The organism is Pseudomonas sp. QLc11A (genome assembly GCF_052112305.1).
GTDB classification, from domain to species: domain Bacteria; phylum Pseudomonadota; class Gammaproteobacteria; order Pseudomonadales; family Pseudomonadaceae; genus Aquipseudomonas; species Aquipseudomonas laurylsulfatiphila.
The window spans coordinates 1-113403 of the sequence record NZ_JAVAJJ010000001.1 but is presented as its reverse complement, the minus strand read 5'-3'; the positions used below and the strand labels follow the sequence as shown (position 1 = coordinate 113403).

Genomic DNA, 113403 nt, shown 5'->3' with positions numbered 1-113403 from the left:
TTTGGGGCCGCTGCGCAGCCCAACGGGGCGGTGCGGCGGTCCGACAAGCCCCCTCGCCACAGTGAATGCGTACTCCCTCCTATCGATCTTTGCTCTTGCTGTAACAGTCCTTTCATGAATCCGCTCTTTTTCCCCTCGCTCAAGATCCTTATCTTTGCCCGCACCAAACAGCACTTGCCAAGCAAGAAGGTTTTAAAGATGTCCAACAGTATGGGTATTGCCAGCGCTTTCGTTTTGTCCTCTTTGTTCCTGTCGCCACTGGCGATGGCGGAAGAATCGCAGACTTTCGTCGCACATAACGCCGCACGCGCTGCAGCGCTCGAAGAGCATCAGATCGAGATGACGGCCAAGGCTGCGCAAGACGCCCAAGCCCCGCAAGCCTTGACCACTCAGGCCCGGCCACAGGTCGAGAAGGACAGCTGATCCGCACCGTTCACTCCCGCTTCCCACGACACTGTTCATCGGCTCTTCCCTTTGAAAAGTTGTCTGTAAAGCCGCTGCTTTCAGCGGCTTTTTTTATCGCGGCGATTCAACTTTCATTGCAGTTTTCGCAACGACAAGCGCTGATGCCCACGCCATTGACCAGTCGTTAGAGCAACAGGCACGATTCACCCGGCTGCTACGTTAATGCAACTACGCTTACAACGTCCCTTTAGCAGACGTCAGCCCTATGACCGCAAGCCGCACCCCACATTTTCTAGGCCCATCCGGGCGACCCGAGATCATGGTGATCTTCGGAAGCACCCTGACGGTCATCTCGATCCTGTGCATCGTCACTTTTCTGCTGATCCGCGAACACGCCTACGCCCAGCAGATCGCCACACGCAGCGCGACCACCATTGCGCAACTGATCGATGCCGATGTCCTGCGTACGGTCGAGCTCTATGATCTGACCTTGCAGGGCCTGATCGCCGCTGCCCAACGGGACGACCTGAAACAGGTTTCGCCGCAGATTCGTCATCTGGCGCTGTTCGACCGCTCCACCACCGCGCGCTACAAGGGCGACATCCTGCTGCTGGACAAGCACGGCGACGTACTGGCCGACTCATCGTTGATCGAACCGAAACCGGGTAACTTCGCTGACCGCGACTATTTCCTGGCCCATGTCTTCAATCGTGATACCGGCATGTTTATCAGCCGACCGTTCAAGCCGCGCTGCGACTGCGATGACAGCGACCAATGGCGCATCAGTTTCAGCCGGCGCATTTCCTCGCCCACGGGTGAGTTTCTGGGGGTCGCGGTAGCCTCGATGCGCATGAGCTACTTCGATCAGTTGTTCAACAGCCTCGACATCGGCACCGGCAGCACGCTGGGCATCATCAACAATGACGGGATCCTCCTGGCGCAGAAGCCGTACCGGGAACCGCACTCCATCGGCAAAAGCTTCTCCAGCCGCCCCAACGTCGTACGCATGCTGCAGGAGCGCAATGGCACCTTTGAAAGTGTGTCGAGTGTCGACCATCAACGGCGCTTGTACACCTTTACCCGGGTCGGCAACCTGCCACTGACTGTCATCGTGGCCCTTTCTGTGGATGAGGTGTTCGCCACCTGGAACCGTACGGCCTATGTGATCAGCGGTGCTACCGGGGTTTTGTGCATCGGTTTGCTGTGGCTGACCTGGCTGCTCTGCCGCGAGTTGCGCCTGCGCCAGAGTGCCGAGCAGGAATTGTCGCAACTGGCGGCCACCGATGCCTTGACCGGCGTGGCCAACCGCCGATCCCTTGATCAGACTCTGCGCCATGAATGGTTTCGCGCGCAGCGCAGTGGCAAGCCGTTGTCGTTGCTGATGATCGATGCCGATCACTTCAAGGCCTTCAATGACCGGCACGGGCATCAGGCCGGCGACGAAGCGTTACGGGCATTGGCCGAGGTCATCAGTGCCAATGTCCACCGCCCCACAGACCTGGTGGCGCGCTACGGGGGCGAAGAGTTTTCGGTGGTCCTGGCCGAAACAGGCGGTGACGGTGCACGGCAGATTGCCGAACATATTCGTGAGGCTGTACAAAAACTGCCACTGGTCGACGCCGGTGAGCAACCGATGAGCGTGAGCATCGGTATTGCCACCTGGACGGCGGCCAGCGAAATCACCCTCGAACAGTTGCTGTTCAGCGCGGACAAGGCGCTGTATCAGGCCAAGGAGAGGGGGCGTAACCGGGTGGTTTGTGCCAAATAGGATTTTCATTGGATGGGAGGACGCCATCGCGAGCAAGCTCGCTCCCACAGGGGAATGCAATCATCTGTGGGAGCGAGCTTGCTCGCGATGAGGCCAGCCCAGGCACTACGAACTTCGGGCATAAAAAAAGGCCACCCGAAGGTAGCCTTTAAAAAACTAGAGAGGTTTTTTGCTTACACGGCCGCAACCGGGCGCATGTAAGAGATCGGTGCAGTGCTGGCGTCTTCGAACGTCACGACTTCCCAGGCATCTGTCTGCTCAATCAACTTGCGCAGCAGCTGGTTGTTCAGTGCGTGGCCGGACTTGAAGCCCTTGAACTCACCAATCAGGCTATTGCCCAGCAGGTAGAGGTCACCAATTGCATCGAGGATCTTGTGCTTCACGAATTCGTCTTCATAACGAAGACCGTCTTCGTTCAGTACGCCATCGGCGTCGACCACAATAGCGTTTTCAACACTGCCGCCGAGTGCGAGGTTGTGCTTGCGCAGGTACTCGATGTCACTCATGAAACCAAAGGTACGGGCGCGGCTGACTTCTTTTACGAACGAAGTGCTGGAAAAATCCACGCTTGCACTTTGGGTACGGTCACGGAAAACCGGGTGATCGAAATCGATCTCGAAGCTCACTTTGAACCCTTCGAAAGGGACGAAAGTAGCGCGCTTGTCGCCATCTTCCACTGTCACTTCACGCAGGATGCGGATGAACTTCTTGGCGGCGTCCTGTTCTTCCAGGCCAGCCGATTGAATCAGGAATACGAAAGGTCCGGCGCTACCATCCATGATCGGGACTTCGGACGCGGAGAGCTCGACGTAGGCGTTATCGATGCCCAGGCCTGCCATGGCCGAGAGCAAGTGCTCTACCGTGTCCACTTTGACGTCACCGTTAACGAGCGTGGTCGACATAGTGGTTTCACCAACGTTTTCCGCGCGGGCAGGAATCTGCACCACGGGATCGAGGTCGGCGCGACAAAACACAATGCCAGTGTCGACAGGCGCTGGCTTGAGGGTCAGATAGACCTTCTCCCCGGAGTGCAGGCCGACACCTGTGGCACGGATAATATTCTTCAGGGTGCGTTGTTTAATCATGGCATGGGCCGCTTCAGCGCAAATTGCGAACTGGTATCAACAAAGGCTGGCGATGATAGCAGACCACGCCTTTGCTGAACACCAATCACCTTCATAGCCCTGATACATTTCATCAATCGGCCTGACGACGCAGGAAAGCCGGGATGTCCAGGTAGTCCAGGTCATCTTGCGGATTCATCTTCGCGGCAGTCGCAGCACCGGCCTGGGCCTGGTTGCGCATGACGGTCGGACGGTCCAGGTCACGGTAGTTCACCGCTGGAGCTTCCTGACGAACAGGGGCCTGTTGTTGTGGCTGTGCAGCCATCGAAGTGTGAACGGTATTGTCGATGACCTTCACAGGCTTCTCGATTTTAGCGCCCAGACCGGTTGCAACGACAGTCACGTGCAGCTCGTCGCGCATGTCCGGATCGATAACGGTACCGACCTTGACCATCGCGTGTTCCGAAGCGAATGCCTCGATGATGCTACCCACGTCGGAGTATTCGCCCAGGGACAGATCCGGACCGGCGGTAATGTTTACCAGGATGCCGCGAGCGCCTTGCAGGTTCACGTCTTCCAGCAGCGGGTTGCGAATGGCCGCTTCGGTGGCCTCGCGTGCACGGTTCGGACCGCTGGCGCAGCCAGTGCCCATCATCGCCATGCCCATTTCGCTCATCACGGTACGCACGTCGGCGAAGTCGACGTTGATCATGCCCGGACGCTTGATGATGTCGGAGATACCGCGAACGGCTCCGGCCAGTACATCGTCAGCCTTGGCGAAAGCCGACAGCAGGCTGGCGTCTTTACCGAGGATGGTCAGCAGCTTCTCGTTGGGAATGGTGATCAACGAGTCGACGCTTTCGGAGAGCATGCGGATGCCTTCGTCGGCGATCTGCATACGCTTGCGGCCTTCGAACGGGAACGGACGGGTCACCACCGCAACGGTGAGGATGCCCATTTCCTTGGCCACTTCGGCGATGATCGGCGCAGCACCGGTACCGGTACCGCCGCCCATGCCAGTGGTGATGAACACCATGTTGGTGCCCTGCAGGACTTCGGCAATGCGCTCACGGTCTTCCAGAGCGGCTTGACGGCCGACTTCAGGGTTGGCGCCAGCGCCCAGGCCCTTGGTCACACCGGTGCCCAGTTGCAGGATGGTACGCGCGCCGATGTTTTTCAGCGCTTGAGCATCGGTGTTGGCGCAGATGAACTCGACGCCTTCGATGTTGCTCTTGACCATGTGGTTGACAGCGTTGCCGCCGCCACCGCCGACACCGATAACTTTGATTACCGGGCTTGCGGGGATGTTGTCTACGAGTTCGAACATTTTCCCTCTCCTTTACATTCTCTAGTTTTTTCGCCTACTGCGTGCTTCGGTGTAACGGTGTTGCGGTAAATCTTCAGAAATTGCCCTGGACCCACTTCTTCAGGCGGTCCAGCAGCGGAGCCTGTGGCTCTTCGTTGCTGTAGCTGTCGCGGCTGCCGATGCCCGAGAACGAGATGCCGTCGGACTGCTTCTGCAGGCCGTACATCAACAGGCCGACGCCGGTGGAATAGATCGGGTTGCGTACTACGTCATCCAGACCTTTCACGCCATGCGGTACGCCCAGGCGCACCGGCATGTGGAAGATTTCCTCGGCCAGCTCGGTAGCGCCTTCCATCTTCGCGGTACCGCCGGTCAGCACGATGCCGGCCGGGATCAGATCTTCGTAGCCGCTGCGGCGCAGTTCGGCCTGGATCAGCGTGAACAGTTCGTCGTAGCGCGGCTCGACCACTTCGGCCAGGGCCTGGCGGGACAGTTCGCGTGGCGGACGGTCGCCAACACTTGGCACCTTGATGGTTTCACCGGCACCGGCCAGTTTGGCCAGGGCGCAGGCGTAGCGAATCTTGATTTCTTCGGCGTACTGGGTCGGAGTGCGCAACGCCATGGCGATGTCGTTGGTCACCTGGTCACCGGCAATCGGGATGACCGCGGTGTGACGGATCGCACCTTCGGTGAAGATCGCGATGTCGGTGGTACCGCCACCGATGTCCACCAGGCACACGCCCAGCTCTTTCTCGTCGTCGGTCAGCACCGAGTAGGCGGAAGCCAGCTGCTCGAGAATGATGTCGTCGATTTCCAGGCCGCAGCGACGCACGCATTTTTCGATGTTCTGCGCGGCATTGACGGCGCAGGTGACCACGTGGACCTTGGCTTCCAGACGCACGCCGGACATGCCCAGCGGCTCGCGGACGCCTTCCTGGTTATCGATCACGTAGTCTTGCGGCAAGGTGTGCAGCACGCGCTGGTCAGCCGGGATCGCCACGGCCTGGGCAGCGTCGAGCACGCGTTCGAGGTCGGCAGAACTGACTTCGCGATCACGAATCGCCACGATGCCGTGGGAGTTCAGGCTGCGGATGTGATTGCCGGCCACGCCGACGAATGCCGAGTGAATGCGGCAACCGGCCATCAACTGCGCTTCTTCGATGGCGCGCTGGATCGATTGCACGGTGGATTCGATATTCACCACCACGCCTTTTTTCAGGCCACGGGACGGATGGGTACCGATCCCGACGATTTCCAGCGTGCCGTCGTCCGCGACCTCGCCTACCAGCGCCACCACCTTGGAGGTGCCGATATCGAGACCGACGATCATTTTGCCGCTTTGCACGTTTGCCATGGGTCCTGCCTCTTCTTAATTCTTCGCGACAGCGGGTTGGGCTGCCGTGGGCGCTACAGGTTCCCGCCAGCCAACGGCGAGGCCGTTGGCGTAGCGCAGATCGATGCGCGCAATGTTCGTAATCTGTTCTTTGAGCGTCTTGTCATAGATGGCGATGAAGCGGCGCATCTTTTCCACCTGGTTGCCGCGTCCGAGCAGCAGTTCGATCCCCGGGCCGGCACTGCCGGGTCCGGTGGTCAGGAACCAGCTGCCGCGTTCACGCAACTCCAGGCGTGCAATCGAGAAGCCCAGAGGCCGGAGCATCTGACTCAACACCTGGTATTGCTGCATCACCTGCTGCTGGGCCCGCTGCGGGCCGAACAGCTGAGGCAAGTGTTCGTAGTTCGCCAGCTCGCGCGGGGTGAAGGCCTGGCCCTGGTTGTTCAACAGCGATTCGTCACCCCAACGGGCCACCGGCAGTTGTTCTTCCAGGCGGATCACCACTTGATCCGGCCACACCCGACGCACTTCGGCGTGGGCAATCCATGGCATCGTTTCAAGCTCGGTACGCATGCTCGCCAGGTCGATGGTGAAGAAGCTCGACGCCACGTACGGGGCGATCCGCTGCTGCACCGCTTGCTGGCTGATGTAACTCAGGTCGCCCTGCACGTTGATCCTGGAGATCGGCCGGTCGGCATACGGCAACAAGCGTGTCGCGCCTTCGTAAGTACCGAACCCCAAGGCCACCAGCAGCACCGGCCAGAACAACGCTTTGAGAAAACCGAAGTTGGCTTTCGGCAGGCGCGCGGACATCGGCTCTTTGGCCACCATTCGGCTGGCACCCCGTGGCACCGGCTTGCGGCCGGGTGCGGGAGGCTGATGTCTGAGCTGGGCGCCTTGCATGGCCTTAACCTCTCGTCGACTCTTGGTGACCGGCAGCATTGCCGGCAACACTCTCGGCCAGAATCGCCAGCACCAGTTGCTGGAAATCCAGACCGGCGGCACGGGCCGCCATCGGCACCAGGCTGTGATCGGTCATGCCCGGTGCGGTGTTGACTTCCAGGAACCAGAACTGCCCTTCGGCGTCCTGCATCACGTCTGCCCTGCCCCAACCGGCGATACCCAGCGCTTCACAGGCTTTCGCCGTGAGTTCCATGAGTTCCTGTTCCTTGGCGCTGTCCAGACCGCATGGAATGCGGTACTGGGTATCGTTGGCGATGTACTTGGCGTCGTAGTCGTAGAAGCTGTGCGTCGTGCCCAGGGCAATCGGAGGCAACACCTGGTCACGCAGAGTGGCGATGGTGAACTCCGGACCGTGAATCCATTGCTCGACCAACACTTGCGAATCGTAGGTACTGGCCGCTTTCCATGCGTCGATCAATTCGGACGCGGAACTCACTTTGGCCATACCGATACTTGAACCTTCATGGGCCGGTTTGACGATCAAAGGGAAGCCCAGTTCCGTCGCTGCCGAAATACAATCGGCCTCGCTGCAAAGGACTGCGTGACGTGGCGTCGGAATGCCCAGGCTGTGCCAGACCTGCTTGGTGCGCAGTTTGTCCATCGCCAGGGCCGACGCCAGGATGCCGCTGCCGGTGTACGGAATGCCCAGGCATTCGAGCAGGCCCTGCATGCTGCCGTCTTCACCGCCACGACCGTGGAGAATGATGAAGGCGCGGTCGATCTTTTCGCTCTGCAGACGCTGCAGCAGGTCATCGCCCACGTCGAGGCCGAACGCGTCGACACCGGCGCTTAGCAGCGCGTCGAGAACCGCGTTGCCCGACTTCAGGGACACCTCGCGCTCGGCACTCTTGCCGCCGAACAGCACGGCGACGCGGCCGAAGTCTTTCGGCGCGATCGTGGAGAACAGGTTGGCGTAGGCAGCAGTCATTTCAACGTCCCCTTCTCCGGTGCGGCAACGGCACCGGCGAACAACTCGCTTTTCAACAGTTTTGGTGCGAGACCGCCGATATCACCGGCGCCCTGGCACAGCAGGATGTCGCCGGCACGCAGCAGCGGCTTGACCACTGGCGCGAGGTCGACACCACGCTCGATGTAGATCGGATCGAGCTGGCCACGCTGACGGATGCTGTTGCACAGTTTGCGGCTGTCGGCACCCGGAATCGGCTCTTCGCCGGCCGGATAGACCTCCATCAGCAGCAGCACGTTGGCGTCGGCCAGCACATTGACGAAATCGTCGTACAGGTCACGGGTGCGGCTGTAACGGTGTGGCTGGTAGACCATCACCAGGCGGCGCTCCGGCCAGCCACCGCGTACGGCCTTGATCACGGCCGCGACTTCGGTCGGGTGGTGACCGTAGTCGTCGACCAGCATCACGTTGCCGCCGTCCACCGGCAGTTCGCCATAGACCTGGAAGCGTCGGCCAACACCCTGGAAGCCGGACAGGCCCTGGACGATGGCTTCATCGCTGACGCCTTCGTCGGTGGCGATGCAGATGGTTGCCAGTGCGTTCAATACGTTGTGGTTGCCCGGCATGTTCACCGACACATCCAGCGGCTCGCGGTCAGGGCGCAGCACAGTGAAGAAAGTCTGCATGCCCTGCTGGCGCACGTTGATGGCACGCACGTCGCAGTCTTCGCCGAAGCCATAGGTCACAGTCGGACGCTTGACCTGCGGGAGGATTTCACGCACCACCGGATCGTCCAGACACACCACCGCCAGACCGTAAAACGGCAGATTGTGCAGGAATTCGACGAAGGTTTTCTTCAGCTTGTTGAAGTCACCGTCGTAGGTCGCCATGTGATCGGCGTCGATGTTGGTGACCACGGCCACCAGCGGCTGCAAGTGCAGGAAGCTGGCGTCGCTTTCGTCGGCTTCGGCGATCAGGTAGCGGCTGGTGCCAAGCTGGGCATTGGTGCCCGCGGCATTCAGGCGGCCACCGATGACGAACGTCGGGTCCAGGCCACCGGCGGCGAACACCGAGGCGATCAGGCTGGTGGTGGTGGTTTTGCCGTGGGTACCGGCAACGGCGATACCGTGACGATAACGCATCAGCTCAGCCAGCATTTCTGCACGCGGCACCACCGGAATACGGCGCTCCAGCGCGGTTGCGACTTCCGGGTTGGACGTGTTCACCGCGCTCGACACCACCAGCACGTCGGCGGCAGCGGCGTTCTCGGCGCGGTGGCCGATGAAGATCTGCGCCCCGAAGGATTCCAGGCGCTCGGTGACCGGGGACGCCTTCAGGTCGGAGCCGGACACGGCATAACCCAGGTTCAGCAGCACTTCGGCAATCCCGCACATGCCCACACCGCCGATACCGACGAAGTGGATGCGACGGATGCGGCGCATTTCCGGTTGTGGCATGGCTTTCTGACTCTCAACCATGGGCCACCTCCAGGCAGCTATCGACGACGTTACGGGTGGCATCGGGTTTGGCGAGGCGGCGTGCCGCGGTAGCCATTTCGTTGAGTCGTTGTGGTTGCATCAGGACCTCTGTCAGGCGAGCGGCAAGATCCGCTGCACCAGTCGTTCTTTGTGGCATCAGGAAAGCTGCGCCTTCACGGGCCAAATATTCGGCGTTGCGGGTCTGGTGATCGTCGATGGCATGGGGCAAAGGCACCAGCATCGAGGGCAGACCGGCGGCGGCCAGTTCACTGATGGTCAGCGCGCCTGCGCGACAAACCACCAGGTCGGCCCAGCTGTAGGCTTGGGCCATGTCTTTGATGAAGGGCTGCACCTGCGCCTCGACGCCAGCCGCGCGATAGCGCTCTGCAGTCACTTCATCGTGGTTTTTGCCGGCCTGATGGAACACTTCCGGACGCAAATCGGCAGCGACTTGCGACAGGGCTTCAGGCAGCAACTTGTTCAACGGTTCTGCGCCAAGGCTTCCGCCAAGGATCAGCAAACGCGCCTTGCGACCGACCAGGGCAGGTCGCGATGTCTCGAGGAACAGCTCGGTGCGCACCGGGTTACCGGTGGTCCGGCGGCTGTCCGACAGGGTAAAGGTGTCGGGGAACGCTTCACAGACTCGGGCGGCCAACGGCACCAGCAACCGATTGGCGGTACCGGCCACGGCGTTCTGTTCATGAACGATCACCGGCACGCCGGCCAGTTTGGCTGCGACACCGCCAGGGCCGGTCACAAAGCCACCAAAGCCCACGACGCAGACCGGTTGCAGACGGCGAATGATCGTCCGTGCCTGCCAGACCGACTTGAACAACATGAACGGTGCCTTGAGCAGGGACAATTTGCCCTTGCCCCGCAGACCGCTGGCGTTGATCCGGTGCAGTTCGATGCCGGCTGCCGGCACCAGATCGTTCTCGATGCCACGCGGGGTACCGAGCCAGTGCACGGTATAGCCGCGCGCCTGGAATTCGCGGGCACAGGCCAGCGCCGGGAACACGTGGCCCCCAGTGCCGCCGGCCATGATCATCACGTTAGCGCCCATGGTGCGGCTCCTCGGCGAAGTCGCTCTCATGGAACTCCATCTCCTCGCTGCCCAGGTGGGTTCGACTTTCCCACTCGATGCGCAGCAACAAGCCGAGACAGGCACAGCAGATCACCAACGAACTGCCGCCGTAACTGAGGAACGGCAGGGTCAGACCCTTGGTCGGCAACAGGCCGACGTTCACGCCGATGTTGATCAGGAACTGGCCGATCCACAGGAACGACAGGCCGTAGGCAACATAGGCGGCGAAGAACTGCTTGGCCTTCTCGGCCCACAGTCCGATGTACATGCCACGAATACACACGAAGACAAACAGTGCCACGGTGCACAACGAACCCACCGCGCCCAGCTCTTCGGCCAGGACCGAGAACACGAAGTCAGTGTGGGCCTCAGGCAGGTAGAACTGTTTCTGCACGCTGTTGCCCAGGCCAACGCCCAGCCATTCGCCGCGGCCGAAAGCGATCAATGCCTGGGACAACTGATAACCGGCACCGAACTGGTCGGCCCACGGATCGGCGAAGTTGGTCAGGCGCGCCATCCGATACGGCTGCATTTGAATCAACAGCACCACCGCGCCGACGGCCAGGACCACCATCAGGGAAAAACGGAACAGCCCGACGCCGCCAAGGAACAGCATCGCCGCCGCGGCCCCCATCATCACGACCGTGGCACCGAAGTCCGGCTCCATCAGCAGAAGGCCCGCCATCGGCAACAGCACGATGAACGGCTTGAAGAAGCCCATCCAGCTTTCACGCACTTCCTTCTGGCGGCGCACCAGATAACCGGCGAGGTAGATCACCACGAACACCTTGGCGATCTCGGAAGGCTGGACGTTGAAGAAACTGAAGCCGATCCAGCGCATGGAGCCGTTAACCTCACGGCCAATACCCGGAATGATCACCATGATCAGCAAGCCGAACGCACCCAGCAACATCAGCCAGCCCAGGCGCTGCCAGGTGGCGATCGGGATCATCATGGTGACGATGCAGGCACCCAGGCCCAGCACCACGTAAATAAGGTGGCGGATCATGTAATACAGCGCGCTGCCCGACTGCACGGCCGCCACTTCGGTGGATGCCGAGGCAATCATGATCAGGCCCAGGCCGAGCAGCGTCAGGCAACCGGCGAGCATCGGGAAGTCGAGGTCGATACCGCGCCCGGTGATGAGCGGCGATGGATACGGCTTGATGATGCCTTTGAGGCTCATGCCAGATCCTCCACGGCTTGGACGAACTGGTGGCCACGGTCTTCATAGTTCTTGAACATGTCGAAGCTGGCGCAGGCTGGCGACAGCAGCACTACGTCGCCCGGCTGGGCGGCGGCGCGGCATTGTTCGACGGCTTCGACCAGGGAAGCGACGCGGATCAGCGGAACGGCGTCGCCAATGGCGTCGCCGATCTTGTCCGAGTCGCGGCCCATCAACACCACGGCGCGGCAGTTGGCCGCTACCGGATCGCGCAGGTCCTTGAACTCGGCACCCTTGCCGTCACCACCGGCGATCAGCACGACCTTGCCGTCGATGTCCGTGCCCAGGCCTTCGATGGCGGCCAGCGCGGCGCCGACGTTGGTGGCCTTGGAGTCGTTGTAGTAACCCACGCCATCAAGGTCGCGGACCCATTGGCAGCGATGCTCGAGACCGGCGAAGGTGCGCAGGCTCGACAGCATGGCATCGAACGGCAGGCCGACCGCATGGCCCAAGGCCAGGGCCGCCAAGGCGTTGGACTGGTTGTGGGCGCCACGAATCTTCAACTCACGCACCGGCATCAGGTTCTGGAATTCGAAGGCCAGGTATTTCTCGCCGTCTTCTTCACGGATGCCGAAGGCTTTGAAGTCCGGTTTGCTCAGACCGAAGGTCCAGCACGGTTGGCCCTCACCCATCAACGGACGGCTCAGGGCATCCTGGCGATTGACAACAAACTGTCTGGCACCACGGAAGATCCGGTGCTTGGCCAGGTGATAGGCCGGCAGACCGCTGTAACGGTCCATGTGGTCTTCGCTGACGTTGAGCACGGTCGCCACTTCGGCGTTGAGTTGATCGGTGGTCTCCAGCTGGAAACTCGACAACTCCATCACGTACAGCTCAACGTCATCGCGCAGCAGATCCAGAGCCGGTGTACCGAGGTTGCCACCGACGGCAACGCGCTTGCCCGCCGCCGCTGCCATTTCGCCGACCAGGGTGGTGACGGTGCTTTTCGCGTTGGAACCGCTGATGGCCACGATCGGCGCCTTCGCGTTACGCGCGAACAGCTCGATGTCACCGGACAATTTCACGCCACGTACGGCGGCAGCCTGCAGGGCCGGGGTCGCCAGCGCCAGGCCGGGGCTCACGTAGAGCTCGTCGGCGCGGCACAGGAATTCGACGTCCAGCTCGCCACAACGCACTTCCACGTGCGGATAGTCACGCTTGAGCGTGGCCAGTTCCGGTGGATTTTCCCGCGTATCGGCCACGGCAAACGCCACGCCCCGGTTCGCCAGGAAGCGAACCAGGGACATGCCGCTCTTGCCGAGGCCGACAACGATGCGGAAGTGGTCAGAAGCGATCAGAGACACGAGTTTCTACCTCAGCTTCAGGGTGGCAAGGCCGATCAGCACGAGAATCACGGTGATGATCCAGAAACGGACGATCACTCGTGGTTCAGGCCAACCCTTGAGTTCAAAGTGGTGGTGAATGGGCGCCATGCGGAATACGCGGCGACCGGTCAGTTTAAAAGAGGCGACCTGAATGACGACTGACAGGGTTTCCATCACGAACACGCCGCCCATGATGAACAGGACGATTTCCTGACGGACGATCACCGCGATGGTGCCCAGGGCCGCGCCCAGCGCCAGTGCGCCGACGTCACCCATGAAGACTTGTGCCGGATAGGTGTTGAACCACAGGAAGCCCAGACCGGCGCCAATCAGTGCGCCGCAGAACACGATCAGTTCGCCCGCGCCCGGTACATAGGGAATCAGCAGGTATTCGGCGAACTTCACGTTACCCGACAGGTAGCAGAAAATGCCCAGGCCGCCGCCCACCATCACCGTCGGCATGATCGCCAGGCCGTCGAGGCCGTCGGTCAGGTTGACCGCGTTGCTCGAACCGACAATCACGAAATAGGTGAGGACGATGAAGCCTGCGCCCAGTGGAATGCTGTAGTCCTTGAGCATCGGCAGGATCAGCGTGGTTTCCACCGGCGTGGCGGCAGTCATGTAAAGGAAGATCGCCGCGCCCAGGCCGAACACCGATTGCCAGAAATACTTCCAGCGGCTTGGCAAGCCACGGGAGTTTTTCTCGATCACCTTGCGGTAGTCGTCGACCCAGCCGATGGCGCCGAACAGCAAGGTCACCAGCAGTACGACCCAGACGTAACGGTTGCTCAAGTCAGCCCAAAGCAGGGTGCTGACGCCGATGGACGACAGGATCAGCGCACCGCCCATGGTCGGTGTGCCCGACTTGGACAGGTGCGACTGCGGGCCGTCATTGCGAACGGATTGACCGATCTGACGGTTCTGCAAAGTGCGGATCATCCACGGGCCGTAGCACAGCGACAAGACCAGCGCGGTCAGTACACCGAGAATCCCGCGCAGGGTCAGGTACTGGAAGACCGCGAAGCCTTTGTAGAACTGTTGCAGATACTCCGCTAGCAGCAGCAGCATTAATGTTTCTCCAGGCTGGACCCGCACAAGGCGGCGACGACGTTTTCCATCGCAGCGCTGCGCGACCCCTTGATCAAAATGGTGGTGTTTGTGTCTTGCTCGGCGCCCAGGGCATTGATCAGTTCAGCCTGCGTGCTGAAGTGAAAAGCCTCTGGACCGAATGCCTTCACGGCGTGAGCCATCATTGGCCCGACGGCGTACAGCGCGCAAACCTTGCCACGGGCGTACTCGCCCACGTCGCGGTGCCCCTGCTCCGCCCATTCGCCCAACTCGCCGATATCCCCGAGCACCAGGACGGTGCGACCGGAAAAGCCGGCCAGTATATCAACGGCAGCGCACATGGAGGTGGGGTTGGCGTTGTAAGTGTCATCGATCACGCGCATGCCATTGCTGGCCAATTGCGCGACGGTGCGGCCCTTGACCGGTTGCACCGCACCAAGACCGGTGGCGATACCGAACAGCGACACACCCAGGGCATGGGCGGCAGCGGCGGCGGCCATGGCATTGGCGACGTTATGGGTGCCGAGCAGGTTCAGTTGAACGCGCTCTACACCTTCAGGGCTGTGCAGATTGAATGCCGGGCAGCCACGGGCATCGGTGGCCAGGTCACTGGCGTAGAAATCGGCACTGGTGTTGCTCAATGCAAACGTCAGCACCTTGCGAGCACCGGCACGCGTCTTCCAGATTCCGAATGCCTTGTCGTCGAGATTGAGCACTGCGACGCCATCGGCCTCCAGCCCTTCGATGATCTCGCCCTTGGCCTCGACGATTTTTTCCGGACCACCAAACTCGCCAACGTGGGCGGTCCCGGCATTGTTGAGAATGGCCACGTGCGGCTTGGTCAGGCCAACGGTGTAGGCAATTTCGCCAAGGCGCGAAGCACCGAGTTCGATCACTGCCGCTGCATGCTCCGGTGCCAGTTCGAGCAGGGTCAGCGGCACACCGAGATCGTTGTTCAGGTTGCCACGGGTCGCCAGTACCGGGCCACGGGTGCGCAGGATGCTCGCAAGCATTTCCTTGACCGTGGTCTTGCCGCTCGAACCGGTGACGGCCGCGACCGGATGGGTGTAGGCGGCGCGATTGAGCGCACCCAACTGCCCGAGTGCCTGACGAGTATCGCTGACCAGTAACTGCGGCAGTGTGCTGCCGGCGACTTCGCGCTCGACCAGCGCGGCCACGGCGCCCTTGGCAGCGACTTCATTCAGATAATCATGACCATCGAAGCGCGGACCGGTCAGGGCAATAAACAGCTGACCCGGCTTGATGGCGCGGCTGTCGATGCTGACGCCGTCGAAACTGGCATCGGTCGACACCAGGCGAGCATTCAGCGCGCCGGTCAGCTCGCTCAGTTGCAAGGCCTTAAGCATGGGCCACCTCCCATGCGGTCAAGGCATGATCGGCCTCGACCAGATCGGAAAAGGCATGACGCTCGCCGTTGATTTCCTGATAGTCCTCGTGACCTTTGCCGGCCAGGACAATCACGTCATCCACCGAGGCACTGGCGATCAGGCGGGCAATCGCCTGACCACGACCGGCAACGAACTCCACTTTATCCACAGCCGTGAAACCGGCGCGGATGTCATCGAAAATCACCGATGGATCTTCAGTGCGCGGGTTGTCATCGGTCACCAGCACGCCATCGGCCAGGCGCTCGACAACTTCGGCCATCAACGGACGCTTGCCGCGATCGCGGTCACCGCCACAGCCGAACAGGCACAGCAACCGACCCTTGGCGTGTGGACGCAGGGCCGTCAGGACTTTTTCCAGGGCATCCGGGGTGTGGGCGTAATCGACTACCACCAGTGGTTGAGTGCCGCCGCCGAGGCGCTGCATGCGACCGGCCGGGCCTTCGAGCTTCGGCAGCACCTTGAGAATTTCGTCCAGTGCGTAATCCAGGCCAAGCAAGGCGCCAACCGCTGCAAGCACGTTGCTCAGGTTGAAACGGCCGAGCAAGGTACTGCGTAGATGGTGTTCACCCTGCGGCGTGACCAGCGTGGCGCGCACGCCTTCGTCGTCGAACTGCGCTTCACGACAATAGAGGTAGGCACTGCTGTCGAGCAGGCTGTAGGTGATCAATCGCGATTCACGTTTTTCAGCAGCCAGTTGCCGCCCGAAGTCGTCGTCGAGGTTAACCACCCGGCATTTCAGTTCGTTCCAGGCGAACAGCCTGGCCTTGGCTTCACCGTAGGCCTGCATGGTGCCGTGGTAATCCAGATGATCGCGAGACAGGTTGGTCATCACCGCCACGTCGAAGGCCAGTGCCGTCACGCGGCCCTGGTCCAGACCATGGGAAGAAACTTCCATCGCCACGGCTTTGGCACCAGCCTTTTTCAGGTCGCCCAGCGTCGCCTGCATGGCAATCGGGTTCGGCGTGGTGTGCAGGCCGCTTTCCAATGCACCATAGAAACCGCAACCGAGGGTGCCGACGATGCCGCAATGCTGACCAAGCAGATCCAGCGCCTGGGCAACCAGTTGAGTGACACTGGTTTTGCCGTTGGTGCCGGTCACGCCGATCAGGTTCAGATGATGGCTTGGCTCGCCATAAAAACGTCCGGCGATGTCCGACAACTGAGCGGCCAGCCCTTTGACCGGAATCAAGGGAACCTCGGTGATTGGCAGCACAGTGGCACCCTCCACCTCATAGGCCACCGCAGCCGCGCCGCGTTGCAAAGCGTCGGCAATGTGCGCACGCCCATCGAATTTCCCGCCCGGCACGGCGAGGAACAGATCGCCCGCTCGCACGTTGCGGCTGTCCAGGGCGAGCTCGCGAATCAGTAGATCGTGGCCGGCGTGAGGGAAAATTTTGTTCAGGCTCAGAGACATCAGCCACGCCCTCCATTGGCTTTCAGCGGAACGACCGGTGTTGCGTTCGCTTGTTGAGTAGGTGGCAGGTTGTCCGGGGTGATGTTCATCAGGCGCAGGGTGCCCGACATCACGCGGCTGAACACCGGCGCGGAGACCAGGCCACCGAAGTAGCCGGCTTTGGTCGGTTCATCGATTACGACCACGATGGCGTAGCGTGGATCGCTCATCGGGCCGAAACCGGCGAACAGCGAACGGTAGGAGTTCTCGGCGTAACCCTTGGTGCCAACCGAGGTTTTACGCGCAGTACCCGACTTGCCACCCACGTGATACGCCGGCACCTGCGCACGGAACACACCGCGCGGGGCTTCGATCACTTGTTGCAGCATGGTTTGCATGGTTTTCGCGACAGCTTCTGGCAATACCTCTGTGGTTTGCGGTGCCTTGTCGGTCTTGATCAGGGTCAGCGGCGCGAGGCGGCCGTTGTTGGCCAGGGCCGAGAAGGCGTGGACCAACTGGATCGCGGTCACGGAAATACCGTAGCCATAGGACAGCGTGGCGGTTTCCGCCTTACGCCATTCGCGATAATTCGGCAGGTTGCCAACGCGTTCACCCGGGAAGCCCAGGCCGGTGTCCTGGCCGAGACCGAGTTTCTGCGCCAGACGGAAAATGGTTTCGCCGCCGATATCGAACGCGACCTTGCTCATCCCGACGTTACTGGAGTTGATCAGGATGCCGGTCAGGTCGAGCACCGGGCCTTCGGTCTTGGAAACGTCCTTGATGGTGTACTTGCCAATCTGCAAGGAGCCCGGATACACCTCGACGGTGTCGCTCGGTTTCCAGCGACCGGTTTCGATGGCGGCGCTCATCGAGATCGCTTTCATCGTCGAACCCGGCTCGAACACGTCGATCATCGCGCGGTTACGCATCATCGCCGGTTGCAGGCTGCGACGGTTGTTCGGGTTATAGGTCGGCTGGTTGACCATCGCGAGAATCTCGCCGGTCTTCACGTCCATGATCACCAGGCTGCCGGCCTTGGCGCCGTTCTCGATGATCGCGTTGCGCAATTCGCGGTTGGCCAGGTATTGCAGGCGCAGGTCAATGGACAACGCCAAGGGCTTGCCGGCCTTGGCGTTTTTGGTGACCTGGACATCCTTGATCAGCCGGCCGCGCCGGTCCTTGATCACCTGACGCTTGCCGGGAACCCCGGCCAGCCATTCGTCGTAGGCCAGTTCGACGCCTTCACGACCGTGATCGTCAATGTCGGTAAACCCGACCATATGGGCGGTGACTTCGCCGGCAGGATAAAAGCGCCGGAACTCTTCGATGCCATAAACACCCGGCACTTTCAGATCGAGCACAGCCTGGCCCTGCTCCGGGGTCAGCCCGCGCACCAGATAGATGAATTCTTTGTTGGCCTGGGCTTCGAGTCGTTCGGCCAGGGCTTTCGGGTCCTGCCCCAAGGCAGCCGCCAGTGCCGGCCACTTCTCTTTGGCCGTTTGCATTTCCTTGGCATTGGCCCAAAGGGTGGTGACCGGAGTACTCACGGCCAAAGGCTCGCCGTTACGGTCGGTGATCAGGCCACGGTGAGCCGGAATCGGAATATGACGAACACTACGGGCATCGCCCTGACCTTTAAGGAAGGCACGGTCGACCACTTGCAAATCGATGATGCGCCAGGCAATCGCGGCCACCATGATGCCGAGCAAGCCCAGCACCAGGCGGAACCGCCAAGGAAAGAGTGCACCTTCGAGTTTCATCATGGCGCCACCATCTTCACGTCAGCGGCACCGGGGATGTGCATTTTCAATTGTTCGGTGGCCAGCACCTCGATACGGCTGTGGGCGGTCCAGGTGCTCTGCTCCAGAATCAACCGCCCCCACTCTGCCTGCGCCTTGTCGCGCACGCTCAATTCGTTGTACAGCGAATTCAATAGCTGACGGTTCCAGTGCGCGCTGTAGGACACGCCGATGGCCGAAACGAGCACGCCGACAAACAGCAGCAGCATGAAGAAGCTTCCGCCGGGCAATGGCTTGGCGAAAAGCTTGCTCACCGCAGCTTCTCCGCCACACGCATGACTGCGCTTCGCGAACGTGGGTTGGCTTTGAGTTCGGCGTCAGAGGCCGTCTGCGCTTTGCCATGGACTTTGATTTTCGGTTCGAAGGCGACATGCCGAACCGGCAGGTTGCGCGGCAGGTTGTCGGCTTCGCCTTTCACCAGCTTGCGCATGAACAGTTTGACGATACGGTCTTCCAGCGAGTGGAAGCTGATCACCACCAGGCGACCGCCCACTTCCAGGCACTCCAACGCGGCTTCGAGGCCGGTTTCCAGATCACCCAGTTCGTTGTTGACGTGAATGCGCAGGCCCTGAAATGCGCGGGTTGCGGGGTTCTTGCCCTTTTCCCATGCCGGGTTGGCGACCTTCAGGACTTCTGCCAGGTCACCGGTGCGCTCGAATGGCTTGATGTCGCGGCGCTCGGCCACGGCACGGGCCATGCGGCCGGAGAAACGCTCTTCGCCGTATTCCTTGAACACCCGGGCGATTTCTTCCACAGGAGCGGTGTTGACGAATTCGGCGGCGCTGATGCCACGGGACGGATCCATGCGCATGTCCAGCGGGCCGTCGTTGAGGAAGCTGAAACCGCGCTCAGGGTCGTCGAGCTGTGGCGAAGACACGCCCAGATCCAGCAGAACGCCGCTGACCTTGCCGGCCAGACCGCGCTCGGTGACTTCCGAACCGAGCTCGGCAAAGCTGCGCTGCACAACGACAAAGCGGCCGTCTTCGGCCGCTAGCGTCTGCCCGGTGGCAATCGCTTGTGGATCCTTGTCGAATCCGAGCAAGCGACCATCGGGACCGAGCTGGCTGAGGATCAACCGGCTGTGCCCGCCGCGCCCGAACGTGCCGTCCAGATAGCAACCATCAGGACGTACGGCGAGAGCCTCGACGGCTTCGTCAAGCAGTACGGTGATGTGGTTAAAGCCGCTATCAATAGTCACAGGATCAAATCACGCAGTTCATCAGGCATCGCGCCCGGTTGTTGAATAGCAGCCAGGTCAGCGGCAGAAACCGCGTTCCAGGCATCCTCGTCCCACAATTGGAACTTGTTCAGCTGGCCTACCAACATCGCGCGCTTATCCAACTTGGCATATTCACGAAGACGCGGCGGAACCAGAAAACGACCACTGCCATCGAGCTCGAGATCGACGGCATTACCAATCAGTAAACGTTGCAGGCGGCGGTTCTCTTCGCGAAGCGAAGGCAGTGCGCGCAGTTTAGTTTCAATAATTTCCCACTCATCGAGGGGGTAAACACACAAACAAGGATCAACGGCATCAATTGTCACGATCAATTGACCGGAACTACGCGAATCAAGCTCGTCACGGTACCGGCTCGGCATTGCGAGACGGCCCTTTGCATCGAGACTGATAGCGTTGGCTCCGCGAAACACGTCAGCGTTTCTCCAAATTCTAGCGTTTTGAGTTCAAAAAACCCACTTCATGCCACTTTCCGCCACTTACGCACACTATAGGAATGCGCCCACCACACCGTCAAGGCGCGGATTAAAGGAAAACCCTTACAGAACTGAGATTTAGGATCATTAGCGGAGGGGTAACGAGAATCCGGCACATGAAACTGCCCGATAACTTGAATCAGCGCAGGAGGCTGCGTTCGAAAGTTAAAGTAATTTATTAAGAGTAAGATTTTTTTGGTATTACAAAAGAGGTTCTGCGGATGAATGTGTAAGGAGGGAAACCGGTGCTGCGTGGAGTTTATGCGATTCCTACAAGCGCGGGCTAATCGATATCACAAAACCGCTTCTCCCGACGCTTGTGCAAGGAGGGAAATTGCTATCACCATTCCCCTTGCCCATTGATTTAAGCAGAGGGGAAAAAAAGGTGGAGAGTCGATCTGTAAGCCGGGTTCTGTCTTGAACAGTCATTCGTCTACGATGGCCATCACTGGACATCTTTAGCAACCTACCCGGTCCCAGCGCGGGCCACGCCTTGGGACCCTATTTGGTCTTGCTCCAAGTGGGGTTTACCTAGCCACGAACTGTTGCCAGACGTGCGGTGCGCTCTTACCGCACCTTTTCACCCTTACCGGCGCCGAAGCGCTTAGGCGGTTATTTTCTGTGGCACTTTCCGTAGGCTCACGCCTCCCAGGCATTACCTGGCACTTCGCCCTATGGAGCCCGGACTTTCCTCCCCCCCCTAATTTTCATAGAGGGCAGCGACTGTCCGATCGACTCTCCGCCGCAAAGGTTACCGGCAGAGCGCCCGAAGAACAAGCGTTAAGCGCCGGTGCGCACGCCTGCGCGTCGGGTTTTACTCGCCCTTCTGCTTATCCAGCGCGATCTGGTACAGCACATTCTTTCGTTCACCGGTGATTTGCGCCGCCAAAGCCGCCGCACGCTTGAGCGGCATTTCTTCGAGCAACAAATTGAGGATACGCATCGCCTCGCTGCTGACAGCGCCCTCCTCCTCGGGGGCAGACCAGCCCGCCACCAACACTACGCACTCGCCGCGCTGCTGATTGCCGTCCGACTCGACAAACTCGCGCAGCTCGGCCAAAGGCAGCCCCTTGAGGGTTTCAAACGTCTTGGTCAGCTCACGGGCAAGCAGTGCCGGACGCTCGGGGCCGAACACCAGCTCCATGTCTTGCAGGCATTCGAGTATGCGATGCGGGGCCTCATAGAAGATCAATGTGCGAGGCTCTTCCTTTACCTGTTCGAGGCGCGCTCGCCGCCCCACCGCCTTGGCCGGCAGAAACCCTTCGAAAATGAAACGATCGGATGGCAGCCCCGCCGCCGACAACGCCGCAATCAAGGCGCAGGCACCCGGAACCGGCACCACGCTGATGCCTGCCGCGCGAGCCTGTCGCACCAGGTGATAACCCGGATCGGAAATCAGCGGCGTTCCGGCGTCAGAGATCAATGCAACGTTATCACCGGCAAGCAGACGCGTGATAAAGCGACTACCTTCATCCCGCTCGTTGTGTTCATGGCAGGCGGCCAAAGGCGTCGAAATGCCGAAGTGTTGCATCAAGCGCTGCGAATGACGGGTGTCTTCCGCGGCGATCAAGGCCACTTCACGCAGAATCTTCAGCGCCCGCGCACTGATGTCATCCAGGTTGCCGATGGGCGTCGCCACCACATAAAGCGAGCCAGCAGCAGAATTCAAAGCACCTGGAGCAGTCAAAGCGCACACCTCATGATCGGTAAAAGTCGCCATTGTAGCGCGTAGCGAGGCTCATGCTACGCGCATGCAATCGCGCCATCGGCGAGCGTTTGTGCGCTGGCGCAACATTTACACCAGCTAAATTGATCGATTCATGCCAGTAACATCGCGCCCCGGCCAGTGCTTGGGTACAATTCCACGCTAATTTGATCGAGTATCAGGAACGCTTACATGATCGCTTGCCTGCGGCTGTTATCTGCCCTCTGCCTCGCTGCCTTGCTGGCGGCTTGCGCCAGCTCGCCCTCGTCCAGCCTTGGCGAACTACCACGGACACCGGACGCCAGTATCGAGCAACTGCTTGAGAAGGCCGCCCAAAGCAAATCTGCGGAAGATGCCGCCCTTCTGCGCTTGAGCGCTGCCGACCTGGCCTATCGCCAGGGCAATGCCGGCCAGTCCGCGCAAATCCTGCAACAGGTCCCGGTCGAGCAGCTCAAGCCGGGGCCGCAGATTTTCGCCAACACCCTGACGGCTGAACTGGCCATGACCCGCAATCAGCCCAAGGCCGCACTGACCGCCTTGAACCACCCAAGCATGCAATACTTGAGCGAACTGCCCGACGAACAACAGGTCCGCACCGGCACCGTTCACGCCCGCGCCCTGGAGGCCGATGGCCAGACCCTCGCCGCCGCTCGCGAGCGCATTTCCATTGCCCCGATGCTCGAAGGTGAAGCCGCGAGCAAAAACCATGAAGCGATCTGGACCCTGATCGCCTCGCTGCCGACCGAGCAGTTGCAGCCGAACGCCAGCGACGATCTCGGTGGCTGGATGGCCCTGGCCCTGGCCGTGAAATCCGCCGGCACCCTGGAGCAGCAACAGGCCGCCATCGACAACTGGCGCGCGCAGAATCCGAAACACCCGGCCGCCCTTCAATTGCCGCAGCCACTGACCCAACTCAAGGAACTGGCCAGCCAGCCCCTGAGCAAGATTGCCCTGCTGCTGCCTCAGGAAGGCCAGTTGGCCTCGGTTGGCAAAGCATTGCGCGACGGTTTCATGGCTGCCCACTACCAGGCACAACAGGCCGGGCAGAAACCACCTGCCATCGAGTTTTATGACAGCTCGCGCCTGACATCCATGGACGAGTTCTACCGCAAGGCCCAGGCCGATGGCGTGCAACTGGTCGTCGGCCCGCTGGAGAAGCCGCTGGTCAAACAGCTGAGCACTCGCCCGCAACTCCCGATCACCACCCTGGCACTGAACTACAGCGAAGGCGATCAGGGCCCGGCGCAGTTGTTCCAGTTCGGTCTTGCCGCTGAAGACGAAGCCCGTGAAGTGTCGCGCCGCGCTCGCGCCGACGGCCTGCATCGCGCAGCCATCATGGTGCCGAAAGGCGAATGGGGCGACCGCGTGCTCAAGGCGTTCAGCCAGGATTGGCAAGCCAATGGCGGTACCATCGTTGCCACCGAACGCGTCGACCAACCGGTCCAGTTGGCCCAGCAGATTGCCGACATGTTCCAGCTGCGCCAGAGCGAAGGTCGCGCCAAGAGCCTGCAAAGCACTGTTGGCTCGCAAGTGGCAGCCCAGCCGTCGCGCCGCCAGGACATCGAATTCATCTTCCTCGCCGCCACGCCGCAACAGGCCCAACAGATCAAGCCGACCCTGAACTTCCAGTACGCGGGCGATGTACCGGTCTACGCCACCTCTCACGTGTTCAGCGCCAGCGGCGACGTCAACCAGTACAACGACATGAACGGCATTCGTTTCTGCGAAACACCCTGGCTGCTGGACGCCAACGACCCACTGCGCCGCCAGGTCACCGCCCAGTGGCCACAAGCCGCCGGTAGCCTGGGACGTCTGTACGCCATGGGCGTGGACGCCTATCGGCTGGCGCCGCGCCTGGGCCAGCTCAAGTCTCTGCCGGACAGCCGCATCGACGGTGAGTCGGGCAGCCTCGGCATGACTCAGAGCCAGCGGGTCGTGCGCCAGTTGCCATGGGCCCAGTTCGCCAATGGTCAGATCCAGCGCCTGCCGGACACCGCCCGCTGATGCCTGACAGGTCACGCCAGCAAAGCGGTATGGATGCCGAGCGCCACGCGCTCGAGCATCTTCAACAACAGGGTCTGCGCCTGCTGGCGCAGAACTGGTTGTGCAAACGCGGCGAGCTTGATCTGGTCATGCTAGATGGCGATACAGTAGTATTCGTTGAAGTCCGCTACCGAAAAGACACTCAATGGGGTGGCGCGCTCGATAGCATCGATGAGCGCAAACGGCAAAAGCTGATTTTCGCCGCGCAATATTTTCTTCAGCGCGAGTCGCGCTGGGCCAATTCCCCTTGCCGCTTCGACGTGATTGCCATCGACAGCCACCTCGATCAGCTGAACTGGCTACAGAATGCCTTCGATGGCTGATCACCGGCATCACGAACCGGACACTATCACCCAACACTTTTGCTCTTTGCTTTGCGGGCTGCACATTCACGTGCCGAACAGCCGCGCTAATTAAGGTCACACAGATGGACATGCAATCCCGAATTCGCCAGCTTTTTCAGGCCAGTATCGACACCAAGCAACAGGCGATGGAAGTTCTTGCACCGCACATCGAGCAAGCCAGCCAGGTCATGGTCAACGCCCTGCTCAACGAAGGCAAAATGCTTTCCTGTGGCAACGGTGGCTCAGCCGGCGACGCCCAGCACTTTTCGTCCGAGCTGCTCAATCGCTTTGAGCGCGAGCGCCCGAGCCTGCCGGCCATCGCCTTGACGACCGACAGCTCGACGATCACCTCGATCGCCAACGACTACAGCTATAACGAAATCTTCTCCAAACAGATCCGCGCACTCGGCCAACCGGGCGATGTGTTGCTGGCTATCTCCACCAGCGGCAACTCGGCCAACATAATTCAAGCGATCCAGGCCGCACATGATCGCGAAATGATTGTCGTAGCATTGACGGGACGTGATGGCGGCGGCATGGCGTCGCTGCTGTTGCCCGAGGACGTGGAGATTCGCGTACCGGCCAACGTCACCGCTCGTATTCAAGAAGTCCACCTGCTGGCGATCCATTGCCTTTGCGACTTGATCGACAGCCAATTGTTCGGGAGTGAAGAATGACCCCTAATCGCCTTGGCCTACTGGCCTTGACTCTGTGCCTCGGCATCAGCGGTTGCACCTCGGTGGTGACTGCCAGCCGTGAAGCACCCATTGAAGATGACCGCGGCACCCGCACACTGGGCAGCAAGATCGACGACTCCCTGATCGACACCAAAGTTGGCGTGAACATCGCCAAGGCCGACCCGGCCCTGGACAAGGACTCGCACATCGTCATCACCAGCTACAACGGTGTCGTGCTGCTCGCCGGGCAAACGCCACGCGCAGACCTCAAGGCCAAGGCTGAACAGGCTGCCGCCGCAGTCCAGCGCGTGAAGCAGGTGCACAACGAGCTGCAAATCATGCCCCCCTCCTCGCTGCTGGCGCGCCAGAATGACACCTGGCTGACCACCAAGATCAAGACCCAGATGCTCGCTGACGCGAACATCCCTGGCTCGCGCATCAAGGTCGTCACTGAAAACGGCATCGTCTACTTGCTGGGTCTGCTGACCAAACAGGAAGCTGCGCAGGCGACCAACCTGGTGCAAGGCGTCTCCGGCGTGCAGAAGATTGTGAAGCTGTTCGAGTACATCGACTGACCCACATCTTGCAGGAGCGAGCTTGCTCGCGAAAAACGTCCGGTGAATGCGCTCATTCAGGCAGCCCGCGTCATCGTTAACGCCCATCGCGAGCAGGCTCGCTCCTACATCGTTTGAAGGTGGTGAAGTAATAAAAAAGGCGATCCATCCGGATCGCCTTTTTTATTACTTCACCACCTTCAAACTGGGGCGACCGCTTGGACGCGGTGGCTCGCTGTCCGGTGGCGGAAGGTCGTCATCCGGCTCGATGTCGTCGTCCTCGCCCATCGGCGATTCCAGATCGAACACCATGCCCTGGCCGTTCTCCCGGGCGTAGATACCCAGGATCGATGCGATAGGCACGTACAAGGTGTGCGGCACACCACCAAAGCGCCCCTCGAAACTGACCGCCTCGTTATCCATGTGCAAGTGGCGCACGGCTTGTGGCGATACGTTCAGGACGATCTGGCCGTCACTGGCAAAGCCTTGAGGCACCTGCACCGACGGATACTCGGAATTGACCAGCATATGCGGGGTGCAATCGTTGTCCACAATCCACTCATAGAGCGCGCGGACCAGATAAGGTCGACTGGAGTTCATAGCGGCTCCTTAAGCCTTAGCGCATGTCGCGTTCGACACCAGACAGACTCGCCTGGAAAGCCTCACGCGCAAACTGGCGCTCCATATAATCAAGCAGCGGCTTGGCCGGCCGCGGCAGTTCTATACCCAGAATCGGCAATCGCCAGAGTATTGGCAATAGGCAGCAATCCACCAGGCTTTGTTCCTCACTGAGGAAAAACGGCTTGTCGGCAAACAGTGGCGACACACCCGTCAGGCTTTCGCGCAACTCTTTGCGAGCCACGGCACGGGCTGCTTCCTTGGTCCGCGCATCCAGAATCAGATCCACCAGACCACACCAGTCTCGCTGAATGCGGTGTATCAGCAGGCGACTGTTGGCACGCGCCACGGGATAAACCGGCAGTAGCGGCGGGTGCGGGTAACGCTCATCCAGATATTCCATCACCACGGTCGACTCCCACAACGCCAGGTCGCGGTCGACCAGGGTGGGCAAGCTGCCGTAAGGGTTCACCTCAATCAGTTTAGGTGGCTGGCGTCCAGCTTCCACGTAAATGATCTCGGCGCTGACACCCTTCTCTGCCAGTACGATGCGCACTCGGTGGGAATAGTGGTCGGCGGGGTCGGAGTAACAGGCCAACCGATTGGTCACGCCCATGGCGATCCTCCTCGCTTGTAGAAATTATCGAAAGCGGAAAAACGAGCGCGCCCAGAGGGCGCCTCCCGTAACGACTGGATCACCAGTTTCGCTACCTATTCAGAGGCGCCCTTGGGCGCGCGCGATTAACAGCAATAGCTTGAAGCTTTATCAGTGCACGTCTTTCCAGTATTCGCGCTTGAGCAGGTAAGCGAATACGAAGAAGAACGCCAGGTACAACAATACGTACGTACCGATGCGCTGATGTTGCAGCTTAACCGGGTTAGCCGAGTAAGCCAGGAAGGTTACCAGATTCTTGACCTTCTCATCGAACTGCTCTTCAGTCAGAGCGCCGCTTTTCGGCACAATCGTCAGCTGATCGCATGCTTCATGAGTCAACGGCGTGCCGGTCAGCGGATCAAATTGCTTCTTGCCGTCTTCGACGATCTGAACCTGTTTGCATCCCACCACCTGGCGACCTTGCAGGCCGGCCAGGACGTTAGGCATGCCCACGTTCGGGAAGACCTTGTTGTTCACGCCCCATGGGCGCGAAGGATCTTCGTAGAACGACTTCAGGTAACCGTAGAGCCAGTCGGTGCCGCGAACACGGGCAACCAGGGTCAGGTCCGGCGGTGCAGCACCAAACCAGGCCTTGGCGTCCGCTGGCTGCATGCCGATGTTCATGTGGTCGCCGATCTTGGCACCAGTGAACACCAGCTTCTCCAGCATCAACTCATGGGGAATACCCAGGTCGTCGGCAACACGCTCATAGCGCTGGAACTTGGCGCTGTGGCACCCCATGCAGTAGTTGGCGAACGTGCGTGCGCCGTCCTGCATGGCGGCCTTATCGGAAACGTCAATGTCGACTTTTTCCAGCTCCGGACCACCGTGTGGTGCTGCGAAAGCGAACACTGGCAGCGCAGCAAGCATCAATACAGCAAATAGTTTTTTCATCAGCCAGTCACCCTTTCCGGAACCGGTTTGGTCTTCTCGAGCCTGGTGTAGAACGGCATCAGAATGAAGTAGGCGAAGTACAGGAAGGTACATACCTGCGACAGCAACGTACGACCTGGCGTCGGAGCCAGCACGCCCAGAACACCGAGGATCACGAACGAGATGCAGAACACGACAAGCCAGATCTTGCTCAGCCAGCCCTTGTAGCGCATGGACTTGACCGGACTACGGTCGAGCCACGGCAGCACGAACAGCACAGCGATGGCCGCACCCATGGCGATAACACCCAGGAGCTTGTCCGGAACCGCACGCAAGATCGCGTAGTAAGGAGTGAAGTACCAGACCGGCGCAATATGCTCAGGCGTCTTGAACGGGTTGGCCTGTTCGAAGTTCGGCTTCTCGAGGAAGTAGCCGCCCATTTCCGGGAAGAAGAACACGATCGAGCAGAAGATGAACAGGAACACCACCACACCGACGATATCTTTCACGGTGTAGTACGGGTGGAAAGCGATGCCGTCCAGCGGTATGCCGTTTTCGTCCTTGTGCTTCTTGATGTCCACGCCGTCCGGGTTGTTCGAACCGACTTCGTGCAACGCCAGGATGTGCAGCACCACCAGACCGAGGATGACGATCGGCAAGGCAACCACGTGCAAGGCGAAGAAGCGGTTCAGGGTAATGCCGGAAATCAGGTAGTCACCACGAATCCACTGGGTCAGATCGTTGCCGATAACCGGGATCGCACCGAACAGCGAGATGATCACCTGGGCACCCCAGTAGGACATCTGGCCCCACGGCAGCAGGTAACCCATGAAGGCTTCGGCCATCAGCGCCAGGTAGATCAGCATGCCGAAGACCCACACCAGCTCGCGCGGCTTCTGGTACGAACCGTAGAGCAGGCCACGGAACATGTGCAGATAGACCACGATGAAGAACGCCGAAGCGCCGGTGGAGTGCAGCAGACGCAGGATCGAGCCGTACTCGACGTCGCGCATGATGTATTCGACGGAGGCAAACGCCTCTTCCGCCGACGGGGTGTAGCTCATGGTCAGCCAGACACCGGTAACGATCTGGTTGACCAGAACGAGCAATGCCAGGGAACCAAAGAAGTAGAAAAAGTTGAAGTTTTTCGGAGCGTAATACTTGCTGAGATGGTCTTCCCACATCTTGGTCGCGGGAAAGCGCGCATCAACCCAATCCATGAACTTGCTCATCACGCTTTCTCCGTATCGACGCCGATGACAATGATCTCATCGGTCTCATAGGAATGCGGGGGAACTGGCAGGTTCAAAGGCGCAGGTTGCGACTTGTAGACGCGGCCAGCCAGATCGTAGTGGGAACCGTGGCAGGGACAGAAATAACCACCTACCCAGTCTTTACCCAGATCCGCAGGTGCCACTTCAGGACGGAAGGTCGGCGAGCAACCCAGGTGCGTGCAGATACCGATCAGCAGCAGAACCTCAGGCTTGATCGAACGGGTTTCCGGATCAACGTAAGTCGGTTGTGTCGAGCTCTTGGAGGTCGGGTCAGCGAGCTGGCCCTCGATTTTCTTCAGGTTCCCCAGGATTTCCGGTGTACGGCGGACGATGAACACCGGCTGACCGCGCCACTCAGCAATCATCTGCTGGCCTGGCTCGATTTTGCTGACATTCACTTTCACCGGTGCACCAGCGGCTTTCGCCTTGGCACTGGGAAACCATGACCCCACGAACGGGACCGCAGCCCCCACCGCTCCTGCAGCACCCACCACGGATGTGGCTGCTACCAAGAAGCGACGCCGGCCTGTATTCACGCCGTCATTGCTCATTCAGTCCTCTCCCATCAGCTTTGTGGCCTGTTAAATCAGGCATCTACTAAGTAAAACTATGTACTTATAAAAATTTTGCCGAATGGTAATGAAAAGCCCCAATTCTGACAAGGTAATTACCGGAGCCCACCACCCTCAAGCCTTGGAGTATAGGGCGTCTACGGATGTGGCAAGTTGTCACAGCGCAATTCTTTGATAAATCTCAGGCATAAAAAAACGCCCAGCTCCGTGAGGAAACTGGGCGTTCTTTTTTTGAACGTGAAAGCGAATTAACGCTTCGAGTACTGCGGACGCTTACGCGCTTTACGCAGACCGACTTTCTTACGTTCAACTTCACGAGCATCGCGGGTTACGAAGCCGGCTTTACGCAGGGCGCTGCGCAGAGTCTCGTCGTAGTCCATCAGAGCGCGGGTGATGCCGTGGCGGATTGCGCCAGCTTGACCACTCACACCACCGCCGATCACGGTGACGTAGATGTCGAACTTCTCGACAGTCTCAGTCAGCTCCAGCGGCTGACGAACTACCATGCGGGCAGTTTCGCGGCCGAAGAAGTTATCCAGCGAACGGTTGTTGATGGAGATGTTACCAGTACCCGGACGCAGGAAAACGCGTGCGGTTGCGGTCTTGCGACGGCCAGTGCCGTAATTTTGAGTCGCCGACATAATGTACTATTCCGTTAAAACTTCAGTTCTTGGGGCTGCTGAGCAGTATGTGGGTGTGCAGCGCCCGCATAGACTTTCAGCTTACGGTACATGTCGCGACCCAGTGGGTTTTTAGGCAGCATGCCTTTAACCGCGGTCTCGATCACGCGCTCAGGGGCCTTGGCGATCAGCTTTTCAAAGTTGATCGACTTGATGCCGCCCGGGAAACCGGAGTGGGAGTAGTACATTTTGTCAGTGGTTTTAGCACCGGTAACACGGATCTGCTCAGCGTTGATTACGACGATGTAGTCGCCGGTGTCAACGTGAGGAGTGTACTCAGGCTTGTGCTTGCCACGCAGACGGCTCGCGATTTCGGTGGCCAGACGACCCAGGGTCTGACCAGCAGCGTCGACGACAAACCAGTCGCGCTTTACTGTTTCCGGTTTAGCAGTAAAAGTTTTCATTCTTTATAGCCTCAGGGGCCGCCCTGTAAATTAGACGGCGGATCTTACTGAATAGTGCGTACTTTGACAAGTCAAAGGCAGCCGGATACAGACGCTTTCGGGGGCTCGGGTCGGCGCGTCCGTTCAACGGCAAGATTCTTCGGCGGCGGCGCATCACTTCCACTGCAGAAAGAGGTGCGCAATTATGCAGATTGCGAAAAATAATTCAACCTGCTTTTATGATTGTTTTGCCCAAGGAGCAGCACGATGGACTATCGCCAGCTAGGCCGAACCAATCTGAACGTGAGTGCCCTCTGCCTCGGAACCATGACCTGGGGTGAGCAAAACAGCGAGGCAGACGCCTTCGCCCAGATTGAACAAGCCAAGAGCGCCGGGATCAACTTCATCGACACCGCCGAAATGTACCCGGTGCCGCCCAAGGCCGAAACCTACGCCACCACCGAACGCTACATCGGCAATTACTTCAAAAGCCGTGGCGACCGCGGCGACTGGATCCTGGCCAGCAAGATCGCCGGCCCCGGCAATACCATCGACTACATCCGCGACAAGAACCTTCGGCACAATCGGCAGCACATCACCGAAGCCGTGGACGCCAGCCTCAAGCGCCTGCAAACCGATTACATCGACCTGTACCAGTTGCACTGGCCGGAACGCAGCACCAACTTCTTTGGGCAACTGGGTTACAAGCACAAGATCGAAGCCAACCTGACCCCGCTGGAAGACACCCTCGAAGCGCTCGACGAACAGGTGAAGGCCGGCAAGATCCGCCACATCGGCCTGTCCAACGAAACGCCGTGGGGCACCATGCGCTTCCTGGCCCTGGCCGAAGCCCGTGGCTGGCCGCGCGCCGTATCGATCCAGAACCCGTACAACCTGCTCAATCGCAGCTTCGAAGTCGGCCTGGCGGAAATCGCCATCCGCGAGCAATGCGGCCTGCTCGCCTATTCACCGCTGGCGTTCGGTTTCCTGTCAGGCAAGTACGAAGGTGGCGCCCGCCCGCCAAAAGGTCGCCTGAGCCTCTACAGCCGCTTCAGCCGCTATTTCAACCCACAGTCGGAAGCAGCCTGCAGCCGGTACGTGGCCCTGGCTCGCGAACACGGTCTGGACCCGGCGCAAATGGCCCTGGCGTTCGTGACGCGGCAGCCGTTCGTGACCAGCAACATCATTGGCGCGACCACCATGGAGCAACTGGAGAGCAACATCGCCAGTTTCGACTTGAAGCTGTCGGAGGAAGTGCTGGAAGGGATCGAGGCGATTCACAAGGATCATCCGAATCCGGCGCCATAACCCCTACTTGTAGGAGCGAGCTTGCTCGCGAAAAACCTGAGCACACCGTTGGGTGTCAGGTTTTCAACGTTATCGTTGACGACCATCGCGAGCAGGCTCGCTCCTACAATGATCTGGCAATGATCTCCTTCATGATCTCGTTTGTCCCGGCATAGATCCGCTGCACGCGCGCATCCGCCCATGCCCGCGCGATCGGGTACTCCCACATGAACCCGTAGCCACCGTGCAACTGCACACACTCGTCGAGCACCTTGCACTGCAGGTCGGTCCCCCAGTACTTGGCCATCGCCGCCGTCGGCACGTCGAGCTTGCCTTGCAGGTGCAGTTCCAGGCAGCGGTCGACGAAGACACGGCCGATCTGGATTTCCGTGGCCATCTCCGCCAGTTTGAACCGGGTGTTCTGGAAATCCGCGATCGACTTGCCGAACGCCTTGCGCTCGCGGGTGTAGTCCAGCGTCCATTGCAGCGCCGCTTCGGCCGATGCAAGCCCGCCAACGGCCACTGTGAGGCGCTCCTGAGGCAATTCCTGCATCAGGTAGGCAAAGCCCATCCCGGCCTGGCCCAGCAGGTTTTCCTTGGGCACACGCACGTCCTGGAAGAACAGCTCCGAGGTGTCCTGGGCTTTCATCCCGACCTTCTCCAGGCGCTTGCCCTTGTCGAAGCCCGGCGTATTGGCTTCCACCAGAAACAGACTGGTGCCCTTCGCGCCGGCCTTCGGATCGGTCTTGGCGACGACGATCACCAGATCGGCCAGGTAGCCGTTGGTGATGAAGGTCTTGGAGCCGTTGATCACGTATTCGTCGCCATCGAGCACGGCCGTGGTTTTCACTCCCTGCAGATCGGAACCGGCGCCCGGTTCGGTCATGGCGATTGCGGTAACCATCTCGCCGGACACCAGTTTCGGCAGGTACTTCTGCTTCAGCGCCTCACTACCGTAATGCAAGATGTACGGTGCCACGATGTCCGAGTGCAGGGAAAAACCGATGCCGGTCAGGCCAAGTCGCCCCACTTCTTCGATCACCACCGCGCTGTAGAGAAAGTCCGCCCCCAGTCCGCCGTACTCTTCCGGCAAGTGTGAGCAGAGCATCCCCGCCTCCCCTGCCTTGTTCCACAGCTTGCGGTCGATATAGCCTTGTTTTTCCCATTGCCCATGGAAGGGCACTGCCTCCTTTTCGAGAAACGTCCGCACGCTGTCGCGGAAAAGCTCGTGCTCGGAACTGAACAAGGTTCTGGGGATCATGCGGCACCTTTTCTTTGTTTTTAGAAGGAGTTGACCTTCAGAGACTATGCCTCGCTTCCGATACAGGACACTGGACACATCCGACAAAAAATAAGACGATCCAGCCGTCTGGTGACCACTTCCCCCTATAAAAATAAAGTTGAATTATGTCTAACCAAGCCTCCACGCCCCTGCGGCGCGTCAGCATCCTGGCCATCGACCGGGTTTTCGCCTCCACCCTCATGCAAGCCAAGGACTTCTTCCACCTCGCCAGCCTGCGCTACGGCAAACAGCTGGGCCAGGGCCTGACACCTGCGTTCGAAACCCGCCTGGTCAGCCCCGACGGCAAACCGGTCAACACCTTCAGCGATGTGATGATTCCGGTGGACGGCGGGCTGGAAAACGCCGACATCATCATTCTTCCCGCGTTCTGGGACGATTTTGAAAGTCTCTGCAAACGTTACCCGCAAGTCCTGCCCTGGTTGCGCCAACAGCATGCGCGCGGCGCCGTGCTGTGCGGCGAGGCCACCGGTGTGTTCTGGCTGGCCGAAGCCGGGCTGCTCAACGGCAAGGAAGCGACCACCTACTGGCGCTTCTTCAATGCCTTCGCCGAACGCTTCCCACAGGTCCAGCTCAATCAGGACAAACACCTGACCGACGCCGACAACCTGTACTGCGCCGGCGGCACCACCTCGGCGTGCGACCTGTACATTTACCTGATCGAACGCTTCTGTGGCGCCAATGTGTCCCAGGCCGTAGCGCGGGACATCCTGTACGAGGTACAGCGCAGCTACTCGCCGGGACGCATCGGTTTTGGCGGCCAGAAGCTGCACCAGGACGTGATCATCCTGCAGATCCAGCACTGGCTCGAAGAACACTTCGCCGACAAGTTCCGCTTCGAAGACGTCGCCCGCGAACACGGCATGAGCATCCGCAACTTCATGCGCCGCTTCCAGACCGCCACCGGCGACAAGCCACTGCATTACCTGCAACGCCTGCGCATCGAAACCGCCAAGGGCTTGTTGTCCGGCAGCCGCAAGAGCATCAAGACCATCAGCTATGAGGTGGGCTATGACGATGCGAGCTTCTTTGCGCGACTGTTCCGCCAGCACACGGAGCTGTCGCCGAACCAGTATCGGCAGCAGTTTCAGCAGGCTGCCTGAGCCTCAAGGCATTCGCAAAACACTGTAGGAGCTGCCGCAGGCTGCGATCTTTTGATCTTGAAAAATTAAAATCAAAAGATCGCAGCCTGCGGCAGCTCCTACAGGGGGATCTTCAGCGCATAAAAAAGGGCCTGCAAATGCAGGCCCTTTTTTATGCGAATCCTCCTACGGCTTGTGCGCCCGGGACAGGAATTCGTGGGATTGCATTTCCAGCAGACGACTCAGGGTGCGCTGGAACTCGAAGTTCAAGCGCCCGCCGGTGTACAGATCCTTGAGTTCGACTTCGGCAGAAATGATCAGCTTCACGTTGCGGTCGTAGAACTCGTCGACCATGTTGATGAAGCGGCGGGCGATGTCGTCGGTGGTGACGCTCATCTGCTCGACATCGCTGAGCAGCACGGCGTGGAAGATCTTGCCCAGTTCGATGTAGTCGTTCTGGCTGCGCGGGCCGTCGCACAGTTCACGGAAGTTGAACCAAGCCACATCATCGCAGGTGCGCAGGGCACGAATTTCACGATTTTCGATCATCAGCACGTCATTTTCGACCGCCGCCGTGCATTCCGGTGTTAGCGCTCGGAAGCTCTTGCGCAGGCTTTCGTTGGCGGCTTCGTCGAGCGGATAGTGGAACAGCTCGGCTTGTTCGAGGTGACGCAGACGATAGTCGACGCCGCTGTCGACGTTGACGATCTCGGTATTCTGCTTGATCAGCGCAATGGCCGGCAGGAAGCGCGCGCGTTGCAGGCCGTCCTTGTACAGGCCGTCCGGCACGATGTTCGACGTCGCGACCAGGGTTACGCCGTTCTTGAACAGTTCTTCCATCAGGGTGCCAAGGATCATGGCGTCGGTGATGTCGGAAACGAAGAATTCATCGAAGCAGATGACCCGGGCTTCGGTGGCGAAGCGCTTGGCGATGATGGTCAGCGGGTTTTTCTCGCCGCCCAGGGTCTTCATCTCTTCGTGCACGCGCTTCATGAAGCGGTGGAAGTGCGTACGGGACTTTTCCTTGAAGGGCAGCGCTTCGAAGAAGGTGTCCACCAGGTAAGTCTTGCCGCGACCTACGCCGCCCCAGAAATACAGGCCCTTGACCGGGGTCTGATCCTTCTTGCCAAACAACTTGCCCAGCAGGCCCGGCTTGTTTTGCTCGGCCGCGACCAGATCGTCGTACAGGCGCTGCAAATGGCGCACGGCAGTTTCCTGCGCGGCATCATGGAAGAATTCCGGGCGTTTCAGATCAGCTTGATATCGTTCTAGGGGCGTCATAATTCGTTAGCAAGGCAACAAAAACGGGCCGACACTGTAGCGACGGCCCGGAGGAATGGCAATCGGCCCTTGGTCGGGCCGGACCGTTGTTTATTCCTGAACAGGTGTCAGGGCGATGCGCAAAGCCTCGACAGCAGCATCACGCGCAGCACTGTCGGCAAAGGCCGGGCTGTCGGCAACGCACTCGCCTTCCAGCCAGACACTGAAGTTCAGTTGGTCATTTCGCACGTCCAGTGGCTGACCCGATTGCAGTTGCTTGGTCACCTGACCGGCGGTCTTGCCATCGGCGAAGTTGCGCGACAGCAGCAGTTGTTCACCATCGGCGGCCAGCAGACGGAAGCGGAAACTGCCGTCGTCTTCACGGAAGCTGACAAAACGCGCAGCTTTCGCGGCTTTTTTCTTGATGGTCGTCGCCACCTGAGTCTGGGCAACGAAGGAGCGCAGGCCCACCGCTTCACGCAATTCATTGAGGAAGGGTGTCGCTACCACACGAGCCTTTTTCGCCCCGTGCTGCAGGATGTCTTCCAGATCCGCCGGGCGCTCGATCAGTTGGTTGTAGCGCTCACGGGATTCGCCCAGTTCATTGTCCAGCAGTTGGAACAGACGATTCTTCGCCTCGCCCCAACCCAGGCCCTGCAACAGTTCGCTGCGGAACTCGTCGGCCTGCGCCGGGGTGGCGAACGCCTGGAACAAGGTGAACAGGTGCGAATTGTCCGGGTCCTTGGCTTCGCCGGGTGCGCGGGAGTCGGTGACGATCCGCGAAATCGCGTCCTTCATCTCTTTGGCGCTGCTGAACAGCGGAATGGTGTTGTCGTAGCTCTTCGACATCTTGCGGCCATCCAGGCCCGGCAACGTGGCAACACTCTCTTCGATCAACGCCTCGGGCATGGTGAAGAACTCTTTGCCCTGGCCAAACAGGTGGTTGAAGCGCTGGCCGATGTCCCGCGCCATTTCCACGTGCTGGATCTGGTCGCGACCGACCGGCACCTTGTGCGCGTTGAACATCAGGATGTCCGCAGCCATCAGCACCGGGTAGCTGTACAGGCCCATGGTGATGCCGGCGTCCGGGTCCTCACCGGTCTCGACGTTCTTGTCCACGGAAGCCTTGTAGGCGTGGGCGCGATTGAGCAGGCCCTTGGCGGCGACGCAGGTCAGCAGCCAGGTCAGCTCGGGGATTTCCGGGATGTCGGACTGGCGGTAGAAGGTCACGCGCTCGACATCCAAGCCACCGGCCAGCCAGGTTGCGGCGATTTCCAGACGCGAGCGCTGGATGCGCAGCGGGTCATCGCACTTGATCAGGGCGTGGTAGTCAGCCAGGAAGTAGAACGATTCGGCATTGCTGTCACGGCTGGCGACGATCGCCGGGCGGATGGCGCCAGCGTAGTTGCCCAGGTGCGGCGTGCCGGTGGTGGTGATGCCGGTGAGGATACGGGTACGAGTCGTCATGGGTAATCGCTTGTCAGACTGCAATCAATTCGAGAGACGCGGCAGGATCAGATCCTTGAGATCGGTCAGCTTGCCATGAAAAAAGTGTCCGCATTCTGCCACTTTCAGCAGCTCATGGGGACGTTCGAGCTTCTCGGACCATTGGTAAACGACTTGTGGATCGATCACTTCGTCGGTTTCCGGCTGGATCAAGGTCAGCTCGCCCTGCTGCGGCAGTTGATCCTGGTCCCCCAGGCGCATGACCGCCGGCGCGACCATGAACAGGTGCTTGAGCTGCTCGCCCTTGGCCTCTAGGCGTCCGCCGAGACTTGCTGCAACAAAACCGCCGAAAGAAAAACCGAACAGGGTCAGCGGCAACTCCGGGTGTTTGTTGCGAAACCATTCGGCGACAGCCTGGGCATCATCAACTTCACCGGTACCCATGTCGTGGGAGCCCTCGCTGGCACCAACGCCACGATAGTTGAAGCGCAGGGTGACCAGTCCGGCGTCGCGCGCAGTGCGCTGCAGGGTCGAAACCACTTTGTTGAGCATGGTGCCACCCTGGACCGGGTTTGGATGGCAGATCAGCGCCAGGCCGCGAGGCTGCTCGTTGTCCAGGTAAAGGGCTTCCAGTTGACCCACCGGGCCATCAATCACTACAGGGGTTTCGCGCATAAGCAAGGAAGGAACTCCGTGACCTCGAATCGGGTCGACTCGTCTAGCAAATTGTCTGTGGCTGTCTATTGCGAGTGAATCGCGGTATACAGCGCAGGTTCGAGCCGTTAACGTAAAGCAAAGCCGTTTATAGAGGAAGGACTCGTGGAACACTCGCTCTTAGTTTGGTTGCTACCGACTCTTGCCCTGGTTGTGGGTGTCGCCATTGGGTTCCTGATCGCTCGCCTTGCGCCGAATGCCGCGCCTAGCAGCACGCAACGTCAGCTGGACGATATTCAGGAACGTTTCGACAGTTATCAGAACGAAGTGGTGACCCACTTCAACAGCACTGCTTCATTGGTCAAGAAACTGACTGCGAGCTATCAGGAAGTGCAGGACCATCTCGCCGAGGGTGCCAACCGCCTGGCCCTGGACGAACAGACTCGCCAACGCCTGCTGGCCTCCCTGCACGCCGATGCGGCGCAGGCACCCCGTGAACGCCTGACGCCACCGCGCAATCAGGAGCCGCCTCGCGACTACGCACCAAAAGCCCCGAACGCACCGGGCATGCTCGATGAGCATTACGGCCTGAAGAAGTAAGCAGGTTTCAGGTGTGACAAAGCCCCCGGACGAGTGATTGTCCGGGGGCTTTTTATTTCTGTCTGTTCCAGATTTCTGTTGCCTGGTCTGGCCTCTTCGCGAGCAAGCTCGCTCCCACAGTGGTCGATGTCGTACACAAAATTTGCATTCAACACATAACCTGTGGGAGCGGGCTTGCTCGCGAAGGGGCCGGATCTGGCAACACAAAAAAGCCCGCCCGATCTGTTGAGGATCGGGCGGGCTTTTTTTTTACGCCTGGGGTTCAATCAGACGATCAAGGGTACTGCTGACCCTGCTGCTGACCACCATATTGCTGGCCCGGAATCGCCTTGAGGTTAACCTCTACACGGCGGTTCTGCGCCCGGCCATTGGCATCACCGTTGCTGGCAACCGGGCTATCCGGACCCGCGCCACGAGCGCTCAGGTTGGCACCGCTGACCCCTTGCGAGGTCAGGTAGGTGGCCACGCTTTGTGCACGACGCTGGGACAGGTCCATGTTGTGCTGGCGGCTGCCGGTGCTGTCGGTGTAGCCCACGATTTCGATCTGGTTCTGGTTGAACTCTTTCAGCGAACCCGCCAGGTTGTTCAGCGGCTGATAGAAACTTGGGGCAATGTTTGCCGAATCGGTAGCAAAGGTGATGTTGCCCGGCATGATCAGCTTGATCTGGTCGCCCTGGCGCTGCACTTCAACACCGGTGTTGGCCATGCTGGCGCGCAGCTTTTTCTCTTGCTGGTCGGCGTAGTAGCCGTAACCGGCGGCGGAAGCACCGACTACTGCCGCACCGATCAGCGCGCCCTTGCCGCGGTTATCGTGGTTGATCGCAGCACCGGCCAGCGCACCGGCCAGAGCGCCGAGACCACCATACTTAGCGGTCTTGCTCATGCCTTCGGAGCCGCTGTCCGTCTGCCCCTGAGCCTGGCCTTGACCGCCGTAAGGGTTGGGCGAGGCACAACCGGACAAAACGGCCACAGCCGTTGCGACAATAATCAAACGACGCGTGGTGAACATGTATAGCTCCTACTTTTTTGCATTCTGTGGTGCAACGGACCAAGGCACAGCCTTTGCGGGTATTGGATCACTTCCGGGAACAAAAATTCCGCTCGTTACAAATCAGGCCCGTACAAAGGGGTTTTCGCGCATTTCATCGCCCAGACGGGTGTCCGGACCATGCCCGGCCACCACTATCGCCTCCTCGTCGAGGGTGTACAAACGCTGCTTGATCGAACGCACGATGGTGGCCTGGTCGCCACCCCACAAATCCGTGCGCCCTACCCCACGCTTGAACAACGTGTCACCGGCAATCAGCAGCTTGGCATCGGCAAACCAGAAACTCATCGACCCCGGCGTGTGCCCAGGCGTGTGCAGCGCCACGCCACAACCGCAGGCCAGTTCTTCATCATCGGCCAGCCAGCGATCCGGGGACGGTACCGGGGTGTAAGGGACACCGAACATCTGGCACTGCATTTCCAGGTTGTCCCAGAGAAACTGGTCTTCCTTGTGCAGATGCAGGGTCGCGCCGGTTTTCTCCTTGAGTTGACCGGACGCCAGGAAATGATCGAGGTGGGCGTGGGTGTGAATGATGCTGACCACTTTCAGCCCCAGTGCATCGAGACGCGCCAGGATCAGCTCATGATTGCCACCCGGATCGACGACGATGGCCTTTTTCGTCACCGGATCGCCGATGATCGTGCAGTTGCACTGCAACGGGCCGACGGGGAAGGTTTCGCGGATGAGGGTGGGATGCTGGGACATCGGGGGCCTGCTCGATAAACGGGGACGGGCGATTTTCGCACAATTGAGTATCCAGCCAAGGGCCGCGATGTGTAACGTGAAAAATCCTTAACCCAGCACCCCCAACTCCTTCGCCCGCGCCACGGCCTGCGTACGCCGCTCGACCCCGAGTTTGCTGTTGATGTGGCTGGCGTGGGTCTTGACCGTGTGCAGGGAAATAAACAGCTGATCGCTGATTTCCTGGTTCGAACAGCCTTGGGCGATCAATCGCAGAACCGCCAATTCCCGCGTGCTGAGTTGCTCCGCAGCCGCGCCGGATTCCGCTCCAGGGCGGGCAGTCAATGCCGGCAGCTTTTCACTGAGGCTCATGGAAACAGGGGTTGGTGAACACTGTTGAAGCTGCCCACGCAGCCAGTCCGGATGCTCGGCCAGCAGGCCCTCAAAGGGTTGCAGCACGCCTCCGCCAGCGGCGTCCAGCGCCTGGACCAGTGCCTTGCGTGCTTCCGGCTCCCGTCCGCTGCCCAGCAACAACGCCACTTTCTGGGTCAGCGCCATGGCACTGAGCATCTGCCGACCGCTTTGCTGGCCATGTTCGAGCAGCGCATTCAATCGCCCTTCAGCCAGCATCGGCTGGCCCTGGATGACTTCCAGCAAGGCTTGTTGCAATTCGATATGCAAGGGCAATTGCGGATGGAACTCCGGTGGTGCCGCCCCGTTCTCGCCGTTATAGGTCTGCCCCAGGCGCGCCAGCCAGGCTTCGGCCAGATCGGTACGCCCCTGGGCCAGCCAGAGCTCGCATTTGACCAGGGTGATCATGGCCAGGTAGTAGATCGGTGGCACGTCCCAGATGTGCATGAGCCGCTCGGCTTCGGCCAACTCGGCAAAGGCTTTGGCGAACTCGCCGCTGCTGCCTTCCAGCCTGGCAATCACGCAGTGGCCGATTAGCACGCTGATGTCACGGCAGGCGCGCGCCTCGCTCAGACCGGCCTGTAATCGGACCCGCGCCAATTGCGGCTGCATGCGCAGGGCCAGCAAAAAGCCTTCGTACAAGGTCAGTCGGGCGCGAACCGCATACAGCCGTTGTGCAGACAAGCTCTGCAGGCGTTGCATGCCCTGACGGACCTCTTCCAGTGCCCGACAGATTTCTCCGCGCGCTTGCAGCACCCGTGCGCGGTCGTAGTGCGCCAGCGCTTCGAACAACGGGTTGCCGACACGTTGCGCCAGTTCCAGCGATTCGCGGTTCAGCCCCCGTGCCCGCCACAAATCACCGTCGGCAATGGCCAGGTTGGACAAGGTCGAGAGGCACATCAGACGCTGGCCGTAACGCTTGGCCGGAAGACTTTCCAATGCCTCGCGGCAGTACTGCAGCGTCAGCTCGCGGTTGCCTCGTCCACGGGCAATGATGCCACTCAACGCCAGCCATTGAGCCAGCATGGACTTCTGGGCGGTGGCCGACGGAGCAGGCAGGAAGCGGCTCAGATGGCTGGCCAGCTCTTCGGCAGCATCCAGTTGGCAAGCCAGGCCCAGCGCCCAGCTATACAGCACAATCAGTCGCGGCGTGCTGATCAGCAAGCTGTCAGGCAAGTCCATTTTCCAGCGCAGCAACATGCCGACATTCTGCTCGGCCAGCAGCTGCTCTTCGGAGAGGTTCTGCACCAGGTTCGCCGCAACGTCCAGGTGACCGGCACGCAACGCTTGCTCCACCGCCTCATCGAGCAGTCCCTGGGCATTGAACCAGCGGCAGGCACGCAGGTGCAGGCTCGCGGCCGGCACCATCGACTGGGACGTCGGCCGCGTGCGCAACAGATCGGAAAACAGATGGTGATAACGATACCAATGACCATGTTCGTCCAGCGGCACCAGGAACACTTGATGGGCCAGCAGGAAGCGCAGGATCTCCCCGCTGTCATGGGCGTCGCGAACGGCATCGCACAGTTCGCTGCAGAAACGCTCCTGGGGCGCCGTGTCATAGAGGAACGACTGGACCTCGGCGGGCAGGCAATCGATGACTTCTTCGAGCAGATAATCGCGGATCAGCCCTTCCCCGCCATGCAACGATTGCGGCAGCGCGCCATCGGTGCCCGCCTCCGAAGCCGCCAGCAGCCAGAAGCGTAACCCTGCAACCCAGCCTTCGCTGCGCTGGATCAGGTTTTCCAGTGCCTCACCGCGCAAGGAGCTGCTGTGCCGGTCGAGCAGGCTCAAGGCCTCGTCGTGGGTCAGGCGCAGATCCTGTTCGTGCAATTCCAGCAGTTGCCGCGACAGTCGCAGCCGCGCCAGGTGCCAGTCGGGACGCTGGCGGCTGGTGACCATCACCAGCAAACCATCGGGAAGATGATTGAGGAAAAACTGCAGGCAACGGTCCAGCACCGGCCCCTGAGCCAGATGGTAATCATCCAGCACCAGCAGCAAAGGCTTCGCCGTGGACAGGTGTACGGCCAGTTCGTCCAGCAAGCCGTCGAGCCACTCTTCGAATGCGAATGGCTGATGGCGCTGGCGCATTTTCAACAACCCGAGGGATTGCCTGCCCAGGTGCGGAAAATAGTCCTGAAGGCCCTCCAGCAGCCGCTCGAGAAAGCGTCCCGGGTCACTGTCTCGCGGGCTCAACCCCAGCCAGAGACTTTGCCAGTGTGCCGGCAACCCCTGACAGAACTCCACCGCCAGCGAACTCTTGCCGAACCCTGCCGGGGCACTGACCAGCAATAACCTGCCTGCCAGTCCGGCACTCAGACGCTCGCACAATCGTGGACGCAGCACATGGCCGTCGGGCAACGGCGGACGGAAAAACCGCCCGTCGAGTGTCGCGACGGCAACCTGTGCAGAACCTGAGGGTGTGGACAAATCAGTCATAGCCGGCTCTTGTTTGAATTGCGGATGGCGGCGTTGCAGATGTCCGCAGACTAGCCGTAAACGGATAGGGAATGAAGGTAATTGCTACAAATGGCTACAAAAAGTCTACAAGCAAAAAAAAACGCCCCGAACCAGTCGGGGCGTTTCCAGAGGATGCGGCCTCGTTTCGGCGCTCGTTAGCGAATACCGTCCTGACGCAATGCCGCCGGGGTGAAGTCGCTGGTAGTGGCAGTGAAGCCGAAGTCATACGACGACTTCTCTTCGTTCTTCATGCCCAGTGCCAGGTAACGGCCAGATTGCAGGTCATACAAGGCTTCCAGGGCGTACCACGGCACTTGCTTGTCGTAGTAATCCTCGGCATGTGCCTCGGCGACGCGCCACAGTTGACCACGACCGTCGTAGTGATCGACCACCGCCGCTTGCCAGGTATCTTCGTCGATGTAGATGTCACGCTTGGCGTAGATGTGGCGCTGACCTTCCTTCAAGGTGGCAACCACATGCCATACCCGGCGCAGCTCGTAACGAGCCAGGTCCTGGTTGATGTGACCGGCCTTGATGATATCGGAGTACTTGAGCTTCGGATCGTCGAGCTTGTAGCTGTCGGAGGCGATGTACATCTCTTTCTTGCCTTCGAGTTTCCAGTCGTAGCGATCCGGTGCACCGTTGAACATGTCCAGGTTATCGGAAGTACGCAGGCCGTCGGCTGCGGTACCCGGGCCGTCATAGGACACTTGTGGTGCACGACGCACTCGACGTTGGCCGGCGTTGTAGACCCACGCCGAACGCGGTTCCTTCACCTGGTCGAGGGTTTCGTGCACCAGCAGCACACCACCGGCCAGACGTGCCGGGGCGAGCACTTTCTGCTTGTAGTAGAACAGGATGTTGCCCGGGTTCGCCGGATCGTAGTCCTTCATCTTGTCACGGAACACGAACTGGTCCTGGAAGTACACCAGGCTGAACGAGCCGTTCGGCTGTGGCGTGGCCTGGGCCACCAGACGGGTCACGCTACCACCCCGATAGCGGGTGATGTGGTTCCAGATGACTTCAACGCCGCTTTTTGGAATCGGGAACGGAATGGCGGTTTCGAAGTTTTCAAGGCCGTTGCCGCCGGACACCAGCTTGGTGTTGGTGGCGTTTTTCTTGATGGCGGCGAACACCTCATCCGGCACGGTAGAACCGCGATGAGACGGGTATACCGGCATCTTGTAGGTTTCCGGGTAGCGCTTGAACATCGCGTACTGACCCGGTGCGAGCTTGTCCTTGTACTGGTCGACGTTCTGCGCCGTGATGGTGAACAGCGGTTTTTCGCTGGCGTACGGATTGGACAGGAAACCTTTGCTGTCGACCGTACCGGCGTTCTTCGCCAGCGGCTTCCAGGCCGGGATCGAACCGTCGGCGTTACCCGCCATTTCGGCGCCCATCGGGGTCAGGCTCTTGCCCAGTTTGTCGGCCTCGGCCTGGGGAACCGCTGCGATGACGCTGGTCGCCAGCAGCGAAAGACCCAGAACACCGGCGTGGAACAGACTCTTTGTTATTTTCATATGTTTGTTCGTCCTGAAAATTCAGTGCTTAGAAGTTCACGCCGACGCTGAGCGCAACGAAGTCGCGGTCATCCACGGTGGTGTACTTGCCGTCGAAGAAGTTGGTGTAGGCCAGGCTCGCGGTGTAGGTGTTCTGGTACTCGGCGTCGACACCCAGGCTCACCGCCTTGCGGCCTTCCTCGAAGTTGCCGCCAGGGCCAGGGGAGTAACCTTCCACGTCATGGGACCAGGCAACGTTCGGCTTGAGGTTCACACCGGCAAACACGTCGTTGTATTCCCAGATGGCACGACCGCGGTAGCCCCACGAAGTTGCGGTGGTGAAGCCTTCGTCGTTGCAGTTGCGGCTGCGATTGTTGGTCGGCGTACCCGGGCCGGCACCATTGATGGTGCTGGTGTTGAGCGCCACGCAAGTATCGAGCGCGCCAGAGGCTGGCAACTCACCCGGGCCGTAGACCGGATCGCGGCCATAACGAACGTCGGAAGTGCTTTCCAGGCCGCCGACGTGGGTCACGCCCACCTCGCCCACCAGGGTCAGGCGGCTGGCGCCCATGACCTGGTCGAAGAAGTGCGTCAGGGTGGTCTGGAACTGGGTGATTTCCTTGCGACGATACCCGTGCAGGTCCTGACCCGGCACGCCGGTAAGCAGCGATGCATTGGTCAACGGGTTGTTCGGGTTGTTGTTGCCTATAGGACGGACACCGGAGAACAGGATGTCGGTGGAGTTGAGTTGCACCGGAGCGTTCGGACGGTAGCTGATCTCGCCGCTCCACGCCGTACCGGTAGGCAGGGTGGTGGAGAAGCTCAGGCCGTAGAGGCGGATGTCTTCCGGATATTCGATGAAGTACTGCGAATTACCCGCCACCAGCAACGGCGCCAGCGCGGCGAACGGGGTACCCTGGAGGGATGCTGCAGTGTTGTAGATCGACTGCGGCGCACCGGTTGCGCTGAAGATCGGCGCACGGCTGTGATAGTTCATGAAGTAGGCGCCGAACTCGGTGTCCAGCGGTTCGAACATGTACTTGAGGGACGCGCCCCACTGACCGCCATCGCGAGCATCACGATCGGGGCCACGACGCACCAGAACGCCCTCATTGTTGACGTCAACGCCGTTGGCGGCCAAAGGCCCCAGGGCAATGGCCGGAATCTGCGAACGCTTGGCCAGTACGCGCAGGTTGTCGTCGCAGCCGTCGGCAACGATGTCTGGCTGGGAGAAGAACGTGCCGCAGTTGTCGACGACAGTCTGGTCCCATTCAATTTGATAGAACGCTTCGGCCGAGAGGTTTTCGGTCAGGCTCTGGGACACATAGAACATGTTGACCGGGATCAGGCCTTCCTTGATCTCGGCACCCGGACGACGGAACGCGGACACATCGATCGGGTTGATCGAGTTGATGCCGCCACCGATGAAGGTACTTTCACCCCAGCTCACCACCTGCTTGCCCAGACGTACGGAGCCAGGTTGATCGGCAACGGAGTAGTTGTGGTAGACGAAGGCATCGAGGATCTGGCCACCGGCGGACTTGGCGCCTTCCTTGCGGCCCGCATCGCTGATGTCCTTGAACGGACGGCTTTCGTCCTTCAGTTCAAAGTCGTACCAGTATTTACCACGGACAAAAACACCGGTATCGCCGTATTTCAGTTCAAGGTCATGGATGCCCTTGAAGATCTTCGAGAAGGTTTCCCCGCTCTTGAAGTTCAGGTGACCGTCATCAGAAGTCTGGGACAGACCCTTGCCGCCGTTGTTGACACCGATGAGGTTCTTGTTGGCACTTTCGGTAGACCAACTGGCACCGAGCGACAGGGATGAGTCGAACTGACCTTCGATTTCACCGACGTTGAAACTGACGCCGAATGCTGGCCCGGCGAGCGTAGAGGCAAGACTGACAGCCAGGGGCAGCTTCGCCCGGCGCCAGAACTGGTTTACTGATGTCATCGACGCTACTCCATGTGCATTTTATTTTTATGGCATTGAGCACTTCTAAAAACGCTGTGGATAACCGGGAGCCATGGCATCCCAAAGTCATTCCAAAGTTGCATCGCCCCGGTTCGTGCGGTTGCCCCGTTCTTAAAAATCCTTGAGCGGACTATAGCCAGCAGGTAGTAGTGCTTGATCCCTCTAAAGTGTGATTTGCAGTTGCCAGCCACTCTGGAACAGTCCTTTCGCCAGTCCGACACCCGTCGGCACGGCAAGGATGGCTGAAAATTTCGATTTGACAAGCCAAGCGCTTGCTTGGTGGGGCTGGCGTGCCTTTTCGGGCACGCCGGGAGGGGCTTAAAGCGTCGAAAGGAAGGTGCTGTTGGTGGCCTGCCATTCGCTGATGTCGACACGAATGCGCTTCTTGTCGAGTTTGCCCACGCTGGTCTTGGGAATTTCAGTAACAAGGGCGATCTGGCTCGGAATCGCCCACTTGCTCAGGTGCCCCAACTCCACAAAAGGCTTGAGGTGCTCCTTGAGTTCCCTCGCCCCGATGACGTGACCTTCACGGACTACGAGCAGGGCAAACGGCCGCTCTCCCCACTGCGGATCAGGGATCCCCACCACTGCTACTTCACGTACCGCCACATGACGACTGATCAGGTCCTCCAGGTCCAGAGAGGAGATCCACTCGCCACCGGTCTTGATCACGTCCTTGATGCGGTCACGAATGTCGATCACACCCATGCTGTCCAGGGTCGCCACGTCGCCGGTGTGCAGCCAGCCTCCGGCCCAGAGCTCGGCGCCCTTCTGCGGCTCGTTGAAATAACCCTCGGTCAGCCAGGGTGCACGCAGCACCAGTTCGCCCTGGGTCTCGCCGTCAGCGGGCAGGAAGTTGCCCTCGGTGTCGACGATCGCCGCCTCCACCAGCGGCCCAGGCACGCCGGCCTTGATCCGGTAGGTGGTGCGCTCGTCTTCGGTGCCGGCCATCAACTCATCGTTCAAGTGCGCGCACGATACCAGTGGCCCGGTTTCCGACATGCCGTAGGCGGCGGTCAACTGAATGCCCCTGGCCTTGGCCGCCTCGTACAGAGTGCGGTTCAGGGCGCTGCCGCCGATGACGATTTTCCAGCCGCCGAAGTCGACGTTCTGCGCGGCCTTGGCATTGAGGACCATCTGCAGGATGGTCGGCACGCAATGGGAGAACGTGACCTTCTCCTTGCGCCACAACTCCACCAGGTACTCCGGGTCATAGCGGCCGGGGTACACCTGCTTGAGTCCGAGCATGGTCGCCACATACGGCAAGCCCCAGGCGTGGACGTGGAACATCGGGGTGATCGGCATGTAAACGTCGCTGGTACCCAGCAGGCGCACGCTGTCGATCGCGCCCATGATGGTCGACACGCCCATGGTGTGCAGCACCAGTTGCCGATGGGTGAAGTACACGCCCTTGGGATTGCCGGTGGTGCCGGTGGTATAGAACGTGGTCGCGACCGAGTTTTCGTCGAAATCCTGGAAATCGTACTGCGGGCTCGCCGCGGCCAGCAGTTGTTCGTATTCGCCGACGAGGTTCGGCAGGTCCGCGGTTTTTTCCGGCAGGTCAGTCAGCAACAGGGTTTTGTCGACCGTGGTCAGATGCCCTTCGATGGCCTTGTAGAGGCCGACGAACTCGCTGTTGACCAGCACAAAGCGGTCCTCGGCGTGATTCATGGTGTAGAGGATCTGTTCCGGCGACAGGCGCACGTTGATGGTGTGGATAACAGCGCCGATCATCGGGATGGCGAACATGCACTCCAGGTAACGATGGCTGTCCCAGTCCATCACACCCACGGCATCCCCGGGCTTGACCCCGGCCGCTGTCAACACGTTGGCCAGGCGGGCCACCCGTTCGATCAGGGTCGGGTAGCTGTAGCGCAACTTGTCGCGGTAGATGATCTCGCGGGTTTTCTCATAACGGGCACCGGACATCAGCAGCCGCTTGATCAGCAGCGGGTATTGGTAAGCGCCTTCGGCCGGGGGGATAACGCGAGTCTGCAACATAAGAATCCCTTTTTCTGACTGCACGGACGTGACTGAAAGTACGCACTGTAGTGCCCCTGATCGTCAGCCAAATCAGCCAAAGGAATGATTTGTAGAGCCCTGCAAATACTAGCATTGCGCCATTATTTGCCATTTATTACGCACTGTAGGAGCTGCCGCAGGCTGCGATCTTTTGATCTTTGACAGTTACAAGATCAAAAGATCGCAGCCTGCGGCAGCTCCTACAGGGAATCACGATTGATCAATGCATCTCGGTAAAAGCGAGCTTCACGCCAATCGCAATCAGCACCGCGCCCATGGTCCGGTCGAACCAGTGCCCCATGCGCGCAAAACCGGCGCGTACGCGCTGCTGGCTGAACAACATCGCCACCAGGCAGAACCAGGTCGCTGTCGCGGCTGCCAGGTAAACCCCGTAACCGGCCTGCACGGCCAGTGGTGTGTGCGGGTTGATCACCACAGTGAACAGCGAGAGGAAGAACAGCGTGGCTTTCGGGTTGAGACCGTTGGTGACGAAACCCGAGGTAAAGGCACCACGGGCCGTGCGTTCGCCGGCTTCCTTGTGCAGATCGTCCGCCACAGGCTTGGCCGGTTGCGCGCGCAGTGCCTTGTAACCGATGTACAGCAGGTAAGCGGCGGCGGCCCATTTCAAGGCGTTGAACAGCACGATCGACTGGGACACGATCAGGCCGATACCCAAGAGCGAGTAACCCACGTGCAGGAAAATCGCCGCCCCCACACCCAGTGCGGTCCAGGTGCCCGCGCGGCGACCGTGGGTAACACTTTCACGGACCACCACGGCAAAGTCCGGGCCGGGGCTGGCCACGGCCAGCAAGTGAATCAGGGCAACGGTCAAGAACTCTGTCCAGTACATGTGGGGCTCCTTCAGGCCAAGCGTAACTATTTATTTCATCTGGTAGGCTCGGCAGATTACGCCTTCAGTTCAATGCACAAAAGGTACAGTTGATGACGAATACTCGCCGCGCCGTTTTCCTCGACCACCCGTCTCTGGACCTCGGCGACCTTGACCTCAACCCGCTGCGAAGTTGTTTCAGCGAATTGCAGCTGTTCGCCCAGACCTTGCCCGATCAAGTCATCGAACACCTCAAGGGCGCCACGGTCGCCATCAGTAACAAGATCCTGATCGACGCCGCCGCCATGGCCGCCAGCCCTGACCTCAAGCTGATCCTGATCACCGCCACCGGCACCAACAACGTCGACCTGGCCGCCGCCCGCGCCCACGGGATCACCGTGTGCAACTGCCAGGGTTACGGCACGCCGTCGGTGGCGCAGCACACAATCATGCTGCTGCTCAACCTGGCCACGCGCCTGGCCGATTATCAAAAAGCCGTCGGCGCAGGCCGCTGGCAACAGGCCAAACAGTTCTGCTTGCTGGACTACCCGATTGTCGAACTCGAAGGCAAAACCCTTGGCCTGCTGGGTCACGGCGAATTGGGCGGCGCAGTCGCACGGCTCGCTGAAGCCTTCGGCATGCGCGTGCTGTTGGGGCAAATTCCCGGACGCCCTGCCCGGCCGGACCGCCTGCCACTGGATGAACTGCTACCCAAAGTCGATGCCCTGACCCTGCACTGCCCACTCAACGAACACACCCGTCACTTCATCGGCGCCCGCGAACTGGCCTCGATGAAACCCGAAGCGTTCCTGGTCAACACTGCCCGCGGCGGCCTGATCGACGAACAGGCGCTGGCCGATGCCTTGCGCAACGGTCATCTGGGCGGCGCCGCCACTGACGTGCTGAGCGTCGAGCCTCCCGTCAACGGCAATCCACTGCTGGCCCACGACATCCCGCGCCTGATCGTCACCCCGCACAACGCCTGGGGCAGCCGTGAAGCGCGCCAGCGGATCGTCGGCCAGGTGACCGAAAACGCACTGGGATACTTCAGCGGTAAGGCGCTGCGGGTCGTCAGTTGATAAACTGCGGCACTTTTTTTCACGGGAGCAGTTATGGATCCGCGCAGTGAAGTACTGCTTCGCCAGGCCGAGTTATTCCAGGGTTCGGTGTTGTTGGCCGGTTTGCCCGCCGACGACCTGCTGGGCCGCTTGCCCAATGCCCATGGCTGGTGCTGGCACGCCGGCGATCAGGCCGCGCTGGACGCCCGATTCGACGGGCGCAGCCACTTTGGCGTGAACGCACCGGAGCGAGGGTTCGATAGCGCCGTGGTCTTTCTGCCCAAGGCCAAGGACCTGACCGACTACATTCTCAACGCCCTCGCCTCGCGGCTGGCCGGCCGCGAGCTGTATCTGGTCGGCGAGAAAAAAAGCGGCATCGAAGGTGCCGCCAAACAACTCAACCCGTTCGGCAAGCCACGCAAACTCGACAGCGCGCGCCACTGCCAGCTCTGGCAGGTCACCGTGGCCAACGCGCCTGAAGCCAAGCCGCTGGAAAGCCTGGCGCAGACCTACGAACTGCCGCTGGCCGAAGGCCCGTTGAAGGTCATCAGCCTGCCGGGGGTGTTCAGTCATGGTCGCCTCGATCGCGGCAGCGCGCTGCTGCTGGAACACCTGGACAAACTGCCCGGCGGTCACTTGCTTGATTTCGGTTGCGGCGCCGGGGTTCTGGGAGCGGCGGTGAAACGTCGTTACCCGCACAATCAGGTCACGATGCTGGATGTGGATGCCTTTGCCGCTGCCAGCAGTCGCCTGACCCTGGCTGCCAATGGTCTGGAAGCCGAGGTGATTACCGGTGACGGAATCGATGCTGCGCCGATGGGTTTGAGTGCGATCCTGAGCAATCCACCGTTCCATGTCGGCGTGCACACCGACTATTTCGCAACGGAGAACTTGCTGCGAAAAGCAGCCAAACATCTGAAAAACGGCGGCGAACTTCGCTTGGTAGCGAACAGCTTCCTGAAGTATCAACCATTGATCGAAGAGCACCTTGGCGTGTGTGCGATCAAGGCCGAAGGACAGGGTTTCAGAATCTACCGGGCAAAGCGCGGCTGAAACTTTTTTTGAACAAGAAGGCTTGCCGAATGGGTTTTGCAAAGGCAGAATCCGCCCCGTCCTAGGGGAGTAGTCTCCCACGAGCGCCATGCTCGTCCGGCATGCGTCAACATACTTGGTCCTCAGACCATGGCGCATGCGACCCAAGCATCCACATCAGATGGATCGCAGGGTTTGACAAGACCTATGACACGCACACCTTACCCGGGGCGGGAAGGCTGTACGTGTCATAGCCGTGTCGACCCGCCCCTTAGGAAAACCCCTGATGCTGGATTCACTACTCGTACCCACCGCAATCGTTGCCTTGGCCGAAATCGGCGACAAGACGCAACTGCTCGCGCTCATTCTTGCCGCCCGCTTCCGCAAGCCCTGGCCGATCATCGCCGGTATCGTTGCCGCGACCCTGGCCAACCACGCGGCCGCCGGTGCAGTCGGTGCCTGGGTCGGCAGTTTCTTCTCGGATACGATGCTGCACTGGATCCTCGCCGCGAGCTTCGCCGCGACCGCCCTGTGGACCCTGGTGCCGGACAAGATGGATGACGACGAGGCCAGCACCGCCCGCAAGTTCGGGCCGTTCCTGACCACATTGATCGCGTTCTTTTTGGCGGAAATCGGCGACAAGACCCAGATCGCAACCGTGATGCTGGCTGCGCAATATCCGGAGTTGTGGCTGGTGATCATCGGCACCACCGCCGGCATGCTGATTGCCAACGTACCGGTGGTTCTGGCGGGTAACTTTGCCGCAGACAAGCTGCCATTGACCCTGATCCGTCGACTGGCGGCGTCGGCGTTCTTCATCCTGGCGATTGTCGCGGTGTACAAGGCGATGCAGAGCAGCGGGTGGGTTTGACCCAATGGGTCGTTAGACCGCGTTATCGTTCTTCGCGAGCAAGCCCGCTCCCACAAGGATTGCGCTGAACCAGTGGGAGCGGGCATGCTCCGGGCGGCGTTCCGACGAAGAGGACAGCAGCCTCACCGCATGACTATCAGGACTTCTTGGCCTGCTCGTAAAGTGGCATAACCTTGGGAATCGCCGCCTGCAACGCCGCAGTCCGGCTGCTGGAAGACGGGTGCGTGCTGAGGAACTCCGGCGGAGCACCTTCGCTGGCCTTGCTCATCTTGTTCCAGAGGGTGATCGCGGCGTTCGGGTTGTAGCCGGCGCGGGCGGCCAGTTCCAGGCCGATCAGGTCCGCCTCGTTTTCATTGCCACGGCTGTTGGGCAAGGTCATGCCGTAGTTGGCTACAGCGTCCGCCAGGGCCAGGCTGCCCTGGCCCAACCCGAGCAACGCACCGGCGCCCTGCTTGGCCATTTCGATACCGTATGCCTTGGACATCGCCTCACGACCGTGCTCGCGCAGGGCGTGGGCGATTTCATGCCCCATGACCGCGGCGAGTTCATCGTCAGTGAGTTGAAGACTGTCGATCAGCCCGGTGTAGACAAAGATCTTGCCGCCAGGACCGCAGCTGGCATTGAGCTCGTCGCTCTTTATCAGGTTCACTTCCCACTTCCACTGGGCCGCGTCCGGACGAAAGTTCGGCGCTTGGGCAATCAGCCGGTCGGCAATCGCCCGAACACGCCTGGCATCGCTGCTGGTCTTGTCCAGCACGCCTTTGCTGCTCGCCTCACTCACAGTCTTTGCATAGGACTGGGCGTACATCTGGTCGACCTCTTGCGAGGACAACATGCTGAACATGTGCTGCTTGCGCTCAACGCCCACAGCACCACCACTGGTGGTATTGACCGACTGGCAGCCGGCGAGCAGCAGGCCTGCGCTCAGCGCACATATAGCCAATGTCTTGTTCATCGAAAAACTCCCTTAAAACATGCCGGGTATCCTAGGCGTGGAATGGTATCGACGCCAGAGACAATAGACATAAGACGCGCGATTCAGACAAAGCTCTCATCAATGCAGAAAAAAATTCACACTTCGGGGCAAGCCGCAGCCCGTCACGCCGCGCATTGATTCATGTGCGACATCCGCCACGCAAAAACAGCCATTTCAACGGCTCGCGCTCATGCCTGCCCGACACCCTGCCGATACACCTCCCCAGACGTCCTTTCGCGTGCGGAGCCCGCCGGGCGCCGATGGCCAACCCGCCCTGAACCTGAGCCGTGAGCAACTGATCGGCCTGATCAAGGAAAACGTGGTCAAGAACCCGAAGATCCTCGGCACCTACATCGGTTGGGAAAAAGACGCACTGGACCACAACGATGCGGCCTACGTCGACACCCAGGTGGTCGGGATCGACGCCAGCAACGACATGCAGATCGTGCGCGACACATCGAACTTGATTGGCGCCCTCGCCGTGGAGATCGGCCGGGCCGTCGGCGTGGTACAGACCCTGGCCAAGGACAGCGAAAACATTAACGCCATCCTCACCGCCATTCGCGGGATCGCCGAGCAGACCAACCTGCTGGCCCTGAACGCAGCCATCGAAGCGGCCCGCGCCGGTGAACAGGGCCGGGGTTTTGCCATGGTGGCCGACGAGGTGCGCAACCTGCCGGAAGGTCGTGCGGACCTTATCGTGAGCAGGCTCGCTCCCACATTGGAATGCATTTCAACTGTGGGAGCGAGCCTGCTCGCGAAGGGGCCAGAACTGGCACCGGACTAACCCGGAGTGAGACACTCCGGCCCATTGAGCTTCGGATCATTCACCATGTTGGCCAGCACCCGTTCGCGCAACGCGGCAGGCTCACTGGCCAGCAAGGCTTGCAAAGCATGCAACGGCGTCTCGGGATCCAGCCACGCGGCCTGCCCCGCCTCATCAAGAATCAACGGCCGCCGCTGACTCGCCGCTGGCTGGGTAATCACGGCGGTACTCAGCCACACCTGCTCCTGTACCGGATACGCCTCCCAGATCGCCGCAAAAAACAATGACGAGCCCTCCCCCGGTGTCAGCCAGTACGGGCGCTTGCGCGTCGTGCCGCGCCATTCGTAGAAACCATTGGCCGGCAACAGGCAGCGGCGCTCGCGCAAGGCCTGGCGAAACATCGGCTGCTCGGCAACGGTTTCGGCGCGGGCGTGGGCCGGAGTGCGGGACAGATCGGTCAGCCAGGGTGGCGTCAGGCCCCAGCGGGCGCGGGCAAGCGTGCGCTGACCGTCAGGCTCGGCTCGCAGCATCAATACCGAATCATTCGGGGAAATGTTCCACTGCGCCTTCTGGTCGGCGGGAAAACCAGGCAGCGCCGCGAAGGCAGGGTTCCAGCGAAACAGGGCATAACGTCCACACATGGGGCAACACAGCTCTTGATCAAACGAACGCCAGCCTAACAGACCAGCGTGCCGGGAAAACTGTCCGGCTCATCGCCGGACAGCGGCAGCGCTGCATTGTACGCGGTGATCAGCTCGCGGGCGTATTCGGCCTGGTCGTTCTCGACCGACAGCCCGAGCAGGCCATAGATCGGCAACTCCCCTGAGCCGCCGAGCAAATCACGGCCCACCAGATGCGCCTCGATACCCTCGCTGGCGAGCATGCCTTGCAGCAGCTCGCCTTCCATCAGGTTTTCCGGATCGTAGATGCGCTGCATACACGCTCCTCATTCATTTTCACTGAACACTTCGAGATGCCATTCCTCTTCATGAACCTGCAACACGAAGGTTATCGGCCGGCAGCACACCTGACAGTCCTCGATGTAGGTCTGATCGCCACCGGACAAATCCAGAGTAGTCTCTACCTCCTCACCACAATACGGACATTCATACACTGCGTTTTCCAGCATCGCGGTCTCCCAGGTGACTTGTGCGTATAATCGCCGGTCTATTTGCAGGGCTATTTTTGTCTGGCTACTTTGTCAGACCGTGCCCCGCCGGTTTTCGAACAAAACCTTTACTTACCCTAGCCGTTTCTAACAAGAGAGCATGATGGGCGAATTCGATGCCATCCGACCTTACGACGACAGCGAAGTCCCAGCGGTGCTGGACCGGCTGCTCGGCGACAAGGCGTTTCTAGATATCCTCACCCACTTCCGCTTCCCGCGTTTTGCCGGCGCTTTAGGCTGGGCGCTCAAACCTCTTATAGCCCATCGGCTGCGCCGTGAGTTTGCCGGCGTGACCTGTGTGGCCACGTTACAGGACAAAGTCGAGGTTTACGTCGACCACACCATCGAGCGCGCCACCGACGGCGTCACTTATACCGGGGTGGAGCAATTCAAGTCCGGCAGCGCCTACCTGTTTATCGCCAACCACCGCGATATCGTGATGGACCCGGCCTTCGTCAACTACGCCGTGTACCACGCCGGCCTGCCGACCCCGCGCATTGCCATTGGCGACAACCTGCTGCAAAAGCCTTTCGTCAGCGACCTGATGCGCCTGAACAAGAGCTTCATCGTGCACCGCTCGATCAGTGGTCGCCGGGAAAAAATGGCGGCCTATCAATTGCTATCGGCGTATATCAACCATTCGATCCGCAACGATTGCGCCTCGATCTGGATCGCCCAGGCCGAGGGCCGCGCCAAGGACGGTGACGACCGTACCGAATCGGCGATCCTCAAGATGTTCCACATGAGCCGCAAGGACGAGCCGTTCGGCGAAGTCATTCAGTCGCTGAACCTGACCCCGGTGTCGATCAGCTACGAATACGACCCCTGCGATCAGGCCAAGGCCCGCGAGCTTTACATCCGTGCCACCACCGGCAGCTACACCAAGGTGCCGGGCGAGGATGACGTGAGCATCGCCAAGGGCATCACCGGCTACAAGGGCCGGGTGCATGTGAACTTTGCCGCGCCGATCACCGAACTGTTCGAAGACACCAAGCAATTGGCGGTCGAGATGGACAAGCAAATCCTCAGCGGCTATCGCTTGTTCCCGGTGCACTACCTGGCTTACGCGCAGTGGAAAGACGCTGATCCGCAGTTGCAGGTGCCAAAGGCCGCCGAGGTGTTCCCGGCCGAAGAACTGGCCAAGGCCCAGGAAGAATGGCAACGCCGCCTGGAAGCTTGCCCGCAAGAGCATCGTCCATACCTGGTGCTGCAATATGCAACGCCGGTGCGTAATCAGTACCGGGTGAAGGCAGGGTTGCCGCTGTAAGCGGGTTCGGCTGGATACGAGAACGGCGCCTTGGGGCGCCGTTTTTTTTTAATCAATATCAAAGGATCGCAGCCTTCGGCAGCTCCTACATGGGATTGATGTGCCCCTGCAGGAGCTGCCGAAGGCTGCGATCTTTTACTTTGAAAAGGTTCAGACCTGCGTGCTGATCCACGACACCAGCAGCGCCATCCCCAGGCAGGCAAAACCGAAGATGTAGAAAAAGCGGTTCATGCGCAAGGTCGCCCAATCCAGCGTGGGTTCTACGTTCGGGCTGCTCTGGCGCTGCGCCTGCAAACTGGCCATCGCACGCAGTTCGCGGCGACGGGTGGCGTGCAGCAACCAGCCGCCCGGGAAGGCAAAGAGCAAGGCCAGCAGATTGATCAGTTTGGCGGGATGGGCGGTAAACAGTGTCATCAAGTGCAGCGACATCACGAACCTCAAGTCAAACAGGTAGCAGGTGCCAGACGGGCGACCGCGGCGCGGATTCTACCGAAAGCCTGCGCCCCTGCCCTCTGTTTCCGACAAATAACGAAGCCTTTGATCAATGGCTGTCCTGAGTCACGGCTTCGTCATCTGTATCGGCGAACATGCGCGTCCCGAAACCGACACGGATCACGTCATGCTCCACGCCGAAAACCAGGATCGTCTCTACCTCATCATCCCCAGCGAAGAACAACAAGCCCTCGTCGGCAGCCTCGCCTTCAACGTTCAGGATCGCCACTGGCTGGTGTATTGCGCCTTGGGCGGGCATCAACATGCGGATTTGCCGGAAACGGACTTGCTGACGGGTGTGAGTGTGCTGGATTTTTACTCGCAAGCCGCCTGATACCAAAATGTAGGAGCGAGCTTGCTCGCGATGGACTTGAGGACGCCGCGGGGTATCAGATTCCCCGCGTAATCGTTAACGACCATCGCGAGCAGGCTCGCTCCTACAGGGGCTCGCATTACTCGCCGAGAATCTGACCCACGGTCGGGTCCTTGAACAGGCGGGTCAACGCATCGCTCAGCACATCGCTGACCAGCTTGGTGTTGGTTTCCTGGTTCGGCGCCATGCCGAAGCGCTGGTCCAGGGACGAACCATAACGGCCGCTGTAGCGACGGTTGGCGTTCTGCACATCCGAGCGGAACGTCGCGCCGATGGTGGCTTCGGTCACGTACATGCCTTCCTTGGGCGACTGGTACTTCAGTTCCGCCAGGGTCACGGTCAGTTGCGGCGCATTCATGGCGTTGTTCGTCGGGGTAAAGCCCAACAGACGCACGGCGGCTTCAGCCTGGGCCTGCAGCTTCGGCAGGATCTGCGCGCCCTGCACGGTGATCGCGCTGGTCTCCGGGTAAAGGCCACCACGGGTGCCCAGCGTCGGCGACGGGCGACCGTCCACGACACGCACCACGACGGGCTGGCCATGGCCGACCGGGGCCAACTGCGCGGTCAGCTTGGGTTCCGGGCTCAGTTGTTGCGGGCTGTGGGCGCAGCCAACCAGGGTCAAACTGGTCACAGTGATCAAACCGAACAACAGGCGTTGCAACATGCTCTTCTCTCCAGAATCAGGCACAAACAGGCCGGCAGTATAGCGGTGCGCCACTGCGGGGAACCAGCACCTCACAGTGTTTGATGAAATCTCTGACAACCCCTGCGGATTGCAGTTCATGTCACACAGATGTCACCACTCCTACACTTGCACGTAATGGCCTACAGGCAATCTTCCCGGCAAGCACCCACACGGTACTTCACCATGCGCCATCTGATCTCTCTGTTCGCGCCACGCCCGTTGCACCGCTGCTTCGCCCTGCTCGACCGCAACGGCCACTGCCAGGCCTTCAAGCAGTGCAGCTTGCAGCCCATGGGAGATGGCTGGGTTGAAATCGAGGAAATCCGCCTGAACTGGCTGAATCAGCCACTGCCGGCCGGCGCCCGCGTCGCCTCGCAACCGCGTCAGCCACACTCGCGTGCACAGCAACTGCTGACGACCTGACCAAACACCTAATAAAAGTCATAAAACACGACCATTTCCCTGCGTTTCTTAGATACAATCTCCCCCCGATTATAAGGACGTCTCCTGATCGGGCCTCGCAGCATCGTCAATGCACTTGTGTTGACACCCCGCTCCGCCCACAGAGAGCCGCCCACACAGATCGAGTGAAGCTGGCGCGCTTGCTGTTTTGTTGAGCAAAACCTCCACTTTTCGCGAATCTGCAGAGCTGTCATTACGCTCGGTCACTGAGCTGTTTGCCCGTTTTTGCCTGCCCTGTATCCCATGGCGGCAATCCACCCGGGCACGGTGCCAGGCTGGGACAGCCCTTTTTGAGGTTCACGTCTTCAAAAGAGCGTGAAAAAAACGGGTTTTCACAACTTCACAAGAGTGTGGCGAGCAAATGAATAGTTTTGCGTCTGAACATGCACCATTAGCGTCTACAACAGCCCAACGACACAGGACCGAGTATTCCTCGAACACCGGAGCCTGAAGCCTGTCCGCTACGGATTTGGTTGCACAAACGGATGTATCGACCATAAGTCGAATTGCCAGTCGCACGTTGAAATGAGTCCATAGGGCTCTTATTAGACCCGGCAGGTAGCGTCCGTCGAAGTTGCGATAAATTGCGAAGATTCGGACATGGCGATACTGCCATGGATACCTTGGGGCCACACTGACACGCCCCGGAACACCTGGCAGCCATGCCGACAATTTGGTGCTGCAGATTTTGGAGACGCGTTAAATGGCGCATAACGAAGCAGTCGACGTAGTACTGGTTGGGGCCGGCATCATGAGTGCCACCCTTGCAGTCCTGCTCAAAGAGCTCGACCCCGCGATCAAGCTGGAAGTCGTCGAGCTGATGGATTCCGGTGCCGCGGAGAGTTCCAACCCGTGGAACAACGCCGGTACCGGTCACGCCGGGCTGTGTGAGCTCAACTACACGCCGCAGGCAGCCGATGGCGCCGTCGACATCAAGAAAGCCGTGCACATCAACACCCAGTTCGAGGTGTCGAAACAGTTCTGGTCGTACCTGACCAAAAAAGGCACGTTCGGCTCGTGCAAATCGTTTATCAGCCCGGTGCCACACCTGAGTTTCGTGCAGGGCGACAGCGGCGTGTCCTTCCTCAAGGAACGCTTCAAGGTGCTGAGCAAGCACCACGCCTTCGCCGACATGGAATACACCGAAGACAAGGCGACAATGGCAGAGTGGATGCCATTGATGATGCCTGGGCGCGACCCCGGCGAAACCCTTGCCGCCACCCGCGTGATCAATGGTACCGACGTCAACTTCGGCGCCTTGACCAACCAGTTGCTCAAGCACCTGACCAGCGCACCCGATGCCCAGGTCAAGTACTGCAAGCGCGTGACCGGCCTCAAGCGCAGCAACGGCGGCTGGACCGTCAGCATCAAGGACGTCAACAGCGGCAACACCCGTGAAGTCGACGCCAAATTCGTCTTCCTCGGCGCTGGTGGCGCGGCACTGCCACTGCTGCAAGCCTCGGGCATCGAAGAGAGCAAAGGCTTCGGCGGCTTCCCGATCAGCGGCCAGTGGCTGCGCTGCGACAACCCGGAAGTGGTCAAGCACCACCAGGCCAAGGTCTACAGCCAGGCAGCCGTAGGCTCACCGCCAATGTCCGTGCCGCACCTGGACACCCGCGTGGTCGATGGCAAGAAGTCCCTGCTGTTCGGACCGTACGCTGGCTTCACCACCAAGTTCCTCAAGCACGGCTCCTTCATGGACCTGCCGCTGTCGGTTCGCGCCGGCAACATCGGCCCGATGCTGGCCGTGGCAAAAAACAACATGGACCTGACCAAGTACCTGGTCAGCGAAGTGATGCAGTCCATGGAGCAGCGCCTGGAATCCCTGCGTCGCTTCTACCCGGAGGCGAAAGCCGAAGACTGGCGCCTGGAAGTGGCCGGCCAACGGGTGCAGATCATCAAGAAAGACCCGAAAAAAGGCGGCATCCTGCAATTCGGTACCGAACTGGTCGCGGCCAAGGACGGTTCCCTTGCTGCACTGCTCGGTGCTTCGCCTGGTGCATCGGTGACTGTTTCGATCATGCTCGAGCTGATCGAGAAATGCTTCCCGAGCAAAGCCAAGGGCGAATGGGCTGGCAAACTGGCAGAAATCTTCCCGGCCCGGGAGAAAGTTCTGGAAACCGACGCTGCGCTGTATCGCAAGATCAGCACGCAGAACAACGTTGCCCTGGAACTGGTTGAAGCCAGCAGCGAGACCGAAAGCTACGCTTGATTCGGCCCCATGAAAAACGCCCCGTTCTCATTGAGAGCGGGGCGTTTTTTTATGCCTTTGAAAGATCGCTCCTTGTGGAGGCTACCGAAGGCTGCGATCTCCTGATCTTAACCGCGAACCTTCTCGATCAACTCGATGTAATCCGGCGCATTGCGCTGATCCTTGATCAGGGCAACAAAGTCATTGCCGTGCTCATCCTTGCCATTCACGTCGTAACCGGCTTCGACGAAGAACGTCAGGAAACGCTCGAAATCGTCGATGCGCAGACCACGGTAGGCCTTGACCAGTTTGTGCAGGGACGGAGAAGTCGCGTCGACCGGCTCGAAATCGAGGAACAACTTGATCTGCTCATCGCCGATCTCGTCACCAATCACTTGTTTTTTATCTTTACGCATTGCCGACTCCAGCTCGCAGACATTTCACGGGGCGGGCAGTTTACCCCCGCGCAGGCACAGGGCTCAACGCACACGATTGCTGCCGGTATGCAGATCGGCCCAGACATGGCCATTGGCGTAGCTGAGAAACTGGCAATACACCGTGTCGTTGCGCAGCAAATCGATCACCACCCGGTATTGCGCCAGCGGGTAATAGAGGGTCAGAGTCTTGCTCGGCTCGTCGTAAACCGGCTTCTTCAGGCTTTTGCTTTCACCATCGAAATTGACCAGTACCCGACTGATGGTAGCGCCCTTGTTCAGGGATTTGCCCTTGAGACGAATCAGCAACGGCGAAGTGACCGGAATCGGCTGTTGAGTGGATTGACGCTGAGCGCCGACCACCACCGAATAATCGGTGACCTGCATCAGTTGCTGCTGCTCGGGATCAGCAGCGCGCAGAGTGAGGTCGTCCGGCGGCAGGAATTGGCTGTGCATGGGCGCCGGGGCGGCGGCCAGAGGCAGGCTGAGGCTCAGCAACAAGGCGGCGCAGCTGCGGATAAAAGGGTTCATGGCAGGCTCCGGAATCGGGGCCGGGCACTCTAGCATGGGCGTAAAAAAAACGTGAACATCGCCCCCCCTGTAGGAGCGAGCTTGCTCGCGATGCACTCAAGAACGCCGCGTTTAGCCAGTAAACACGCGTTATCGTTAACGCCCATCGCGAGCAAGCTCGCTCCTACAGGTAGCGCATATCAATCGAACTGCGCGTGCATCCAGGCATGATACTCGGCAACACCAGGCTCGCCTTCGCGCGGAGCCCAGTGCGCCAGTTCGCCTTCACCGACCGGACGGTAAGGACCGGCCTTGCATTCGAACATCAGGCTGTCGGTCTCCAGCACCACCAGACCGTGGAACACACCGGTTGGCAGGTCCACGCCAACACAGTCGCCACCGGCCTCGAGCACGGTCTTGCTCAGCACCATGCCGGTCTCGTCAAAGATCAACACGCCCAGCCGTCCCTTGAGGACCAACAGGGTTTCGGCCTTGTTGTCACCCAAGTGCCGGTGAGGCGGGATATAGGTGGACGGCTGCAGCCCCACCGCCATGCGATGGCAAGCGTCTTCCATCTGATGAAAATTGTGATGCTGGCGCCCGCGAGGATTGGCCGCGGCTTTCCCGGCCAGCTCGGCGAACAAGGTCTGATCCAGAAAACGCGGCGTATCCATGTCTTACATTCCTTTAACGGCGAAAATCCCGTTGGCGTTACGCCAGTAGCCTTTGTAGTCCATACCGTAACCGAAGATGTAGCGGTCGACGCACGGCAGACCGACGAAATCGGCCTTGAGGTCCGGACGGGCCTTGCGGTCGTGGTCTTTATCGATCAGCACGGCGGTGTGCACTTTACGTGCGCCAGCGTGCTTACAGAAGTCGATGATCGCGCCCAGGGTGTGACCTTCGTCGAGGATGTCGTCGATGATCAACACATCACGGTCGATGAAGGAAACTTCCGGCTTGGCCTTCCAGAACAGGTCGCCACCGCTGGTTTCGTTGCGATAACGGGTAGCGTGCAGGTAGGACGCTTCCAGCGGGAAGTGCAGATAGGTCAGCAGCTTGCCGGAGAAAATCAGCCCGCCGTTCATCACGCAGAACACCACCGGGTTGGAATCCGCCAGTTGATCGTTGATTTGTGCACCGACGCGGGCGATGGCCGCCTCGACTTCAGCTTCGGTGTACAGGCAGTCAGCCTCTCGCATGATTTGACGGATATGCTCGAGATCAGCAGACATGGTGCTCTCCAGGGGGATGGCGGATTCAGGAAAAGCGGGCAAAGGTACGCATCAAGCGAGGCCAGATCAAGCGTTTGTGGACTAACGTACTGTATGTCTATAGGACAACACCCTCGGATAGATTAATCTAGGCCGGTTTTTTTGCCCGCCGCCGGAGCCTTTCCCCATGCCCATCCATGAGATCCGCCACCCGCTGATCCGTCATAAACTTGGCCTAATGCGCCGCGCAGACATCAGCACCAAGAATTTCCGTGAGCTCGCTCAGGAAGTCGGTGCCCTGTTGACCTATGAAGCCACCAAAGACCTGCCGCTGGAATCCTACGATATCGATGGCTGGTGCGGCACTGTGTCGGTCGAGAAAATCGCCGGCAAGAAAATTACCGTGGTGCCGATCCTGCGCGCCGGCATCGGCATGCTCGAAGGCGTGCTCAGCCTGATCCCGGGCGCCAAAGTCAGCGCCGTGGGTGTGGCCCGCAACGAGGAAACCCTCGAGGCCCACACCTACCTCGAGAAGCTGGTGCCGGAAATCGACGAACGCCTGGCCATGATCATCGACCCGATGCTCGCCACCGGCGGCTCGATGGTTGCAACCATCGACCTGCTGAAAAAAGCCGGCTGCAAGGACATCCGTGCCATGGTGCTGGTCGCTGCGCCAGAAGGCATCGCCGTGGTCGAGAAGGCTCACCCGGACGTGATCATCTATACCGCGTCCATTGATCAAAAACTGAACGAACACGGCTACATCATCCCGGGGCTGGGCGATGCCGGTGACAAGATCTTCGGCACCAAGCAGAAGGACGCGTGACCATGCAGCAAGAGTTCAACGATCCGCTCTGGCGCACGGTACTGTCGGGTGCACAGATGCTGTTCGTGGCCTTCGGCGCCCTGGTGTTGATGCCGCTGATCACCGGTCTCGACCCGAACGTGGCGCTGTTCACGGCCGGCCTGGGGACGATCCTGTTCCAGATCGTCACCGGGCGCCAGGTGCCGGTGTTCCTGGCATCGAGCTTTGCCTTCATTACCCCGATCATTCTCGCCAAGGGCCAGTTCGGTCTGGCCGCGACCATGGGCGGCGTGATGGCGGCGGGATTCGTCTATACCTTCCTCGGCCTCGCAGTGAAAATCAAAGGCACCGGTTTCATCGACCGCCTGCTGCCGCCAGTGGTGATCGGGCCGGTGATCATTTCGATTGGCCTGGCAATGGCACCGATCGCCGCCAACATGGCCATGGGCAAGGCCGGTGACGGCAGTGAATTGATTCATTACCAGACGGCGATGATGATCTCGATGCCTGCACTGCTGACCACGCTGATCGTTGCGGTTTTCGGCAAGGGCATCTTCCGCCTGGTGCCGATCATCTCCGGCGTGCTGGTGGGCTTTGGCATGTCGTTCTACTTCGGCGTGGTCGATACCGCGAAGATCGCTGCGGCACCCTGGTTCGCCATCCCGCACTTCACCGCGCCGGAATTCAACTGGCAGGCGATCCTGTTCATCGTACCGGTGGCATTGGCTCCGGCCATCGAACACATCGGCGGTGTGATTGCCGTGGGTAGCGTGACCGGTCGTGATTACCTGAAGAAGCCCGGCCTGCACCGCACCCTGCTCGGCGACGGCATTGCCACCACGGCGGCCGGTCTGTTTGGCGGCCCGCCCAACACCACCTACGCCGAAGTGACCGGCGCGGTCATGCTGACCAAAAACTACAACCCGAAAATCATGACCTGGGCGGCGATCTTCGCCATCAGCCTGGCGTTCATCGGCAAGTTCGGTGCGCTGCTGCAAAGCATTCCAGTGCCGGTGATGGGCGGGATTCTGTGCCTGCTGTTCGGTTCGATCGCCGCGGTGGGGATGAACACACTGATCCGCCACAAGATCGATCTGGGCGAGGCGCGCAATCTGGTGATTGTGTCGGTGACCCTGGTGTTCGGGATCGGCGGTGTACTGATCGGCACCGGCACGGGGCCGGACGACTTCGGCCTCAAAGGCATCGCGCTGTGCGCGGTGGTGGCGATTGGCTTGAACCTGATCCTGCCGGGCAATGACAGCTGGAAACACAAGAAGGCGAATGAGCCGTTGCTGTAATGCTTCAAGAGCTTTGTTGTTAATGAAATAGCTTTCGCGAGCAGGCTCGCTCCCACAGTCTGGAATGCATTCCCCTGTGGGAGCGAGCCTGCTCGCGAAGCTTTTAAAGCGCCAACGGCGCGCGCTCGCACAACGCACTCAACGCCCGCGCCCAATGCGGGTCGTCGTTGAGGCACGGCACCAGCACCAACTCCTCTCCCCCCGCCTCGCGGAATTGCTCCTTGCCGCGATCACCGATCTCTTCCAGGGTCTCGATGCAATCGGCAACGAACGCCGGGCACATCACCAGAATTTTTTTCACGCCGCTTTTAGCCAACTCATCGAGGCGCGCCTCGGTGTAGGGTTCGATCCATTTGGCGCGTCCCAGGCGCGACTGGAATGACACCGACCACTTGCCGTCCGGCAAGCCCATGCGCTTGGCAAACTCCGATGCCGTACGCAGGCATTGCGCGCGATAGCAGGTGGCCAAAACTACTGGCGATGCGTTCTTGCAGCAATCCTCATTCTTGAAGCAATGCTTGCCCGTCGGATCGAGCTTGGTCAGATGCCGCTCCGGCAATCCATGAAAGCTCAGCAACAAGTGATCGTAATCCTGCTGCAAATGAGGCCGCGCACTGGCGACCAATGCATCGAGGTACTCCGGTTGATCATAAAACGGCTGAAGAATCGACAATTGCAGGTCGAGTCCTTTTTCGCGCAGCACGCGCTTGGCTTCTTCAATCACCGTGGTGGTGGTGCTGTCGGCGAACTGTGGATAAAGCGGCGCCAGGGTTATCCGCTTGTGCCCCGCCGCAGCCATGCGCACCAGCGTCGACTCGATCGATGGCTCGCCGTAACGCATCGCCAGCTCGACCGGGCCATGTTGCCATTGGGCAGTCATGGCTTGTTGCAGGCGACGGCTGAGCACCACCAGTGGCGAGCCTTCGTCCCACCAGATCGAGGCATAGGCATGGGCCGACTGCTCGGGACGCTTGATCAGGATCAGCGACACCAGCAAGCGCCGCACCGGCCATGGCAGGTCGATCACGTACGGGTCCATCAGAAATTGATTGAGGTAGCTGCGCACATCCGCCACCGAGGTGGAGGCAGGTGAGCCCAGGTTGACCAGAAGCAACGCGTGATCGGTCATGCAACATCCTATTTCAAAGGCGAGCGGACAGATCATCCAGAGCCGCGCGCAAATCCGTGAACTGAAAAGTGAAACCCGCCTGTAACAAGCGAACCGGCGTGGCCCGTTGGCCGCCCAGCAACAGCAAGGACAACTCGCCCAGCCCGACCTTCAAGGCGAAGGCCGGCATCGGCATGAATGCCGGGCGATGCAGTACGCTGCCTAACGTCTTGGCAAACTCGCGGTTGCGCACCGGTTTGGGTGCGCACGCATTATAGGGACCGCTGGCCTCGTTGCGATGCAGAAGAAAATCAATCAGAGCGATTTGATCGTCGATATGAACCCATGGCATCCATTGCCGGCCGTTGCCAATCGGCCCCCCCAGCCCCAGCTTGAAGGGCAGTAACAGCCGCGACAAAAAGCCGCCCTCGGCCGACAGCACCAACCCGGTTCGAATGAGGATGACGCGAATGCCCAGCGCTTCAGCCCGTTGCGCGGTTTCTTCCCAGGCGATGCATAGCTGGCTGGCAAAGTCCTCACTGACCGGCCCCGAGTCCTCTGTCAGTTCGCGTTCGCCACCGTCGCCATACCAGCCGACAGCCGAGCCGGAAATCAACACCCGGGGTTTCTGCTCGCGACTCTCAAGCCACGCCAGCAGGGTTTCAGTCAGCGTGATCCGACTGCTCCACAACAAGGCTTTACGCTTGTGCGTCCAGGGCCGGTCGGCAATCGGCGCACCGGCCAGATTGACGATCGCATCCACCGGTTCCTGCCCCAGATCCTCCAATCGGGCAATTCCACGCACTTGGGCACCACATGTTTTCGCGACTTTTTCAGGCTTGCGACTCCAGACTGTCAGGCGATGGCCCTGCCCGGACCAGTGCCGGCAGAGCTGACGTCCTATCAAACCAGTACCGCCGGTCAGCAATATGTGCATGACTTCTTCCTCGCGTGGCGTTTTACCCTGTCCACTAGTCTATTTTTATAAGCAGGGATCTTTGGTATCGAGCAGGCTCTATGGTTAACAATAGGCCAAGCTGTCAGAACGAGAACGCTAAAAGTTATACCAAAAAACAATATTGTACAGGTTTGAACCCCGGCGTAGTCTGTACAGAAAGGTAAACGAGGCCCCTATGACTGTACCTATCGCAATCATCGGCACCGGCATTGCCGGACTCTCCGCCGCCCAGGCCCTGACGGACCTCGGGCACGTGGTTCAACTTTTCGATAAAAGCCGCGGTAGCGGCGGGCGTATGTCGAGCAAGCGCAGCGATGCGGGTGCTCTCGACATGGGCGCGCAGTACTTCACCGCCCGCGACCGCCGCTTTGTCACGGAAGTCCAGCGCTGGCAGGCCAGAGGCTGGGTCGCCGAGTGGACGCCGCAGCTGTACACCTACCATGGCGGTCAGCTCAACCTGTCGCCGGACGAGCAGACCCGTTGGGTCGGCACGCCCCGCATGAGTGCAATCACTCGCGCCCTGCTCGGTGATCTGGAAGTGCACTTCGCCTGCCGGATCACCGAGGTCTATCGCGGGGAAGAACACTGGCATCTGCAGGACGCCGAGGGCTTCACCCACGGACCGTTCAGCCACGTCGTCATCGCCACGCCCGCGCCACAGGCCACGGCTCTGCTGGCATCGGCGCCAAAACTCGCGGGGGCCGCCGCCGGGGTGAAAATGGACCCGACCTGGGCCATTGCCCTGGCCTTCGAAACGCCGCTGGAAACGCCCATGGAAGGCTGCTTCGTACAAGACAGCCCACTCGACTGGCTGGCCCGCAACCGCAGCAAACCCGGGCGCGACAACACCCTCGACACCTGGGTGCTGCACGCCACGAGTGCCTGGAGCCGGCAACACATCGACCTGCCCAAGGAAGCGGTGATCGAACAGTTGCACGGCGCGTTTGCCGAACTGCTGCACGATTCCATGCCGGCGCCGAGCTTCAGCCTCGCCCACCGCTGGCTCTACGCCCGCCCCGCCAGCAGTCACGAATGGGGCACCCTGGCCGATGCCGACCTGGGGCTGTACGCCTGTGGCGACTGGTGTCTGTCCGGACGTGTCGAAGGTGCCTGGCTAAGCGGTCAGGAAGCCGCCCGCCGCTTGCATGAACACCTGCAATGAACCGTAGGAGCTGCCGAAGGCTGCGATCTTTTGATTTTGTTTTTCAAGATCAAAAGATCGCAGCCTTCGGCAGCTCCTACAGGGGCATTGCTCGAAAAAACCTATACAAAAAATTTGACTTGTACAACTTCGAATCTATGATGAAGTTATCTTGTACAGACGCAAATGTTTGTACAGGTTCAGATTCGAGGTGTTCCGATGTCCCACGCCCCCGTCAAACCGAAAATAGCCATCAGCGCCTGCCTGATGGGACTCGATGTGCGCTTCAACGGCGGGCACAAGGAATCGCGGCTGTGCAGCCGTACCCTCACTGATTATTTCGATTTCATCCCGGTCTGCCCGGAAGTGGCCATCGGCCTCGGCGTACCCCGCCAACCGATTCGACTGGTGAGTGGTGCCGATCAACCCGAAGCCGTGGGAACCCTGGATCACAACCTGAACGTGACACAACCGCTGGCCAACTACGGCCGGGACATGGCAGCGCAGCTGGGGGATATTTGCGGTTATATCTTCATGCAAAATTCCCCGTCCTGCGGCCTGGAGCGGGTCAAGGTCTACCACACCAACGGCACACGAGCGGACAGTGGCGGTCGCGGGATCTACGCCCGGGCCTTCTGCCTGCTGCATCCGGACTTGCCGGTGGAGGAAGACGGCCGACTCAACGATCCGGTGCTTCGGGAAAACTTCCTCACCCGCGTATTCGCCTACAGTGCCTGGCAGCAGCTACGCCAGGAAGGCCTGACCCGGCGCGGCCTCACGGACTTTCACTCACGCTACAAATACCTGCTGATGGCCCACAACCCGGTGCAATACAAAGCCCTGGGCCACCTGCTGGGCAGCATGGGCAAAAACGATCCGCAGGAACTGGGCCCCCGCTATTTCAGCGAAATGATGGCGGCGTTGAAAAAGTGCGCCACCCGCCGCACCCATACCAACGTCCTGCAACACATCAGCGGTTACCTGAAACAGGCCATCAGCCGCGAAGACAAGCAGGAAGTGCAACAGCTGATCAGCCAGTACCACCAAGGCATCGTGCCGCTGGTGGTGCCGCTGACGCTGCTCAAACATCACTTTCGCCAACACCCCGATCCGTACATCGCACAGCAGGTCTATCTGCAACCGCACCCGGAAAACCTCAGCCTGCGAAACGCTATCTGATGAAAAAAACACTCGACACCAGCGCCCGCGAAGACCTCGGCGATGACTTTAAAAAAGCGCTGGACGAAGGCTGGCTGCCGATCCGCGAAGTGGCGCGCCTGACCGGCGTCAATGCCGTGACCCTGCGCGCCTGGGAGCGGCGCTACGGTCTGATCGTGCCGCAACGCACCCCCAAGGGGCATCGGCTGTTCTCGGCCGATCATGTACAACGCATCCAGGCTATCCTCACTTGGCTCAACCGTGGCGTCGCCGTCAGCCAGGTCAAGGAATTGCTCGATACGCCGCAGATATTCAGCGAGTCCGTCGACAACGATTGGCACACCTTGCAGCTAACGTTGCTGCAGGCGGTCAGCGGATTGCAGGAACGCGCCCTGGATGACAACGTCAATCAGGCGATGGCGCTGTATCCGCCGCGAACCCTGTGCGAGCAATTGCTGATGCCATTGCTGGCCGCTCTGGAGCAGCGCTGGCAAGGCCAATTCGGTGCACAGATGGAACGGGGCTTTTTTTGTGCCTGGCTACGCAGCAAATTCGGCGCACGCATCTACCATGACAATCGTCAGTTGCGCACCGCGCCAATGCTGTTGATCAACCACTCGGACCTGCCCATGGAACCTCAGCTGTGGCTCACGGCCTGGCTGATCAGCAGCGCGGATTGCCCGGTGGAGGTCTTCGACGGGCCGCTGCCTGTCGGCGAACTGGCATTGGCGGTCGAACTGCTGCAACCCCGCGGGGTTTTGCTGTACTCCAGCAAGGCCATGAACCTGGCGCAACTGCCGAAACTTTTCAAAGGTGTCAGTTGCCCAAAAATGATTGCCGGACCAACGGTGTGCATCCACCACGCCGAGTTGTCCGCAAGTACCACCGAGATCGCTGACTTGTACCTGGCCGAAGATCCATTGTCGGCACATCAGGCACTCGTTCAGCGCGGGCTGATTTAAATGAATCGCGTGGATTCCTCTATGCAATTGATCTGGCTGCGCAGCGACTTGCGTCTACATGACAACACTGCCCTCTCGGCCGCCGCGGCTCGTGGCCCCTGCGTGGCGGTGTACCTGCTGAGTCCGGAGCAATGGCTGGAACACGACGATGCGCCCTGCAAAGTGGACTTCTGGCTGCGTAACCTGCGCGAACTGAGCCGTGAACTGGCTCAACTGAACATTCCCCTGCTGATCCGCCAGGCACCCCGCTGGGATGACGCGCCCAGCGTACTGCTGAACCTGTGCCGGCAGTGGCAGGTCGACGCGTTGCACCTCAATGATGAGTACGGCATTCACGAGTCCCGTCGCGATGCTGCGGTCGCCCGGGCGCTACAGGCCGAAGGCATCGAAGTTTGCCGCTACCTCGATCAATTGCTGTTCAAGCCCGGAAGCGTGCTGACCCGGACCGGCACTTACTTTCAGGTCTTCAGCCAGTTCCGCAAAGTCTGCTACGAACGACTGCACCACGCGCTGCCCAGCCTGGTCCGCGCGCCGCACAAACAAGCGCCGATGAACATTGCCAGCGATGCGATCCCCTTGAGCGTCGAAGGTTTCGCAACGCCCGGTGATCCTCTGCGCAGCCTGTGGCCGGCCGGCGAAACCGAAGCCCGGCGTCGCCTCGACAACTTTAGCGAAGCGCAGATCGAGCACTACCAGAACGAACGCGACTTCCCGGCAAAACCCGGTACCAGTCAGCTCTCGGCCTATCTTGCCGCCGGGGTGATTTCTCCTCGCCAATGCCTGCACGCCGCGTTGAACAGCAATCAGGGTGAGTTCGAAAGCGGCAACACCGGCGCCGTCACCTGGATCAACGAACTGCTATGGCGCGAATTCTACAAACACATCCTGGTAGGCTACCCGCGAGTGTCCCGGCACCGCGCGTTTCGCCCGGAAACCGAAGCGCTGGCCTGGCGCAACGCTCCCGATGAACTGGCCGCCTGGCAACAGGCGCGCACCGGTTTGCCGATCATCGACGCCGCCATGCGCCAACTATTGGCCACTGGCTGGATGCACAACCGCTTGCGCATGGTGGTGGCGATGTTCCTGACCAAGAACCTGCTGATCGACTGGCGCGAAGGCGAACGCTTTTTCATGCGTCACCTGATCGATGGCGACCTGGCGGCGAACAATGGTGGCTGGCAATGGAGTTCTTCCACCGGCACCGACTCAGCGCCTTACTTCCGGATCTTCAACCCGCTGAGCCAATCGGAAAAATTCGATCCCGAAGGTGTGTTCATCAAGCAATGGCTGCCGGAGCTGGCAGGGCTGAATAAAAAAGACGTGCACAACCCCGCCAATCTCGGCGGCCTTTTTGGTGGGGTGGATTACCCTTCACCGATCGTCGACTTGAGTACATCCCGCACGCGAGCGTTGACGGCGTTCAAAAACCTGCCGTCACGGCAATACGCCGCCGTTGGATCATGAATGACCGCCACCGGGACTACCTTGATGGCGGGGCTTTGCTTTATAAATGTCTACCCGTATTGGGCCGGGCAATGGCCTGGCTGAAAAGGAGATTGGGATGAGTCGTATGCTCTCACGACGATACTGGCTGACCGGTGCCAGCAGTGGCATTGGTGCGGCCCTGGCCGAAGAAATCCTGAAAAGCGGTGCGCACCTGGCCGTCAGTTCGCGCTCGGTAGCGCAGTTGAAAGTATTGTCGCAACGCTATCCGGGGCAAGTGCTGGTGGTGGCCGGTGACCTGACCAACAGCCAGACCGTGCGCGAGATTGGCGAGCAGATTGCCGAGGACTGGGGCTCGCTGGACACCGTGATACTCAATGCCGGCACCAGCGAGTACGTGGATGCCAAGCAGTTCGATGCGTCGATTGTCGAGCACGTATTGCGTACCAACCTGTTGGCCAGTAGCTATTGCATCGACGCCGCCCTGCCTTTGCTGCGTGCCGGCACCGCACCCCATATGGTGGCCATGGCCAGTACGGTAACTTACCTGCCGCTGCCCGAGGCAGTAGCGTATGGCACCTCAAAGGCCGGGCTGCGTTACCTGTTCGAATCCCTGCGCATCGACCTGGCCCCTGAAGGCATAGAACTCACAGTGATCAGCCCCGGGTCTGTCGAAACGCCGCTGACGGCGAAAAACGACTTGCCCATGCCCTTGAGCTGGCCGGTGGAGAAAGCCGCGCGGCACATCTTCGAAAAGCTCAAGGATCGCCCGCTGGAAATCGCTTTCCCGGCGGCGTTCATGGCCGCCCTCTGGCCGCTCTCCAAACGGCCCGACCCAGTGAAACTGGAGATCGGCAAACGCATGGTGCGCAGCCAGCCACCGATCAAGGACCAACCCTGAAAATCGCCATCATCGGCAGCGGTATCCCGGACGCGCCGATACCTGGGCGTCCGTCAGACCTTTCACACAGCACCGGGTGACTGCCTTACACTGCGCGCCATGAAAACCATCCCCCATACGCAAATCGCGGAACCCGCAGTCACGTGCTCGACCTGCGCAGCCTGCTGCTGCCAGCTCGAAGTCATGCTGATCACCGACACGGGTGTGCCTGAACGGTTCATCGATACCGATGACTGGGGCGGGGAAGTCATGCTGCGTCTGGACGACGGCTGGTGTGCCGCACTGGATCGCAACACGATGATGTGCACCATCTACGAAAAACGTCCGCTGATCTGCCGGGAGTTCGAGATGGGCGCACCGGAATGCATCGACGAACGCCTGGGGATTTCGACGGCGTATCGCTGAATTCAATTTCACCCTGAAACAAATGTGGGAGCGGGCTTGCTCGCGAAAGCGTCAGGTCAGTCAATTAAAATGTCGACTGATCCACTGCTTTCGCGAGCAAGCCCGCTCCCACATTTAGTACCGCGTGGCGTCTTACAACGGCATCGTGTAATGCAATGCGTAACTCTCTACACCATCGTTCGGAGTGGTGATCCCGGCGTTGGAATAGTGCGTCGCACGAACCCCGACTTCATGCCCGCCGGCAAAGCGCAAACCGAATCCAAAGCGGTCTTCAAACTGGAAGGCGCTGCCCAGATCGCTGCTTTCGACTTCGGTGCTGGCAAACGCCGCCACGCCAATCCCGAACTCGATGTAGGGTTTGACGTTCTGGCCGGCAAATTCATAGACGAGCACAGGCGAGAACGACAGGCTGTGGTTACTGGATTTCTCGTCACCCTCCCAATAGGTGTAGGCGCCATCCCAGTAACCGGTCAGACGCCCCACGTCGCTCTGCCACCAACTCTGGTCCCAGTCGAATTGCATGCCCAGTCGATACGTCATGGTCGAATCGCTGGTCTGACCAACCGCGAACTCCACACCTGCCGCCTGCACAGTAAAGGTGTGCCCCATTAATGCGGCCGCAATCGCGGCCAAGCAGAATAGTCGCTTCACTAGAAACTTCCTTTTCCGAACGATTTCGTATGATTTTTTTGTTGCCTGGCCCAGCAAAACTATAGAAGTCCGCGATTTATCAGAAGTTCACCCCGATTTTTCGTACTCCCCCCCCAGACAGCCTTCTACCGGTTGAAGCTTCGCACAACGCCAGAGGTATTCCACAGTATCGGCAAGATATTTCTGAAATGAAGCGGATCAGCGCTGGTCCAGAACTGCGCTTCACGGGCAGGCCCGGCGGCAAGCAGTTCGCGTTCAGCCAAAAGCCGCTGGAGTTGCCGCGCGACGGCGGCTCCGGTATCGATCAGGCTGATGTCGGCGGGGATCATCTGCCGGAGCATCGGCTTGAGAAAGGGGTAATGGGTGCAGCCGAGAATCAGAGTGTCTGCGCCAGCCGCCAGCAGTGGCTCGACATACCCGGCCAACAGCTGACGCAGCTCGGCACTATGCAGATCGCCGTTTTCAATCAGCTCCACCAGCCCGGGACAGGGCTGGGTGATCACTTTCACATCCGTGGCGAAGCGGTCGAGCAACGCGGCGAACTTGGCGCTCTGCAAGGTGCCGGTGGTGGCCAGCACCCCGACCACGCCGGAGCGGGTTGCGGCGGCGGCCGGCTTGACGGCCGGCTCCATGCCGACGATGGGCCAATCGCGATAGTCGCGACGCAAGTCGGCGACGCCGGCCACCGTTGCCGTGTTGCAGGCCAGCACCAGGGCCTTGGCGCCCTGCTGCTGAAAGAAATCGGCCATCACACTGCAACGCTGCTGGATAAATGCCGGGGTTTTCTCGCCATAGGGAACATTGCCGCAATCGGCGACGTACATCAGCGTCTCGTTGGGCAGCAAGTGCTGGATCTCGGCCAGCACCGAGAGCCCACCGACACCGGAGTCGAACACGCCAATCGGCGCTTCACGCATGTTTGGACCCACAGACGCTACAGCCCGGATCACGCTTGACCCGCAATTCGCGAAAGCGCGTGCCCAAGGCATCGATCAGCAACAGGCGCCCCACCAGTGGCTCGCCAAACCCGGCCAGCAACTTCAGCGCTTCAAGCGCTTGCAGGCTGCCGACCAGTCCCACCAGCGGACCGACCACGCCGGCCTCGCTGCAGGTCAGTTCGGCTTCGCTGCCGTGCCCGTACAAACAGTGGTAGCACGGACTCTCTGGCCGACGCGGATCGAACACCGACAGTTGGCCTTCGAGGCGAATCGCCGCACCGCTGACCAGCGGTTTGCCGGCTGCCACGCACGCGGCATTGACCGCTTCACGGGTGGAAAAATTGTCCGAGCAATCGAGGACCAGATCCACCCCGGCCACCACAGCGGCCAGAGAGTCTTCGTCCAGCGCTGCGCGATGGGCGATCAAGCGGACCTCGGGATTGATCGCCGTCAGGCGCTTGAGCGCCGAATCGACCTTAGTCATACCGACGCTGTCGGTGTCGTGAATGATCTGGCGTTGCAGGTTGGTCAGGTCGACCGTGTCGAAGTCCGCCAGGTGCATCTCGCCGATGCCGGCGGCCGCCAGATACAGCGCCACTGGCGCGCCAAGGCCGCCGAGCCCGACGATCAATACGCGGCTGTCCTTGAGCCGCAACTGGCCATCGATATCGATGTGTTGCAGCAGAATCTGCCGACTGTAACGCAGCAACTCCTGATCATTCAGCACGGCAGGCGCCCCAGACTGATGCGTTGGTGACCGCCCAGATCGGTGCGGCTGTGGACTTCTTCAAAACCGCGGGTCAGCAGCAGGTCGCGGACCGCCTCGGCCTGATCATAGCCATGCTCGAGCATCAGCCAGCCGCCAGCGTCGAGATGATCCGGTGCCTGGTCGACGATCAGACGCAGATCGTCGAGCCCGTCGACACCAGCCACCAGGGCGCTGGCCGGTTCGAAGCGCACATCGCCCTCGACCAGATGCGGATCGGTCGCTGCAATGTAGGGCGGATTGCTGATGATCAGCTCAAAACGCTGACCTTCCAGGGCACTGAACCAATGGCTGCTCAGCACCTTGGCGTTGTTCAGGTGCAGACGCTGGCGATTGCGCTCGGCCAGGGCCACCGCTTCCAGCACGCGATCCACAGCAGTGACGCTCCAGGCCGGACGCTCGCTGGCCAACGCCAGGGCAATCGCGCCGCTGCCGGTACCGAGGTCGAGCACTTTGGCCGGTGTGGCCGGCAACAGTTCCAGCGCAGCTTCCACCAGCAGTTCGGTGTCCGGGCGCGGGATCAGCGTGTGTGGTGCCACTTCCAGATCCAGCTTCCAGAAACCTTGCTGGCCGAGGATATAGGCCACGGGCTCGCCGCTGCGGCGGCGCTGCAAATACTCGGCGAACGTCAGCGCCGCTTCGCTCGGCACGATGCGTTCCGGCCAGGTGTGCAGGAAACTGCGGGACTTGCCCAACGCTGCCGCCAGCAGCAATTCGGCGTCCAGACGCGCCGTCGGCGAGTCGGGCAGATCGGCGGCACGCAACAAACTGGCGATGATCGTCATTTACTCACCTATCGCTGCCAGTTGATCGGCCTGGTACTCGGCCAGCAACGGCTCGATCACCGCCTCGACGCCGCCGGCGAGAATCTCGTCGAGGGAATACAAGGTCAGGTTGACCCGGTGGTCGGTGACCCGGCCCTGGGCAAAATTGTAGGTGCGGATGCGCTCGGAGCGATCACCGGAACCGACCAGCAGCTTGCGTTCGCTGGCGATGGCGTTGGCCGCAGCGGAGGTCTGCTGATCGTTCAGCTTGGCCGACAACCAGGACATCGCCCGGGCGCGGTTCTTGTGCTGCGAACGTTCTTCCTGGCACTCGACCACGATGCCGGACGGCAAGTGAGTGATGCGGATCGCCGAGTCGGTCTTGTTGACGTGCTGGCCACCGGCGCCGGAGGAGCGATAGGTATCGATGCGCAGGTCGGCCGGGTTGATCTCGATGGCTTCCTGTTCGTCCGGCTCGGGCAATACCGCCACGGTGCAGGCCGACGTGTGGATACGGCCCTGGGATTCAGTCGCCGGAACCCGCTGCACGCGGTGCGCACCGGATTCGAACTTGAGCTTGCCGTAGACGTTGTCGCCCTCGACCCGGGCAATCACCTCTTTATAGCCACCGTGTTCGCCCTCGTTTTCCGAGAGAATCTCCACCCGCCAGCCACGACGCTCGGCGTAACGCGAATACATGCGGAACAGGTCGCCGGAGAAAATCGCCGCCTCGTCGCCGCCGGTGCCGGCACGGATTTCGAGGAACACGTTGCGCCCGTCGTTCGGGTCCTTGGGCAGCAGCATGCGCTGCAGGTCGGCTTCGAGCGTGACCAGGCGCTCCTTGGCCTCGCGGACTTCTTCCACGGCCATTTCACGCATGTCCGGGTCGCTGTCCTTGAGCAGAGCCTGGGCGCCCTCGAGGTCATCCTGCACCTTCAGCAGTTCTTTATAGGTGCCCACGATCGGTTCTACTTCCGCGTACTCCTTGGAATAGGTACGGAACTTGTTCTGATCGGAAATGACCTCGCCGTCGCCCAGCAGGGCGGTCAATTCCTCGAAACGGTCCTGGAGAATATCCAGCTTATTGAGCAGTGACGCTTTCATTGCGGTTTTTTATCCGAAAAGCTATCCGATGAGCCCTCACCGAGGGCAAAGAGTTCCTGGGCCATCGCCAGCGCATCCAGGCGACCTTCGGCAGAGAGCTTTTTCAACTGCACGCTCGGTGCGTGCAAAAGTTTGTTGGTCAGCCCGCGAGCCAGTTGCACCAGCACCTCTTCGGCGCTGCTGCCGTTGGCCAGCATGCGCTGGGCCTTTTGCAATTCTTCGTCGCGCAGGCGTTCGCTCTGTTGACGATAGGCCTTGAGCACGTCCACCGCCGCCAATTCACGCAGGCGGACCATAAAGTCTTCGGCGCCGACCGAGACCATCTCTTCGGCGGCCTGGGCAGCGCCCTGGCGGCTCTTGAGGTTCTCGGCGACCACTTCGTGAAGATCGTCGACGCTATAGAGGTAAACGTCGTCCAACTCGCCGACTTCGGGTTCGATATCGCGGGGGACGGCGATATCCACCATGAAAATGGGTTTGTGCTTGCGCAGTTTCAAGGCGCTTTCCACTGCACCCTTGCCCAGGATCGGCAACTGGCTGGCGGTGGAACTGATGACGATATCGCTGCGCACCAGCTCTGCCGGAATATCCGACAACAACACCGCATGCGCACCGAACTGTTCGGCCAGGATGCTCGCGCGCTCCAGGGTACGGTTGGCGACCACGATGCGCTTTACGCCCAGGTCATGCAGATGGCGGGCGACCAGGGTGATGGTCTCGCCGGCACCGATCAACAAGGCCTGGCTGCGTTGCAGGTCGCTGAAAATCTGCTTGGCCAGGCTCACTGCGGCAAATGCCACCGATACCGGGTTTTCGCCGATGGCCGTGTCGGTGCGCACCTGCTTGGCCGCGTTGAATGTGGCCTGGAACAGCCGCCCGAGCAACGGCCCGATGGTGCCCGCCTCGCGAGCCACGGCATAAGCCGACTTCATCTGGCCGAGAATCTGCGGCTCGCCCAACACCAGCGAGTCGAGCCCGGAGGCCACCCGCATCATGTGACGAACTGCCGCATCATCTTCATGCACATAGGCGCTTTCGCGCAGCTCGTCGTAGCTCAAATGATGATATTCGGCCAGCCAGCGCAGCACGACGTCCGCCGACAGGTGATCCTGTTCTATATAGAGTTCACTGCGATTGCAGGTGGAGAGGATCGCAGCTTCGCGGCTGTCGGTGAGTCGGCAGAGCTGCTGCAAGGCCTCAACCAGCTGCTCAGGGGTAAAAGCCACGCGCTCGCGGACGTCTACTGAAGCAGTCTTGTGGTTAATACCGAGTGCAAGGAAGGCCATTCAAAGTCGCTGATGGTGACGTGAAGCCGGCAATTGTCCTACTTCGACGGAATCAGAACAACTACTCGATATCTATCGCGCCGGTAGGTAACGTCGACGTTGCGAGCAGTTCTCGTTTATATCGGCGATCGGTCCGATCTTTACCGCGTCCCTTGTGGGAGCTGGCTTGCCTGCGATGGACTGACATGCGCCACGTCTTTCCGGTAAAAATACGTCATCGTTAACGACCATCGCTGGCAAGCCAGCTCCCACACGGACCGGTGTACCCCGGAAAATGTCGGGCCGGTTATGTTTGGCCTAAAGCTTGTGTCATGATGATCCGACCGCAGGTTAGTCGTCCTCTTCCTATATGAATAGATCTTCCGCGTTGCTCCTCGCTTTTGTCTTCCTCAGCGGCTGCCAGGCCTTGGCACCCGTTTCGTCGGACGGTACGCCGCCGGTTGAAGACAGCACCCCGGCCCCTGAAAAGCCGAAGGTCTACAGCTCCTTCAGCGAGGAAACCGTCTTCAGCCTGTTGAGCGCCGAACTGGCTGGCCAGCGCAATCGTTTCGACATTGCCCTGGACAACTATGTGACCCAGGCCATCAACACCCAGGATCCGGGCATCTCGGAGCGGGCATTCCGTATCGCCGAATACCTGGGCGCCGACCAGGCTGCCCTGGACACCGCGCTGATCTGGTCGAAAAACGCCCCCGACGACCTCGAAGCGCAACGCGCCGCTGCCGTGCAACTGGCCCGCGCCGGGCGTTATGACGACTCTATGGTCTATATGGAGAAAGTCCTGCAAGGCAAGGGCGACACTCATTTCGACTTCCTGGCGCTGTCGGCGGCCGACACCGACCAGGACACACGCAACGGCCTGATGAAAAGCTTCGACCGCTTGCTGCAGCGCCATCCAGACAACAGCCAGCTGATTTTCGGCAAGGCGCTGCTGATGCAACAGGATGGCGACACCAAAGGCGCACTGAAACTGCTGGAAGACAATCCACCGGACGACGGCGAAATTGCCCCGATTCTGCTGCGCGCACGCCTGCTGCAAACCCTCGATCGCGGTGACGAGGCCTTGCCGCTGCTGCAGAAAAGCATCAAGAAATACCCGGACGACAAGCGCCTGCGCCTGACTTATGCGCGGATGCTGGTTGAACAGGACCGCATGGACGACGCCAAGGCCGAGTTCTCGAGCCTGGTTCAGCAGTACCCGGAAGACGACGACCTGCGATACTCCCTGGCACTGGTCTGCCTGGAAGCCAAGGCGTGGAACGAGGCCAAGGGTTATCTTGAAGACCTGATCGCCCGGGACAGCCACGTCGACTCGGCGCACCTGAACCTCGGCCGCATCGCCGAAGAACAAAACGACCCGCAAGGCGCATTGATCGAGTACGCCAAGGTTGGCCCGGGCAACGATTTCCTGCCGGCGCAATTGCGTCAGGCCGACATCCTGATAGACAACGGCAGGACCGCCGAAGCCCAAAGAAAGCTGGCGGCAGAGCGCGACGAGCAGCCGGATTACGCGATCCAGCTGTACCTGATCGAAGCCGAAACCCTGTCCGCCAACAATCAGGGTGACAAGGCCTGGAGCGTTCTGCATCAAGCTCTGGAGCAATACCCGGACGATTTGAACCTGCTCTACACCCGTGCCATGCAGGCGGAAAAACGCAATGACCTGGCGCAGATGGAAAAAGACCTGCGTACGATCATCAAGCGCGACCCGGACAATGCCATGGCGTTGAACGCCCTCGGCTACACCCTGTCCGACCGCACCACACGCTACGCCGAAGCCAAGGCCCTGATCGAGCAGGCACACCAGATCAGTCCGGAGGATCCGGCGGTGCTCGACAGCCTTGGCTGGGTGAATTACCGCCTGGGCAATCTCGACGAAGCTGAGCGCCTGCTGCGCCAGGCCCTGGAACGCTTCCCCGACCAGGAAGTCGCCGCGCACCTGGGCGAAGTCCTGTGGGCCAATGGCAAACAGCGCGAAGCCAGACAGATCTGGGGCAAGTTCCTCAAGGAACAGCCTGACAGCCCGACCCTGCGTGGCACCATCAAACGCCTGACCGGATCAGAGACTCTTTAAGATTATGTTTTTGCGCCATTTCATCGTTTTCAGTTTTATCGCCCTGCTCGCCGGTTGCGCAGGCCTTGGTCCCCGCGAATCAGTCGAGGGACATGGCAACGCCGCCCAATGGCGCGAGCACAAACAGCAACTGACCGGCCTCGATGGCTGGCAGATCGACGGCAAGATCGGCATCCGTGCGCCGAAAGACTCGGGCAGCGGCACGCTGTTCTGGTTGCAGCGCCAGGATTACTACGACATTCGCCTGTCCGGACCACTGGGCCGCGGTGCGGCTCGCCTGACCGGACGTCCGGGCAAGGTGTCGCTGGAAGTCGCCAACCAGGGACGCTACGACGCGCCGAATCCGGAAGTGCTGCTCGAAGAACAGCTGGGCTGGAAGCTGCCGGTGTCCAATCTGGCCTGGTGGGTACGCGGGCTCCCCGCGCCGGACAGCAAAAGTCACCTGACCCTGGATACCGACAGTCGCCTGGCCAACCTCGAGCAGGATGGCTGGCAGGTCGAATACACCGACTACACCCAGCAAAATGGCTACTGGCTGCCCGAGCGCATCAAGCTGCATGGCACCGACCTTGACGTCACACTGGTGATCAAGGCCTGGCAACCACGCAAACTGGGGTCATGACATGCCAGCCAATCGCCTGACTTTGCCGTCTCCGGCCAAACTCAATTTGATGCTGCACATCCTGGGTCGCCGCGAAGACGGCTACCACGAACTGCAAACGATGTTTCAATTTCTCGATTACGGCGACGAAATCACCTACGCCCTGCGCGATGACGGTGTCATTCAGCTGCACACCGAGTTCGCAGGCGTGCCCCACGACAGCAACCTGATCGTCAAGGCCGCGAAAAAACTTCAGGAGCAATCCGGTTGTTCGCTGGGTGTCGATATCTGGATCGAAAAGATCCTGCCCATGGGCGGCGGCATTGGCGGCGGCAGTTCGAATGCAGCAACGACGTTGCTCGGCCTCAATCACCTGTGGCAATTGGGCTGGGATGAAGATCGCCTGGCTGGCCTGGGATTGACGCTGGGCGCCGACGTCCCGGTTTTCGTTCGTGGTCATGCGGCTTTCGCCGAGGGCGTGGGGGAGAAACTGACCCCTGTCGACCCGGAAGAACCGTGGTATCTGGTGCTGGTACCGCAAGTCTCTGTAAGTACGGCAGAAATTTTTTCAGATCCGTTGTTGACACGTAACACTCCTCCCATTAAAGTGCGCCCCGTTCCCAAGGGAAACAGTCGAAATGACTGCTTGCCGGTGGTAACAAGGCGTTATCCAGAGGTACGTAACGCTTTGAATTTGTTAGGTAAATTTACCGAAGCAAAACTCACCGGAACTGGAAGTTGTGTGTTTGGGGGCTTCCCAAGCAAAGCTGAAGCTGATAAAGTCTCGGCCCTTCTGACAGAGACCCTTACAGGTTTTGTAGCAAAAGGAAGCAACGTTTCGATGTTGCATCGCAAGCTTCAAAGTCTGCTCTAAAGGAACCGATTACCGGGTAATCGTTGCAACAGATACAGGGGCGTCGCCAAGCGGTAAGGCAGCAGGTTTTGATCCTGCCATGCGTTGGTTCGAATCCAGCCGCCCCTGCCATTTTCCTATACTCATCCAGGTTACCCTCAGCCTTCAGGTACTGCGCGTGTCCAAGATGATGGTCTTTACGGGGAACGCTAACCCCGATCTGGCTCGGCGTGTCGTACGTCAGCTGCATATCCCTCTCGGTGACATCTCTGTCGGTAAATTCTCCGACGGCGAAATTACAGCCGAGATCAATGAAAACGTCCGCGGTAAAGACGTCTTCATTATTCAGCCGACTTGCGCTCCGACCAACGATAACCTGATGGAACTGGTAGTGATGGCTGATGCCTTCCGCCGCTCCTCGGCTACTCGTATCACTGCTGTTATTCCTTACTTTGGTTATGCCCGTCAGGATCGCCGTCCGCGCTCCGCACGTGTGGCTATCAGCGCGAAAGTCGTGGCTGACATGCTTACCGTAGTCGGCATCGACCGTGTTCTCACGGTTGATCTGCATGCTGACCAAATCCAGGGTTTCTTCGATATTCCGGTAGATAACATCTACGGCTCCCCGGTTCTGGTGGATGACATCGAAGATCAGCGCTTCGAAAACCTGATGATCGTGTCCCCGGACATTGGTGGCGTCGTGCGTGCACGTGCCGTTGCCAAATCCCTGGGCGTGGATCTCGGGATCATCGACAAACGCCGTGAGAAAGCCAATCACTCTGAAGTGATGCATATCATCGGTGATGTCGAAGGGCGTACCTGTATTCTGGTCGATGACATGGTCGATACCGCCGGCACCCTGTGCCACGCGGCCAAGGCCCTGAAAGAGCATGGCGCTGCCAAGGTTTTCGCCTACTGCACGCACCCTGTGCTGTCGGGTCGGGCGATCGAAAACATTGAAAATTCCGTGCTGGACGAGCTGGTGGTGACCAACACCATTCCGCTGTCCGCTGCAGCACAAGCCTGTGCGCGTATCCGCCAACTGGATATCGCACCGGTAGTTGCCGAGGCGGTCCGCCGCATCAGCAATGAAGAATCGATCAGCGCGATGTTCCGCTAAGGGCCCTGCCCTTCTCGAAATGTCTCGTTGACGAAAAGCGCCCCGCCCCGGCATTCCTGTCGGGGCGGGGCTTTTTTGCCCATATCGCCTTTAGCGCTGGTCGCAAACGCTGGGGCGAGTGTGGTTATTTTGGAGATACAACATGAACGATTTTACTCTGAATGCTGAAGTGCGTTCCGACCTGGGGAAAGGTGCGAGCCGCCGCCTGCGTCGTCTCGCAAGCCTGGTTCCAGCTGTAGTTTACGGTGGCGACAAAGCCCCTGAATCCATCAGCATGCTGGCCAAAGAAGTTGCCAAACTGCTCGAAAACGAAGCGGCTTACAGCCACATCATCGAGCTGAACGTTGGTGGCACCAAGCAGAACGTCGTGATCAAAGCCCTGCAGCGTCACCCGGCCAAAGGCCACGTGATGCACGCTGACTTCGTACGCGTAGTCGCTGGCCAGAAACTGACCGCGATCGTTCCAGTGCACTTCATCAACGAAGAAGCACCGACCAAGAAAGGCGGCGAAATCTCGCACGTTGTTGCCGAGATCGAAGTTTCCTGCCTGCCGAAAGATCTGCCTGAGTTCATCGAAGTCGACCTGGCTAACGCTGAAATCGGTTCGATCATTCACCTGTCGGACCTCAAGGCGCCTAAAGGCGTTGAGTTCGTGGCCCTGGCACACGGCGATGACAAGGCTGTTGCCAACGTCCACGCTCCACGTGTTGCTCCAGAAGCTGCAGAAGGCGCTGCAGAGTAATTTTACTCTGTACGCCGGAGTGACCGGAAACATCGCGGACTAGAGCATAGCGAGAAAGCGGGCGAGAACGCGGAGTTTACATCATGGTAAATGAGCAACTTTCGTCCACTTTCGCCGCTCTCCCTGATTGCGGCGATGTTATCCACCACTCCAATGAAGGGCCCCTATCGTGACTGCCATTAAACTGATCGTTGGCCTGGGAAATCCAGGCGCTGAATACGAACAGACCCGGCATAACGCAGGGGCCCTTTTTGTTGAGCGCATCGCGAACGCACAAGGCGTGAACCTTGTGGCGGACCGCAAATATTTCGGCCTGACCGGGCGCTATTCGCACCAGGGTCAGGATGTTCGTCTGTTGATTCCCACCACGTACATGAACCGCAGCGGCCAGGCCGTGGCGGCACTCGCCGGTTTCTTCCGCATCAAGCCTGAAGAAATTCTCGTGGCGCACGACGAACTCGACCTGCCTCCGGGCGTTGCCAAGCTCAAAGTGGGCGGCGGCCATGGCGGTCACAACGGGTTGCGCGACATCATTGCGCAACTGGGCAATCAGAATACCTTTCACCGCTTGCGGCTTGGCATTGGCCACCCGGGCGTTGCCAGTATGGTTTCAAATTTCGTCCTGGGTCGTGCGCCACGCGCCGAACAGGAAAAACTCGATGCCAGCATCGACTTTGCCCTCGGCGTGCTGCCGGATATCCTCGCCGGGGAATGGAACCGCGCGATGAAAAACCTGCACAGCCAGAAGGCCTGACTCACTCCTCGGGGAAAACACCATGGGATTCAATTGCGGCATCGTCGGTCTGCCTAACGTCGGCAAGTCCACCCTGTTCAACGCCCTGACCAAATCCGGGATCGCGGCCGAGAACTTCCCCTTCTGCACCATCGAACCGAACAGCGGTATCGTGCCGATGCCGGATCCGCGTCTGGAAGCCCTGGCAGCCATCGTCAATCCAAAGCGCATCCTGCCGACCACCATGGAATTCGTCGACATCGCGGGCCTGGTTGCCGGCGCGTCGAAAGGTGAAGGCCTGGGCAACAAGTTTTTGGCCAACATCCGTGAAACCGATGCCATCGCCCACGTGGTCCGCTGCTTCGAAGACGAGAACGTGATTCACGTCTCCAACAGCGTCGACCCGAAACGCGACATCGAAATCATCGACCTGGAACTGATCTTCGCCGACCTCGACAGCTGCGAAAAGCAACTGCAGAAAGTCGCGCGCAACGCCAAGGGCGGTGACAAGGACGCAGTGGTCCAGAAAGGTCTGCTGGAGCAATTGATCGCTCACTTCACCGAAGGCAAGCCTGCACGCAGCCTGATGAAGAACATGGGCACCGACGAAAAAGCGGTGATCAAGGGCTTCCACCTGCTGACCACCAAGCCGGTCATGTACATCGCCAACGTTGCTGAAGACGGTTTCGAAAACAACCCGCACCTGGACGTTGTACGCGCCATCGCCGAAGAAGAAGGCGCCGTGGTTGTACCGGTGTGCAACAAGATCGAAGCGGAAATCGCCGAGCTCGACGACGGCGAAGAGAAAGACATGTTCCTCGAAGCCCTGGGCCTCGAAGAGCCTGGCCTGAACCGCGTGATCCGCGCCGGCTACGAAATGCTGCACCTGCAGACCTACTTCACCGCCGGTGTCGAAGAAGTCCGCGCCTGGACCGTGCGCGTCGGTGCCACCGCACCACAAGCCGCTGGTGTGATCCACACCGACTTCGAGAAAGGCTTCATCCGCGCCGAAGTGATCGCCTACAACGACTTCATCCAGTACAAGGGCGAAGCCGGTACCAAGGAAGCCGGTAAATGGCGCCTGGAAGGCAAGGACTACATCGTCAAGGACGGCGACGTGATGCACTTCCGCTTCAACGTGTAAGCCACACGCCCATGAAAAAGCCGCGTTTGATACGCGGCTTTTTTTGTGCCTTGTTTTTGCTTTTCTGTGGGAGCGAGCTTGCTCGCGATAGCGGTGTGTCAGCCAACAAAGATACTGACTGACACTCCGTCATCGCGAGCAAGCTCGCTCCCACAGGGGATTTGTGCTGGATCAGGACTTTTTCGTACGCGGCAGGAAGATCGCCAACACCCCCAGCAGCGGCAGGAACGAACACAGGTAATACACGTATTCGATGCCGTGAATATCCGCCAGGTGCCCCAGCAACGCCGCGCCAATCCCGCCGAAACCGAACATCAATCCGAAGAACACCCCGGCGATCATCCCGACATTGCCCGGCACCAGTTCCTGGGCGTACACCACGATGGCCGAGAACGCCGAGGCGAGGATGAAGCCGATGACGACGCTCAGGATGCTGGTCCAGAACAGGTCGACATGGGGCAGCAACAAGGTGAACGGTGCAACGCCGAGGATCGAGAACCAGATCACTGCCTTACGCCCGATCCTGTCGCCGATCGGCCCGCCAAAGAATGTCCCCGCCGCTACCGCACCAAGGAACAGGAACAGGTGCAACTGCGAACTGGCGACCGACAGGTCGAACTTCTCGATCAGGTAGAAGGTGAAATAGCTGGTGAGGCTGGCCATGTAGAAATACTTGGAGAACACCAGCAACCCGAGCACCACCAGCGCGCTGGTCACTCGGCCCTTGGACAGGCCGTGAGTCGCTGCCTGACCTTGCTTGAGCTTGAAAAGGTTCAAGTGGTTGGCGTACCAGCGGCTGATCCGGTACAGCACGAACAACGCAAACACTGCGAACAGGCCGAACCAGGCCACGTGCCCTTGACCGTAGGGAATGATGATCGCCGCCGCCAGTAACGGGCCGAACGCCGAGCCTGCGTTACCCCCGACCTGGAAGGTCGATTGCGCCAGCCCGAAGCGCCCGCCCGAAGCCAGTCGCGCCACGCGGGACGCTTCGGGATGGAAGGTCGAAGAACCGATGCCGATCAAGCCCGCCGCCAGCAGAATCAGCGGGAAGCTGCCGACTACCGACATCATCAGAATGCCGACCAGGGTGCACACCGTACCCGCCGGCAGCAGCCACGGCTTGGGGTGGCGATCGGTGTAGTAACCCACCCACGGCTGCAACAGCGAGGCCGTCAACTGGAACGTCAGGGTGATCAGGCCGACCTGGGTGAAGGTCAGGCCATAGCTGGCCTTGAGCATAGGGTAGATCGACGGCAGCACCGACTGGATCAGGTCGTTGATCAAATGCGCCAGCGCCACCGCACCGATGATGCGCATCACCAGGGGACTGCTTTGGGGCGTAGCGGACGCCGGCACTGAGCCGGTCTGGGCGTTGCTGATAGCCATGGGAATTTCCAGACAACAGGAGGTACAAACGGGCAGGTGCGTCAATGTGCCATTTTTCAGTGCAGCAACGCCATCCCCTTAGCCTGCTAACGACCTCGATTTTCATCTCCACAACATTGATGGCGCAACGCCATGGTCTGAATCTTGCCTTCTTCGTCGGCTTGAACGCGGCTTCCTTACAAAGGAGGCCGACAATGGGAAGTTTCGCCACAGAGTCGGCCTACAGAGCAGACAAGGGTGAACTTTCGAGGCCTTTTTAGCGGGCACGAGTCGGCGGTGCAACAACCTCCGACGCACGCCAATGGTGCGTGGTGTCCAGAGGAGTTTTGGGGCATGCAGGCTTTTTTATCACCGGGGATCGCACTGCTGGGGCGATTTGGCTTCGCACGTAAATTTCAGCTGTTGTTTTTGTTGTTCATCCTGCCCTTGGCCGGCAGCCTGTGGATGATCGGCCAGGACTATCGCGACAAACTCAGCCTGATCTCCGGCGAACGTGCCGGGGTGCGGCAACTGTTGGCCCTTGATGCACTGGATGACCTGCTCGCCGCCCAGCGTGATCGCGCCGCCCGTTGGCGCGCCACGGAAACCAATCGCCAGCCGACACCGGCCACCCTCGCTGCGATGGGCGCCTTCGATGCGGTCCAACCCGCCGTCAGCCAGGCCACTGCCGAATTGGGCAATGCCCTGCAAAAAGAAGCTGCCGAGAACGAAACACTGAGCCGTTATCAGGCCCTGCAAACCGCCCTCGATGGCCTCGACTCAAAAAGCCTGAGCGGCGTCGGCTGGTGGCCGGATGGCTACGATCGCTTCACCAACGCCCTGATCGCCCTGCAAGCCTTGCGCGAGCAGATCGCCATGGACAATCGCCTGACACTGGCGCCGTGGCTGGAGACTTATCTGCTGACGCAGATCTCCACCCAACACGCCCCCGACCTGATCGAACGGGTCGGTCGCCTGGCGGCGGTGGGCCAGGCATCGGTAGTGTCCGGGCAGTTCACCCTGCAAAGCCGCCTGCAACTGCGCGACCTGCGCAGCCGCATCGGCGATGCACGGGAGCAGCTGGTGAAAACCGCTGGCCTGCTCGAAGCGCGCTTGCCCAGCGCCCTGCAAACCTGGGCCGGGCAATACCATGACAGCCTCAAGCGCCTCGATGCGGGCTTGAAGGTGCTGGATGACGGCGTGTTCGGCGGCAGCATCAACCTCAAGCCGGATGACTTCGAACGCAGCCTCGACGCCCTGCTCTCTGACCTCGCCTCGTTGCGCCAGCAGTCGCTGGTGTCGCTGGATCAACGCCTGGATTACTACCACGGCTCGGCGGTCCGCCAGTTCATTGTGGTGGCCGCCGTGTTCGGCTGCCTGCTGTTGGCTGCGCTGTATCTGTTCATCTGCTTGCAGGCTTCGATCCGCCGCAGCGCCAGTGGCATCACGGTATTGGCCGAGGCCCTGCGCGATGGCAATCTGAGCCTGCAAGTTCCGGTTCAGGGGCGGGACGAACTGGCGGTCATCAGCACCGCGCTGAACGTCGCCGTGGTGCAACTGCGCACCAGCCTGCAAGGGGTGGATCACGAAACCCTGCAACTGAGCCACGCAGTGCAATCCCTCAACCATCACTCCAGTGACGCCCTGGGCGAAGTCGAAGCCCAACAGTTGCAGATCAGCCAGATTGCCGCGGCGGCGACACAACTGGCCGCCACTTCACAAGGGGTCGCCCACAGTTGCGAACAGGCGTCCGGCAGCGCCCAGCACACCCGGCGCATTGCCGCCGACAGCAGCCGCGACAGCCAGCGCACCACCGCGAGCATCCAGCAGCTCAACCAACGCCTGAACGAAACCGCTGCGGCACTGGGCCGGGTCAGCGAGCAAGGACAGCAGATTCAACTGGTGGTCGACACCATTCGCGGCGTCGCCGAGCAGACCAACCTGTTGGCACTCAACGCCGCCATCGAGGCGGCGCGGGCGGGCGAACAAGGGCGTGGCTTTGCGGTAGTGGCCGATGAAGTACGCAGCCTGTCGCAGCGCACCCAATCGTCGACCGCACAGATTGCCGGCACGGTCGACAGCCTGCGTCACACCGTGAACGAGGCCGTCAACCTGATGGAGGCCGCGTGCACTCAGGCAGAGAGTGATGCACAAGCGGTCACCGGCCTTGGCGAACGGCTCGGGGAAATCGCCAGTGCCGTGCAGAGTGTCACCGATACCCTGGCGCACATCGCCACGGCGGTGGAGGAGCAGGCCAGTACCGCCGACGAGGTCAGCGGTAATATCCAGCAAGTCGATCAGGCAGCGCTACGTTTGCTCGAAGGTGCCCGCGCGGTGAACCAGGCAGCGGACACCCTGAGTCAGGGCAGCAAAGCGTTAAGCGACAACACCGGGCGCTTCCGCTTGAGTTGAATCCGGTAGCCCTGCTCAGGCGCCCTTCACCACTGCCTGGAAGGTGGATTTTGATAAACGGTTGAAAGCGCAGAGAAATATTTTAGATTTATGCTTGACGCATCCCCGTTACCGGTGAATAATGCGCGCCACTTGGCTACATAGCTCAGTTGGTTAGAGCATAGCATTCATAATGCTGGGGTCCGGGGTTCAAGTCCCTGTGTAGCCACCAAGTACTAAAAACGGCTTACCGAAAGGTAGGCCGTTTTTTTATGCCTGCGTTTTTTATGCCTGCGTTTTTTATGCCTCGTTTTTTATGCCTGTAGGAGCGAGCTTGCTCGCGATGGCCTCAAGAGCGCCGCGTTTAGCCAGTAAACACGCGTTATCGTTAACGACCATCGCGAGCAAGCTCGCTCCTACACGGTCGGTAATGCCGACAGCGCCCGCTCCCAGATCTGCCACGTGCGCAACCAGACCATCGACTGCCAATCGCTATCGGCCGGATAGAACTGCTCCAGCAGATTCAACTTGATCCCGCGCCCTGTTGCGTCACCCGGATTGCCATACAGATGCAGCCAGTGGTCATCGCGCAAATGGCGGTGAACGTCCGGCCCCGGATACGTTCCGCACTCGATGACGAATGGCATCAGGCGCACCTGCGGCAGCGCATCGATCAACGCCTGCGAGGTGTAGCCGGTAGCCGTCGCCGCTACGCCGGTTTCGCTCAGGGTATCGGCGCCGGTTTGCAGGCTGTAGAGCCACGGGCCGTAAATCGCCTGCGCATCCGCCAGCGCCGGATAGGCGGACTCGGTGATGGTCAGCAACATCGGATGACCGTATTCACCCGCGCCGGTGTGCAAGTCGAAACACATGGCCACTTCGGCATGGGCCAGGTGCTTTTGCACGATCCGGTGCAGTGTGCGGTTCGACCAGCTCGGCGCCAGCCCGCCAAAGAACAGGCCGTCGGGGTGAGCATGCTGACCGCCCTCGACAATCGACATCACCGCCGGCCAGCCATGCAGGCGAATCTGCTCGTCGAGCAAGGCATCGGCACGCTCACGCTCCGGACCGTGCAACTGCGGGCAGGCATAGATTTCATGCAAGGCGTTGTAGGCCTGGTTGTCCGGCAGCGATCGCTGGAAATCCAGGTGATTGCGGTTCAGGTCGATGTTGTCTTCGTTGACCCGGCGCAACCACGCCATGCCCCAGGGGTTGATGGCATGGATCATGACCACGGCGACATCCGTTGGCAGGGAACGCTTGCCCAACTCCTGCAGCCATTTGATCTGGCAGCCCGAGCCATAGAAGCCTTCAACCCCGTGGGTGCCGCTCAGCGCGATCAACAGGCGCTTGGCGCCCGGATCACCCAACACCGCCACATCGGTACTCAGCGATTCACCGAACGGACCTTTGAGCGGGTGTGGATATTCAGTCAAGGTTGCGCCTGCGGCAGCCGCTGCGGCCAGGAACTGTTCACGCTGGGTGCGGTAGCCGGGCTGGATTGGGAACTCGGTGTGCATGTCTGCCTCTTGTTGATTTTCTGGCCTGCCTGTTGGCAACGACCCTACAGAAATTCCGGCCATTGATGAAGGACAAAAACGTCAGTGCCGTGGGACCCGGTTTGCGTCCCTCCCGGTCGGCCGATAAAGTCCACTGATCGTAGATCCAACGGACGGAGTACCCCACGTGTTCTCAACCTTCCCTTTGCGCCGCCATCGCCTGCCTGCCCTGGCACTGATTGTCAGTGCCTTGACCCTGGTCGCGTGCAACAACGCTTCGGTGCCGACGTTGCCGCTCGCCCCGGAAAGCGCTTCCGGTTTCCGCACCGATCTGAAAACTCAACACGCCGAGAAATTCATGGCAGCGGCGGCCAACCCGCTGGCAGCCGAAGCCGGGCGGGAGATGCTGCGCCGGGGCGGTTCGGCCATCGACGCGGCAATTGCGATGCAAGCGGTGTTGACGCTGGTCGAGCCACAGTCTTCGGGCATCGGTGGCGGCGCATTGATCGTACTTTGGGATGGCAAAGCCGTGCGCACCTACGACGGCCGTGAAACCGCCCCGGCCGGTGCCACCGAAAAACTTTTCCTGCAAGCCAATGGACAACCGATGGGGTTCACCCAGGCGCAGATTGGCGGCCGCTCGGTGGGCACGCCCGGCGTATTGCGCGCCCTGGAACTGGCTCATCAAAAACACGGACGCCTGCCCTGGGCGCAGCTGTTTGAACCGGCCATCCGGCTCGCCGGGCAAGGCTTTGCCATTTCGCCACGCCTGCACCAGTTGATCGCTGCGGATTCGTCCATGCCACGCTCCCCGGAAATGATGGCGTACTTCCGCAATGCCGATGGCAGCCCGAAAGCCGTCGGCACCCACCTGAAGAACCCGGCACTGGCGGCCGTATTCAAACGCATCGCCCACGAAGGCCCGGATGCCCTGTACAAAGGCCCGGTCGCCGAGGAAATCGCCGCCAAGGTTCAGGGCCACGCCAACCCCGGCAGCCTGTCCCTGACCGATCTCGCCAACTATCAGGCCAAGGAACGCGCACCGCTGTGTACCGACTACAAACGCTGGCAGGTCTGCGGCATGCCGCCACCGTCGTCGGGCGGGATCGCCGTGGCGCAGATCCTCGGTACGCTGCAAGCCCTGGAGGCTCGCGACAAGCGCCTGGCACTGGCACCGCTGAAACCGGTCAAGACCACAGCCCCGGCCGGTATCGAACCCGACCCGCAAGCCGTGCACCTGATCTCGGAAGCCGAACGCCTGGCCTACGCTGACCGCGCGCAGTACCTGGCCGATACCGACTTCGTGCCCGTGCCGGTCAAGGGCCTGGTCGACCCGGCCTACCTCGCCAGCCGTGCCGCCCTGATCGGCGAACGCAGCATGGGCACAGCCAAACCCGGCACGCCGCCGGGCATCCGGGTGGCCTACGCACCGGACCGTTCGCCGCTGCGGATTTCCACCTCGCAAGTGGTGGCCGTCGATGACGCCGGCGGCGCCGTGTCGATGACCACCACCATCGAGTCAGCGTTCGGCTCGCACATCATGGTTCAGGGTTTCATGCTCAATAACGAGATGACCGACTTCTCGTTCATCCCCGAGGAAAACGGGCAGAAAGTCGCCAACCGCGTCGAACCCGGCAAACGCCCGCGCTCGTCCATGGCTCCGACCCTGATCTTCGACCGCCAGACAGGAGAATTCCTCGCCACTGTCGGCTCCCCCGGCGGCTCGCAAATCATCGAATACGTGGCCAAATCCACCATCGGCCTGCTCGACTGGAACCTCGATGCGCAAGCGGCCATCAACCTGCCCAACTTCGGCAGCCGCAACGGCCCGACCGAACTGGAACAGGGCCAGTTCAGCCCCGCGCTGATTCAGGCGCTGAAAGACAAAGGGCACAGCGTGAGCGAAATCGACATGACCAGCGGCACCCAGGCGATTGTTCGGGTCAAGGACGCCCAGGGCAAAGCGTCGCTGACGGGAGGTGCCGACCCGCGGCGTGAGGGGCAGGCGCTGGGGGATTGAGTCACGCGCTGGAGTGATGAAAGGCCTGCCAGTGAGCAGGCCCTTTTTGGGGGGCTTGACTGGTCTGGAACTCACTTCATTTTCGACCCGGACGCGGTCCTTTGTGGGAGCTGGCTTGCCAGCGATGGTCGTCAACGATAACGCGTGTGATCTGGATAAACGCGGCGCACTTGCGTCCATCGCCAGCAAGCTGGCTCCTACAGTTTCGGCGTGGGCGCGTTCTTTTGTGGGAGCTGGCTTGCCTGCGATGGTGGTTAACGATAACGCGTGTGAACTGGATAAACGCAGCGCCCTTCAGCAGCGCACTTAACGACTGATCTTCAACCCCTGCCGAACCTGATGTTTTTCCAGCGCCAGTTCGATCAACCGCGTCACCAGCTCGCTGTAGGTCATGCCGGTGGCCTGCCACAATTTCGGGTACATGCTGATGCGGGTGAAGCCGGGCAGCGAATTGATTTCGTTGATCAGCACTTCGCCACTGTCGGTCAGGAACACATCGACACGGGCCAGGCCGGAGCAGCCCAGGATCTGGAACGCCTCGACGGCCAGGGCGCGAATACGCTCGCTGGCCTCAACGCTGATATTGGCCGGCACTACGACTTCTGCGGCCGTGTCGTCGATGTATTTGCTGTCGTAGGAATAGAACCCGCTGCGCACCACAATCTCGCCGCAACCACTGGCGATGGCGTCCTCATTGCCGAGCACTGCGCATTCAATCTCGCGGCCGCTGACCGCAGACTCGACTAACACCTTGGTATCGAAACTCAACGCCAGCTCCACCGCTGCGCTGTATTCGGCCTCGTCGGCGACCTTGCTCACACCCACGGAAGAGCCCTGGTTCGCTGGCTTGACGAACAGCGGCAAACCGAGCCGGGACTGAACATCGGCAAACCCGGTGCGCGCCGCCGAGGCGCGGGTCAATGTCACGAACGGCGTCACGGCCAGGCCGGCATCACGCAGCAGACGCTTGCTGATGTCCTTGTCCATGCACACCGCCGAGCCGAGCACATCGGAGCCGACAAACGGCAGATCGGCCATGCGCAGCAAACCTTGCAGGCAACCGTCTTCACCCAGGGTGCCGTGGACGATCGGGAAGATCACATCGACGTGGCCAAGCATTTCCTGACTGCTGGTTTCCACCAGTTGCTGGCTGGCTTTGCCCGGCACCACGGCCAGCTCGCGATTGGACTGGTTGAGGGCGATCAGCGCCGGGTTTTCCTGGTTCAGCAAAAAGTTGGAAGGGTCGTTGAGGTGCCAGTGGCCTTGTTTGTCGATGCCAATCAGCACCGGCTCGAAGCGTGAGCGATCGAGGGCGTCGACGATATTCTTCGCCGACTGCAGCGACACTTCGTGCTCTGCCGAGCGCCCGCCAAAAATTATCCCTACACGCAGTTTTTTCATCGCCTGGCCTCCTGGTGAATGTGCTTACAACCTCAATAGTCGAAACCTTACGGCTGCAAGCTCTTGCCGTCCACCGGCTCGCCAATGGTCAGGAAGTGCCCGCCCGCCACGTGGTGCAAGGTGCGCAAGGCGTCTTGCCCTTCAAAGTGCCAGCGCCCTTCGCTGAACACGCGCTCGTCGGCCTGGGCGGCAATCACTTCGGCCAGGAACAGATCGTATTGCTGGTGGTTGTTCGGCTCCGGCAACAGGCGACATTCCAGCCAGGCCACGCAGCCCTCGAGCATCGGCGCTTCGACCGACTCGCCGGTGAATGTCTGCAAGTCATAGGTCTCGAACTTGTCGCGCCCTTGGTCCTGGCTCAACTCCAGGCCGGAGGTCGAACCAACGGTCTGCACAATGTCGGCCTGGGCGGCGCAGGGAACGTTCAACACAAACGTGCCCGAGGCTTCCAGCAACTGGCGAGTCCAGGTGGACTTGTCCAGCACCACGGCAATTTTCGGCGGTTCGAAATCCAGCGGCATGGCCCAGGCTGCCGCCATGATATTGCGTTGGCCATCGTGGGCGGCGCTGACCAGTACGGTCGGGCCATGATTGAGCAGACGATAAGCCTTGGACAAGGGAACCGGACGGCGGTGGGAAGCGCTCATGGAAGTCTGCTCCTGGGGGAAAGGAGCCGATTGTAGCGCCCACGTAACCCTGTGGGAGCGGGCTTGCTCGCGAAAGCGTCAGTTCAGTCACAGTTGCGTTTAATGAAACACCGCTTTCGTCGGAACGCCGCCCGGAGCAAGCCCACTCCCACCAAGAGCTGATCGCAGGTCAGTTTGTGAGTTGATTGGCAAACTGCCCCACCGCATTGACCACTTTCTGTGCACCGTCCTGGATCTCGACAATCACCGTGCCCGCTTCCGCCGCCAGCGCCAGGCCCTGTTCGGCCTGGAGTTTGCCATCGGTCATCAAGGCCACGGCGTTGCGCGCCATGTCCTGGTTCTGCCGCACCACGAGGACGATTTCGTCGGTGGCCTGGCTGGTGCGCGACGCCAGTTGCCGGACTTCATCCGCCACCACGGCGAAGCCGCGACCCTGCTCGCCCGCACGCGCCGCTTCGATGGCCGCGTTGAGCGCCAGCAGGTTGGTCTGTTCGGCAATGCCGCTGATGGTTTTGACGATGGTGCCGATCACCAGCGACTGCTCGTTCAAGGCTTCGATGCCGTCGCCGGCAGTTTGCATGTGTTTGGCCAGATCACGCATCACGTCCACGGCCTGGGTCACCACGGCGTTGCCGCGCTGGGCGCTTTGGTCGGTTTGCTGCGAGGTGCTGTAGGCAATGTTGGCGGCTTCGGCGACGGCGTGTTCCTGATTGACCTGATCGGTAATCACCGTGGCGAACTTCACCACTTTGTAGAGATTATTGTTGGCATCGGTCACCGGGTTGTAGGACGCCTCAAGCCAGACTGTACGGCCATGGCTGTCGACACGCTTGAAACGGTCGGCCACGTACTCACCCGCGTTCAGCCGACGCCAGAAGTTCTGGTACTCGGCACTGTTGTAATCCTCCGGCTGGCAGAAGGTGCGGTGATGCTTGCCCTTGATCTGCGCCAGGCTGTAACCCATGCCACTGAGGAAGCGGTCGTTGGCGGTCAGCACGTTGCCGTTGAGGTCGAATTCGATCACCGCCGTGGAGCGCACCAGCGCGCCGATCAGGTTCTCGTGTTCGCGGGAGGCCTCGATGGTGCGGGTCAGGTCGCTGGAGAAGATCGAAAAGTTCTTGATCCGCCCGTCCGCCGAGCGCACTGGCTGCAGGATCGAGCGCAACCAGGCTTCCTGGCCCGTGCCGCGTAACAGGCGCACCGCACCGGCGAAGTGCTCGCCACGGGTCAACGCGTTCTTGAAGCGCTGCTGGAATTCGTCGAATTTCACGTGTTCCGGGACGAGGTCGTCGATGTGCCGGCCGATCAGGTCGCCGCTCTTGTAATGCATTTCGCCGAGGAAGTTCTGATTGACCGACTGAACCCGTCCATCGCTGTCGAGGGTCAGCACCAGCATTTCGCTTTCCAGACTTTCCTTCACTTGCTGGAGGCTGGAGAGTTCTTCACGAAGAGCCGACAGCTCCTGCTTCAAGCGTTTATTGAACATGGGAAAGCACCGATGGACAGGGGTAGAAAGCGATATGCAGCCTAACCATCGGCCTTGGAAACATTTACTTAAGTGTGTTTCAGGTTTGTCCTACAAAAATAGTGACGACGCGCCCGATCAATGCGCGCCAGCGGCAGAACAGCCTGCGATTCTCGGCATCCGCACACCGAAGTACGCCGCACTGCCCACGCCCACCGCGCCCATCACCGCACTGAACATCACGCAGATCCACGGACTCCACGGCATCAGGCCGATCAACAACAGCGGTGTGACACTCGCCCAGGCGGCGTAGGCAATGTTGTAGGTGAACGAGATACCCGAGACGCGAATTCGCGCCGGGAACAGGCTGACCATCACCGATGGCACCGCGCCGACCACCCCGCAGGCCAGCCCTGCCAAGGCGTAAGCCAGGCCGATCCAGTCGCCGCCCATGATCAGACAGCTGTAAAGCACACCGATGCCCAGCGGCAGCAGCAGGCTATAGAACATCACCGTGCGCCAGGCGCCAATGCGGTCGACCAGCAGCCCGGCAAGCACGCAGCCGATGTTCAGGAACACAATGCCCAGTGCGCTCAAGGCGAAGGTATGGCTGGCGGTCATGCCAAAGGTTTTCTGCATCATGGTCGGGGTAATGACCACGAAAACCACCACGGCCGATGTCAGTACACAGGTGAGAATCATCGCTGGCAAAATGGCCAGCCGATGCTCGCGCAAGACCGTGCGCAGCGGCAGTTCGCCGGCCGCCTCGCGCTGCGCCTGCATGGCCATGAACACCGGGGTTTCGCTGAGCCAGCGACGCAGCCAGACGCCGATCACACCAAACACGCCGCCGAGCAGGAACGGGTAACGCCAGGCGTAATCGAGAATTTCCGCCGGAGTGAAAGCCTGCGCCAGGAAGGTCGCGGTCAATGCACCGATCAGATAGCCGAAAGTCAGCCCCGCCTGCAGGAAACCCAGGGCATAACCTCGGTGACCGATCGGCGCATGCTCGGCGACGAAAACCCAGGCACTCGGCACTTCGCCGCCCACCGCCGCGCCCTGGAGAACGCGCAGGACCAGTAGCAACAAGGGTGCGAAATAACCGATTTGCGCGTAGGTCGGCATGATCCCGATCAGCAGGCAGGGCAACGCCATCATCAGGATGCTCAGGCTGAAGACTTTCTTGCGCCCCAGGCGATCGGCGAAGTGCGCCATCAGGATGCCGCCCAACGGTCGCGCCAGGTAACCGGTGACGAAAATCCCGAAGCTTTGCAGCAGGCGCAGCCACTCGGGCATTTCCGGCGGGAAGAACAACTGGCTGAGGGTCAGGGCGAAAAACACGAAAATGATGAAGTCGTAGATTTCCAGCGCGCCGCCGAGGGCGGCGAGCCCCAGGGTCTTGTAGTCCGAGCGGCTGAACGGCGCCGGGCGCGAATCGGTGTTGGCAGTCATGTAAAGAACTCTGGCACAGGCAAAAACCAAGGCGCCCATGGTCTACGCAAACGCGCTGGCGGACAACCCGTTAGACCAAAGTCCCATAGCCACGAATCAGCCCCGCAAAAATCCTTGGCCTGAATTAATGTTGGCATCTGTCCAGACGGGCGGTTGCCGCCCCGAAGACCACTACAAACATAAAAATTCGAGGTACCCCCGTGGCCGCTGATATCGAAGATAGCCGCTCCGCCCGCTTTGCCCTGCGCTGTTCAAGTTTTGCCGAACGCTGGTTCCCCGACTCCTGGGTGTTTGCTGCCCTGGCGGTGATTATCGTGGCGGTGGCCACCATGGCCATGGGCGCCAAGCCCACCGACGCCGCCATGGCCTTCGGTGATGGCTTCTGGAGCCTGATCCCTTTCACCATGCAGATGGCCTTCGTGGTGATCGGCGGTTATGTGGTCGCCAGTTCACCACCGGCGGTGAAACTGATCGACCGTCTGGCGAAAATCCCGAAAAACGGCCGCTCTGCCGTGGCCTGGGTCGCGCTGATCTCGATGGTCGCCTCGTTGCTGAACTGGGGCTTGTCCCTGGTGTTCGGCGGATTACTGGTGCGCGCCCTCGCCCGCCGTACCGATCTGAAAATGGATTACCGTGCCGCCGGTGCCGCCGCCTACCTGGGGCTCGGTGCCGTGTGGGCCCTGGGCCTGTCGTCATCGGCCGCTCAATTGCAGGCCAACCCGGGTAGCCTGCCGCCCTCGATTCTGTCGATCACCGGGGTGATTCCATTCACCCAGACGATCTTTCTCTGGCAGTCCGGCGTGATGTTGCTGGCCCTGATCGTGATTTCGCTGATCATCGCCTACGCCACCGCCCCCGGCCCGAATTCGGCGCGTGACGCCAAGGCCTGTGGCGTTGACCCGAGTTTCAACCTGCCACCGCTGCAACCACGCACCCGCCCCGGCGAATGGCTGGAGCACAGCCCGCTGCTGACGATTCTGCTGGTGCTGCTGGCTGCCGGATGGTTGTTCCATGAGTTTTCGACCAAACCGGCCATCAGTGCGATTTCCGGGCTGAACACCTACAACTTCCTGTTCATCATGCTCGGAGCCCTGCTGCACTGGCGCCCTCGCAGCTTTCTGGATGCCGTGTCCCGAGCGGTGCCGACCACCACCGGGGTGTTGATCCAGTTCCCGCTGTATGGCTCGATCGCTGCACTGATGACCACGGTCAAGGGCGCCGATGCGCAGACCCTGGCGCATCACATCTCGACCTTCTTCGTCAGCATTGCCTCCCACGACACCTATGCCGTGCTGATGGGCGTGTATTCGGCGATCCTCGGTTTCTTCATTCCGTCCGGTGGCGGCAAGTGGATCATCGAAGCGCCGTACGTGATGCAGGTGGCCAATGATCTGAACTATCACCTGGGTTGGGCGGTACAGATCTACAACGCCGCCGAAGCCTTGCCGAACCTGATCAACCCCTTCTACATGCTGCCATTGCTGGGCGTGCTGGGGCTGAAGGCGCGGGACCTGATCGGCTTCTCGTTCGTGCAATTACTGGTACACACACCACTGGTGCTAGTGTTGTTATGGGCACTGGGGACGACGCTGGCGTATTTGCCGCCAGTCATGCCGTAACCTGAAAGACAGGGGCCGGTATTGATCGGCCCCTTGTTGTTCCGCCCGTCGGTTTCAGTATCTGCTGGTCTAATACGCTGAAAAGGATCTGAGCATGTTCAAACTTGCGGCACTCACCCTCGCAGCCCTCACCCTGAGCACCACCGCCCATGCCGATGTCAATTTGAAGCTGGGCACTACCGAACGCGTTACCCGCCTCTTCGCCTACCCCAACAATTGCAACGTGATCTGCTTTCGCAACTGGACGCTCGAGCAAACCGTCGAGCATTACCTGACCCAGAGCGTGCAGCGCGATGGCTATGGCGACGCGAAGGTTCTGGTCAAAAACGACAATGGCCAGCTCTACGCGCAAATCATCGGCGTGCCCAATAGCTATGAAAAACCTTTGGCAGCGCTGCTCGATGCCGGTGACCTGGCCTATAACGGCGCCAGCAAACTGAATGCCGACGGCAAGTGGGCGTACAGCTGGTACCTGTTCCTGCCGCTGGGCATGGCCCTGGAGAACCGCAGAAGTGTCGAGTTGCTGCACTTCCCGCCCGACTATTCGTTGACCCAGGCCCAGGATTACCTAAAGTCCGCCACCACGGATCGCTGGGCCTCGCTGCTCACCGTCAATGGCATCCCGGCCGAGCAGACGCCGGCCTTTCAGACCATCATCGACATCGCCCCTATAGCCGCCCCCTCCAACGCCGGCAAGGACCTGGAGGGCGTCTACAGCTACTTCAACGACTACCAGACCACCATGGTCAGGAACGTCAGCCTGCACTCCAGCGGTGAAACATTGCCGATGGTCGCCTTCGGCTCACCGGTGCGTAACTGGATCAAGCAACAATACGGGGCGACCGTGAATGTGCTGGGGCTGGCGACGATCAGCCCGAGTGACGGGGTGAAAGTGCGGGTGCTGGGCTCCAACCACCCAAGCTACATCTGGTATGCCGCCGATCCGGCAAGCTATTCCGGCAACGATGCCAAGGCCAAGGCCGATGCGGCGGGGCTGAAAGTCATGGGCCAGGATTTGAGTGCCGCCTGCTGGCAGGCCGTCATGGGCCGCCAACCGGACAGCAATGCCGATATCGAGCTGAAAACCTGCACACAAACCTGGCAAGTGGCCGAGAAGGAAAAAACCTGCGCGCTGTTCTACACCTCGATTCGCAACCTGACGCCGGGACAAGCGGCGGCCAAATGCTCGACAGCAGCGACCCAGTTGCAGCTCAAACAGCTCAAGGCGCCCGCACCGGCCACCGCCCTGCCCCCGCCACCGCTGTAAACCGACTATTGGCAGTTCATCTGTCAGTTATGACAGTAGACCGCCCGCGATATCTGCGAGAGGCTTGGGCTGTACCCACGTGCTGCAGCGCTGACTGGACCGTCAGCCGATGGATGTCGCAGCACCCAGCCGACAGGGATCGTTATGAAAGCCGATGCACTGCGCAAGTCTCTCGCACCGCCGCCGCAGGGTATTTACCCATTTGTGGAGTTACCCCCGCACCTCGGATATCCATCCCTGGCCGATTTCGAGATTCTCTCGAACGACCAGGGCACACCCATGGCCGCGGCAGCGTTGCGCGAGTTCCCCCGCATAAGCCGGATCTGCCGGGTATCGGGGCATTTGCTGCCCTGTCGTGGCCGGCATACCCGACAACTGGCCCGGGATATTCATGTCCATGACCCGCATTTCTGCGGACTGCTGCGCCACTCTTGCGACCCGAACGTATTTCTCGACATGAGTGAGCTGTGGTTATGGGCGCTCAAAGACATTCAGAAAGGTGACTGGCTGTCGATGGATTACGCCGCCACGGAAGACAAACTGCTGCGCCAGTTCGCCTGCCGCTGCGGTTCGTACAACTGCCGGGGCTGGATCACCGGTTTCGATGAAGCGCCGAACGCCGACGGCCAGCTGTTTTTGCAACAGTGGCGTCGGCAAAGTCCGCACTGAAGGGCTTTACAGGGGTTCGAACGGACGCAGGCGGTACTGCGGCGGCAACTGCTCGAAGCCGCTGATGGTGGCGTTCAGGCTCTTCCAGCGACCGTCCTTGATACCGTAGATGCAGCCATGAATCGACAGGCTCTGCCCACGGTGCCAGGCGTTTTGCACAATGCTGGTGTGCCCGACGTTGGCCACTTGCTGGATCACGTTGAGTTCGCAGAGACGGTCGACCCGCTCTTCTTCGGTGTCCAGTTTGGCGAGTTCTTCGCGCTTTTCGTAATAGAGGTCGCGAATCGAGCGCAGCCAGCCGTCGATCAGGCCGAACTGGCGATCCTGCATCGAGGCGCGCACGCCGCCGCAGCCATAGTGGCCGGTGACGAGGATGTGCTTGACCTTGAGTACGTCGACTGCGTACTGAATCACCGACAGGCAGTTGAGGTCGGTGTGCAGCACGACGTTGGCCACATTACGGTGTACGAACAGATCGCCCGGCAGCATGCCAACGATCTCGTTGGCCGGCACCCGGGCATCGGAACAACCGATCCACAGGAACTCAGGGGTCTGTTGGCGGGCCAGCTTGGCGAAGAAGTCAGGATCCTCCTCCTTGATCGCAGCGGCCCAACGCTCGTTGTTATCAATCAGATCTTGTAATTCGTTCATGCTCTGAAGCCTCAAGAATGATGCGCAGCTTTGACTGACAACCGTCCGTCGAGGTCACGCGCGAAATGCGGATGCTCTCCTGATCCGGTACAGGGGGCTCCATGCCGGTGGAATTCTCGGTAGCCACGTGGGTCAACCGTAGTAAGGCCTACAGTATGAGGAATTGCCATGAATGATTCACGACGTCCGTACGATGCGGTGCAACCGGAACCCGTCGACGACAACGAAGACCGCATGGGCTCGGTGCGTGAGCTGGATTTCGACACCGAAGAACCCAGCGCCAGGATCGGTGACGAACTGCCGGAAAACGAGCGCGAACAACTGATGCCGCGCCGCCGCGGACGTGAAGCAGGCCTGACGGGTGCCTCGACCGGCGACCATCAACCTACTGACGACGACCTGAGCCCGGAAACCCTGATCCGTGAAGACGGCGCCCGGGATGCCCATGAGGCGGGCAATGATAAACGCGCGGATTGGGACCTGAGCATCGTCGATGAGGACGATATTGGCGGTGGCAATGGCCTGGATGAGGCGGAAATGGCGCGGCGCGATCCGATGGACGGCAAGCGCTGATCTTCAGTGCCTGAAAGATCGCCATCGCGAGCAGGCTCGCTCCCACAGGTTTTATGTACGACACAAATCTCTGTGGGAGCGAGCCTGCTCGCGAAGAGCTTTTGAGCTCAATCGACCAATGTGCAGGCCATGACCACCGCATCTTCGCGACCGCCCACCGCCGGGTAGTAATCCCGGCGCCGGCCGATCTCGTTGAAACCATAACGCTCGTACAGTTTGAACGCCGCAGTATTGCTGTCGCGCACTTCCAGGAAACACTCCCGGGCGTCGGCCTTGTAGGCAATCGACATCAAATGCTCCAGCAATGTCAGCCCCAGGCCGCGGCCCTGGTTTTCAGGCTTGACTGTAATGTTCAGCAGGTGCGCCTCGTCGAGGATGATCTGCACCACACCGTGGCCCACCTGTTGCTGGCCTTCGAACATCAGCCAGATCTGATACTTGCCCAAGCCGTCGAGGAAAATTCCGCGGGTCCAGGGATGGCTATAGGCCGCGTACTCGATTTTCAGCACGGTTTCCAGGTCCGCCTCGGTCATCGGGCGAAACGATACAGCGTCACTCATTCGATTCTTTCCAGCGCGCCATCAGCCGACGCATGGCTTGCCAGACATCAGCCTTACGCTGTGGCTCTTCCATTAATAATTCCAGGCCCGGTACCGCCCAGGCCGAGCCCAGACCTTCGATCTGCAACTCGCGATTGAACGCCTCGGCATCCGCTTCGCCGGCAAAACGCACGGCGGGCAGGCCGATCAGCCACAGGCAGGCGCACGGCGTTTCTTCCATGCGCACCGAGAGAAATCCTTGCACGAAGTCGCGGGCGGCTTCCGGGCCCTGGTCCATCGTGCCACGCACCAGCAGCGGCCAGCGCACCGGCTCGCCGACGATCTGCGGGCTGTCCGGCAGACCGGCGGCGCGCAGCATGTCCTTGAGCAGCAGATAAGCAGGGTCGCGGGTCTGGAAGGATTCGCCTGTGGGTAACTCCACCAGCAGCAGGCAACGCCCGGCCCGCAGCAACTGCAGGGCGAAACGCGGCGGCGGCACGACCGGTGCCTTGACCACGACGGGGGCCTCTTCGGCCTCCTCCACCGGTTTGGCACCGGTGCGGGTGCTCGCCAGCGATGGTCGCGGCACCTCGATCTTCACCCGCTCTGCCGGTTTGACCACAGGCGCCACGGGCGTCTCAGCCACGACAGCCGGCACGACAGGCGCGGCCTCGGCCGGCTCGGGTATCTCCAGCAGCTCGGGCCGCGACGGCGCAGCAAAGGGCAATTCGGTGCGCGGCAGCCAGTTGACCACCTGCATGGCGTTCAAATAAGCGCGACGACGGGACTCGATAAGCAAAGGTCGGCCACTTGTGGATAACTAAAGTGCGCTGATTCTACCGCCGTTCGCACAAGATCGCGCGCTGTTGATCGATAGACTTCACGGACAGAAAAAACAACAGCCCGTCCCGAGAGTGAATCGCATTGCCCCCGATGCAGTACAATCGCTGCTTTTAATCGCCAACCAGCCGGCCATTCCGATGATCGAACCCAAGCGCGTCTTGCGCGCCCTCGCTGAACACTGGGCACTTCTGGAGCCACTGTGCGAGCACTTCGACCAAGGCACACTGAGCCTCAACGAACTGCGCACGCAACTGGCCGCCCAGCAACTCGACAGCACGCCGCAGGACATTACCAGCCTGCTCGACGTGTGGATTCGCCTCGACATCCTGGTTCCCGTGGCCAAAAGCCCGAACCGTTTCGAGCTCAATGCGCAGATTCACGACTTCCTCGCCTATCTGCGCCGTGAACACCGCCTGGGCCTGTGCCTGGAGATCGAAGCCTACCTGCGCCACCTTGAGCGTCTGGCCGGCTACATCCAGGACGCGTTCGACATCCGCGACGGCAATGACCTGGCCCGCCAGTTGCGCCTGCTCGACATGCGCGTGCGTGACGTGCTGAAAAAACTCGATAACGACGAACAGGCACTGGTGGCCGTCGCCGAACGGGCGAAAACCAGCGATCGGCAGATTCCGTTGCGCCAGCGTTACGCGGAAGTGCTGGCGACCTGGGACGAATACGTCGAGCCGATGATTGATCTGGTGAACGCCGACGGCGCCTTCGAACAAGGAGTGCGCAAGGTCGAAACCGTGCTGCTGAAGATGCTCAGCGAACAGCAGCGCCTCGGCCACCTAGTCGACGACGACATGCTGCTGCGCACCCACGCGCGCATCCTCGAAATGCAGACCAGCGCCCAGCTGACACTGCGTCATGCCCGCGAGCTGCTCTTGCCGTTGCGTGAAGAGGCCCGCCGGCACAACGCCGTGACCCGTGGCGCAGCGCTGGCCCTGGCCGCCATCCGGCGCAAGGGCATCGATGCCGTACCACAAGCGGCGATGCCGCTGTTCACACGGCCGCAAAGCACTTTCCTCGGCAGCGCCAGTCAGGTTGAAGCCTACGTCTACGCCCTGGCCCGCTTCGAGCCCAAACCTGCACGCTTCCCCAAGGCGCACAAGACCCAGAAAGGCGAAGCCCCCCGCGCGCCTCGCACGGTTCGGGAAATGCTCGAGCGCTGCGAAGACGCCCTGCCGATGCCGGACCTGATGACCTGGTTGCTGGAGCAGGAACCGGACGGCGCCACCGACGAATTGCTGTACTGGTTCTCGCGCCTGTCGCGGGAAAAACGCTTCAAGCGCGAGCGTCTGGAACGTCGCGAATACCATACTCACGAGCACCAGGTCAGCCTGCGCTCCTTCGCCCTGCTCTCGGTCAGCGATGACGCCGCCGAGAATTCTGCGAGCATTCCTCATGCATCTTGATCTATCCGAACTGTCCCATCTGGCGCCGATCTTTCGCGAGCTGTTCAAGGGTTACCACGTCAGCCGCCGCGATCCGGAGCTGTACGCACAGTTGTCGAACTTTCAGGACCAATACCGCACGCTGTTCAAGGCACTGGGTTTTGAACTGGTCTGCGACACCCGCGGCTTCTACTACTTCGTGCCGGACCTCGCGGCAGCGGCGGTGAACAAGACCGCCCAGCGCCTGGCGCTGTTCACCTTCATCCTCGTCGAGCACCTGGCCGACCAGGGCCGCGACCCGATCTCCGTGCTCGACGGTGGCAGCCTCGGCCGCGATGAGCTGCCGTCGCTGCTGGAAAAGTACCGCGACCTGTTCATCCAGGCCGAAGTGCAGACCCAGGACGAGCTGGAAGAAAAGATCATGCGCCGCATGACCCAGCTCGGTTTCGCCAGTGAAGAAAACGGCGTCTACCGTTTCCTGCCGCCGATGCACCGTTTCCTCGATGTGTGCCTGTCGGTGCAACAAGACCGCGATCTGGCTGCCAGCCTGCACAGCGTATTGCCGCTCCCGGTGCCGGTGCTGATCGACGAAGACAGCGACGAAAAACTGCTGCAGACCGACGATCCGCTCGACTTGAGCGAATTCGAAAGTGAAAGCGAAGAAGATGCCCTGGCCCGGGCCATTGCCGAAGAACAGGAGCTCGACGCATGAGCAAGGAACGTTACGGCATCCGCCGCTTTGCCCTTTTGAACACCGCCGGCTACAGCCTCGGCCTGTTCCCCCTGGAAGAGCCGCTGTCGGTGTACGGCGCGAACAACCTCGGCAAATCCGCCTCGATCAACGCCTTGCAGTTCCCGATCCTGGCGCGCATGTCGGACATGAGCTTCGGCAAGTACAGCCTGGAACAATCCCGACGCTTCTACTTCGCCTCGGACACCAGCTACATCCTGGTCGAAGTCAACCTGCCCCACGGTCCGCACGTGATCGGTGTGGTCGGTCGCGGCCCCGGTGGCGGTTTCGGTCACCAGTTCTTTGCCTACGCCGGCAAGCTGGACCTGGCCCACTACCAGAAAAACGACACCTGCCTGCGTCAGAAAGAGCTGTTCACCAACCTTGAACGCGAAGGCCTGAAAGCCTACGAACTCAAGCCGGACGAACTGCGCCGTTTGCTGGTCGGTGGCCACACCTCGATCCCGCTGGACCTGACGCTGATCCCGCTGCGCTCCACCAGCGAGCAGAGCCTGAAAACCTTCCGCGCACTGTTCATCAACCTGCTGCACATGCGCGAAATCACCGCGGCCAAACTCAAGCAGCTGTTCCTCGATGCCTTCGAACACAGTCTGCGATCCGGCAGCGTTGATTACATTGCCGCGTGCGAAGAAGCCTTCCGCGATGTACGACGCATGGAGCAGGACTACAACTCGCTGGTCGCCGCCGGTCCGTTGGTCGAAGCGTTGGCCAACGGCGTGAAGCAACGCGACATTCTGCGCGGCAAACTGCACCGCATCTCGCCGCTGCTCGATTCATTGCTGGGCACCTGGTCGGACTACGCCAGTGCGCGCAAGGAAGAGCTGAGCATTCAGGCCGAGCACTACCGCAACGAGCAGGACGCCCTGCAAAACGATCAGCGCGGTGGCACTCAGGAACTGATGCGCCTGGAACGGGAAATCACCGGAATCCAGCGCTGGCTCGGCGAATTGTCAGTGCTCAAGCATCGCTTTGCCCTGGTCGATGACGTCAAGGTGCTGGAGCAGCAACTGCTGGCCGCCAAGGACGCCCACGATGAACTGGCCGGTGCCTTGGCGCAGTCTCGTCAGTTCAGCGCCGAAGACCTCGACGAGCGCCTGCGCGACCTGGAAAAACGCCTGAAGTCGGTCAAGCAGCAGCTCGATCACGCCGACAACAACAGCTACGCCCGACTGCGCGAAGAGTTCTCGCAGCAGGACGTCGAGCGCCTGATGCGCCTGTTCAACAGTGCGCTGTTCAGCCTGCCGCTGGGCGAACATGGCATCACCCTCGACGAAAACGGCGACTGGGTGAAGTCCGTGGAGCTGATCCTCGACGGCTTCAAAGGTGAACGCTTCGAAGTGCCGGGCCTGTCCATCGACATCTCGCACATCGAACCACCGGCCTTGCAGGCCCTGGCTGACCGTGCGGCCCTGCGCGACCAGAAAGAACGCCTGGAAAAAGAACTCAAGCAACTGAAAACCCAGCAAGCCGTGGCTGCCGACCGTGCCGCGAGCAAGACCCAGACCGAAGTGCTGTACCAGCAAGTGCTGGATGCGCAGAAAGCCCTGGAAGATTTCCGTCGCGCGCAAACCCTGAGCGCCGAAGAAGGCGACAAGCTGGAGCAGATGGCTCAGATGGAAGCCGCACAGGACGAATTGAAACGTTCCAGCGACGCCTTTACCGAGCGCGTCCAGCAACTGTCGGCCAAGCTGCAATTGGTCGGCCGGCAGATCGGCGACATGGAAGCCAAGCAACGCACCCTCGACGACGCCCTGCGCCGCCGTCAGTTGCTACCGGCGGACCTGCCATTCGGCACGCCGTTCATGGACCCGATCGACGACTCCATGGACAACCTGCTGCCGCTGCTCAACGACTATCAGGACAGCTGGCAAGGCTTGCTGCGGGCCGACGGCCAGATTGAAGCGCTGTACGCTCAGGTGCGCCTCAAGGGCGTGGCCAAGTTCGACAGCGAAGACGATATGGAGCGCCGCCTGCAACTGTTGATCAACGCCTATGCACACCGCACCGACGAAGCCCTGACCCTGGGCAAGGCTCGCCGTGCCGCCGTGACGGACATCGCCCGGACCCTGCGCAACATCCGCAGCGACTACGACAGCCTCGAACACCAGTTGGCGCTGTTCAACCGCGAAATCAACAAACGCCAGGTCTCCAACCTGCAAAGCTTCCGCATCGTGCTCGCACCGAACAAGGAAGCGCTCAAGCACATCGACCAGATCATCCACAGCGCCGGTCAGTACGAGGAAGGCGAAACCCTGTCGGTCTTCGACCTCAGCCAAAGTGCCGAGCAGGACAACAAGAACGAAGAAGCCAAGGAATACCTGGCGCGACTGGTGGCGGCGAACCACAACCAGCTCGGCCTCAAGGACTTGTTCGAGCTGGCGTTCGAGATCACCAAGGTCAACGGTCAGCCGGTGATTCACACCGACATCGACGGCGCCGCGTCCAACGGCACCACCATGACCATCAAGGCGCTGACCAACATGTACTTGTTGCTGCACTTGATGGACCGTGACCAGGCCGGTCGCGTGCGCCTGCCGTACTACCTCGATGAGGCAGCGGACATCGATGAGAAGAACCAGGCCGCCTTGCTGGAAACCAGCTTGCAACTGGGCTTCGTGCCGATCCTGGCGAGCGTGAAGCCGCAGGTCTGCGCCAGTGTCGCCATCGACCTGGAAGGCGGCAGCGGCCCGGCCGGCATCTACATCGACGAGGCGGACTGGAAGTACATCCGTCGTCACGACCAGGTGAAGGCAACGGTCAACGAACAAGCGGATGAACCGGAGCTGGATGCGGTCTGAGGCTTGAATCGAAGGCAATAGAAAAGGCCGCGGTCCGATGGATCGCGGCCTTTTTCATAGGTCTGTCATTTAGCTTTGCAGTGAACTTCAGGGCCTCTTCGCGGGCAAGCCCGCTCCCACAGAGTCTGTGGCCAACCGATAACCCTGTGGGAGCGGGCTTGCTCGCGAAGGCGTCATCACTGACACCAGAAAACTACTTGCCGAGCGAAATCTTCGGCGCCCAGGTCAGCCATTCCTCTTCAAATTTGTCGAACAACGCGAAGGTCTGCTCCGGCCGCGCCGGGCTGCCCATGCGTTCGCCGTCCGGCGTGGCGAAGGCGACACCGCCCTGAATCATCGTCTCCAGGGATTCAGTGCGCACCGTTGCACCTCTGAACAGTCCGACATCGAAGTCGAAACCGCTGGTGTTCCAGAACCGTGTGCCGCTACGCACCAGCGGCGCGTACTTCGGCTCGATCAGGATATGGATCAGGACACGATCGGCGGTCTGCCCCAATTCATAACCCGTTACCTTGCCCACCGTGATTTCGCGATACGTCACCGGCACACCGGCCTTCAGCGAACCGCGACGAGCGGCGCTGAGCACCAGACTCAAACCGTCCTCACGTTTTACAGCTTCAGGCGGGCTGGCCAGGGCCATGAAACTTTTCTGCGGCCCCAGATTCTTGGCAGCTGGCAGCACTTCGATGTATTGCCCGGTCACCAGGGTTTCAAGGTTCGATGTCTTGATCAGCCCCAGTTCAGGCTTGACCACCCAGAACTGACTGCCGACCCGGGCGATGCGCTCCGGCACTTCGGTAATCCGTGCGGTCAGCAGCACCGATTGCAGGTCGTCACTCAGGTCAACGTCCTCGATCTTGCCGACATCCAGGCCCTTGAAGCGAATCGGCGTGCCCGTACGCAATCCATCGGCGCGATCGACCTTGATGGTAATCACCTCGCCCTTTTGCGTGGCGTCGTCATGGCTGGCGAACAAGCGGAAACGTGGAATGCGCTTTTGTAGCGGTGCCTTGGCTTCCGGGGTTTCAAACGCAATACCGCCGGCCATCAGGCTTTGCAGCGATTCACTCTTGACTTGAATGCCACCGGTCAGACCACCCGAGAGCGTGATACCGCTGGCATTCCAGAAGCGTGTCGAGGCGTTGACCAGATCCTCGTATTCCTTCTCGATATGCACGCCGATGATCAATTGCTTTTTTTTGCGCGAGAACTGATAGCTCTGTACCGAACCTACCTTGACCTGCTTGTAGAGAACCGGACTGCCGACTTCCAGCGAGCCAAGGTTTTCGGTGAACAACACCAGGTGCAGGCCCGGCGCACGCAGATCCAAGGGTGGCGCCTTGGGCCGCGCGACGAATTCGCGTTGCGGCGCGGCACCCTTGTCGCCAGGACGCACAGCGATGTAGTTACCTTTGACCAGCGCCTCGAGACCGGTAATCCCGGCGAGAGAAATCGACGGTTTGACCACCCAGAACTGCGTGCCGTCGACCAGGTAATCTTCGGCCAACGGGTCCATCGTCAACTCGGCGGTGGCCCCGGACAGGTCGGGATCGACCTTCAGCGCCTTGAGATTGCCGACCTGAATGCCTTTGTACATCACCGGTGTACGACCGGCCTGCAAGCCTTCGAAGTCGCTGAGCTTGACCTTGATCCGGATACCGGCCGCCGCCGCATCGAAGTCTTCATAGAGTCTGAACGGCAGACTTGGGTCGGTAGGCGGGCTGTCCTTACGGTTTTCGGGTGTAGCGAACGCAATACCACCCGCGACAATGCTGGCCAGGGATTCACTGCGAATCTTCACCCCCGACAGATTGGCGTCGATGCTGACCCCGCTGGCATTCCAGAAACGTGTGTGTTTGCGCACCAGTTTGGCGTAAGTCGGCTCGATGAAGACCTTGAGCTCGACGGTGCTCTGGTCCTCGGACAACACATAGCTTTTGATCTGCCCCACTTTGATCTGTTTGTAAAACACCGGACTGCCACGGTTCAGCGAGCCCAGGCGGTCAGCCTTGATGGTCAGGTGCAGACCGGGCTGGGCATCGGAAAGCGGCGGTTCCTGGGCCAGGGCCTTGAACTTGCGAACCGGTTCACCCTCGCCCGGACTGATCGCAACGTAGTTGCCCGAAACCAGCGTCTCAAGACCGGTAATCCCTGCCAACGTCACGCTCGGCTTGACCAACCAGAAACGCGTGCTGGTGCGCAGGTATTGCTCTACGTCCTTGTTCATTTCGATGCTGGCGATCACGCCTTTGGAACTGCCTTCGTCATCGAGCTTGAGGCTTTTTACCTTGCCGACCGACATGCCTTTATAGACAACTTCGGTCTTGTTGGCCTGAATGCCTTCGCCACTTTCAAAGCGTACCTGAATCTCGATACCGGTCTCGTTATAGGCACGCCAGCCGAGCCAGCCGCCGATGATCAAGGCGATCAGGGGCAACACCCAAATGGCAGACCAGTTCGAAGCCGGTCGGGTTTTCGCTACAGGCAAATCAGTCATGGTCGTCGTCCGACTCCGTGTTATCCCAAATCAGTCGGGGATCAAAAGTTACTGCGGCAAGCATCGTCAGAATCACCACCGAGGCGAAAGCGATGGCGCCAAGATTGGCTTCGATGCTGGCAAGCCGCCCAAAATTCACGACCGCCACGAGGATGGCAATCACAAAGATATCGAGCATCGACCAGCGGCCGATGAATTCAATGAAACGGTACATCCAGATACGCTGGCGAGCCGAAAGGGGCTGATGGCGCTGCACGGAAAACAGCAGCAGAGCAATGCCCACCAGCTTGAAAGTGGGCACCACGATACTGGCTATAAACACCACGGCCGCAATGGGGAACATGCCGTAGTGCACCAACTCGATCACACCCGCCATGATCGTGCTTGGCGCTCCTTTACCGAGGGAGTTCACGGTCATGATCGGCAACAAATTGGCCGGTATGTAAAGAATGGCGGCGGTAATCAGCAATGCCCAGGTGCGCACCAGGCTATTCGGGCTGCGGGCATGCACCAACGCACCGCAGCGTGTACAGACTTGCTCGTCGGTATCAGCTTCCTGCCTGTTCAATTCATGACATTCCTTGCAAATCAGAATGCCTGCATCAATCGCCCGCATGGGCATCCTCTCCTGATAACGCTTGCCAGATCTGGTGAGGCGACATTACAACCTCCAGCCAGACTTGAATCAGCAATAAACCAATGAAGCACGCCAGGCCGAGGCCTACGGTGATAGCTGCCATATCTGCCAGTTTGACGATCGCCACCAGCACGCCCATGAAGTAAACCTCGAGCATCCCCCATTCGCGTATATGGTGATAAATGCGATAGAGCAACAAACCGTAGCTGCGCCCGACATCAAAACGGATACTCAACAATACGGCCAGTTGGCACAGCAGCTTGAGCAGCGGGATCCCCATGCTGCACAGGAATACAATCACTGAAACGCTTTGCATGCCCGTGTCAAAAAGGGCGACAACGCCGCTCCAGACAGTGTCTTGCGAAGACTGCCCGAGTAGATGGAGCTGCATGATGGGTAAAAAGTTCGCCGGAATAAACAACAACAAGGCGGCTATGACCAGTGCGAGACTGCGCTGTACGACGTTATACCGATTGGCATAAAGCTCGTAGCCGCAGCGGGGGCACAGGGCTTTTTCGCCATGGGCGAGTTCTGGCTTACGCATGAGCAAGTCGCACTCATGGCAGGCAACCAGATTTTCCAGTGGTAATTCTGACAGCTCTTTGGCGTCAACCGAATCCGGCATAAGCGCTCTGACTCTGAAAAAGTTGGACCTATTCTAGTGTCCCGGGACAAAAATAACTGCGCCAATTTGTGCTCGATTGAGCATGCTTTTTCTACGCCAAAAACAAAACCCCAACTGCTTTCGCAATTGGGGTTTCGGAATTTAATCTTGACGATGACCTACTCTCACATGGGGAAACCCCACACTACCATCGGCGATGCATCGTTTCACTGCTGAGTTCGGGATGGGATCAGGTGGTTCCAATGCTCTATGGTCGTCAAGAAATTCGGGTACTGAGTCGTGACCGGTTGGCCTCGCTTCAGCAAATTGGGTATGTAATAGAGTTCGGTGTTTTGTGAGTCTTTCGAACTTTCGGTTCGTTTCGTCTTCACACACCGCAATCTGGTCTCTTTCGTCTTTTCAACTAGGAGCATCAAATTGCTTGGGTGTTATATGGTCAAGCCTCACGGGCAATTAGTATTGGTTAGCTCAACGCCTCACAGCGCTTACACACCCAACCTATCAACGTCGTAGTCTTCGACGGCCCTTCAGGGAACTCAAGGTTCCAGTGAGATCTCATCTTGAGGCAAGTTTCCCGCTTAGATGCTTTCAGCGGTTATCTTTTCCGAACATAGCTACCCGGCAATGCCACTGGCGTGACAACCGGAACACCAGAGGTTCGTCCACTCCGG

The 113403-nt window shown here is 60.2% G+C and carries 105 protein-coding genes, 2 tRNA genes, 2 rRNA genes, 1 other RNA gene, 4 pseudogenes and 1 riboswitch; of the genes and pseudogenes, 45 read left to right on the top strand and 69 right to left on the bottom strand.

The window, feature by feature from the left end; translation table 11 throughout:
* The first annotated feature begins 198 nt into the window (after positions 1-198).
* Together Q8X48_RS00570 and Q8X48_RS00565 are read left to right on the top strand one after the other, a co-directional pair.
* Positions 199-423, top strand: coding sequence for a hypothetical protein (locus tag Q8X48_RS00570; protein WP_407799582.1), 225 nt, complete (start codon positions 199-201; stop codon positions 421-423).
* Positions 424-670: 247 nt separating this feature from the next.
* Entirely contained in the window at positions 671-2173 is a 1503-nt protein-coding gene (locus tag Q8X48_RS00565; RefSeq protein ID WP_407799145.1) for a sensor domain-containing diguanylate cyclase, read from the top strand.
* A gap of 173 nt (positions 2174-2346) precedes the next feature.
* Here Q8X48_RS00565 and lpxC read toward each other — a convergent pair whose 3' ends face one another.
* From lpxC to rsmI, 18 genes are all read right to left on the bottom strand, one after another.
* The gene (lpxC, locus tag Q8X48_RS00560) at positions 2347-3258 is read right to left on the bottom strand and encodes a UDP-3-O-acyl-N-acetylglucosamine deacetylase (protein WP_007939852.1); all 912 of its coding nucleotides are present in this window, start codon (positions 3256-3258) and stop codon (positions 2347-2349) included.
* 112 nt (positions 3259-3370) lie between these two features.
* Positions 3371-4564, bottom strand: a complete 1194-nt coding sequence (ftsZ, locus tag Q8X48_RS00555) for a cell division protein FtsZ (protein WP_007972612.1) — start codon at positions 4562-4564, stop codon at positions 3371-3373.
* A 73-nt stretch (positions 4565-4637) separates the two neighbouring features.
* On the bottom strand, positions 4638-5897 hold the full coding sequence (gene ftsA / locus Q8X48_RS00550; RefSeq protein ID WP_007972611.1) for a cell division protein FtsA: 1260 nt from the start codon (positions 5895-5897) through the stop codon (positions 4638-4640).
* Positions 5898-5912: 15 nt separating this feature from the next.
* A complete protein-coding gene (locus Q8X48_RS00545; RefSeq protein ID WP_015096761.1) occupies positions 5913-6779 on the bottom strand; it encodes a cell division protein FtsQ/DivIB in 867 nt (288 codons plus the stop codon).
* 4 nt (positions 6780-6783) lie between these two features.
* Positions 6784-7767, bottom strand: a complete 984-nt coding sequence (locus Q8X48_RS00540; RefSeq protein ID WP_126047472.1) for a D-alanine--D-alanine ligase — start codon at positions 7765-7767, stop codon at positions 6784-6786.
* The gene (gene murC / locus Q8X48_RS00535; RefSeq protein ID WP_046041927.1) at positions 7764-9224 is read right to left on the bottom strand and encodes a UDP-N-acetylmuramate--L-alanine ligase; all 1461 of its coding nucleotides are present in this window, start codon (positions 9222-9224) and stop codon (positions 7764-7766) included. Before murC ends, Q8X48_RS00540 begins: the two co-directional genes overlap by 4 nt.
* Positions 9217-10287, bottom strand: coding sequence for an undecaprenyldiphospho-muramoylpentapeptide beta-N-acetylglucosaminyltransferase (gene murG / locus Q8X48_RS00530; protein ID WP_407799144.1), 1071 nt, complete (start codon positions 10285-10287; stop codon positions 9217-9219). Before murG ends, murC begins: the two co-directional genes overlap by 8 nt.
* Positions 10277-11494 carry a putative lipid II flippase FtsW gene (gene ftsW / locus Q8X48_RS00525; protein WP_095965532.1) on the bottom strand — a complete coding sequence of 406 codons (1218 nt, stop codon included), beginning with the start codon at positions 11492-11494 and terminating at the stop codon, positions 10277-10279. Before ftsW ends, murG begins: the two co-directional genes overlap by 11 nt.
* Complete coding sequence (gene murD / locus Q8X48_RS00520; RefSeq protein WP_407799143.1) at positions 11491-12837, bottom strand: UDP-N-acetylmuramoyl-L-alanine--D-glutamate ligase; 1347 nt, start codon at positions 12835-12837, stop codon at positions 11491-11493. The genes ftsW and murD overlap by 4 nt, the downstream gene beginning before the upstream one ends.
* Positions 12838-12843: 6 nt before the next feature.
* Positions 12844-13926, bottom strand: coding sequence for a phospho-N-acetylmuramoyl-pentapeptide-transferase (mraY, locus tag Q8X48_RS00515; RefSeq protein ID WP_015096766.1), 1083 nt, complete (start codon positions 13924-13926; stop codon positions 12844-12846).
* Entirely contained in the window at positions 13926-15293 is a 1368-nt protein-coding gene (locus tag Q8X48_RS00510; protein ID WP_407799142.1) for a UDP-N-acetylmuramoyl-tripeptide--D-alanyl-D-alanine ligase, read from the bottom strand. Before Q8X48_RS00510 ends, mraY begins: the two co-directional genes overlap by 1 nt.
* Positions 15286-16749: a UDP-N-acetylmuramoyl-L-alanyl-D-glutamate--2,6-diaminopimelate ligase gene (locus tag Q8X48_RS00505; protein ID WP_407799140.1), complete on the bottom strand. Its 1464-nt coding sequence runs from the start codon at positions 16747-16749 to the stop codon at positions 15286-15288. The genes Q8X48_RS00510 and Q8X48_RS00505 overlap by 8 nt, the downstream gene beginning before the upstream one ends.
* Positions 16749-18488, bottom strand: a complete 1740-nt coding sequence (locus Q8X48_RS00500) for a peptidoglycan D,D-transpeptidase FtsI family protein (protein ID WP_193601783.1) — start codon at positions 18486-18488, stop codon at positions 16749-16751. The genes Q8X48_RS00505 and Q8X48_RS00500 overlap by 1 nt, the downstream gene beginning before the upstream one ends.
* The gene (ftsL, locus tag Q8X48_RS00495) at positions 18488-18781 is read right to left on the bottom strand and encodes a cell division protein FtsL (protein WP_007998257.1); all 294 of its coding nucleotides are present in this window, start codon (positions 18779-18781) and stop codon (positions 18488-18490) included. The genes Q8X48_RS00500 and ftsL overlap by 1 nt, the downstream gene beginning before the upstream one ends.
* Positions 18778-19725 carry a 16S rRNA (cytosine(1402)-N(4))-methyltransferase RsmH gene (gene rsmH, locus Q8X48_RS00490; protein ID WP_407799139.1) on the bottom strand — a complete coding sequence of 316 codons (948 nt, stop codon included), beginning with the start codon at positions 19723-19725 and terminating at the stop codon, positions 18778-18780. The genes ftsL and rsmH overlap by 4 nt, the downstream gene beginning before the upstream one ends.
* Complete coding sequence (mraZ, locus tag Q8X48_RS00485) at positions 19722-20177, bottom strand: division/cell wall cluster transcriptional repressor MraZ (RefSeq protein WP_007917012.1); 456 nt, start codon at positions 20175-20177, stop codon at positions 19722-19724. The genes rsmH and mraZ overlap by 4 nt, the downstream gene beginning before the upstream one ends.
* A gap of 448 nt (positions 20178-20625) precedes the next feature.
* Positions 20626-20979, bottom strand: an RNA gene (rnpB, locus tag Q8X48_RS00480) — RNase P RNA component class A.
* A gap of 75 nt (positions 20980-21054) precedes the next feature.
* On the bottom strand, positions 21055-21960 hold the full coding sequence (gene rsmI, locus Q8X48_RS00475; RefSeq protein WP_407799138.1) for a 16S rRNA (cytidine(1402)-2'-O)-methyltransferase: 906 nt from the start codon (positions 21958-21960) through the stop codon (positions 21055-21057).
* A gap of 177 nt (positions 21961-22137) precedes the next feature.
* Here rsmI and Q8X48_RS00470 point away from each other — a divergent pair, with 177 nt between their 5' ends.
* The 4 genes from Q8X48_RS00470 (at position 22138) to Q8X48_RS00455 (ending at position 25584) form a co-directional block, all read left to right on the top strand.
* Positions 22138-23949 (top strand): penicillin-binding protein activator, encoded by a 1812-nt coding sequence (locus Q8X48_RS00470; protein ID WP_407799137.1) that lies wholly within the window; start codon positions 22138-22140, stop codon positions 23947-23949.
* Positions 23949-24311, top strand: a complete 363-nt coding sequence (locus Q8X48_RS00465; protein WP_095965538.1) for a YraN family protein — start codon at positions 23949-23951, stop codon at positions 24309-24311. The genes Q8X48_RS00470 and Q8X48_RS00465 overlap by 1 nt, the downstream gene beginning before the upstream one ends.
* Positions 24312-24415: 104 nt before the next feature.
* Positions 24416-25009: a phosphoheptose isomerase gene (locus Q8X48_RS00460; protein ID WP_007972584.1), complete on the top strand. Its 594-nt coding sequence runs from the start codon at positions 24416-24418 to the stop codon at positions 25007-25009.
* Positions 25006-25584 carry a BON domain-containing protein gene (locus Q8X48_RS00455; protein ID WP_015096776.1) on the top strand — a complete coding sequence of 193 codons (579 nt, stop codon included), beginning with the start codon at positions 25006-25008 and terminating at the stop codon, positions 25582-25584. The genes Q8X48_RS00460 and Q8X48_RS00455 overlap by 4 nt, the downstream gene beginning before the upstream one ends.
* Before the next feature lie 165 nt (positions 25585-25749).
* On the opposite strand, the gene Q8X48_RS00450 is transcribed toward Q8X48_RS00455, so the two are convergent.
* The 7 genes from Q8X48_RS00450 to rplM all read right to left on the bottom strand — a co-directional run bounded on the left by Q8X48_RS00450 (position 25750) and on the right by rplM (position 30639).
* Complete coding sequence (locus Q8X48_RS00450; RefSeq protein WP_007972582.1) at positions 25750-26163, bottom strand: ClpXP protease specificity-enhancing factor; 414 nt, start codon at positions 26161-26163, stop codon at positions 25750-25752.
* A gap of 16 nt (positions 26164-26179) precedes the next feature.
* On the bottom strand, positions 26180-26797 hold the full coding sequence (locus Q8X48_RS00445) for a glutathione S-transferase N-terminal domain-containing protein (RefSeq protein WP_126047488.1): 618 nt from the start codon (positions 26795-26797) through the stop codon (positions 26180-26182).
* 150 nt (positions 26798-26947) lie between these two features.
* Positions 26948-27730 carry a cytochrome c1 gene (locus Q8X48_RS00440; protein WP_015096777.1) on the bottom strand — a complete coding sequence of 261 codons (783 nt, stop codon included), beginning with the start codon at positions 27728-27730 and terminating at the stop codon, positions 26948-26950.
* Positions 27730-28941, bottom strand: a complete 1212-nt coding sequence (locus Q8X48_RS00435) for a cytochrome b (RefSeq protein ID WP_095965541.1) — start codon at positions 28939-28941, stop codon at positions 27730-27732. Before Q8X48_RS00435 ends, Q8X48_RS00440 begins: the two co-directional genes overlap by 1 nt.
* Positions 28941-29534 carry a ubiquinol-cytochrome c reductase iron-sulfur subunit gene (gene petA, locus Q8X48_RS00430; protein ID WP_015096779.1) on the bottom strand — a complete coding sequence of 198 codons (594 nt, stop codon included), beginning with the start codon at positions 29532-29534 and terminating at the stop codon, positions 28941-28943. The genes Q8X48_RS00435 and petA overlap by 1 nt, the downstream gene beginning before the upstream one ends.
* A 269-nt stretch (positions 29535-29803) precedes the next feature.
* Positions 29804-30196: a 30S ribosomal protein S9 gene (rpsI, locus tag Q8X48_RS00425; RefSeq protein WP_003228056.1), complete on the bottom strand. Its 393-nt coding sequence runs from the start codon at positions 30194-30196 to the stop codon at positions 29804-29806.
* A 14-nt stretch (positions 30197-30210) separates the two neighbouring features.
* A complete protein-coding gene (gene rplM, locus Q8X48_RS00420) occupies positions 30211-30639 on the bottom strand; it encodes a 50S ribosomal protein L13 (RefSeq protein WP_007917032.1) in 429 nt (142 codons plus the stop codon).
* 246 nt (positions 30640-30885) lie between these two features.
* On the opposite strand from rplM, the gene Q8X48_RS00415 reads away from it, so the two are divergent.
* Positions 30886-31926 carry an NADP(H)-dependent aldo-keto reductase gene (locus Q8X48_RS00415; protein ID WP_407799136.1) on the top strand — a complete coding sequence of 347 codons (1041 nt, stop codon included), beginning with the start codon at positions 30886-30888 and terminating at the stop codon, positions 31924-31926.
* A 103-nt stretch (positions 31927-32029) separates the two neighbouring features.
* Here the strand turns inward: Q8X48_RS00415 and Q8X48_RS00410 are convergent, their stop codons facing one another.
* On the bottom strand, positions 32030-33166 hold the full coding sequence (locus tag Q8X48_RS00410) for an acyl-CoA dehydrogenase family protein (RefSeq protein WP_095965544.1): 1137 nt from the start codon (positions 33164-33166) through the stop codon (positions 32030-32032).
* A 221-nt stretch (positions 33167-33387) separates the two neighbouring features.
* Here Q8X48_RS00410 and Q8X48_RS00405 point away from each other — a divergent pair, with 221 nt between their 5' ends.
* On the top strand, positions 33388-34308 hold the full coding sequence (locus tag Q8X48_RS00405) for a GlxA family transcriptional regulator (protein WP_172435712.1): 921 nt from the start codon (positions 33388-33390) through the stop codon (positions 34306-34308).
* Positions 34309-34473: 165 nt separating this feature from the next.
* Here the strand turns inward: Q8X48_RS00405 and zapE are convergent, their stop codons facing one another.
* The 3 genes from zapE to Q8X48_RS00390 form a co-directional block, all read right to left on the bottom strand.
* The gene (gene zapE, locus Q8X48_RS00400; protein ID WP_007998226.1) at positions 34474-35568 is read right to left on the bottom strand and encodes a cell division protein ZapE; all 1095 of its coding nucleotides are present in this window, start codon (positions 35566-35568) and stop codon (positions 34474-34476) included.
* A 90-nt stretch (positions 35569-35658) separates the two neighbouring features.
* Positions 35659-37014, bottom strand: a complete 1356-nt coding sequence (locus tag Q8X48_RS00395; protein ID WP_407799135.1) for a tryptophan--tRNA ligase — start codon at positions 37012-37014, stop codon at positions 35659-35661.
* Positions 37015-37038: 24 nt separating this feature from the next.
* The gene (locus Q8X48_RS00390; RefSeq protein ID WP_407799134.1) at positions 37039-37668 is read right to left on the bottom strand and encodes an alpha/beta hydrolase; all 630 of its coding nucleotides are present in this window, start codon (positions 37666-37668) and stop codon (positions 37039-37041) included.
* Between the two features lie 144 nt (positions 37669-37812).
* Here Q8X48_RS00390 and Q8X48_RS00385 point away from each other — a divergent pair, with 144 nt between their 5' ends.
* The gene (locus Q8X48_RS00385) at positions 37813-38247 is read left to right on the top strand and encodes a YhcB family protein (RefSeq protein ID WP_126047494.1); all 435 of its coding nucleotides are present in this window, start codon (positions 37813-37815) and stop codon (positions 38245-38247) included.
* A gap of 274 nt (positions 38248-38521) precedes the next feature.
* On the opposite strand, the gene Q8X48_RS00380 is transcribed toward Q8X48_RS00385, so the two are convergent.
* The 7 genes from Q8X48_RS00380 to Q8X48_RS00350 form a co-directional block, all read right to left on the bottom strand.
* Entirely contained in the window at positions 38522-39256 is a 735-nt protein-coding gene (locus Q8X48_RS00380; RefSeq protein WP_407799133.1) for an OmpA family protein, read from the bottom strand.
* Positions 39257-39358: 102 nt separating this feature from the next.
* Positions 39359-40000 (bottom strand): MBL fold metallo-hydrolase, encoded by a 642-nt coding sequence (locus tag Q8X48_RS00375; RefSeq protein ID WP_015096790.1) that lies wholly within the window; start codon positions 39998-40000, stop codon positions 39359-39361.
* 87 nt (positions 40001-40087) lie between these two features.
* Entirely contained in the window at positions 40088-42826 is a 2739-nt protein-coding gene (locus Q8X48_RS00370) for a LuxR C-terminal-related transcriptional regulator (protein ID WP_015096791.1), read from the bottom strand.
* Positions 42827-43002: 176 nt separating this feature from the next.
* Positions 43003-44367 carry a DUF1329 domain-containing protein gene (locus Q8X48_RS00365; protein ID WP_102701917.1) on the bottom strand — a complete coding sequence of 455 codons (1365 nt, stop codon included), beginning with the start codon at positions 44365-44367 and terminating at the stop codon, positions 43003-43005.
* A gap of 28 nt (positions 44368-44395) precedes the next feature.
* Positions 44396-46300, bottom strand: coding sequence for a DUF1302 domain-containing protein (locus Q8X48_RS00360; protein WP_407799132.1), 1905 nt, complete (start codon positions 46298-46300; stop codon positions 44396-44398).
* A gap of 339 nt (positions 46301-46639) precedes the next feature.
* The gene (locus Q8X48_RS00355; protein ID WP_126052836.1) at positions 46640-48322 is read right to left on the bottom strand and encodes a fatty acid--CoA ligase; all 1683 of its coding nucleotides are present in this window, start codon (positions 48320-48322) and stop codon (positions 46640-46642) included.
* A 241-nt stretch (positions 48323-48563) separates the two neighbouring features.
* Positions 48564-49193 carry a LysE family translocator gene (locus tag Q8X48_RS00350; RefSeq protein ID WP_407799131.1) on the bottom strand — a complete coding sequence of 210 codons (630 nt, stop codon included), beginning with the start codon at positions 49191-49193 and terminating at the stop codon, positions 48564-48566.
* Positions 49194-49285: 92 nt separating this feature from the next.
* Here Q8X48_RS00350 and Q8X48_RS00345 point away from each other — a divergent pair, with 92 nt between their 5' ends.
* The 3 genes from Q8X48_RS00345 (at position 49286) to Q8X48_RS00335 (ending at position 52133) form a co-directional block, all read left to right on the top strand.
* A complete protein-coding gene (locus Q8X48_RS00345; protein ID WP_407799130.1) occupies positions 49286-50251 on the top strand; it encodes a 2-hydroxyacid dehydrogenase in 966 nt (321 codons plus the stop codon).
* A 33-nt stretch (positions 50252-50284) separates the two neighbouring features.
* Positions 50285-51283, top strand: a complete 999-nt coding sequence (locus Q8X48_RS00340) for a methyltransferase (RefSeq protein WP_407799129.1) — start codon at positions 50285-50287, stop codon at positions 51281-51283.
* 52 nt (positions 51284-51335) lie between these two features.
* A riboswitch (yybP-ykoY riboswitch) is annotated at positions 51336-51459 on the top strand.
* Positions 51460-51548: 89 nt separating this feature from the next.
* Complete coding sequence (locus Q8X48_RS00335; protein WP_007972537.1) at positions 51549-52133, top strand: TMEM165/GDT1 family protein; 585 nt, start codon at positions 51549-51551, stop codon at positions 52131-52133.
* A 136-nt stretch (positions 52134-52269) separates the two neighbouring features.
* Here Q8X48_RS00335 and Q8X48_RS00330 read toward each other — a convergent pair whose 3' ends face one another.
* A complete protein-coding gene (locus Q8X48_RS00330; RefSeq protein ID WP_407799128.1) occupies positions 52270-53088 on the bottom strand; it encodes a M48 family metallopeptidase in 819 nt (272 codons plus the stop codon).
* 559 nt (positions 53089-53647) lie between these two features.
* Between Q8X48_RS00330 and Q8X48_RS00325 the strand changes: the two are divergent.
* Positions 53648-53785: pseudogene (locus Q8X48_RS00325) on the top strand (methyl-accepting chemotaxis protein); the annotation flags it as partial.
* 107 nt (positions 53786-53892) lie between these two features.
* On the opposite strand, the gene Q8X48_RS00320 reads toward Q8X48_RS00325, so the two are convergent.
* The 3 genes from Q8X48_RS00320 to Q8X48_RS00310 are packed head-to-tail and all read right to left on the bottom strand — an operon-like array spanning position 53893 to position 55004.
* A complete protein-coding gene (locus tag Q8X48_RS00320; protein WP_217836339.1) occupies positions 53893-54516 on the bottom strand; it encodes an SOS response-associated peptidase in 624 nt (207 codons plus the stop codon).
* Positions 54517-54551: 35 nt separating this feature from the next.
* Entirely contained in the window at positions 54552-54812 is a 261-nt protein-coding gene (locus Q8X48_RS00315) for a putative signal transducing protein (protein ID WP_007979315.1), read from the bottom strand.
* A 9-nt stretch (positions 54813-54821) separates the two neighbouring features.
* Positions 54822-55004 carry a CPXCG motif-containing cysteine-rich protein gene (locus tag Q8X48_RS00310; RefSeq protein ID WP_008045984.1) on the bottom strand — a complete coding sequence of 61 codons (183 nt, stop codon included), beginning with the start codon at positions 55002-55004 and terminating at the stop codon, positions 54822-54824.
* 139 nt (positions 55005-55143) lie between these two features.
* Here Q8X48_RS00310 and Q8X48_RS00305 point away from each other — a divergent pair, with 139 nt between their 5' ends.
* On the top strand, positions 55144-56310 hold the full coding sequence (locus Q8X48_RS00305; protein ID WP_407799127.1) for a 1-acyl-sn-glycerol-3-phosphate acyltransferase: 1167 nt from the start codon (positions 55144-55146) through the stop codon (positions 56308-56310).
* A 150-nt stretch (positions 56311-56460) separates the two neighbouring features.
* On the opposite strand, the gene Q8X48_RS00300 is transcribed toward Q8X48_RS00305, so the two are convergent.
* Positions 56461-56739, bottom strand: a complete 279-nt coding sequence (locus Q8X48_RS00300; protein WP_217836340.1) for a hypothetical protein — start codon at positions 56737-56739, stop codon at positions 56461-56463.
* Positions 56740-56929: 190 nt separating this feature from the next.
* On the opposite strand from Q8X48_RS00300, the gene Q8X48_RS00295 reads away from it, so the two are divergent.
* Entirely contained in the window at positions 56930-57136 is a 207-nt protein-coding gene (locus tag Q8X48_RS00295; protein WP_015096802.1) for a hypothetical protein, read from the top strand.
* Positions 57137-57254: 118 nt separating this feature from the next.
* Here the strand turns inward: Q8X48_RS00295 and Q8X48_RS00290 are convergent, their stop codons facing one another.
* Positions 57255-57839 (bottom strand): YajG family lipoprotein, encoded by a 585-nt coding sequence (locus Q8X48_RS00290; RefSeq protein WP_007973847.1) that lies wholly within the window; start codon positions 57837-57839, stop codon positions 57255-57257.
* Positions 57840-58043: 204 nt separating this feature from the next.
* Here Q8X48_RS00290 and Q8X48_RS00285 point away from each other — a divergent pair, with 204 nt between their 5' ends.
* Together Q8X48_RS00285 and mqo are read left to right on the top strand one after the other, a co-directional pair.
* A complete protein-coding gene (locus tag Q8X48_RS00285; protein WP_407799126.1) occupies positions 58044-58283 on the top strand; it encodes a hypothetical protein in 240 nt (79 codons plus the stop codon).
* Between the two features lie 742 nt (positions 58284-59025).
* Positions 59026-60534 carry a malate dehydrogenase (quinone) gene (gene mqo, locus Q8X48_RS00280; protein WP_407799125.1) on the top strand — a complete coding sequence of 503 codons (1509 nt, stop codon included), beginning with the start codon at positions 59026-59028 and terminating at the stop codon, positions 60532-60534.
* 107 nt (positions 60535-60641) lie between these two features.
* On the opposite strand, the gene Q8X48_RS00275 is transcribed toward mqo, so the two are convergent.
* From Q8X48_RS00275 to Q8X48_RS00260, 4 genes are all read right to left on the bottom strand, one after another.
* Positions 60642-60929: a PA4642 family protein gene (locus Q8X48_RS00275; RefSeq protein ID WP_007973850.1), complete on the bottom strand. Its 288-nt coding sequence runs from the start codon at positions 60927-60929 to the stop codon at positions 60642-60644.
* Positions 60930-60992: 63 nt separating this feature from the next.
* Complete coding sequence (locus Q8X48_RS00270; RefSeq protein ID WP_407799124.1) at positions 60993-61478, bottom strand: hypothetical protein; 486 nt, start codon at positions 61476-61478, stop codon at positions 60993-60995.
* A gap of 179 nt (positions 61479-61657) precedes the next feature.
* Entirely contained in the window at positions 61658-62131 is a 474-nt protein-coding gene (locus tag Q8X48_RS00265; RefSeq protein WP_407799123.1) for a WbuC family cupin fold metalloprotein, read from the bottom strand.
* Between the two features lie 3 nt (positions 62132-62134).
* Positions 62135-62692 (bottom strand): hypoxanthine-guanine phosphoribosyltransferase, encoded by a 558-nt coding sequence (locus tag Q8X48_RS00260; RefSeq protein WP_007973854.1) that lies wholly within the window; start codon positions 62690-62692, stop codon positions 62135-62137.
* Positions 62693-62858: 166 nt separating this feature from the next.
* Between Q8X48_RS00260 and upp the strand changes: the two genes are divergently transcribed.
* Together upp and Q8X48_RS00250 are read left to right on the top strand one after the other, a co-directional pair.
* Positions 62859-63497, top strand: coding sequence for a uracil phosphoribosyltransferase (upp, locus tag Q8X48_RS00255; protein ID WP_007973856.1), 639 nt, complete (start codon positions 62859-62861; stop codon positions 63495-63497).
* 2 nt (positions 63498-63499) lie between these two features.
* A complete protein-coding gene (locus tag Q8X48_RS00250) occupies positions 63500-64774 on the top strand; it encodes a uracil-xanthine permease family protein (RefSeq protein WP_007973857.1) in 1275 nt (424 codons plus the stop codon).
* 103 nt (positions 64775-64877) lie between these two features.
* Here the strand turns inward: Q8X48_RS00250 and hemH are convergent, their stop codons facing one another.
* Complete coding sequence (hemH, locus tag Q8X48_RS00245; RefSeq protein ID WP_126047516.1) at positions 64878-65903, bottom strand: ferrochelatase; 1026 nt, start codon at positions 65901-65903, stop codon at positions 64878-64880.
* 13 nt (positions 65904-65916) lie between these two features.
* Positions 65917-66819, bottom strand: coding sequence for a TIGR01777 family oxidoreductase (locus Q8X48_RS00240; protein ID WP_407799122.1), 903 nt, complete (start codon positions 66817-66819; stop codon positions 65917-65919).
* Between the two features lie 196 nt (positions 66820-67015).
* On the opposite strand from Q8X48_RS00240, the gene Q8X48_RS00235 reads away from it, so the two are divergent.
* From Q8X48_RS00235 to Q8X48_RS00205, 7 genes and pseudogenes are all read left to right on the top strand, one after another.
* Entirely contained in the window at positions 67016-68002 is a 987-nt protein-coding gene (locus Q8X48_RS00235; protein WP_008016642.1) for an NAD(P)/FAD-dependent oxidoreductase, read from the top strand.
* 198 nt (positions 68003-68200) lie between these two features.
* Complete coding sequence (locus Q8X48_RS00230) at positions 68201-69160, top strand: YbgA family protein (RefSeq protein ID WP_407799121.1); 960 nt, start codon at positions 68201-68203, stop codon at positions 69158-69160.
* The gene (locus tag Q8X48_RS00225) at positions 69160-70101 is read left to right on the top strand and encodes a MerR family transcriptional regulator (protein ID WP_126047521.1); all 942 of its coding nucleotides are present in this window, start codon (positions 69160-69162) and stop codon (positions 70099-70101) included. The genes Q8X48_RS00230 and Q8X48_RS00225 overlap by 1 nt, the downstream gene beginning before the upstream one ends.
* Positions 70102-70122: 21 nt before the next feature.
* Positions 70123-71565 carry a deoxyribodipyrimidine photo-lyase gene (gene phrB, locus Q8X48_RS00220; RefSeq protein ID WP_407799120.1) on the top strand — a complete coding sequence of 481 codons (1443 nt, stop codon included), beginning with the start codon at positions 70123-70125 and terminating at the stop codon, positions 71563-71565.
* A gap of 5 nt (positions 71566-71570) precedes the next feature.
* A pseudogene (locus tag Q8X48_RS00215) lies at positions 71571-71666 on the top strand (transcriptional regulator); the annotation flags it as partial.
* Positions 71663-72445 carry an SDR family NAD(P)-dependent oxidoreductase gene (locus tag Q8X48_RS00210; RefSeq protein ID WP_407799119.1) on the top strand — a complete coding sequence of 261 codons (783 nt, stop codon included), beginning with the start codon at positions 71663-71665 and terminating at the stop codon, positions 72443-72445. The pseudogene Q8X48_RS00215 and the gene Q8X48_RS00210, both read left to right, overlap by 4 nt.
* 99 nt (positions 72446-72544) lie before the next feature.
* Positions 72545-72850, top strand: coding sequence for a YkgJ family cysteine cluster protein (locus Q8X48_RS00205; protein ID WP_015096814.1), 306 nt, complete (start codon positions 72545-72547; stop codon positions 72848-72850).
* Positions 72851-72982: 132 nt separating this feature from the next.
* On the opposite strand, the gene Q8X48_RS00200 is transcribed toward Q8X48_RS00205, so the two are convergent.
* The 6 genes from Q8X48_RS00200 to hemA all read right to left on the bottom strand — a co-directional run bounded on the left by Q8X48_RS00200 (position 72983) and on the right by hemA (position 78359).
* On the bottom strand, positions 72983-73501 hold the full coding sequence (locus Q8X48_RS00200; protein WP_407799118.1) for an acyloxyacyl hydrolase: 519 nt from the start codon (positions 73499-73501) through the stop codon (positions 72983-72985).
* A gap of 125 nt (positions 73502-73626) precedes the next feature.
* On the bottom strand, positions 73627-74418 hold the full coding sequence (gene murI / locus Q8X48_RS00195) for a glutamate racemase (protein WP_407799117.1): 792 nt from the start codon (positions 74416-74418) through the stop codon (positions 73627-73629).
* On the bottom strand, positions 74411-75166 hold the full coding sequence (locus tag Q8X48_RS00190; RefSeq protein WP_407799116.1) for a molybdopterin-synthase adenylyltransferase MoeB: 756 nt from the start codon (positions 75164-75166) through the stop codon (positions 74411-74413). Before Q8X48_RS00190 ends, murI begins: the two co-directional genes overlap by 8 nt.
* Positions 75160-75990, bottom strand: a complete 831-nt coding sequence (gene prmC, locus Q8X48_RS00185; protein ID WP_407799115.1) for a peptide chain release factor N(5)-glutamine methyltransferase — start codon at positions 75988-75990, stop codon at positions 75160-75162. Before prmC ends, Q8X48_RS00190 begins: the two co-directional genes overlap by 7 nt.
* Entirely contained in the window at positions 75991-77073 is a 1083-nt protein-coding gene (prfA, locus tag Q8X48_RS00180) for a peptide chain release factor 1 (RefSeq protein WP_007973879.1), read from the bottom strand.
* Entirely contained in the window at positions 77070-78359 is a 1290-nt protein-coding gene (gene hemA, locus Q8X48_RS00175) for a glutamyl-tRNA reductase (RefSeq protein WP_007973881.1), read from the bottom strand. The genes prfA and hemA overlap by 4 nt, the downstream gene beginning before the upstream one ends.
* Positions 78360-78708: 349 nt before the next feature.
* Here hemA and Q8X48_RS00170 point away from each other — a divergent pair, with 349 nt between their 5' ends.
* From Q8X48_RS00170 to ychF, 8 genes are all read left to right on the top strand, one after another.
* Positions 78709-80433 (top strand): tetratricopeptide repeat protein, encoded by a 1725-nt coding sequence (locus Q8X48_RS00170; protein WP_126047532.1) that lies wholly within the window; start codon positions 78709-78711, stop codon positions 80431-80433.
* A 4-nt stretch (positions 80434-80437) separates the two neighbouring features.
* Positions 80438-81055, top strand: a complete 618-nt coding sequence (lolB, locus tag Q8X48_RS00165) for a lipoprotein insertase outer membrane protein LolB (RefSeq protein ID WP_095965581.1) — start codon at positions 80438-80440, stop codon at positions 81053-81055.
* A 1-nt stretch (position 81056) separates the two neighbouring features.
* On the top strand, positions 81057-81908 hold the full coding sequence (gene ispE / locus Q8X48_RS00160) for a 4-(cytidine 5'-diphospho)-2-C-methyl-D-erythritol kinase (RefSeq protein ID WP_102673422.1): 852 nt from the start codon (positions 81057-81059) through the stop codon (positions 81906-81908).
* Between the two features lie 36 nt (positions 81909-81944).
* Positions 81945-82019: transfer RNA gene (locus tag Q8X48_RS00155), tRNA-Gln, on the top strand.
* Positions 82020-82065: 46 nt separating this feature from the next.
* Positions 82066-83007, top strand: a complete 942-nt coding sequence (locus tag Q8X48_RS00150) for a ribose-phosphate pyrophosphokinase (RefSeq protein ID WP_003171603.1) — start codon at positions 82066-82068, stop codon at positions 83005-83007.
* Positions 83008-83149: 142 nt separating this feature from the next.
* Positions 83150-83749 carry a 50S ribosomal protein L25/general stress protein Ctc gene (locus tag Q8X48_RS00145; protein ID WP_007973891.1) on the top strand — a complete coding sequence of 200 codons (600 nt, stop codon included), beginning with the start codon at positions 83150-83152 and terminating at the stop codon, positions 83747-83749.
* A gap of 169 nt (positions 83750-83918) precedes the next feature.
* Positions 83919-84503 carry an aminoacyl-tRNA hydrolase gene (pth, locus tag Q8X48_RS00140; protein WP_007973893.1) on the top strand — a complete coding sequence of 195 codons (585 nt, stop codon included), beginning with the start codon at positions 83919-83921 and terminating at the stop codon, positions 84501-84503.
* A 22-nt stretch (positions 84504-84525) separates the two neighbouring features.
* The gene (gene ychF / locus Q8X48_RS00135; RefSeq protein ID WP_007981836.1) at positions 84526-85626 is read left to right on the top strand and encodes a redox-regulated ATPase YchF; all 1101 of its coding nucleotides are present in this window, start codon (positions 84526-84528) and stop codon (positions 85624-85626) included.
* A gap of 171 nt (positions 85627-85797) precedes the next feature.
* Here the strand turns inward: ychF and Q8X48_RS00130 are convergent, their stop codons facing one another.
* Positions 85798-87015: an MFS transporter gene (locus Q8X48_RS00130; RefSeq protein ID WP_407799114.1), complete on the bottom strand. Its 1218-nt coding sequence runs from the start codon at positions 87013-87015 to the stop codon at positions 85798-85800.
* Positions 87016-87348: 333 nt separating this feature from the next.
* On the opposite strand from Q8X48_RS00130, the gene Q8X48_RS00125 reads away from it, so the two are divergent.
* On the top strand, positions 87349-89406 hold the full coding sequence (locus Q8X48_RS00125) for a methyl-accepting chemotaxis protein (RefSeq protein WP_407799113.1): 2058 nt from the start codon (positions 87349-87351) through the stop codon (positions 89404-89406).
* Between the two features lie 134 nt (positions 89407-89540).
* Positions 89541-89617, top strand: a tRNA-Met gene (locus tag Q8X48_RS00120).
* Between the two features lie 184 nt (positions 89618-89801).
* On the opposite strand, the gene Q8X48_RS00115 is transcribed toward Q8X48_RS00120, so the two are convergent.
* Positions 89802-90905: a DUF2817 domain-containing protein gene (locus tag Q8X48_RS00115; protein WP_407799112.1), complete on the bottom strand. Its 1104-nt coding sequence runs from the start codon at positions 90903-90905 to the stop codon at positions 89802-89804.
* A 166-nt stretch (positions 90906-91071) separates the two neighbouring features.
* Between Q8X48_RS00115 and ggt the strand changes: the two genes are divergently transcribed.
* Both ggt and Q8X48_RS00105 read left to right on the top strand, forming a co-directional pair.
* Positions 91072-92904 carry a gamma-glutamyltransferase gene (gene ggt / locus Q8X48_RS00110; RefSeq protein ID WP_407799111.1) on the top strand — a complete coding sequence of 611 codons (1833 nt, stop codon included), beginning with the start codon at positions 91072-91074 and terminating at the stop codon, positions 92902-92904.
* Positions 92905-93028: 124 nt separating this feature from the next.
* Positions 93029-93214 (top strand): hypothetical protein, encoded by a 186-nt coding sequence (locus tag Q8X48_RS00105; RefSeq protein ID WP_095965608.1) that lies wholly within the window; start codon positions 93029-93031, stop codon positions 93212-93214.
* Here Q8X48_RS00105 and ddlA read toward each other — a convergent pair.
* From ddlA to Q8X48_RS00080, 5 genes and pseudogenes are all read right to left on the bottom strand, one after another.
* Positions 93211-94305, bottom strand: a complete 1095-nt coding sequence (gene ddlA, locus Q8X48_RS00100; protein ID WP_407799110.1) for a D-alanine--D-alanine ligase — start codon at positions 94303-94305, stop codon at positions 93211-93213. The genes Q8X48_RS00105 and ddlA overlap by 4 nt on opposite strands.
* 47 nt (positions 94306-94352) lie before the next feature.
* Positions 94353-94952, bottom strand: a complete 600-nt coding sequence (locus Q8X48_RS00095; RefSeq protein ID WP_407799109.1) for a flavin reductase family protein — start codon at positions 94950-94952, stop codon at positions 94353-94355.
* 169 nt (positions 94953-95121) lie between these two features.
* A pseudogene (locus Q8X48_RS00090) lies at positions 95122-95559 on the bottom strand (methyl-accepting chemotaxis protein); the annotation flags it as partial.
* Between the two features lie 153 nt (positions 95560-95712).
* Positions 95713-96348 (bottom strand): annotated as a pseudogene (locus Q8X48_RS00085) (PAS domain-containing protein); the annotation flags it as partial.
* Between the two features lie 207 nt (positions 96349-96555).
* Positions 96556-97869, bottom strand: a complete 1314-nt coding sequence (locus Q8X48_RS00080; protein WP_126047546.1) for an MFS transporter — start codon at positions 97867-97869, stop codon at positions 96556-96558.
* Positions 97870-98069: 200 nt separating this feature from the next.
* On the opposite strand from Q8X48_RS00080, the gene Q8X48_RS00075 reads away from it, so the two are divergent.
* The 3 genes from Q8X48_RS00075 (at position 98070) to Q8X48_RS00065 (ending at position 101424) form a co-directional block, all read left to right on the top strand.
* Entirely contained in the window at positions 98070-99488 is a 1419-nt protein-coding gene (locus Q8X48_RS00075; RefSeq protein WP_095965592.1) for a short-chain fatty acid transporter, read from the top strand.
* Positions 99489-99582: 94 nt separating this feature from the next.
* Positions 99583-100755, top strand: coding sequence for a hypothetical protein (locus Q8X48_RS00070; RefSeq protein ID WP_407799108.1), 1173 nt, complete (start codon positions 99583-99585; stop codon positions 100753-100755).
* Positions 100756-100899: 144 nt separating this feature from the next.
* Positions 100900-101424 carry an SET domain-containing protein-lysine N-methyltransferase gene (locus Q8X48_RS00065; protein ID WP_126047550.1) on the top strand — a complete coding sequence of 175 codons (525 nt, stop codon included), beginning with the start codon at positions 100900-100902 and terminating at the stop codon, positions 101422-101424.
* A gap of 6 nt (positions 101425-101430) precedes the next feature.
* Here Q8X48_RS00065 and can read toward each other — a convergent pair whose 3' ends face one another.
* Positions 101431-102075: a carbonate dehydratase gene (gene can, locus Q8X48_RS00060; protein WP_015096835.1), complete on the bottom strand. Its 645-nt coding sequence runs from the start codon at positions 102073-102075 to the stop codon at positions 101431-101433.
* Between the two features lie 168 nt (positions 102076-102243).
* Between can and Q8X48_RS00055 the strand changes: the two genes are divergently transcribed.
* Positions 102244-102648, top strand: a complete 405-nt coding sequence (locus tag Q8X48_RS00055) for a hypothetical protein (RefSeq protein ID WP_015096836.1) — start codon at positions 102244-102246, stop codon at positions 102646-102648.
* Positions 102649-102755: 107 nt separating this feature from the next.
* Here Q8X48_RS00055 and rimI read toward each other — a convergent pair whose 3' ends face one another.
* Together rimI and Q8X48_RS00045 are read right to left on the bottom strand one after the other, a co-directional pair.
* Positions 102756-103208, bottom strand: a complete 453-nt coding sequence (gene rimI / locus Q8X48_RS00050; RefSeq protein WP_007978046.1) for a ribosomal protein S18-alanine N-acetyltransferase — start codon at positions 103206-103208, stop codon at positions 102756-102758.
* Complete coding sequence (locus Q8X48_RS00045) at positions 103201-103947, bottom strand: energy transducer TonB (protein ID WP_095965596.1); 747 nt, start codon at positions 103945-103947, stop codon at positions 103201-103203. The genes rimI and Q8X48_RS00045 overlap by 8 nt, the downstream gene beginning before the upstream one ends.
* Before the next feature lie 220 nt (positions 103948-104167).
* Here Q8X48_RS00045 and mksB point away from each other — a divergent pair, with 220 nt between their 5' ends.
* The 3 genes from mksB to mksF are packed head-to-tail and all read left to right on the top strand — an operon-like array spanning position 104168 to position 108973.
* A complete protein-coding gene (mksB, locus tag Q8X48_RS00040; RefSeq protein ID WP_407799107.1) occupies positions 104168-105445 on the top strand; it encodes an Mks condensin complex protein MksB in 1278 nt (425 codons plus the stop codon).
* Complete coding sequence (gene mksE / locus Q8X48_RS00035; RefSeq protein WP_007978043.1) at positions 105435-106136, top strand: Mks condensin complex protein MksE; 702 nt, start codon at positions 105435-105437, stop codon at positions 106134-106136. Before mksB ends, mksE begins: the two co-directional genes overlap by 11 nt.
* Positions 106133-108973 carry an Mks condensin complex protein MksF gene (gene mksF, locus Q8X48_RS00030; protein WP_407799106.1) on the top strand — a complete coding sequence of 947 codons (2841 nt, stop codon included), beginning with the start codon at positions 106133-106135 and terminating at the stop codon, positions 108971-108973. Before mksE ends, mksF begins: the two co-directional genes overlap by 4 nt.
* Positions 108974-109166: 193 nt before the next feature.
* Here the strand turns inward: mksF and Q8X48_RS00025 are convergent, their stop codons facing one another.
* From Q8X48_RS00025 to Q8X48_RS00005, 5 genes are all read right to left on the bottom strand, one after another.
* A complete protein-coding gene (locus Q8X48_RS00025; RefSeq protein WP_218477268.1) occupies positions 109167-111470 on the bottom strand; it encodes a PqiB family protein in 2304 nt (767 codons plus the stop codon).
* On the bottom strand, positions 111463-112086 hold the full coding sequence (locus Q8X48_RS00020; protein WP_015096842.1) for a paraquat-inducible protein A: 624 nt from the start codon (positions 112084-112086) through the stop codon (positions 111463-111465). Before Q8X48_RS00020 ends, Q8X48_RS00025 begins: the two co-directional genes overlap by 8 nt.
* Positions 112073-112732, bottom strand: coding sequence for a paraquat-inducible protein A (locus Q8X48_RS00015; RefSeq protein WP_015096843.1), 660 nt, complete (start codon positions 112730-112732; stop codon positions 112073-112075). The genes Q8X48_RS00020 and Q8X48_RS00015 overlap by 14 nt, the downstream gene beginning before the upstream one ends.
* A 145-nt stretch (positions 112733-112877) precedes the next feature.
* Positions 112878-112993 (bottom strand): 5S ribosomal RNA (gene rrf / locus Q8X48_RS00010).
* Positions 112994-113164: 171 nt separating this feature from the next.
* Positions 113165-113403 (bottom strand): 23S ribosomal RNA (locus Q8X48_RS00005); the annotation flags it as partial.

Excerpts from the sequence above, each read along its gene's own strand:
- murG (WP_407799144.1), bottom strand. The coding sequence starts at position 10,287 with ATGGGCGCTAACGTGATGATCATGGCCGGCGGCACTGGGGGCCACGTG.
- can (WP_015096835.1), bottom strand. The coding sequence starts at position 102,075 with ATGAACGAATTACAAGATCTGATTGATAACAACGAGCGTTGGGCCGCT.
- Q8X48_RS00500 (WP_193601783.1), bottom strand. The coding sequence starts at position 18,488 with ATGAAACTCGAAGGTGCACTCTTTCCTTGGCGGTTCCGCCTGGTGCTG.
- ychF (WP_007981836.1), top strand. The coding sequence starts at position 84,526 with ATGGGATTCAATTGCGGCATCGTCGGTCTGCCTAACGTCGGCAAGTCC.
- lolB (WP_095965581.1), top strand. The coding sequence starts at position 80,438 with ATGTTTTTGCGCCATTTCATCGTTTTCAGTTTTATCGCCCTGCTCGCC.
- mqo (WP_407799125.1), top strand. The coding sequence starts at position 59,026 with ATGGCGCATAACGAAGCAGTCGACGTAGTACTGGTTGGGGCCGGCATC.
- Q8X48_RS00360 (WP_407799132.1), bottom strand. The coding sequence starts at position 46,300 with ATGACATCAGTAAACCAGTTCTGGCGCCGGGCGAAGCTGCCCCTGGCT.
- rsmI (WP_407799138.1), bottom strand. The coding sequence starts at position 21,960 with ATGGCGACTTTTACCGATCATGAGGTGTGCGCTTTGACTGCTCCAGGT.
- Q8X48_RS00440 (WP_015096777.1), bottom strand. The coding sequence starts at position 27,730 with ATGAAAAAACTATTTGCTGTATTGATGCTTGCTGCGCTGCCAGTGTTC.
- Q8X48_RS00335 (WP_007972537.1), top strand. The coding sequence starts at position 51,549 with ATGCTGGATTCACTACTCGTACCCACCGCAATCGTTGCCTTGGCCGAA.
- Q8X48_RS00225 (WP_126047521.1), top strand. The coding sequence starts at position 69,160 with ATGAAAAAAACACTCGACACCAGCGCCCGCGAAGACCTCGGCGATGAC.
- Q8X48_RS00235 (WP_008016642.1), top strand. The coding sequence starts at position 67,016 with ATGACTGTACCTATCGCAATCATCGGCACCGGCATTGCCGGACTCTCC.
- Q8X48_RS00145 (WP_007973891.1), top strand. The coding sequence starts at position 83,150 with ATGAACGATTTTACTCTGAATGCTGAAGTGCGTTCCGACCTGGGGAAA.
- Q8X48_RS00470 (WP_407799137.1), top strand. The coding sequence starts at position 22,138 with ATGATCGCTTGCCTGCGGCTGTTATCTGCCCTCTGCCTCGCTGCCTTG.
- Q8X48_RS00435 (WP_095965541.1), bottom strand. The coding sequence starts at position 28,941 with ATGAGCAAGTTCATGGATTGGGTTGATGCGCGCTTTCCCGCGACCAAG.
- Q8X48_RS00080 (WP_126047546.1), bottom strand. The coding sequence starts at position 97,869 with ATGACTGCCAACACCGATTCGCGCCCGGCGCCGTTCAGCCGCTCGGAC.
- Q8X48_RS00370 (WP_015096791.1), bottom strand. The coding sequence starts at position 42,826 with ATGACTGATTTGTCCACACCCTCAGGTTCTGCACAGGTTGCCGTCGCG.
- prfA (WP_007973879.1), bottom strand. The coding sequence starts at position 77,073 with ATGAAAGCGTCACTGCTCAATAAGCTGGATATTCTCCAGGACCGTTTC.
- Q8X48_RS00265 (WP_407799123.1), bottom strand. The coding sequence starts at position 62,131 with ATGGATACGCCGCGTTTTCTGGATCAGACCTTGTTCGCCGAGCTGGCC.
- Q8X48_RS00545 (WP_015096761.1), bottom strand. The coding sequence starts at position 6,779 with ATGCAAGGCGCCCAGCTCAGACATCAGCCTCCCGCACCCGGCCGCAAG.
- Q8X48_RS00170 (WP_126047532.1), top strand. The coding sequence starts at position 78,709 with ATGAATAGATCTTCCGCGTTGCTCCTCGCTTTTGTCTTCCTCAGCGGC.
- mraY (WP_015096766.1), bottom strand. The coding sequence starts at position 13,926 with ATGCTGCTGCTGCTAGCGGAGTATCTGCAACAGTTCTACAAAGGCTTC.
- Q8X48_RS00070 (WP_407799108.1), top strand. The coding sequence starts at position 99,583 with ATGTTCAAACTTGCGGCACTCACCCTCGCAGCCCTCACCCTGAGCACC.
- zapE (WP_007998226.1), bottom strand. The coding sequence starts at position 35,568 with ATGACGCCCCTAGAACGATATCAAGCTGATCTGAAACGCCCGGAATTC.
- rpsI (WP_003228056.1), bottom strand. The coding sequence starts at position 30,196 with ATGTCGGCGACTCAAAATTACGGCACTGGCCGTCGCAAGACCGCAACC.
- rplM (WP_007917032.1), bottom strand. The coding sequence starts at position 30,639 with ATGAAAACTTTTACTGCTAAACCGGAAACAGTAAAGCGCGACTGGTTT.
- mksE (WP_007978043.1), top strand. The coding sequence starts at position 105,435 with ATGCATCTTGATCTATCCGAACTGTCCCATCTGGCGCCGATCTTTCGC.
- Q8X48_RS00240 (WP_407799122.1), bottom strand. The coding sequence starts at position 66,819 with ATGCACATATTGCTGACCGGCGGTACTGGTTTGATAGGACGTCAGCTC.
- petA (WP_015096779.1), bottom strand. The coding sequence starts at position 29,534 with ATGAGCAATGACGGCGTGAATACAGGCCGGCGTCGCTTCTTGGTAGCA.
- Q8X48_RS00315 (WP_007979315.1), bottom strand. The coding sequence starts at position 54,812 with ATGCAGCGCATCTACGATCCGGAAAACCTGATGGAAGGCGAGCTGCTG.
- Q8X48_RS00460 (WP_007972584.1), top strand. The coding sequence starts at position 24,416 with ATGGACATGCAATCCCGAATTCGCCAGCTTTTTCAGGCCAGTATCGAC.
- Q8X48_RS00230 (WP_407799121.1), top strand. The coding sequence starts at position 68,201 with ATGTCCCACGCCCCCGTCAAACCGAAAATAGCCATCAGCGCCTGCCTG.
- hemA (WP_007973881.1), bottom strand. The coding sequence starts at position 78,359 with ATGGCCTTCCTTGCACTCGGTATTAACCACAAGACTGCTTCAGTAGAC.
- Q8X48_RS00340 (WP_407799129.1), top strand. The coding sequence starts at position 50,285 with ATGGATCCGCGCAGTGAAGTACTGCTTCGCCAGGCCGAGTTATTCCAG.
- Q8X48_RS00025 (WP_218477268.1), bottom strand. The coding sequence starts at position 111,470 with ATGACTGATTTGCCTGTAGCGAAAACCCGACCGGCTTCGAACTGGTCT.
- Q8X48_RS00395 (WP_407799135.1), bottom strand. The coding sequence starts at position 37,014 with ATGACGACTCGTACCCGTATCCTCACCGGCATCACCACCACCGGCACG.
- Q8X48_RS00390 (WP_407799134.1), bottom strand. The coding sequence starts at position 37,668 with ATGCGCGAAACCCCTGTAGTGATTGATGGCCCGGTGGGTCAACTGGAA.
- Q8X48_RS00355 (WP_126052836.1), bottom strand. The coding sequence starts at position 48,322 with ATGTTGCAGACTCGCGTTATCCCCCCGGCCGAAGGCGCTTACCAATAC.
- Q8X48_RS00465 (WP_095965538.1), top strand. The coding sequence starts at position 23,949 with ATGCCTGACAGGTCACGCCAGCAAAGCGGTATGGATGCCGAGCGCCAC.
- hemH (WP_126047516.1), bottom strand. The coding sequence starts at position 65,903 with ATGACCGATCACGCGTTGCTTCTGGTCAACCTGGGCTCACCTGCCTCC.
- Q8X48_RS00015 (WP_015096843.1), bottom strand. The coding sequence starts at position 112,732 with ATGCCGGATTCGGTTGACGCCAAAGAGCTGTCAGAATTACCACTGGAA.
- Q8X48_RS00270 (WP_407799124.1), bottom strand. The coding sequence starts at position 61,478 with ATGAACCCTTTTATCCGCAGCTGCGCCGCCTTGTTGCTGAGCCTCAGC.
- Q8X48_RS00055 (WP_015096836.1), top strand. The coding sequence starts at position 102,244 with ATGAATGATTCACGACGTCCGTACGATGCGGTGCAACCGGAACCCGTC.
- Q8X48_RS00405 (WP_172435712.1), top strand. The coding sequence starts at position 33,388 with ATGCAAGCCAAGGACTTCTTCCACCTCGCCAGCCTGCGCTACGGCAAA.
- Q8X48_RS00445 (WP_126047488.1), bottom strand. The coding sequence starts at position 26,797 with ATGGGCGTGACCAATCGGTTGGCCTGTTACTCCGACCCCGCCGACCAC.
- rimI (WP_007978046.1), bottom strand. The coding sequence starts at position 103,208 with ATGAGTGACGCTGTATCGTTTCGCCCGATGACCGAGGCGGACCTGGAA.
- ftsA (WP_007972611.1), bottom strand. The coding sequence starts at position 5,897 with ATGGCAAACGTGCAAAGCGGCAAAATGATCGTCGGTCTCGATATCGGC.
- Q8X48_RS00450 (WP_007972582.1), bottom strand. The coding sequence starts at position 26,163 with ATGAACTCCAGTCGACCTTATCTGGTCCGCGCGCTCTATGAGTGGATT.
- Q8X48_RS00415 (WP_407799136.1), top strand. The coding sequence starts at position 30,886 with ATGGACTATCGCCAGCTAGGCCGAACCAATCTGAACGTGAGTGCCCTC.
- Q8X48_RS00305 (WP_407799127.1), top strand. The coding sequence starts at position 55,144 with ATGATGGGCGAATTCGATGCCATCCGACCTTACGACGACAGCGAAGTC.
- Q8X48_RS00210 (WP_407799119.1), top strand. The coding sequence starts at position 71,663 with ATGAGTCGTATGCTCTCACGACGATACTGGCTGACCGGTGCCAGCAGT.
- Q8X48_RS00505 (WP_407799140.1), bottom strand. The coding sequence starts at position 16,749 with ATGTCTCTGAGCCTGAACAAAATTTTCCCTCACGCCGGCCACGATCTA.
- mksB (WP_407799107.1), top strand. The coding sequence starts at position 104,168 with ATGATCGAACCCAAGCGCGTCTTGCGCGCCCTCGCTGAACACTGGGCA.
- Q8X48_RS00130 (WP_407799114.1), bottom strand. The coding sequence starts at position 87,015 with ATGGCTATCAGCAACGCCCAGACCGGCTCAGTGCCGGCGTCCGCTACG.
- ddlA (WP_407799110.1), bottom strand. The coding sequence starts at position 94,305 with ATGAAAAAACTGCGTGTAGGGATAATTTTTGGCGGGCGCTCGGCAGAG.
- Q8X48_RS00095 (WP_407799109.1), bottom strand. The coding sequence starts at position 94,952 with ATGAGCGCTTCCCACCGCCGTCCGGTTCCCTTGTCCAAGGCTTATCGT.
- Q8X48_RS00045 (WP_095965596.1), bottom strand. The coding sequence starts at position 103,947 with ATGCAGGTGGTCAACTGGCTGCCGCGCACCGAATTGCCCTTTGCTGCG.
- Q8X48_RS00115 (WP_407799112.1), bottom strand. The coding sequence starts at position 90,905 with ATGCACACCGAGTTCCCAATCCAGCCCGGCTACCGCACCCAGCGTGAA.
- upp (WP_007973856.1), top strand. The coding sequence starts at position 62,859 with ATGCCCATCCATGAGATCCGCCACCCGCTGATCCGTCATAAACTTGGC.
- murC (WP_046041927.1), bottom strand. The coding sequence starts at position 9,224 with ATGGTTGAGAGTCAGAAAGCCATGCCACAACCGGAAATGCGCCGCATC.
- Q8X48_RS00205 (WP_015096814.1), top strand. The coding sequence starts at position 72,545 with ATGAAAACCATCCCCCATACGCAAATCGCGGAACCCGCAGTCACGTGC.
- Q8X48_RS00105 (WP_095965608.1), top strand. The coding sequence starts at position 93,029 with ATGGTCGTCAACGATAACGCGTGTGATCTGGATAAACGCGGCGCACTT.
- Q8X48_RS00285 (WP_407799126.1), top strand. The coding sequence starts at position 58,044 with ATGCGCCATCTGATCTCTCTGTTCGCGCCACGCCCGTTGCACCGCTGC.
- Q8X48_RS00455 (WP_015096776.1), top strand. The coding sequence starts at position 25,006 with ATGACCCCTAATCGCCTTGGCCTACTGGCCTTGACTCTGTGCCTCGGC.
- Q8X48_RS00380 (WP_407799133.1), bottom strand. The coding sequence starts at position 39,256 with ATGTTCACCACGCGTCGTTTGATTATTGTCGCAACGGCTGTGGCCGTT.
- Q8X48_RS00290 (WP_007973847.1), bottom strand. The coding sequence starts at position 57,839 with ATGTTGCAACGCCTGTTGTTCGGTTTGATCACTGTGACCAGTTTGACC.
- Q8X48_RS00375 (WP_015096790.1), bottom strand. The coding sequence starts at position 40,000 with ATGTCCCAGCATCCCACCCTCATCCGCGAAACCTTCCCCGTCGGCCCG.
- phrB (WP_407799120.1), top strand. The coding sequence starts at position 70,123 with ATGCAATTGATCTGGCTGCGCAGCGACTTGCGTCTACATGACAACACT.
- Q8X48_RS00350 (WP_407799131.1), bottom strand. The coding sequence starts at position 49,193 with ATGTACTGGACAGAGTTCTTGACCGTTGCCCTGATTCACTTGCTGGCC.
- murI (WP_407799117.1), bottom strand. The coding sequence starts at position 74,418 with ATGCGTGAAGCGCCGATTGGCGTGTTCGACTCCGGTGTCGGTGGGCTC.
- Q8X48_RS00250 (WP_007973857.1), top strand. The coding sequence starts at position 63,500 with ATGCAGCAAGAGTTCAACGATCCGCTCTGGCGCACGGTACTGTCGGGT.
- Q8X48_RS00365 (WP_102701917.1), bottom strand. The coding sequence starts at position 44,367 with ATGAAAATAACAAAGAGTCTGTTCCACGCCGGTGTTCTGGGTCTTTCG.
- lpxC (WP_007939852.1), bottom strand. The coding sequence starts at position 3,258 with ATGATTAAACAACGCACCCTGAAGAATATTATCCGTGCCACAGGTGTC.
- Q8X48_RS00510 (WP_407799142.1), bottom strand. The coding sequence starts at position 15,293 with ATGCTTAAGGCCTTGCAACTGAGCGAGCTGACCGGCGCGCTGAATGCT.
- Q8X48_RS00065 (WP_126047550.1), top strand. The coding sequence starts at position 100,900 with ATGAAAGCCGATGCACTGCGCAAGTCTCTCGCACCGCCGCCGCAGGGT.
- Q8X48_RS00320 (WP_217836339.1), bottom strand. The coding sequence starts at position 54,516 with ATGTGTGGACGTTATGCCCTGTTTCGCTGGAACCCTGCCTTCGCGGCG.
- Q8X48_RS00345 (WP_407799130.1), top strand. The coding sequence starts at position 49,286 with ATGACGAATACTCGCCGCGCCGTTTTCCTCGACCACCCGTCTCTGGAC.
- Q8X48_RS00275 (WP_007973850.1), bottom strand. The coding sequence starts at position 60,929 with ATGCGTAAAGATAAAAAACAAGTGATTGGTGACGAGATCGGCGATGAG.
- Q8X48_RS00570 (WP_407799582.1), top strand. The coding sequence starts at position 199 with ATGTCCAACAGTATGGGTATTGCCAGCGCTTTCGTTTTGTCCTCTTTG.
- Q8X48_RS00330 (WP_407799128.1), bottom strand. The coding sequence starts at position 53,088 with ATGAACAAGACATTGGCTATATGTGCGCTGAGCGCAGGCCTGCTGCTC.
- ftsW (WP_095965532.1), bottom strand. The coding sequence starts at position 11,494 with ATGAGCCTCAAAGGCATCATCAAGCCGTATCCATCGCCGCTCATCACC.
- Q8X48_RS00300 (WP_217836340.1), bottom strand. The coding sequence starts at position 56,739 with ATGTCGCTGCACTTGATGACACTGTTTACCGCCCATCCCGCCAAACTG.
- Q8X48_RS00020 (WP_015096842.1), bottom strand. The coding sequence starts at position 112,086 with ATGCGGGCGATTGATGCAGGCATTCTGATTTGCAAGGAATGTCATGAA.
- Q8X48_RS00260 (WP_007973854.1), bottom strand. The coding sequence starts at position 62,692 with ATGTCTGCTGATCTCGAGCATATCCGTCAAATCATGCGAGAGGCTGAC.
- Q8X48_RS00565 (WP_407799145.1), top strand. The coding sequence starts at position 671 with ATGACCGCAAGCCGCACCCCACATTTTCTAGGCCCATCCGGGCGACCC.
- Q8X48_RS00310 (WP_008045984.1), bottom strand. The coding sequence starts at position 55,004 with ATGCTGGAAAACGCAGTGTATGAATGTCCGTATTGTGGTGAGGAGGTA.
- Q8X48_RS00295 (WP_015096802.1), top strand. The coding sequence starts at position 56,930 with ATGCTCCACGCCGAAAACCAGGATCGTCTCTACCTCATCATCCCCAGC.
- ispE (WP_102673422.1), top strand. The coding sequence starts at position 81,057 with ATGCCAGCCAATCGCCTGACTTTGCCGTCTCCGGCCAAACTCAATTTG.
- Q8X48_RS00540 (WP_126047472.1), bottom strand. The coding sequence starts at position 7,767 with ATGACTGCTGCCTACGCCAACCTGTTCTCCACGATCGCGCCGAAAGAC.
- Q8X48_RS00410 (WP_095965544.1), bottom strand. The coding sequence starts at position 33,166 with ATGATCCCCAGAACCTTGTTCAGTTCCGAGCACGAGCTTTTCCGCGAC.
- prmC (WP_407799115.1), bottom strand. The coding sequence starts at position 75,990 with ATGACGATCATCGCCAGTTTGTTGCGTGCCGCCGATCTGCCCGACTCG.
- mksF (WP_407799106.1), top strand. The coding sequence starts at position 106,133 with ATGAGCAAGGAACGTTACGGCATCCGCCGCTTTGCCCTTTTGAACACC.
- ftsZ (WP_007972612.1), bottom strand. The coding sequence starts at position 4,564 with ATGTTCGAACTCGTAGACAACATCCCCGCAAGCCCGGTAATCAAAGTT.
- Q8X48_RS00125 (WP_407799113.1), top strand. The coding sequence starts at position 87,349 with ATGCAGGCTTTTTTATCACCGGGGATCGCACTGCTGGGGCGATTTGGC.